This window comes from Hymenobacter lucidus, from assembly GCF_020447265.1.
Taxonomy (GTDB): Bacteria; Bacteroidota; Bacteroidia; order Cytophagales; family Hymenobacteraceae; genus Hymenobacter; species Hymenobacter lucidus.
This window is the reverse complement of sequence record NZ_JAJADR010000005.1, coordinates 1-115343: the sequence shown is the minus strand read 5'-3', so window position 1 is coordinate 115343 and position 115343 is coordinate 1. Positions and strand designations below refer to the sequence as shown.

The following is a 115343-nucleotide window of genomic DNA, read 5'->3' as shown; positions in this document are numbered from 1 at the left end:
TCAAAACCGCTTACCTCTCTCGCAATGTATTTTAATAACATCGTTGAGGCCATCGGCAACACGCCGCTGGTGAAACTCAACAAAGTCGCCGACGGCATTAAAGGTACCGTACTGGCGAAGGTGGAGTACTTCAATCCTGGCAACTCGGTGAAAGACCGCATGGCCGTGAAGATGGTGGAGGACGCCGAAAAGGCCGGCCTGCTGAAGCCCGGCGGCACCATTATCGAAGGCACCAGCGGCAACACCGGCATGGGCCTGGCCCTGACCGCCATTGCCAAAGGCTACAAGTGCATCTTCGTGATGAGCGACAAGCAGAGCAAGGAAAAGCAGGACATTCTGCGGGCCGTGGGCGCGCAAGTAGTAGTATGCCCCGTCGATGTAGCCCCCGAAGACCCGCGCTCCTACTACTCGGTGGCCAAGCGCCTGAGCGAGGAAACGCCTAACTCGTTTTACCCCAACCAGTACGACAACATGTCGAACACGGCGGCGCACTACGAAAGCACCGGCCCCGAAATCTGGAAGCAGACCGAAGGCACCATCACGCACCTGGCCTGCGGCGTGGGCACCGGCGGCACCATCTGCGGCACGGCCAAGTACCTCAAGGAGCACAAGCCCGAGCTGGTAACCGTGGGTCTGGACACGTACGGCTCAGTATTCAAAAAGTACAAGGAAACGGGTATTTTCGACGAAAACGAAATCTATCCTTACAAGACTGAGGGCATAGGCGAAGATATTCTTCCCAAAAATGTTAACTTTGATTTGATTGACTTGTTCATCAAAGTCACCGACCAGGACGCAGCCGTGATGACGCGGCGGCTGGCCAAGGAAGAAGGCCTGTTTGTGGGCTGGTCGTGTGGTTCGGCGGTGCATGGCGCCCTCGAGTACGCCAAGGAGCACCTGCAGGAAGGCGACGTGATGGTCATTATCCTCCCCGACCACGGCACGCGTTACCTCGGTAAAATCTACAACGACGACTGGATGCGCGAGCAAGGTTGGTTGTAGCCGGAATTCCCTGTTTGCGTTAGGCAGGGCTTATGCTTTCACTAGAATACCTAGAACAACGCTATGCTTAAAAAACTGCGCAACGTCGTGCTGGTCGACGATAATGAGACGACCAGCTTTCTGAACAACCGCCTGCTCAGCCGCCTCGACGTGGCCGACAAGGTGTATACTTTTTCCCGGGCCGAGCAAGCCTACGACTTCCTCTGGGGCAACGGCAACGACCATTCCAGCTCTATGGATGCCGACAGCCCGCAGTTGGTATTCGTTGATCTGAAAATGCCCGGTATGGACGGCTTCGAGTTTCTGGAGCAGTACAGCCAGCTACCCGAGAATATCCGGGAAAAGACCGTTATGGCCGTACTGACCACTTCGATGCACTCGGCTGATACGGCCCGGGTGGCCCGCTTCGAAGGCGTGGAATACCTAGCCAAGCCCCTGACGGAAGAGAAGATGCGCAAGCTGCTCGATAAGCGCTTCGTGACTACATAAACAGGTTTTAGATGAATAAAGAAAGGCCGCTGCAAGTACTTGCAGCGGCCTTTTCTGTGTTGATTGATTTCAGAACGTCATTCCGAGCTTGCTGAGGAATCTCGCGTGCTGACGTTGCAATGGTAATTGTCATGCTGAACTTGCCGAAGCATCTCTACTGCAGTGCTAATCAATGGCAGTACAACGAAGCGGTAGAGATGCTTCGGCTTCGCTCAGCATGACGGTCTTTAGTCCTTACACCACGGCATCCACGAAGCGGAAGGCTTCACCGTCGAACAGGCCTTTGTCGCTGAGCTTGAGGCTGGGAATGACCAGCAGGGCCATAAATGACAGCGTCATGAAGGGGGCTCCGAGCGAGCTGCCCAGACGCTTCGACAGCGCATCGACGGCGGCGTAGGCTTCGGCCACGTGGTAGCCCGGCTGGTCGGACATGAGGCCGGCTACGGGCAATGGCAGCAGAATTTCCTCCCCATCGGGGCCCACGGCGGCCAGGCCGCCCTTGGCTTCGATTACCAGGTTCACGGCGCGGGCAATGCTTTCGTCGTCGCAGCCCACGGCGGTGATGTTATGCGAATCGTGGCCCACGCTGGACGCCAGAGCTCCGCGCTGCAGGCCGAAACCGGTGATAAACGACACGGCCGGGGCGGCCGGCTGATAGCGGTTCACGACGGTAAGCTTGAGAATATCTTTAGCCACATCGGGCACCACCAGGCCATTTTCGACCCGGGCCGCGAGGTCATGGCGGGCCGTGATGAGCTGACCGTCGAAGCACTCAATGACTCGGATTGTTGATTGTTGATTGTTAGTTGTTGGCTGTTCTGGAGCTGTCAGCAGGAAATCCTCAGCCGATACGGGCTGGGCGTGGAAGTTATTGACGACGGCCACAGGTGCGGCGGCAATCCGGGTTTCGCCGTTTTCGGCCACCAGCACGCCATTCAGGTAGGTCTGGCGCACCAGGAAATCCTGCAGGTTATCGACTACGATAAAGTCGGCGGCGTCGCCTTCGCGCAGCAAGCCCACGGGCAGCTTGTAGTGCAGCACCGGATTGAGGCAGGCCACGCGCAGCACTTTTAGCACGTCTTGACCCCGCGCCACGGCGCGCTGCACGAGCTGGTTGATGTGGCCCAGCACGAGCGTATCGGGGTGCTTATCGTCGGAGCAGAACATCATGTTCTCATAGTGTTCGGGCAGCAAATCAATCAGGGCGTCGAAATTGCGGGCGGCCGAGCCTTCCCGGACCAGGATTTTCATGCCCACAGCCAGCTTGTCGAGGGCTTCTTCGGCGGTAAAGCATTCGTGGTCGGTGCTGATGCCGGCTTCGGCGTAGCGCCGGGCATCGTCGCCGCGCAGGCCGGGAGCGTGCCCATCCACGGGGCGGCCGTAGCGCTGGGCCAGGGCAATTTTCTGCATCACGTCGGCGTCGCGGTGTAGCACGCCGGGCCAGTTCATCATTTCGGCCAAGTAGCCGATTTCGGGGTTCTGGAACAGCTGCTCGATGTCGGCCGCTGTTATTTCGGCCCCGGCCGTTTCAAAGGGCGTGGCGGGCACGCACGACGGCGCCCCGAAGCAAAACTTGAACGGTACCGCGCGGCCACTTTCCAGCATATATTCCACGCCGGCTACGCCCAGCACGTTGCCGATTTCGTGGGGGTCAGAAACGGTAGCCACGGTGCCGTGGGCTACGGCCAGGCGGGCAAATTCGGCGGGCACCAGCAGGGAGCTTTCCACGTGCACGTGCGCATCCACGAAGCCGGGCAGGGCGTAGGGCAGCGCCGGGTCGGGGGCGGTGGCTGCCTCCGGCTCCACGGCCCGGATTTTACCGCCGCTCACGTGGATGGTGCCGGGGAGTATGGTGTTCGAAAACAGGTTGATAACGTTGGCGCGCAGGCTAAAATCGGCGGACATAGGGCGGAAGGGGAGAAGGGCGAAAGTTGAGCTCGAACAAAGGCGAACGGGTAAAGAACCGTATATTTGCCGAAAATCCGTGCCGGTGAGAAAGATTGTGACTTTGCTGTTGGCCGCCCTTATATCGGGTTCCGGCCTTACGCTGACGAGCTGTGCCCAGCGCACGGTTCAGCAGAAAAAAACGGCCTCCTTTAAGCGTAAAGCCAAATTCGGCAAAACTCCCTGTCCCTGCGACAGTCACTAAACCGGTGGTACTCCACGGCCCGGCCCGGTGGTCTGTGCCCGTCTGCTCTGCATTTGAATTACCCTTTGTGAACCACGCCCGCGTTGTTGCTCTTGCGCCCTTGAAATGCCTGCTGGCTGCCATGCTGGTGGTAGCAGGGCACTTCGTCGGGGTGGCGCAGCGGCGGCCCCACGCGGCTTTTATTCCACCCGGCAGCTACCCCGAGCAAACCCGCAACCCCACGCTGCGCTACGAGCCCGGCGGCCAGCCCGGCTCCTACCGGGGCCTCGACGGGCACTGGCACCCGGTGCAGATTGCCGGCTGGCTGCCCGACCGGGTATACCTGAATGAGAGCGGCAACTACTACCGGGCCTTTTCGCCCGAGGAAATGACGGCCTTCGTGGACTTCAGCGCCGATACGGTGGTGACGGTGGCCGGCGTGGCGCCCGGCAAGCTGGGCAACAACCAGCTCACCGCTTTCGGCCGGCAGCTGTTTCGGGGCGGCGGCGTGCAGCTCGTGGATGTGAATGACCAGGCTACTTCACTGATTGGTATTCTCTTCCAGCCCCACAGGCTCTTTATTCGGCAGAATGCCGACGGCTGGGTGCTGCTGCCCAAGCAAAAAGCGGCGTTGCAGCAGTTGCTGGTAACCATGCTGGCCGATGATGCGGCGCTGGTAGCCGAGCTGCAGGCCAAGCGCATCGGGCGCTGGCAGGTGCAGCGCGTACTGGTGCGCTACGCCGATTTCCGTACCACGCGGTTTTTGCAATCGGCTGCTCAGCCGCGTCCTTAGTTTTAGTTTATGGCCTCTGAAAATCCTTTGGTTCCCCTGCTCAAAGCTGCCGAAGCCGTGCGCCAGCAGCTGCAGGTAAATGCCTTCGATGCCGCCGCCGTGCAGCTCCTCGACGAGTTTATCGACGCGCAGCGCCCCAACATCAAAGACACCGACCGGGAAGGCGTCATTTCAGCCCTGGGCTGCTTTCTGGGCCAGTGCCTGATCAGCACCTACCAGGGCGAGTGGGCCGTGGGGCCCGACAAAACCACCGGCATCGGCATTGCCAACAAGCATTTCTTCAACCCATTCTACCGCGTTTCGCAACAGCTGGCTCATGGCCAAAAAGAATCTGTTGCCGTATTCTTCGCGGGCATACCTGAGCGGGTGGCCGCAGAGCCCCGGCGTAAAAATTGGATTTAGTGACTACCACCAGCCCTCAGCCCACCGACTTTGCCATGAGAAAAATCGTCATTGCCATCGACGGCTACTCTTCCTGCGGCAAGAGCACCACGGCCAAAGCCGTGGCGGCCGAGCTGGGCTACGCCTACATCGATACTGGGGCCATGTACCGGGCCGTGACGCTGTACCTGCTGGAGCGCGGCATTGCCTTTGACGACCTGCCCCGCGTGGAGCAGGCTCTGCACGATATCCACATTGCCTTTAAGCGCAACCGCAAAACCGGCCGCAACGAGCTCTGCCTCGACGGCGTGATTCGGGAGGACGAAATCCGGCAGATGCGCATTTCCAACTCCGTGAGTGAGGTTTCCGTCATTCCAGCCGTGCGCCACACGCTGGTTGCCCAGCAGCAGCGCATGGGCCGCAAGCGGGGCGTGGTGATGGACGGGCGCGATATTGGTACCACCGTTTTCCCCGATGCGGAGGTGAAAATCTTTATGACGGCCGACGTGGAAACCCGGGCCCGCCGCCGCCAGGAAGAGCTGGCCCTCAAGGATGAGCACGTACCGCTGGCCGACATTGTGGAAAACCTGCGCAAGCGCGACCATATCGACTCGACCCGCACCGAAAGCCCCCTGCGCCGCGCCGCCGATGCCGTGCTGCTCGACACGACGCACATGATGATTGACGAGCAGGTTGATTTCGTGCTGGAGCGGGTATCGGCCATGCTGTTTGCCCGCACGGCCCTGGCGGTTTCAAGTGAAGCCGAACGCAATACCGGCGCGGGGAGTTTATAAGAATTGGGGCGCGAAAGTTGTAGACTGCGCCGGTGTTTGCCACTTGCAAGAGAAACCATGAACGTCACGATAGATAAGAATTCGGGGTATTGTTTCGGGGTTGAATTTGCCATTCAGATGGCTGAGGACGAGCTGGCCAACCAGCCGACCCTCTACTGCCTGGGCGATATTGTGCACAACCGGATGGAAGTGGAGCGCCTGCACCAGCAGGGCCTGCGCATCATCGACCGGGAAGAGCTCCAGAATCTGCGCGACTGCAAGGTGCTGATCCGGGCCCACGGCGAGCCGCCCGAAACCTATGCTCTGGCCCTGCGCAACAACTTGGAGCTGATTGATGCCTCCTGTCCCGTGGTGCTCAAGCTCCAGAACCGCGTGAAGCACGCCTTCGACAGCTCCACCCGCCAGAACGGCCAGATTGTGCTCTACGGCCAGCCCGGCCATGCCGAAGTAACCGGCCTCAATGGCCAGACCGGCAACCAGTCCATCATCGTGATGAATGAAGCCGACCTCGACCAGATCGACTTTGCCCGGCCCGTCACGCTGTTTAGCCAAACTACCAAAAGCACCGCCGGCTTCTACCACATGAAGGCCCTGATTGAGCAGCGCATTGCTGCCGCCGGGGGTAGCCTTGAGTCGTTCGACGCCAACGACAGCATCTGCCGGCAAGTGAGCAACCGGGAGCCGGCCCTGCGCAAGTTTGCCGTTGAATACGACGTGGTGCTGTTTGTGAGCGGCCGAAAAAGCTCCAACGGCAAGGCCTTGTTCAGCGTGGTAAACCAAACTAACCCGCGCAGCTATTTCATCGAAAACGAGCAGGAACTAGATGAAGCCTGGCTGCAAGGCGCAGGCAGCGTGGGCATCTGCGGCGCCACCAGCACCCCCATGTGGCTCATGCAACGCGTGGCCGACCGGGTAACCGAGGTAGCCGAAAGCCTGCCCGCGTAATTCGGCGGCCAGGCTAAAAACTCCGGTTTCCTACTGCCAAACTTTGTTACTTGCCCGGCCGGTTGTGGCCGGGTATTTTTTTGCCTTTTTCTCATTATGAGCAGGTTCTTCAATTACTTTCTGAATGGGTTTCTCATCGTCGCGCCCATCAGCCTGACGGTTTATATCCTGTTTGCCATCTTCAGCTGGCTCGATAATACTTTTGACCTAAGCTGGGACGGCAGCCACATTCCGGGCCTGGGGCTGCTCATTATGGTGGCCATGATAACGGCTGTGGGCTTTATTGCCAAGTCGTTTATGGTGCGGCCCTTCCTGGTGCTGGCCGAGCGAATTCTGCACCGCACGCCGCTGGTCAGCATTATTTATTCCAGCCTGAAAGATTTGCTGGATGCCTTCGTGGGCGACAACCAGAAGTTCAACCAGCCGGTGCTGGTGCTGATGAACAAGGCCACGCAGTGCTACAAAATGGGCTTCGTGACCCAAACCAGCATGACGGCCATTCACCGCGAAGCCCTGATGGCCGTGTACTTTCCGCACTCCTACAACTTCAGCGGCGAGTTGGTGCTCGTGCCCGCCGACAACGTCACCTACCTCGACCTGCCCAGCAGCGACGTCATGAAATTTATCGTGTCGGGCGGGGTGAGCCGACTGTAGGTCATTTACCAGTTATCATTTATCAATCGACCGGTGGTGAGTAAGGGCGGCGTTGGAGTATTTCAGCGCTGCGTATGCGTTTACCGGCTGTATGGCAGCAAGAGCTGATACATGTTAACGCATAGTTGATAAATGAAAACCCTGCTGCACTTCCGCAAATACGGCACCGGCCCGCGCGTGGTGCTGGCGTTTCACGGCTATGGGCAGAGTGAGGGCCACTGGCGCGGTATGGCGGCCGTACTGGGCCCCGACGTGACGCTCTACGCCTTCGACCTGTTTTATCACGGCAGCAGCAAGCTGGCCAAAGCTGACTCACCGCTTACCAAAAAGCGGCTGGGTGAACTGTTAGGTGAGTTTTTAGCCGAGCAGAACATCGAAAAATTTGGGCTGTTGGCCTTTAGTATGGGCGCCAAGTTTGCCCTCACGGCCGTAGAGCAGTTCCAGACGCGGGTCGAGAAAGTCTGGCTGATTGCACCTGATGGCATCAAAACCCAGTTTTGGTACGCCCTGGCCACCTACCCGCCCTGGATGCGCGGCGTGCTGGGCCGGGCCGTGCTGCGCCCCCAGCGCCTGCTGCGCTTCATCGACGGGCTGGCCCAGCGCCGCCTCGTCGATTCGGGGCTGGTACGCTTTGCCCAGTGGCAGCTAGATAGCCGCGAAAAGCGCCTGCGCGTATACCGCAGCTGGGTCGGGTTTCGCAATCTGGTCTTCAATACCCGGCAGCTGGCCTCCCTGCTGAATCGCCACGTCACGCCCGTCACGTTTTTTCTGGGCCGCCACGACCGGGTTATCCCGCACGCTGGCCTGCAGGAGTTTATTGCCTCCCTGCGCCATGCCCACACCGTGCTGCTCGAAGCCGGCCACGCTGGCCTGATCTACGACGTAGGCAATTACCTGCGCCAGCATCCGGAGGAAGTGAAGTGGTAATGTGGAGGATGTGAGGAATGTGCTAAATCCTGTCATTGCGAGCAACGCGAAGCACTCCATCCCCTACGCAGTAAGACCTGATACTTTTACCAGAAAACGCTTTATCGGTGGTTCGATAAAGCGCTTCTTATTTTAGAGGGACTCAGCACATTTCAGAGGACGGATTGCTTCGTTCCTCGCAATGACACAGATTTCCTATTTGCTCAGTTCCTGCTCATACAGCTGGCGGCTTTCCTCGTCGAATACCACAAAAACAACCGTTTCGGGTAGCTGGTGACTTTCCAGGAACTGCCGTACTTCATGCACCGCAATGGCTGTGGCTTCGGTTTTGGGGTAGCCATAAATGCCGGTGCTAATGCTGGGGAAGGCCACGCTTTCAAGCTGGTTTTCGGCGGCCAGCTGCAGGCTGTTGCGGTAGCAGTTGGCCAGCTTTTCCGACGCCCCTTTCTGACCGCCGTTCCAGACCGGCCCGACGGTGTGGATGACACGGGCGGCGGGCAGGCGGCCGCCGGTGGTAATAACGGCCTCGCCAGTAGCCAGGCCTTTGCCATAGTGCCCGGCCCGCAGCCGGCGGCAGGCCTCGAGTATCTCGGGGCCGCCAGCGCGGTGAATGGCCCCATCGACACCTCCGCCACCCAGCAGCGAGGAGTTGGCCGCATTGACGATGGCCGTGGTATCGACTTTGGTAATATCGCCCTGGTAGAGCAGAATGCGGCCGAAAGCCAGGGCTTTAGTGCGCCAGTCGGAGGCAGTAATAGGCATCAGAAATTGAATAGCTGTGGTAGAAAAAGGCGCTGCGACGAGAGTGTTGACTTATACCCAATACGCTTCATCGGCTGTTTTCGACGCTTCGCCTCCGGCTGGTTACCATTCGGAATATTAGCGGTTGAATATGTAAAATGGATTCAATAGGTTCGCTTCGTATTCAACCTTTTCAACCTCCTGAACCGCTATGGAAGCTACCAACCGTGACCCGCAACTGTGGCGCATGGCCAAAGCCCGCGCCAAATTCAAAGCTCATCTGTTCACCTATCTGGTGGTAAATGCCCTGCTGTGGGCCATCTGGTTTCTCACCGACGGCGCGGGCTGGAATCATCACGGCAACCACCGCTTCAACTACATTCCCTGGCCGGTGTGGTCTACGGTGTTCTGGGGTTTCGGCGTGCTCATGAACGGTGTGCGGGTCTACAGCGGCTTCGGCGGCCAACAGTCGGAGCGGGAGTACGAGCGGCTGGTGCGCGAGCGGGAGGGGCGCTAGAGGCGCCTCGGACACAGTACTGCTACTGCGCGGCCACCGTTTCCCACCAGCGCCGCTGAGGCAAAGAGGCCTGGCCCAGCGTGACGGGCTGGCCCAGCTCGGGGGTGGTGAGGGGTAGCTTGAGGCGGGCAGCTTCGGCCGTCACGCGCTGTATCGGGTCGTTCCAGGCGTGGTGGGCCTCGGTGAAAGCGCCCCAGTGCACGGGTAGCACCACTTGGGCCCGCACGTCGAGGCCGGCCTGGGCGGTTTGCTCGGGCAGCATATGAATCTGGCTCCAGGCCGGGTCATACTGGCCGCACTCCATAATAGCCAGGTCGAAGGGGCCGTGCTGCCGGCCGATGGCCTGGAAGTGGGGACCGTAGCCACCGTCGCCGCTGTAGAACACGCGCTTCCTAGCCGACTTTATCACCCAGGAGCTCCAGGAAGTGGAATTGCGGTTGGTGAGGCCCCGGCCCGAAAAGTGCCGCGCCGGCTGGCTGATGATGGTCAGGCCGGGCAGCTGAATGGAGTCGTGCCAGTCCAGCTCCCGGATTTTCTCCGGTGCCACGCCCCAGGCCAGCAGGTGAGCTCCTACGCCCAGCGGCACATAGAAATGCGCGGTTTTGTCCTTGAGGCGCAGAATGGTCTGGTAGTCGAGGTGGTCGTAGTGGTCGTGGGAGATGAGCACGGCCTCGATGGGCGGCAGCTGCTCGGCGGTAATGGCCAGCTGCGGGTTGTAGCGCGTGGGCGTCACCCACGACAGCGGCCCCATCTTCACGCTCAACATCGGGTCGAGTAGGATGTTTTTGCCCGCAATTTCCACCAAGCTGGCCGAGTGCCCAAACCACGTCACGCGCACCATATCGGCCGTTTTGCGGGTGATGCTGAGCGAATCGAGCGGCTGCATCGGTAGGGGCGCGGCAGGCGTGGCTGCCGGGTTTTTGTTGAACAGGAATTTCCAGAATACTGAGAATGTACTGCCGCCGGTCATGGTGGTCGTGGGTACCAGGTTCTGAAATTCGCCGTCTTCGTAATGGCCCGTTTTGGCGTAGGCGGCGCGTTGGGCCTTGGTGGGCTTGCCACCCAGCTCGGGGCTGAGGTTGGCAAAAGCCACGCCTGCCACCAGCAACAGGGCCAACAGGCTGAGCAAAAGTCGGCCGATAGATTTCAGAGGTTTGCGCATAGAGAAAAGAGAAAAACCGAGCAGCCGTTGCCGGGCCGCTAGCTGCACTGACGCATTGGTACGCTAAATACCTTAACCGCGCCGAATTTGCTCGTCGGGCTGCACTTACCGCCGGCGTTGCAACCTTCGGGTGCGGGTGCCGGTTTGAAGCAGTATGACAACCCGCCGACTCCTGCCTTTGCTGCTGCTGGCCCCGCTGGCCCTGGCTTTCAGCCCCGATGACCGCCCCACCACGGCCGCCGACGCCAACCTGAGTAAAATAAAACTACCCGCCGGCTTCACCATCAGTTACTTTGCCCAGGGCGTGAAAAGCGCCCGGGAACTGGCCCTCGGCCCCGATGGCACCATCTACGTGGGCACCAAGGACGACAAGGTGTACGCGCTGCCCGACCGCAACAAGGACGGCCGCGCCGATGAGGTCGTGACCGTGGCCACCGGCCTGAACGCGCCCAACGGCGTGGCCGTGCGCAACGGCGCGCTCTACGTGGCCGAAATCAACCGCGTGGTACGCTACGACAACATCGCCAAAACTCTGAAGCAGAAGCCTAAGCCGGTAGTGGTGTACAACAAGCTGCCCAACAAGGACTGGCACGGCTACAAGTACATTTCCTTCGGGCCCGATGGCAAGCTCTATATTCCGGTGGGCGCGCCCTGCAACTCCTGCGAGCCGGAGGAGCCCATTTTTGGCACTATCAACCGCATGAATGCCGACGGAACGGCTTTCGAAACCGTAGCTAAAGGCGTGCGCAACACCGTGGGTTTCGACTGGAGCCCGGTGGACAAAGCCATGTGGTTTACCGACAACGGCCGCGACCAGCTCGGCGACAACCTGCCCGCCGACGAGCTGAACCGCCTGCCTGCACCCGGCCTGCACTTCGGCTTTCCCTACTTCTTCGCCGGCGACGTAGCCGACCCCGAGCTAAGCGCGGGCAAATCGGCGGGCACCTACACCGCGCCCGCCCGCAAGCTGGGGCCGCACGTAGCCGCGCTGGGTATGAAATTCTACACCGGCAAGCAATTTCCGGCCCAGTACCGCAACCAGATCTTCATCCCTGAGCACGGCTCCTGGAACCGCAGCACCAAAATCGGCTACCGCATCAGCCTCGTTAAGCTCGATGCTAGCGGCAAGCAGGCCACTAGCTACGAAACCTTCGCCGAGGGCTGGCTGCAGGGCAAAACCAGCTGGGGCCGCCCCGTGTGCCTGCTCCAACTCCCCGACGGCTCCCTACTACTCTCCGACGACCAGAACGACGCCGTCTACCGCATCAGCTACAAAGGGTAATGTGGGTTGAATGTGTTGGAATGTGGGGAATGTGCTAAATGTAGTTCCGTGTCATTGCGAGCGAAGCGCGGCAATCCGTCCGCTGAAATGTACTGAGCCTTCTATTTCGATGAGCCTTTGCTAGTCGTAACAGGAAAAGGGCTTTGCGATAAACGAGCCATTACTACCTGCGCAGAGGACGGATTGCTTCGTGCTGCTCACAAGCACGCGGAACGACATTTAGCACATTCCCCACATTCAAACACATTCGCATATTAAACTCCCCTATCTTGCCCGTCGATGAAAAAACAACGGGTGCCGAAGCGTGTAGTGGGCCGTCGTGAGCTGGTGGACTTTCCGGAGTTCAATATCCAGGGAGTGGAGGCCAAGGTGGATACCGGGGCCTATACGGGGGCCATTCACTGCTCCAATATCCATGTGGAGCACCTGCCCGATGGCCGCGACATTCTGCGCGTGCAGCTCCTCGACGATACGCATCCCAACTTCAACGGGCGGCCCATGTACTTCGCCAGCTTTACGCTGCGCGACATCAAAAGCTCCAATGGTGACGTGCAGGAACGCTACGTGATTCAAACCACGATTCGCCTGTTCAACGAAGATTTTCAAACTGAATTCTCCCTCTCCGACCGTTCCGATATGCGCTACCCGGTCCTGATTGGGCGGCTTCTGCTGCGTCGGGGCCGGTTTGTGGTCGACGTGGCCCGGCGCAATCTGTCGGCTAAATTTCAGCCCGCTCCCAACTCGGCGCGGTCCTAAGCGCATTGGGTCGTTACTTTGCAGCCCAGCTTCTGCTCCTCTCTCACCCTCCTCCAAGACACCCCTCCGATGAAACTTGCGATTCTGTCGCGTGAGCCGAAGCTATACTCCACGACTCGTCTGGTGCAAGCGGCTCAGGAACGCGGCCACGACGTGGTTGTTATCGACCATATGAAATGTAACCTGGTGCTCGAAAAAGGCGCGCCGGGCATTGTATACCTCGATAAGCGGCTCGAAAAGGTTGACGCTATTATTCCCCGCATCGGGGCTTCGGCCACGTTCTACGGTACGGCCGTAGTGCGGCAGTTCGAGATGATGAAGGTGAAAACGGCCGTCGAAAGCCAGGCCATCATCCGCTCGCGCGACAAGCTCCGCTCGATGCAGATACTGTCGCGGGCTGGTGTGGGCATGCCCAAAACGGCCTTTACCAACTACTCCAACGAAGTCTCCGAGCTGATTGAACTGGTGGGCGGCGCGCCGGTTATCATCAAGCTGCTCGAAGGCACCCAGGGCCTGGGCGTGGTGCTGGCCGAGTCGGAAAAGGCGGCGCAGTCAGTTATTGAGGCCTTCCACAACCTCAAGGCCCGCATCATCGTGCAGGAATACATTGCCGAAAGCAAAGGCGCCGACCTGCGCGCTTTCGTGGTGAATGGCGAGGTGGTAGGGGCCATGAAGCGGCAGGGCAAGGAAGGCGAGTTTCGCTCGAACCTGCACCGCGGCGGCACCGGCACGCTGGTAAAACTCACCCGGGCCGAAAAAGCCGCCGCTCTGCTGGCCACCAAGGCCCTGGGTCTGGGCATTGCCGGTGTGGACATGCTGCAAAGCAAGCGCGGCCCGCTGGTGCTGGAAGTCAACTCGTCGCCGGGTCTGGAAGGCATCGAAAAAGCCACCGGACTCAACATTGCGGGCAAAATCATCGAGTACACCGAAGCCCTGACCCAGCGCAAAACCAAGCTGAAGGAAGGCGAAGAGCCGAAAAAAACGCGGGAGCCCATGCCCGACTCGCAGTCGGATATGCCGTTGCGGTAGGAGGAATGGGTAATTATTTTAAAAAAGGGTCTTTCTTGCAGGAGAAGGCCCCTTTTTTGTTTTAGGCCAAACAGTACTGTCGGAGGATGAAAAAAGTATCGATAAATAACAAAGCACGTTCGATATGATAGATACGGATGGCGTCCGGCTGCTTGTTATCAGAAAAGCAGGTTTCCTGAACAACCCGGTAGTGCGGAATGCGCTGACTGCGCTGTGCTTGCTGGGATTTATAATCGGATTTTTTATCCGTGACTCGCACTCTGCAGCATCTACTTTTATTCTTTTTGCTTGTGTGTTGAGTGGGGCTTTGGCACTGCTGCTGGCTGTTTGCGACCTGGGTTTTAAGCTAAAAAGCGGGTATCTCGAATTTTCGGAAGCCGGGTTTTTGTCCAGGTCGCGCCATGTGCCAGCTACGACTTCCACCAGTCAGGTTTTGAAAGTTCAGGTTAACCAGACCAAGGACGACGAGGGGAATTGGGTGCTAAAAAGCTGGGGTAATTTTATTTGGATTTCTATTGGCAGCAGATTAATTAAATTGGAGCTGGCGCAGTTATCAGCTTTAGAAATTGCGCAGCTGAAGAAATTGCGAATTCCGGTCATTGCAAAACCTGCCTCCTCATTCAAGATGTCACCGTGGTGCTTTTTTGGTGATTTAGCAGAATCGCTTGGTGGAATGGTAGGCTAGGCTTGTACCGTTCTTTAGCTTAACGGATGGCTGTTATCTGTTGCTATAAAGCTGACCAGCTCTTCTGACCGTATGACTTGCACCATCGTGGAATACTCTGCGGAACACACCCAGCTGCTGCGCCAGATCTACCTCGAAGCGCGCCAGCAGGCCTTCACCTGGGCCGACCCGCTGGCCTTTGCGCTGCCCGACTTTGATGCCGCGACGCAGGGCGAAACGATACTGGTGGCTCTATACCAGGAAGTGCCGGTTGGTTTCATAGCCTGGTGGCCGCCCGACAATTTTATTCATTCCCTGTATGTAGCTCCCGGGCACGGCGGAAAAGGAGTGGGCAAGGCCTTACTGGCGGAGTGCCTGGCGCGAATAGGCCGGCCGGCAACCCTGAAGTGTCTGCAGGCGAATACGAAAGCCATGGGCTTCTACCGGGCGCAGGGCTGGGCTACGGTGGAGGCGGGGGAATCGGCCGACGGCCCTTACTTGTTACTTTACTGGCCCTAGCCTGAGCAAACCGTCCTCCCGACAACTGCTGACTGTGGCTGCCAATAGCCCCGAATAGCGCTCTGACGAAATGCTGGCTTGGCGGGCGCAGCAACAAAGCCGTTATTTTTTTTGAAACTTACGCACTTTCTGAGCGGGTAGGATGGCCCGGTCCCGGCCTGCGTCCGGTGGTTACGCAGCCCTAACGCTGTTTGGTCTTGCTGGAATCCCCGTTTGCTGCTCCCGTCAATATGCACCTCAACGGCCTCACCATCCGGCCCGGCGAACAGGTGCTGACGCGGCTCGTGATTTCGCGCCTGCCCTCCGGTACCGTTATCGACGTGCCGGTGCACGTGTTTCGCTCCACCGAGCCCGGGCCCACGGTGCTGCTGCTGGCCGGCATGCACGGCGACGAGGTAAACGGCATCGAAACCATCCGCCGCCTCATCCGCCGCGACCTGCTGCACCCGCTGCGCGGCACCATCATCGCCATTCCCATCCTCAACATCTACGGGTTTCTAAACTTCAGCCGGGAGGTGCCCGATGGCAAGGACGTGAACCGCAGCTTCCCCGGCCACCCGCGCGGCTCGTTGGCCAGCCGCGTAGCCCACCGCTTCATGCGCGAGATTCTGCCCTTGGTCGACTGCGGCATCGACTTCCACACCGGTGGGGCGGCCCGCAGCAACTTTCCGCAGGTGCGCTGCCAGCTCGGCTCGCCCGGCAGCGACGCGCTGGCCCAGGCCTTTGCCGCGCCCTTCACGCTGCATTCGGCGCTGCGGCCGGGCTCGTTGCGGGAAGCTGCGTTCCGACAAAACAAGTCCATTATCGTGTATGAGGCTGGCGAGTCGCTGCGGCTCGATGAGGACGGCATTGAGCTGGCCATTGCCGGCACGTTTCGGGTGCTGCACCACCTGGGTATGGTACCCGAGGCCGCCCCACCGACCCAGCCCACCATCATTTGCCTGCGCCATACCTGGCTGCGGGCCAAGTTCGCGGGCCTGTTTCGGAGCCACATGCAAAATGGGCAATACCTGGAAAAGGGCCAGACTTACGGCAGCGTGGCCGACCCCTACGGCGAGCAGGCCGTGCGACTGGAGTCGCCGGTGTCGGGCTACATCATTGGGCTGAACCACATGCCGGTCGTAAACCAGGGCGACGCGCTGCTGCACGTAGGCCTAGTAGACGAAGCCGAAGCAGCCCGGCTGGCCCTGAATCCGCCATTCAACGAAAAGCCCGGCGACCCGGAAGAGCTGGACGAGGAATTCCTGTAAACCGCCGCCGCGAAATCGATATTAAAGCTACAGAAAAGTCGTTTTTATTACCGCAATGAGTGAACCTGCCCCACTACTTTCAACCTCCCGCCTGCGGCTCCGCGCTTTCCAGCCCCACGACCTGGCGGCTTTTGCGGCCTACCGGGCCCACCCCGAAGTGGCGCGCTTTCAAAGCTGGGAGCCGTATTCGGCCGAGCAGTCGGCTGCCTTTGTAGCCTCCCAAACCGGGGCCGCCATTCCGGCTGCGCCCGGCAGCTGGGTCCAGATCGGCATTGCCTTGCTGGCTACCAACGAGCTGGTGGGCGACTGTGCTCTGTGCCTGAATGCCGATGAGCCGCGCATCGCCGAAATTGGTATTACGCTGGCTCCGCAGCACCAGGGCCAGGGCTACGCTGCCGAGGCCCTGCGCGGCCTGCTGGGCTACTGCTTCGAGACGCTGAAGCTGCACCGCGTGGTGGCCGTTACCGACTGCCTGAATGAGGGCTCGGTACGGCTGCTCAGTGGCGTGGGAATGCGCCGGGAAGCTCATTTTCGCCGCAATATCTGGTTTAAAGGCGCCTGGGGCGACGAGTACGTGTATGCCGCGCTGCGGGAAGAATGGCCGGTAGCGCCACGATAAACGCGCTAACCGGCAGGTAGCTTGCCGCTTTTTGTGTTTCTTTGGACAGCCATTGACGGGCTGTTTCTCTTTCCCTCTCTTTTTTTGCCGAATGAATAATTCCCTGCGCCTGATAATCGACGCCGTACTTGTGGTGGCCGTGGCGGTTCTGTTTTACCTGCATTTCTCCTCCAAGCCCGCGGCTGCGCCCGTAGCCGCCAAAACAGCCGTGGTGCAGCCCGTCGCCAAGGATGATGACGATACCACCGCCACCGTGGCCGAGCCCGTGGTGGCCGTGGCCGATACCGAAAAAGTAGCCTACGTGGAATCGGGTAAGCTGCTGGAAGGTTACAAGGCCATGCAGGATGCCCGCCGCAGCTTCGAGGCCAAAGCCCGGGGCTGGGAAAAGCAGAACCAGGCGCTGGTAACCAGCTTCCAGAGCGCCGTGCAGCAATACCAGAAGCAGGCCGAAGGCATGACGCCCGAGCAGCGTGCCGCCACCGAACAGAAGCTACAGGCCCAGCAGCAGCAAGCGGGTCAGGCCCAGGAAAAGTTGCAGCGCCAGGCTCAGGAAGAAGAAGCCAAGATGACCCAGCAGGTGCTAGGCCGCATCAACAAGCAGATTGAGAAATACGGTAAGGACAACGGCTACAAGCTCATCCTCATTGCCGCCCCCAGCGGCACCATTGCCTACGGCCGCAAGGATATCGACATTACCGACGCCGTGCTGAAGCACCTGAACAAGGAATACGCCGCGAAAAAGTAAGCGCCAATTTTTCAGTCAATACCCTCGAAAACGCCTGCTGTTTGCATTGAACGGCAGGCGTTTTTTGTGGGGCCGCAGCCAACCATTGGTCCCTTTTCAGAATCCTGTTAGCAGCCATACCAAACCGCGCCGGCCGGGCGTTTTCCGGCCGCTCACCTTTTACTTTCCCACCTATATACCTTATCTACCCCTTTTTATGAGCCGATTTCGCTCAGTACTCTTACTCGGCGGTTTGCTGGCGGCCAGTGCGGCCCAGGCCCAGCAAGCCGGCAAGCTCACCATCAGCGGCTACGTGCGCGACCAGGCCACGGGCGAAAACCTGATTGGTGTGGCCGTAATGAACCCGGCCACCGGCCAGGGCACTGCCACCAACACCTACGGCTTCTACTCCCTCACGCTGCCCGCCTCCGCCGATTCCGTTCGGCTGTACGTGTCGTATCTGGGGTATGAGAAGGGGCGCTTCGCTGTGAAGTCGGAGCGTAGCGTGAGTCACGACTTCCGGCTACGGCCCTCGACCTCGGAACTGGCGGGCGTGGAAATTGTGGGCACCAAGGAGGAAAAAATTGCCCAGAGCACCCGCATGGGCACCATCAACGTGCCCGTGGCCCAGATCAAGAACCTGCCGGCGCTGTTTGGCGAAACCGACGTGCTGAAGGTACTGCAGCTGCTACCCGGCGTGCAGAGCGGGGGCGAGGGGCAGAGCGGCTTGTATGTGCGCGGCGGCTCGCCCGACCAGAACCTGGTGCTGCTCGACGGCACACCGGTGTACAACGCAGCCCACTTGTTTGGCTTTTTCTCAGTGTTTAATGCCGATGCTTTGAACAACGTGGAGCTGATCAAGGGTGGATTTCCGGCGCGGTATGGTGGCCGGCTGTCGTCGGTGCTGGATATTACCATGAAGGAGGGCAACATGCAGGAGTTTCACGGGGAGGGCGCCATTGGCATTGTGGCCTCGCGCCTCACGCTGGAAGGTCCCATCAAGAAGGATACGGCCTCGTTTATCATCTCGGCCCGCCGCACCTACATCGACATCCTGGCCCGCCCACTCATTAATCTGGCCATGGCCAGTGAGGGAATCCCGTATGATGAGCGGCCCACCGTCGGCTACTTTTTTCACGATCTGAACGGTAAGCTCAACTGGAAACTGGGTAGCCGTGACCGGCTCTACCTGAGTGCCTACACCGGCTACGACAAGTTTTACGCCCGTTATAATGATAAGGCTGACGACGGCAGCGGCAGCTATTACAAGGAAAATGACGGTTTGGGCTGGGGCAACCTTACCTCGGCGCTGCGCTGGAACCACATCGTGAACGACCAACTGTTCATGAACACCCACTTCACCTACAGCAAGTACCAGTTCAACGTCCGCATCGACCAGGAAGACAAGATTACGACCGGCCCTGACCCGCGCACCGACAAGTTTTCGTTGCACTACCTGTCTAATATCCGGGACCTGAGTTTGAAAACCGACTTCGACTACGTGCCCAACCCCGACCACTACATCCGGTTTGGGGGCCAGTACATTCTGCACTCGTTCCGGCCCGGGGCGCTGCAGGTAAAGGGCGAAGGCACCGACGACATCAACTCGGGCCAGCAAACTATGGCCAGTGAAGCCAGCCTGTATGCCGAGGACGACTACCGCCTGACGGACCGGCTGAAGGTAAACGCCGGCCTGCGCCTGAACAGCTTTTTGGTCGATAAAACCCTGTATCCGTCGGTAGAGCCGCGCATTGCCGCCCGTTTCCTGCTCACTGAGAACTGGGCCCTGAAAGGCGCTTATGCCCGCACTACCCAGTACATCCACCTGCTTACCAATAGCGGCATTGGCCTGCCCACCGACCTCTGGGTGCCAGCCACGGCCAAGGTGAAGCCCCAGCGCGCCCAGCAAATCAGCATTGGGGCGGCCCGCACGCTGCACCACAAGGGCGAGGAGTATGAGCTCAGCTTCGAGAGCTACTACAAGCCTATGCAGAACCTGATTGAATACAAGGAAGGCGCCAGCTTCCTGGGTACTACCGACAGCAAGTGGGAAGAAAAAGTAACCAGCGGCCAGGGCTGGGCCTACGGCGGGGAGCTATTTCTGCAGAAAAAATCGGGCCGCACTACAGGCTGGATTGGCTACACGCTGGCCTGGAGTAACCGCCGGTTTCCGGAGCTGAACCAGGGCCGGCTGTACCCTTATAAGTACGACCGGCGCCACGATGCCACTTTGGTCGTGATTCATAAGTTCAGCCCCACCTTCACGCTCTCGGGTACGTGGGTATACGGCACCGGCAACGCCGTAACGCTGTCGGAGGGCCGCTACCGGCTGGCTCCCTACGAGCAGTATGAGGAGTACGGGGAGCGGAACAGCTACCGGATGCGCGCCTACCACCGCCTCGACCTGGATTTGAGCAAAACCAAGAAGAAAAAGTGGGGTGAAGTGGTGAACAGCTTCAGCCTGTATAACGCCTACAGCCGCCGCAACCCTTACTACATTTACCTCTCGCGCGACTTTGACTACCAGAGTGGCAACAGCAAGGCCGTGTACAAGCAACTGTCGCTGTTTCCGATTATCCCGTCCTTCAGCAAAAGCTTCAAATTCTAACGCGCCGTATTCTTATGTCAACTTTTTCAACAATCACGACAACGACGAAACTGGCGGCTTTACTGCTACTGGGCCTGGGCACCGGGGCCTGCGAAACGACCATCGACCTGCCCGAGCCGGCTCACACGCCTAAGGTGGCGCTGCAATACGTGCTGAGCAACTACGCCGACCAGGGCCCCAACGATGAGGTGAGCCTCACCCGGCAGTTGTACGTGAGTAACAGCCAGCGCGTGTTCGATACGCGCGAACTGAACGGCCGCACCGACGCCAAGGTGGATATCCGGGACGAAAGCGGCACGGTGGTCGAGCGGTTCAAAGAATCGTCTTCGGCGTACCAAGGCGGCTACTACGAGCCCACCATGGGTCTGAAGGCCCAGCCGGGCCGCACCTACACGCTGCGGGCCACTGTGCCGGGCTTGCCTGCGGTGGAAAGCACCGTGACCCTGCCAGCCGCGCCGATTATTGAAAGCGCCACGTTTACCGAAAAGCCCAACCCTAACAACGTCTATGATACGCGTGGGCAGTTGTCGGTTACCATTGCTGATGACCCGAACACCGACAATTATTATATAGCCTTTGCCCGCATCGTCGACAGCCAGGGCAACGTGCCCGATAACTGGTCGCCGGTGCAGATTGACGAGGAAAATTCTGACGTGTCGTTGGAAGTAGGCCGGTTTCAGCTTTCTAATCTGGGGGGCTTTTCCGGCTACGGCTACGGCTTTTATCCCTACGCCGACACCAACGTGAACGGCAAACGTTTTTCACTTACCTCAAACGTGCGCTTCTACGCCGGTTACTGCCCTACGCCGGGCAACTGCCCTAAACCCGGGTACATGGAAGTGTTTATCAGCGCCCTCACGCGTGATGCCTACAACTTCTACCTTTCGCGGCAGCGCTACAACGATACCGAAGGCAACCCCTTTGCCGAGCCCGCGCCGCTGGTATCCAACATCAAGGGTGGCTATGGCCTGTTTGGCGGCATCACGGATGCCGTGTACCGCATTAAGCTCTAGTAAAGCCGACAGCCGGCGCGGGCCCATAAACGGCTACCGGCTGGGATAAAACCTAACTAAGCCCTCGTTGCCTTGCGTAGCGGGGGCTTTGGCTTGTCGGGGGCCGGCTGTTTTCTGTTTTTCACCGTGCTCCGGGCCAGTTTGGCGGAGCCTTTTACCTGGTTTTCGGGTTCTTGCCGCATGAGCTATTTTGTACCCGAGCACTCCGTGGTGCGCACCATCTGGGGCAAGTCCGACACGGTGCTGTTCATCTTTGCCGGAGCCGCCGCCGAGTTTGCCCTCAACAAAGCCGTCGACTGGCTGTACTTTACCGGCCGGCTGCCCGCCGACCCGCTGGGGCGTCTGTTTTCCACGGTGGAGTATGCCCGCCAGATTGTATTTGCCGAGCGGGGCGCGGCTGAGCGGGCTATTGATACTATTACGGCCATTCATGCGGCCGTAGAAGCCAAGCGCGGGGCCAGCATTCCGGCCTGGGCCTACCGCGACGTACTTTACATGCTCATCGACTATTCCATTCGGGCTTTCGAGCTGCTGGAGCGCCCCCTTACCCCGGATGAGCAGGCCGAAGTATTCGACGTATTCAGCCGGGTAGGCCAGCGCATGGGCATTCCCGATTTGCCCACCACTTACTCGCAGTGGGTGGCCGACCGTCACGCGCATTTAGCGCAAGACTTGGCCCATAGCGCCCTGACTACCGATTTGTTCCGGCAATACCGCCGCCACCTGGGCCCGCTACGCTACCAGTTGCTGCTCCAGGGGCAGCGGCTGGTGCTACCCCCGCTGGTGCGCACCATGCTTGGGCTGAATTCCTGGTCGTGGCTGGCACCGGCGGTGCCGCTCTACCGGGCCACGCAGCACCTCGCCCTGAGTCGCTGGGCTATCAACGCGCTGCTACCCACGGCTTATAAAGCCCAGATCCAGGCGTTGGATAACGTACCGGCTTCCGGTTGAGCTAGTAGCGTAATTATCAGATGATGCGCAAAGTATCCAACCCAAGCTCATCATTCTATGCCGGTATTGCTGACTTATAGATTAGGTGTTCTGGATAAGACAAGAATAAAAAAGACCGGCCACGAAATTTTCGTGGCCGGTCAGATAAAAGGTGCTTCTACCTCGTAGGTAAGCGAAGCGGGAAGCGGGCTAAAAGGTGAAGCGCAAACTCACGGCCGCGTCGTTGTAAAAGCCGGTGTAGCCGTGGAATACCTCGAAGAAGGGCTTATAGTCGACACCAATGACGAAGGGCAAATCGGGGAGTTTATACTCCAGACCCGCAATAAGGTCGGCACCGATGGCTATGTAGGTAGTCTCGTCGTAGTAGTAGCCATTGCGGTTGGAGCTCACCAAGTACACGTCGCCTTTGCGGCCTTTGTAGTAGTAGCGGGTATCGGAGAAGTAGTAGCGGCCCTGGTAGGCTCCCGCGTGGAAACCGGCACCGTAATAGAACTGCAGGCCTTTGATGTCGGGAATGGCTAGGTGCTTTTCGCCTAGCAGCGTGAGGCGCCCACCCCGCGCCTTATATTCGGTGGTGAGCAGGCCTTCGATGGCCACGCCGTTTTTGCCGCTCATAAAGTGCTTGATGGTGAGGCCCGACGACCAGCCACCGCCCCGCAGACCGATACCGGTGCTGTAGCCCGAGTTGCTGCCGCCGGATTTCTTTTTGGACTGGGCTGAAACCAGCGTAGTGCTCAGCAGCAAAAGCACAAAAAGGAGGGAGAGAGAAAAACGCTTCATGATGCCTGGAGCAGGTAAAAAGGAAAGTACAAGTGCGAAAGTACGCACTCCGGTCTGCACTTACCGGCTCAGGGCCCGCTCGACCGCAATTTCATCCGATAAATGCACTAAAATCCCGCCTCCGTCATCTTCCGCCGCCCGCAGCATGGCCCGAGCCACCGTAGCCGCTGCTACCGCCCGATACTTGCGCAAGGGTCCAACCAGCACGGGGTTTAGAACCCGGAGTAAAACCGCGCCGAACTGCTCTCCGGTACGTTTTTCGGCCCGGTCGCCGAGTAGCAGCGACGGTCGGAAAATGTGAATGGCCCGGAATGGCGTCTGCCGGATGGCCTGCTCCATCTCGCCTTTCACATGGTTGTAGTAGAAGCGCGAACCGGCATCGGCCCCCATCGACGAAACGACCATAAACTGCGCCGCGAAGTTGGCCGCTGTAAGCGCTGCCAGCTTCACCACATACAAATAATCCACTTTGTAGAAAGCTTCCTTTGAGCCGGCCTGCCGCATGGTAGTACCCAAGCAGCAGAATACGTCGTCGGCAATAAGCGACATACGGTGTTGCTCCAGCTGGTCGAGGTTCAGCACCCGCTGCTCCAGCTTGGGATGCATGATGGGCACGGGCCGCCGCCCTACTGTAATAACTTTGGCGTAGCGGTCGGAGGCCAGGAGCAGGGGCAGCAGCTGGCTGCCGATCAGGCCGCTGGCTCCGGCAATAAGAGCGGTTTTCTGGAGTTTCATAGCACAGCGGAAGCAGGGGCGGAGAGGTCGGGAGAAAGCAAAGCTGGCTTTCCATACGCAGGAAAGCGCCCGGAAAGCCAGCCGGCCACGGAAAATGCCGCGTGGCTTACTTTCCCTCTACCAGACGCGTCTGCTCGGGCAACAGTTGTACGAGGCCCTGCTTATAGAGCGCGCCCAGGGCTTTCTTGAACACTTTCTTGCTCATGCCCAGCCGCCGGTAGATATCGTCCGGCTCACTTTTGTCGCCTAGAGGCAGCGTGCCGTTGCCTTTGCGCAGGGCGTCGAGCAGCGTATCGGCCGCGTCGAGGGCTTCGTCGTAGCCCAGCTTTTGCAGGCTGATGTCGAGCTTGCCGTCGGGCCGGATCTGGCGCACGTAGCCGGTAGGCGTATCGCCGAGGCGCAGGGGGCGGAAAACCTCATTATAATAGAGCAGCCCCTGGTGCGTACCGTTCACGATGACGGAATAGCCCATGTCGGTTTCCGAAGCCACGAAGAGCTGCACCGCGTCGCCGGTCTGGCCCGGAAACGGGTCCTCGCTCAAGTACCGGTCCCACTTGGCAGTGGCCACGATGCGGTCCGTGGTTTCATCGAGGTACACGAATACCGTCACGCGCTGGCCGGGGCGCAGGTCGCGCCACTGGTTGCTGTAGGGCAGAAACAGGTCTTTTTCGAGGCCCCATTCCAGGAACGCGCCCACGCTGCTCACGTCGCGCACAGTAAGGGCCGCAAACTCATTGACGCGCACCAGGGGTTCGAGGGTAGTGGCAATTAGGCGGTCCTCGGAGTCGCGGTAGACGAACACGCGCAGCACATCCCCAATTTGGGTGCCTTCGGGCACGTATTTCCCCGGAATCAGCAAGTCGCCGTCGTCGGAGCTCAGGTAGAGGCCAAAATCGACCGCCCGGGCCACTTCCAGTTCGTTAAAATCGCCTAGCGCCAGCATGAGGTGAGATGGTGAGGTGGTGAAATAGTGAGTTGTCGTTTGGGCGCAAAGGTAGCCTATCCTGCCGCACACCTGTTATCAAACGAAAACCCTGTTTGGTAGTAGAGAAAAAGCCCACTTTATCAGCACGACAACTCACTATCTAACCACTTACTCGTACCGCACGGTGTTGGGCTGGGCGAAATTGAAGTCGCTAAAATCGTAGTAGGGGCGGGCATTTTCGAAGATGCGGAAACCACTAGTGGTCGTTTGGCCCCGGGGGTAGTAGCCCAGCAGCAGCTGCACGGTGCGCACGGCAATATATTCGTTGCGCAGCCGGATGCCCAGCCCGAAGCCGGTGTAGGGCGTTTCGCGGAAGGGCATCTCCTGGCCGGGTTTGCTGGCCAGCCAGGCCGCATCGGCAAAGGCCACGCCGGCCACCCGGAAGCCCAGAAACGACACGGGCGTAAACACAGTGGTTTCGTAGTTGAGCACGAAGCGGCTGGAGCCTCGGATGTTCGACTCGAAGCCGCGCAGGCCCCGGTTGCCGTCGATGAGCAGGGGCGGGTCGTCGGGCAGGCGGTTGAAGCCCAGAATCGAGCGGTTCCAGAAGAAGTGCCGCCACTGATAGTTACCGGTGTGGTAGAGCCGGGTGAAATACAGAATTTCCGTGCCGAGGGAGCCCTGCTGCCAGTCTTTGTCGCGGTGACGCACAAAGCTGCCAAATTCGCCGCTCAGGTAGAGGTAGCCGTTGCGCAGGCTGAAGCTGCCGGTGGAGGCGCGCAGGGCGTAATAGTTGCGGTTGGCACGGTCATTAAAGTCGTAGCCCGCCGTGAAGCTCAGCAGCGTGCCCGTCGGAATGTCCTCGGTGCGGCCGAAACCAAACAGGTATTTGTCTTTGTAATAGCGCCGCACGCTGTAGCCCACCGTGCCCAGCACCAACGACGAGTTGAGGTAGCCGGGATTGGGCCGGGCCGTGTAGCTGGTATTGTACACGCGGCCCGACAATATCACGCGGGCCGGGTTTTCGTAGCCCAAATCGTAGCTGCGCAGGCGCAGGGCGCGCCCAAACCAAGCATCCTTGATGCTGAAATTGGCCGCGTCAAATTTGGTGTCATCGGTGGCGGTGGGCACAAACTGCTGCACGAGGCGCAGCGAAGCCGCCCCGGCGTAGCGGGTAGTAAGCGAGTAGAAGTCGCGGGAAAAGCCAATGGCCTGCTCCCGGTAGTTGTACTCGTTGCGGTAGCGCACCTGTCCGTTGATGAAGTTGCGGAACGGGACTACGTAGCTGCCTTCGTATTTCCACGTCTGGGGCTGGTTGCGGCCGTATTCGAAGCGGTTGTTGATCTGGTGGCCCTGGCCCAGAAAGTTGATGTCCCGGGCCGCAATGACGCCCGCGCCCACGTCGCGCAGCTGGTAGGAGGCCCCGATGCTGAACACGTCCTTGGTAATGATGCGGATGTCGACGCTGTCCTGAGTGGTGGTTTCCTCGTCTACAAACACGCGGGCGTCGAGCAGCTGGTCGGTCTGGCGCAAGAGGCGCTCCGACTCGGCCAAGGCCTGCGGGGCCAGCTCTTCACCCACCCGAAACAGCAGCAACTGCCGCACCCGGGCTCGGGAAGTGGTAACGTGCAGCTTGTTGCCGCCGCGTTCCAGCACGTTGCGCGGCTCCCGCGTGGGGTCCGATACGCTGTAGCCAAATGCGTCGAGGGCCCGGATTTCGATGCGGCGCACGATTTTGTAGCTGTGCTGGTCAAACTGCCGGTCGAGCAGCTCCACGTCGATGCCGACCCGGTCTTCCTTACGCTCGGTGAAGTTGAAAATGGCCGAAGCGGCCTTGCCCACGATGGTTTTGCGCCGGGTGTAAGCCTTCAGACCCGTTAGCACCCGCTCCTGGTCGAAGCGGCGGCGCAGTGAGTCGCGCCGGGTTTCGGGCTGGGTACGCATCGAGTCCGTGACGACGGGCGGGGTAGGCTGCTGGGCCCGGGCCTTGCCAGCCAGCAACAGCAGCGCCAGCAGCCAGGGTAGGCGGCTCCATAATAGACGGGCAGAACAAACGCGGAAAACCATGTGCGCAAAACAACACTGCTGCCAAAGCCAGGCCGCAACTGCCGCCGGCCCCGGAGCCCTACACGGCAAGGTACGAAGTTGGTAGGGCGGTCCGCAACTGTAACCCGACATAAGCTGAAAAAGGGCGTGAGGTACAGAGTGGAGTTATAGAGGTCATTGCCAGTGACAGTGAGCCAACGGCGGAAATCAGCGGCAGCTCAGGGAACCAATTCCTAAAAAAATTAGCTTGATATACTATTGTACGGAAAGATTCAACCTGCTATTTTTAAGCCCTAAAACAGCCATTAATGAACGAGCGGATTCAGGAAAAGCTAAGTATTTTGGCAGATGCCGCGAAGTACGACGTATCGTGCTCCAGCAGCGGCGGCAAGCGGAAAAACGAGAACAAAGGTCTGGGCAACGCCGAGGGCATGGGCATCTGCCACTCGTTCACCGAGGACGGCCGCTGCGTGTCGCTGCTCAAAATCCTGCTGACCAACTATTGCATCTTCGACTGCGCCTACTGCGTTTCGCGCCGCTCCAACGACGTGAAGCGCGCCGCCTTCACCGTGGATGAAGTCGTGGACCTGACCATGAACTTCTACCGTCGCAACTACATCGAAGGGCTGTTTCTGAGTTCCGGCATCTTCAAGGATTCCGACTACACGATGGAGCGGTTGGTTCGCATCATCAAAAAGCTGCGCACTGAGCACAAGTTCAACGGCTATATCCACGTCAAAACTATTCCCGGCGCTTCGCCCGAGCTCATCGCCGAAGCTGGCCTCTACGCCGACCGCCTCAGCGTGAACATCGAGCTGCCCTCGGAGCTGAGCTTGACCACCCTGGCCCCGGAGAAAAACTACCAGGAAATCCTGACCCCGATGGGCCAGATTCGGGACGGTATTACCCAGAACAAGGAGGAAAAGGCCCTCTTCAAGAAGGTGCCGAGCTTTGCCGCCGCTGGCCAGAGTACCCAGCTTATCGTGGGCGCCTCGGCTGAGAATGACCACCAGATCATCAAGCTCACTGACTCGCTCTATAAGGGCTACGGGCTGAAACGGGTGTACTACTCGGGCTATATTCCCGTCAGCGGCGATGCCCGCCTGCCCCAGGTAACGCAGCCCCCCGTGATTCGGGAGCATCGGCTCTACCAAACCGATTGGCTCATGCGCTTCTACGGCTTCGAGGCCGACGAAATCCTGGACCCCGAGCACCCGTTTCTGGACCTCGAAATTGACCCTAAACTGGCCTGGGCCCTGCGCAACCGCCACGTTTTCCCGGTCGATATCAACACGGCCGATTTCGAGATGATTCTGCGCATTCCCGGCATCGGGGCGCGCTCAGCCAAGCGTATTGTGGCCGCCCGCCGCTTTTCGCCGCTCAGCCTCGACCATCTGCACAAGTTTGGGGTGGTGCTGAAGCGGGCCAAGTACTTCATTACCTGCAAAGGCCAGGCCCTTGAAACCCGCGACTACGACGAGCAGACCATCCGCCGTCAGATTCTGTTCGGCGCGGGTTCGGTTCGCTCAGCCCTGGTCACGCAGCAGCTCGATTTGTTTGCCCAGGCCGGCTAACGCGCCGGGGCAGAGCCGAAGGAGGAAACGTGAAGAAGCTGCATCGAATACCACTTAGCTGTCAACTCAACCTTTTTTCCTCAACTGCCAACCGCTTACCTGCTTAACTTATTACGATGATGACTATTACTCACCGCGGTGCCGACGCGTCGGCCACCATCCAAGACCCCAAAACCGAAAAAGTAGCCCGCCTGGCCTGCTGCTGCAAGCTCAGCGACCTGCTGCCCATCGTGAAGCAGCTGCACGAGCAAACCCGCGCCCGCGCCGCCCAGCAGGCCGAACGGCCCGAGGCAGCCTGAGCGGCCTTCATAACCCCGGCGGCATGCTAGCGGTAAAACGCAGAATGGACTACGAGCTGGAACATCAGTACGTCGATACGAACGGCATCCGGCTGCACGTGGTGCAGTGCGGGCCCGCCGATGGGCCGCTGGTGATTCTGCTGCACGGCTTTCCGGAGTTCTGGTACGCTTGGCGGCAGCAGCTGCAGCCCCTGGCCGCCGCCGGCTACCGCGTGTGGGCCCCCGACCAGCGCGGCTACAACCTCAGCGACAAGCCCCGCCGCGTGGCCGACTACCGCATCGATACGCTGGCCCGCGACGTTATTGGGTTGCTCGATGCGGCTGGGCAACAGCAGGCCATCATCGTGGGCCACGACTGGGGTGCAGCCGTAGCGTGGCACCTGGCAGCGCACTATCCGGGGCGGATAATAAAGGCGGCGGTGCTAAACGTGCCGCACCCGCGCGTAATGGGGCGCACGTTGCGGCGCAGCCTGGAGCAGCTGCGCAAAAGCTGGTATATTTTCTTTTTCCAGCTGCCCTGGCTGCCCGAGTGGCTGGTCCGACGCAATAGCTGGTGGGCAGGCCGGCAGGCATTGGTACAAACCAGCCGGCGCGGCACCTTTAGCACGGCTGAGCTGGCCCAGTACGAGGCAGCCTGGCAGCAGCCCCGCGCTATGCGCAGCATGCTGAACTGGTACCGGGCGGCGGTGCGGGCCCCGCGCCAAATGTCGGCTACCGGGCGGGTACTGGTGCCGGTGCATATCATCTGGGGCGTGAAAGACGCATTTTTGAAGCGGCAGATGGCCGAGCAAAGCCTGATGCTATGTGAACAGGGGCAGCTGACCTACCTGCCGGCCAGCCACTGGGTGCAGCACGAAGAAGCCGAAGCCGTGAATGCGCTGCTGCTGCGGTTTTTTGAGGCTTAGCAGATCAAGCTGACTACCATAAGCCGGATAATTGCGCTGTAGCCAGCCACCATTAAGTACAAAAGGGCCCGCAAGGTGAAAGTCGTAGACTTCACTTTGTGGGCCCTTATTATGATACTGCAGCTGGGCTTATCGGGCGGATGGCGTCTAATTTGGCACTGGCTCTGCAGCCTTGAGCATGTGTAGGGCTTTGGCTACCGTAACGGCGCTGATGGATGCCACCAGGCCTTTGCGCACCAGATGCGTAGCCAGTCGCCGCAGCGACCAGGGCTTAGCCGAAGGTTGAGCTACCAGCTGACCTAGGGCTTTTTTAACCTGGGGAGTGAGTTTTGTAGGGGCTCCGCCCTGCTTCGAAGTGTTGAGGTAAAGCTGCAGGCCCTGCCGTTTGAAAGCCCGGCGCAGCGCGTACACGCGGGCTTTGGGGATGGCTAATTGGTCGGCCGTTTCGGAGCCGGTGAGGCCCAGGTGCCAGTAGAGCACCACCTGCGCCCGTTTGTTTCCTTGCGCAGTACGGGTTTCCTGCTGCAGATACTGCCGGATAAACCGGTAGTGGCTTTTGGAAAGCTTCAGCGTATCTCGTCGTCGACTCATACCGGGGTATGCTGCTCTGTTTCGGCTACCATCCACCGTCGTTGCCATTCGGTGGCAGTGGCGGAAACCGGGCAGTAGCTTTATTTTTTCAGCACGATATAGCCGTAGGCGGGTAGTTGCACCTGGGTATTTAGCGTCACGGAGCCGCCCTGCAGGGCATTGGTCCAGGTGGAGTTGGCCAGCGCGGCGGGCAGCGTGTAAGTGGTAGCCGTGTTGCGCACGTTCACCAGTACCAGAGCCTGTTCGGTGCCCGCGGTTTTGGTGAAGGCGCACACGTTGGCGGTGCTGTAGGAAGTAGGTGTGCCGCGCCGCAGGGCTGCGCTACCGGCACGGGCAGCCAGCAGCTGTTTGTAGGCCCGCTTCACATCAGGGTTAAGGCCCCAGGCTACCTTCACGGAGGTGAACGGGAAAGGAATGGCCGTACTCATGCCGGCTTCCTGTCCGTTGTAAATCATGGGCACACCTTTGAACAGTGCCGCAACAACAAAAGCTGACATGGCGCCATTTTTTCCGCCGAACAACGCCACCGGCGTACCGTCGGAGCCATTTACGTCGTGGTTGGTGATGTAACGCACCACGTGCTGGCCGTTGGTGGCTCCCGCGTATTCACTGGTGTTCAGAGCATCGAAAGTGGTAGCCGCCGCGCCGTTTTTATACACCTGATAGATGCCGCCGTAGAAGTTGAAGCCGAAATTGTAGTCGAAGCCCGAGGCAAAGTTGCTGGCGCGGGTGCCCTCGGCGAGCAGCAGCAGCTTGTGGGTTTTGATGTTGTGCAGCGTGTCGGTGGCCTGCTTCCAGAAGTCGTTGGGCTGGAAGTCGGCGTAGTCGAAGCGGAACCCATCCACGTTGGCCGTGTACACCCACGATTTCAGGGCCGATATCATCTCCAGGCGCATCGGTGCGCTATTGAAGTTGAGTTGGGCCACGTCGAGGTAGTTGGTATTGGGCGGGCTGATGATGGCCCCGGCGGCATTCTGCTGGTACCAGTCGGGGTGCTGCGTTATCCAGGCGTGGTCCCAGCTGGTGTGGTTGGCTACCCAGTCGAGCATCACGGCCATGCCTCGGGCGTGGGCCGCGTCGACTAAGGTACGCAGGTCGGTGAGGGTGCCGAATTCCGAGTTTACGGCCCGGTAATCCTTCACGGCGTAGGGCGAATTTACGGCTTTGACCTGCCCGATAGGGTAAATCGGCATCAGGTAGAGCACGTTTACGCCCAAGTCCCGGATAGAATCGAGGCGGGCCGTGACGCCGGCAAAGTTGCCGCCCTGGCTGAAGGCGCGCATATTTACCTGGTACATCACCGCATCCTGCCGGTCGGGCACCCCGGCGAAGGGTGTGCCGTACTGCGTCGGATTCGACGACGTAGGTGGGTCGAGGCGGGCGGGAGCAGCCGGCAGATCCGGCTTACAGCCTGCCAGCAGGCCCGCCGCTACCAGCAGGGAAAAGCTATAGTGAGCCGCAGTTTTGAGGAAAGACATGGTGGGGAGTGAAAGTGGTGAGAGGGTAAACAGGGCTCAAGCGGGCTGATTTACCCCAAAGCCGATATCGTTATTTACTGCGCGGGCTTGATGCTGATGGCCGCGCCGCCGCCGGGGGCCAGCTGCATCTTGAGCACCGACTTGCTGGTCACGCTCTGCCGGCGAATCTGGTAGGCCTGTGGGTTTTTGTCCCAGCTGGCGCCCTTGCCGTCGGCGTAAATAGTGGCTTCGTATTTCATGCCCGGGGTCAGAAAATCGAGCTTCACGGTTTGGGTGCGGGCCTGCTCATCGGTAATGCTGCCTACGTACCATTCCTCTTTGCCCTTGGCTTTGCGGGCCGTGGTGAGAAACTCGCCGGGCTCGGCCAGCAGAATGCGCGTGTCGTCCCAGTCGACGGCCACGTCTTTGATAAACTGGAAGGCATCGAGGTGCTTTTCGTAGGCTTCGGGCAGGTCGGCGGCCATTTGCAGCGGCGAGTACATCGTCACGTACAGGGCCAGCTGCTTGGCCAGCGTGGTGTGCACCTGCTTGCCCTGGTTGCGCGCGGGGTTCCAGCTTTCCAATTGAATCTGAAAGATGCCGGGCGTGTAGTCCATCGGGCCGCCTATCAGGCGGGTGAAGGGCAGAATCGTTTCATGCTCGGGCGGGTTGCCGCTGCTCCAGGCGTTGAACTCGTTGCCCCGGGCGGCTTCCGAGGCCAGCCAGTTGGGAAAGGTGCGGTGCAGGCCGGTGGGGCGCACAGCCTCGTGCATATCCACCATCAGCTGGTTTTCGGCTGTGCGCTGGGCCGTGCGGGTGTAGTGGTTCACCATCCACTGCCCGTCGTGGTGCTCCCCGCGCGGAATGATGCGGCCCACGTAGCCGGTTTTCACGGCGTCGTAGTTGTGCTCCTTCATGAAGCGGTAGGCGGCATCCTGGCGCCGCTCGTAGTTGGTCACCGACGAGCTGGTTTCGTGGTGCATCATCAGCTTCACGCCTTTGCTTTGGGCGTACTGCTGCAGCTCGGTCACGTTGAAATCGGGGTAGGGCGTCACGAAGTCGAATACCTCTTCTTTCCAGTTGTTGGCCCAGTCTTCCCAGCCCACATTCCAGCCTTCCACCAGCACGCTCTGCAGGCCGTGCTGGGCCGCAAAGTCGATGTAGCGCTTCACATTGGCCGTATTGGCCCCGTGGTGGCCGTTGGCTTTGAGACGGGTCCAGTCGGTGCCGGCGAGCTTGATGTTGCTGGTGTCGGCGTAGTTCCAGCTCGCCTTATTGACGTGCATTTCCCACCACACGCCCACAAATTTCTGGGGCTTAATCCAGCTGGTTTCCGTGAGGGCGATAGGCTCGTTCAGGTTGAGGATAAGCTTGGAGGCCAGTACGGCCGGAGCGTTGTCGGCCACGATAATTGTGCGCCAGGGCGTGTGCTCGGGAGCCTGCAAATAGGCCTTGGCGCCGGTGCCGGTGGCGTCGGGCACGAGCTGGCTGCGCAGGCTGAAGGTTTTGGTATCCACGTTGAGCATCATGGCCGGGTAGTTCAGCAGGGCCGCCTCGTGAATATTGAGGTAGAGGCCATTGTCGGCTTTGAGCATCAGCGGCGTCTGCACCCGCTCCGGGGCCGACTTCAGCTGAATAGCCTCGATATTCGAGCTATTGACCTGGCTAATACGGGTGGTGGAGTAGGCATATTCGTTCGAGTCGTAGTCGCCCGGAATCCAGAAGGCTTTGTGGTCGGCGGGCAGCTGGAACTCGGTCAGCTCGTCCTGCACCGTGAAGTACTGCAAAGCTGGCTGGGCCGGAAACTCGTAGCGGAAACCCACGCCGTCGGCAAAAACCCGGAAGGTCACGTCGAGTAAGCGGCCTGGTGCCGCCGCCTGCCGCAGGTGCACCGTGAGCTGCTGGTAGTGGTTGCGGATATTTTTCACCTCGCCCCATACCGGCTGCCAGGAGTTATCCACATCCTTCATTTCGCTGCCCACCAGCGTCATGGGGCCATCGAAACCCTTGCCATCGGCCAACGCCAAACCCAGGCGGGAAGGCAGAATGACGGGTTTTGCGCCAAGGGAAACCGTGTAAGTCGGGCGGCCATCGGGGTCCAGGGCAACGGTGAGGCTGACTTTGTCGAGGCGGGCCGTGAGCGGCGCGGTAGGCTGCGCTTTGGCCTGGTAGCCGGTCGTTAGCAGCAGCAATACCAACAGGAAATTTCTCATTGTTCAGAATTGGGGTCGGGGCTTTTTCCGGCGGGGTCAGCACCCGCCGGGGCCGCCGGTTACTTGGTTAAAATCAGGTACTGGTAGGGCTGGAGCGTCACTTCCCGACTCAGGACCAGGGGTTGGCCATCAAACGCAGTGCGCCAGCCCGCGTTGCTCACGCCCGCCGGCAGCGCATAGCGTACGGGCTTGTTGCGCAGATTTACTAGTGCCAACACGTTTTCCCGCCCGGCAGTTTTGGTAAAGGCGCACACGTCGTCGGTGCTGTACGAGGCCAGGGTGCCGTTGCGCAGGGCATTGCTGCCGTTGCGGAAGCGAATCAGGCGCTTGTATTCGGCGGTCAGGTGCGGGTTCAATGTCCAGTCGATGGCCTTGCGCGGCCCCATAAACGGCAGCCGCTCGGGGTAGCCTACTTCCTGGCCGTTGTAAATCATGGGCACCGCGTGCATGTAGGCCGCTACCACAAAAGCGGCCATGGCGCCCCGTTCGCCGCCAAAAAGCTGTTGGGGCGTGCCTTCCCAGCTGTTTACGTCGTGGTTGGAGGTGTAGCGCAGCATGCGGGCCGTGGGCGGCGCGTTGCGGTAGTTGGCCGTATTCACCGAGTCGATAAGCCGCACGCTTTTGCCGCGGGCAAAGATGTCGTGCTTCAGCACGTTGATAAAGCCGAAATCATAGCACAGCTGAAAGCCGCCCTGCAGGTAGTATTTCTTTTTGTCGCCCTCGGCCAGCAACAGCAGCTTGTGGCTGCGAATGGCGTTCAGGCTACCAATGGCCTCGGTGAAAAATGCCGGAGTCGGGCCGTCGGCGTAGTCGAAGCGGTAGCCGTCGATGTTGGCCTGCAACACCCAGTAGCGCAGGGCCGCAATCATGGCCGCCCGCAGCTCGGGGTTGGCAAAGTTGAGCTGGGCAATGTCTTTCCACTCCGGAATCGGGTTCACGATGGCGCCGCTGGCGTCGTGCACATACCAGTCGGGATGCTCCGTAATCCAGGGATGGTCCCAGCTGGTGTGGTTGCCCACCCAATCAAGCATTACGGCCATGCCCCGGGCGTGGCATCCATCCACAATAGCCCGCAAATCGGCCAGCGTGCCAAACTCCGGATTCACGGCCGTGTAGTTTTGCACCGCAAACGGCGAATCGACGGCCCGCAGCTTGCCGATGGGGAAAATAGGCATCAGGTACACCACGTTCACGCCCAGCGCCTTGATGGAATCGAGCCGGGCCAGCACGCCCCGGAAGTTGCCTTCCCGGCTAAAGCCCCGCATGTTGACCTGGTAAATGGTGGCATTCTGGCTCTGGGGCACACCCGCGAAAGGCTTGCCGTACTGCGCCGGGTCTTTGGGAAGGGTAGCCTTCGGAGCCGCCTGCCCCAGGGCCGGGCCGGCGCAGGCCAGCAACAGGGCCAGTAGAGAAATAAAAGGTGTTTTTTTCATCATGACAAAGCCGAAGTGGCTAGGCTGCTGCCAGCCGCCGGTTAGGAAAAGCAGCCGCTCCGCGCCACTATTGGCGGGCCGGAAACGCCGCCTCAAGGCAGCTTCCCGGCCCGAAAAGAAGAAGGAATTAACGCGTCACGGCCAGGCGGCGGGTAGCCAGTTTGTCGCCCACCTTCACCTGCACCAGATAAGCACCGGCTGCTAGCTCACCGGTAGCTACATCCAACTCATGAAATCCGGTGGGCTGCTTTGTATCCAGTAGTGTGCGTACCGGGCGGCCCAGCAAGTCGGTGACGCGCACCAGCACGGGCTGCACATTGCCCTGCACCTGGTACGAAATAGTGGACTTGCCCTGGGCCGGGTTCGGAAATACGCTCATGGCTACTACCGCATCGTCGGCCTTGCGGCTGCTGAGCACCACCACGTTCAGGGCGGCGGCCTGTGTACCGGGCAGGGTAGTAAAGTCGGGCTTGAAACCCAGATTGTTGTTGCCATTGGCCGGAACTTCCGGAATGATATCCGACGACCAGAAAGCGTCGCCGCTCACGTAGGCCGCCATTACCCGCACGATGGAAGCACCCGAAGGCAAGCCTAGGGAAGCGCGGTTAAACTCATATTCGAGGGCGTAGGAGCCGGCCCCGCCGCCATTGGCATTGCCGGGGTTGTCCTCGATGCTGCCCACACCGCCGGTGCTGTTGGTAGGTGCCTTGTAGGCTACGCGGGTGCCGGCAAAGAGCGAGTACGCACCGGTGGTAGCCGAGCCCGGCAGCGGATTCACGGTGCCATCGGTGAAAATGGCCGCGCCGCCCGCTACTGATTTGGCTACGCCAGTGGTAGCCGTATAAATGGCTGCCTGCACGTCGCCGTTGCCGGTGGTAGCAATGGCAGCATCGGCTTCCAGCTCCAGCTTGGTGCCCCCGATGCCCTGCGTGGCGCTAACGGTGCCGAATACCGTGGAAGTGCCAGCCACATCGGGCAGGCCGGTACCCACGGGGACGCCGGTTTTGTTGGGCAAATCGAGGTAAACCTGGAAGTTGTTACCGCCCGTTTCAATGGTGCCGGCCAAGCCCACATACAGCTTGGTGCCGCTGTTAGCGCCGTACATGCGCAGCAGGCCGGCAAACCCAAAGCCGGCGTTACCCACGTGGGGCGTCGTAAAGGCCCCCAACGACACATACTTGCCCGCAGTAGAGCCGATTTCGTTGGCCGCAATAACGCCGTCCACGGTAATCTGCGCCTGGGCGCTAAGCGCGGCGGTAGCGAGAGAGGTGGCCAACGCCAGAGTAGTAATTTTTTTCATGAGAGAAAGAGGAAAGGTGGGAATATGAAGTGCGGCGTGTGCGCGGCGTAGCTAGCCTGAGCCGCCGTTTGGGGCGTACTCAGGCTGCCTTGGCGGGCCGCAATAACAGGTCGAAAGGGAGGCGCGGGCAGTTAGTAGCCCGGGTTCTGCACCAGGGAAGGGTTAGCCACGATGTCGGTGGAGGGCAGTGGGTAGAGGTTGAGGTTGGGCGAAACGGCCTGGCCATTCTTCGCGCCGCCTTTCCAGGGCCACAGGTAAGTGGCAGTAGTAAACTTGCCGAAGCGCACGAGGTCGGTGCGGCGGGTGCCTTCCCAATACAGCTCCCGGCCCCGCTCATCCAAAACAAAGTCGGGAGCCGTCAGCTCGGCCAGGGTGATGTGGCCGTCAGTCGTGCCGCCCGAGTTGCCAAAGGCCCGGTCGCGCAGAGCATTTATATAGGTCAGGGCCTGGGTTTGGGTGCCGCCCTGGCCGCCGCGCAGCACGGCTTCGGCGTACATCAGGTATACATCGGCCAGCCGAAACAGCGGGAAGTCGGTGTCCACGAAAATCTGCTGCGGGTCTTTGCCGTTGGCGCCGGTAGAAGTTTTGTTGGTCCACTTCGTCACGCCGTAGCCTTCGGTAAAGACGGTCAGGTCGTTGATTTCCAGGCTTTGGCCCGGGGTGAAGAACATAGCCCGACTATCGAAGCCGCTGGCCGCCTCGGGAAACAGCAGCGGCAGATTTTTGCGGGTGCGGTTGCCGGCCCAGCCGCTGTTGATGCCAAAGGCGCTGGTCAGCATCCGGCCGCCCACGGCGGCGTGCACCAGGTACGTGGTGCCGCCATACACCTGCGACACGAGTCCGTCGCTGGTAATGGGAAAGATGATTTCCGAAGCCGACGTCACGTTATTATCGGCCATGAACAGATGCTGATATTCGGAAGCCAGCTTGTAGCCCGCGCCCAGAATCTTGTTGCAGTACGTGAGGCAGTCGGTGTAGCGGGCCTGGCCGGTATACACCTCGGCGTTGAGGTAAAGCTTGGCCAGCAGCGTCCAGGCGGCACCCTGGTCGGCGCGGCCGTAGGGCGCCTGTCGGGCGGCCAGCAGTTGAGGCTCAATGGCCTTTAGCTCCGCCTCAACGTAGGCAAACAGCTCGGCCCGCTTGATCTGCTTAGGCAACGTTTTGCTGGGCGCGTCGGCCTCGGTTACGAAGGGCACGTTGCCGTACATATCCAGGGCGTGATAATAGGCCAGGGCGCGTAGGAAGCGGGCTTCGGCGCGGTACACGCGGGCCTGGTCGGCGTTGGCACCGGTGATGCCGCGGCTGCTGAGCTTGTCGTCACTGGTTTCCCGGATAAACTCGTTGCAGAGCGCCACCTCGTAGAAAATGCGGGTGTAGTTGTTGTTAATCAGGTCGTTGCTCGACGTCCACTGGGTCGTGTTCAGTTCCTGCAGCGGGCCGCTGTTCCAGGCCACCACGGCCTCGTCGGTGGTCAGCTCCTGCAAATACCAGTAGGCGCGCAGGTAGGAGGTTTCGCCCTCGTCTTTGCCCTGCCCGTTGAACACGTCGGGCTGGCCCGAGTTGCCCGACAGGTTGAAGCCCGCGTAGCACTTGGCCAGCACCCGGATATGGTTGGCCGGGTCGCGGTACACCGATTCGGTATTCAGATCATAAAACGGCTCCCGGTCAAGGTCTTTGACGCAGCCTGTGAGTAGGCTACCGGAAAGCAAAAGGGAAGCGGAAAAAGCCAGCACGAGGCCACCGCGGCGCAGGAAAGGATGGGATTTCATGATAGAGAGTTGTCAGTTGGTCGTTGTCAGTTGTTAGTAGGATGCGGGCTGTTCGTTGTATTGGATCAGCTGACTGGCAACTGACAACGAGCAACTGACAACTGGTCTAAAAACCAAGGTTGAGGCCCAGCGTGACGGTGCGGGGCAAAGGGTAAAAGTTGCTGTCGATGCCGTTGGCCCGCTCGGGGTCGAGGCCGGAGTAGCGGCTGAGCAGCAGCAGGTTCTGGCCGGCCAGGGTCACGTTCAGGTCGGTGCCGGACTTCAGCAGACTGCCAAAATTGTAGGCCAGCGTCAGGTTCTGGAGGCGCACAAACGAGCCATCTTCCAGGTTGATGTCGCTGAAGGTCTGGCCGGTTTTGAAGCCCGTGGCGTAAATGGCAGGCACCACGTTGGCCGAGTAATTAAGGCCCGTATTCAGCCCGTAGTAGTTGTTCTGGGCGCCGGCCACGCTGTTGTACACGTAGCCCCCAATGTTGGAGCGCAGCGTGAAGGCCAAGCTGGCTTTGCCGTAGCTTACATTGGAGCTAAAGCCCAGAATAGCCTTGGGCGCGGGGTTTTTGCCGTATACCCGGTCCCGCTCATTGATGATGCCGTTGTTGTCCTGATCCACGTACTGCGCGGTGGTGGGGCTGGCCGTGGGGCCCTGCAGCGGCTTGCCGTTCTCGTACTTCTGCTCGTAGAGAAAGAAGGTGTTGGGCGCGTGGCCCACGGCATTCACCTGCACGAACTGGAAGTTGCCGACGCTGCCTGTGGGCGTGCCCAGGTACGTAGGGTCTACTACCTGCGCGAGCTTGGTGATTTTGCCCCGGTTCATAGTGGCGTTGAAGTTCACCGACCAGTTCAGCTTCTCGCTCTGCAGCACGTTGTAGTTCAGGGCCAGCTCTACGCCCCGGTTTTCCATGCTGCCGATGTTGGTGAGCAGCGTGTTGGAGAGGTTACTGCCCGCCGGCACCGGAATGACGGCCAGCAAATCGTCGGTTTTGCGCAGATACACGTCCACCGTACCAGTCAGGCGGTTGCTGAAAAAGCCGAAGTCGAGGCCCACGTCGTAAGTGCGGGTTTGCTCCCAGCGCAGGTTCTGGTCGTAGGCGGCGGGCCGCAGCGTCCGGATGGTATCCTTGCCAAAAATCTGGCTGACCGTGGGCGAGCCAATGCTATACTTGGCCAGGTAAGGGTAGTCGCCGGCCACGCCGTAAATGTCCTGCTGGCCTGTGCTGCCGTAGCTCACCCGCAGCTTCAGGTCCGATACCGTCGGCGACTCGCTCAGGAAGCTTTCCTGGTTGATGCGCCAGGCCACCGAGGCGGCCGGAAAGTAGCCCCAGCGGTTTTCGGGGCTGAAGTGCGACGAGCCATCGGCCCGCAGCGTGCCCGTGAGCAGGTAGCGGTCCTTGAAGTTGTAGTTCACCCGCCCGTAGTAGGAGAGCAGCGTGTATTGGGTTTTCAGCGGGTCCTGGGCCGGCTCCAGCGGGGCCACGCGGGTGCCGTCGGCCTTGTAGGCAAACTGGAACGGCTCGTGCCGGTAGAAATCCTGGTAGGAGTAGCCAGCCACCGCATCTACGTGGTGACTACCAATCTGCTTGCCGTAGCTGAGGTACGTTTCGAGCAGCTTGTTGTCTTTGTCCTGGCTGTAAGCATTATTCTGGCCCTGCGTGCTATAGGCAATGGATGAAGTGGCCGGAATGTACCTCGTGCCATTGCTGCGCGACACGTCGTAGCCCAGGTTCAGGTTGGCGTGCAGGTCGGGCAGGAAGTGGAGTTTGTAGTCGAGCTGCACGTTGCCGATGCTGCGCAGCACAGTGCTCCGGTCCCGCTTGTCGTTGAGCAGCGCCACCGGGTTGCGGTCTGTGAGCGGGTTGGGAATGGCTCCGTCGCGCCACTCGAAATAGCCGTTGAAACCGTTAGTATCGGTATAGATGGGCTGGGTCGGGTTGAAGCGCACCGCCCCGCCAATGGCGCCCTGGTCGGCAAACCGGAAGTCGGCCCAGGTGCCTTTTACGTTGATGTCGACGCGCAAATGGTCGTCGAGCAGCTTGGGTGTGAGGCCGATGGAAGCCGAATTGCGCTTCAGGTTGCCGGTGCGCAGCGTACCGTTCTGGTTGAGGTAGCCCACCGATACGCGGTAGGGCACGTGCTTCACGCTGCCCGTGAGGCTCACGCTGTTGTCGGTCGTCCAGGCCGTGCGGTAAATGGCGTCCTGCCAGTTGGTGTCGGCATTGCCCAGGTAAGCGGCGTTGCTGGCCGGGATAATGCCCTGAATAATAGCATTGTTGATCAAGGTGCGGTAAGCGTAGCCGTCGAGCACGTCTACCTGCCCGTAGTTCTCGGCCCGCGACACCTGGGAGTTGACGTTCACGCGCATCTTCTCGCCATCCACGCCTTTTTTGGTCGTGATGAGGATAACGCCGTTGGAAGCCCGGGAGCCGTAAATGGCCGTGGCCGAAGCATCCTTAAGCACCGTGAAGCTCTCAATGTCCTGGGGGTTGACCAACGAAAGCGGGTTGCCGGCCCCGTTGATGCCCTGGTTATCCACCGGTACGCCGTCGATAACGATGAGCGGGTCGTTGCTGGCATTCAGCGAGGAGCCGCCCCGGATGCGAATTACGCTGGCCTCGCCGGGCGCGCCGCCGCTGGTCGTTATCTGAATGCCGGCCACTTTGCCCTGCACCAGCTGCTCGGGCGAGGTTACCTGGCCTTTCACGAAGTCCTTGGTTGTCACGGTGGTTACGGAGCCCGTCACGTCTTGGCGGCGGGTGGTGCCGTAGCCTACTACCACCGCTTCGTTGAGCAGCGTGGTGTTGTCGCTCAGCGTGGTGGCGGCCACCTGCACCGCTTGCCCGTCCGGAACTGTTATGGCTACGCGGCTGGAATTCAGGCCAATGGAGGAAAACACCAGCGTATGGGCGCCGGCCGGCACGCCCGCAATGGTATAAGCACCCGTCGCGTCGGTAGAGGCCCCGAGCGTGGTACCTTCCACGATAACCGTAACGCCGGGAATACCCTGGCCCTTGCTATCCACTACCCGCCCACTGACGCTGCCATCGGCTACAGCAGAAAAGCGTGGTGCTACGGTAGCCGCCGAAACAAATCCGGGGCGGCGCGGGCCAAGTGTGAGGACCGGGGCGGCCAGCGTGGTACCGGCCGAAGCCAGCCCAAGGGCCGACAGAAAAACTCCTCTGGCAAAGCACCAGGAAGCAGGTGGGAGTGGTAAGTGTACCAGCATAGGAGAGGGATTAGGAGCGGGAATTTCTGCTGCTCACGTCGCGGCCGGGAGGCGGTGCTGCAAACGTTTGGGGCTTGCTGGCGACGTGGAATGGAACAAAAGAATCCTGCTCTCTCCTTACCTGAAACTTATCAAATCCGGATCAAGAAAATATTAATGGATGTGACTCGTAAGTGGCTCTTTTATAATTGTATGCAAGTAAAAAATGCTGGCAAAATATGAAGCCTATATTGGTTGAATATGCCCTGTTTCTTAACAAGAAGCCGTTGCTTGATGCTGCATTTATAGCGCTATAATTCTATTTATCGGGCTTTAGGTGACCACTCACTTTCAGTGAGTTCGGTTGACCAGCCTGCAGTGTGGAGAGCCCAGAAACCGGCTGTACTTATCCATCACAGAGACCCAGTAGCTTCGGCCGAAACCCGGGACAATAGGGTACCAAAAGGCCGCTGTTGTTGCCTCATCAATACTGCCGAATTCAGCGGCCCGCCGCCGGATTTCTTCTGCTGGTTGCGGTTGTGGCACCAACTCTACAGCCAGTCTTTTAGACGGCCTCAATAGCCTGAATCCGGGCCTCAAACTCCTCGTTGGGTACGATGGAGCGGTTCTTCACCCGAGTTTTGTAGGTATAAATCGTGTTGATGGAATAGCCCAGCATCCGGCTGATCTGCTCACTGTCGTCGATGCCCAGGCGGATGAGGGCAAAGATGCGCAGCTCGGTAGTCAGCAGCAGATCGTCGGGCAGCTGAATCCGGTCTTCTTCCCGGAACAGACCGTTGAACTGCTCGATGAAATGGGGAAACAGCCGCAGAAAAACGGTGTCGAAGCCCTTAAACAGCTCGTTGCGCTCCTTCTTAATGTTGATGCTGTCGGCTAGCTTCTGCACGCCGGCATACTGCTTATTGCTGAGCTGTGTGTCGAGCGTTTTCTTCAGCGCCTCCAGCCGGTCGATGTAGTGGGAGTTGTTGTGGAAGTAGTAGGCTATGTATTCCTCCTTAATCTTGTTGGCCTCATTCAGCACGCTGTTGAGCTGGTTGAGCTTCTCGTTCCGCTCGCGCAGCTCCTGGTTCGACTGCGAAATCAGCCGGTCGGCCTGCTGGAGCTTGCGCAGCTGCCGGAAGATGATGAACAGAAAGCCCACCACGAATACGGCCAGCAGCGTCACGATAGTCGCGTAGGTTTTCAGCGACTTGCGCTGGCTTTCAATAATGTTAATCTTCTGGCCCTCAATGAGGGACGAAACATGGCTGATTTCAATCTGCCGTTGTTTGGCCTTGTAGAAAGCTGCCTCTTCCCGCGCCTCCCGAATGAAAGTGTAGGCATTTTCCAGGTCGCCGCGCTGGTAGCAATAGTTCGAAAGCTTGAAGATGGCCACTGTTTCCTTCGTGGCCGATTTCACGTCGGCAATAGCCGAAACAAGCAGCAGCTCAAAAGCTTTGTCTTCCCGCTTCAGCAGCGTATAGATGTAAGCCGTGGCGCTGGCACTCACGGCCAGCTGGTGTAGCGAGAGGCGCGGCAGCCGCCGAATCTGGCCGTAAAGTGCCGCGCCGGCCTTCAAGTCGCCGTTTTTGATGGCCCTAAACTGCTGCATCGACAGCCAGTCGTAGGTGCCGGGCTGGCTGTACTGCAGGGCCGTATCGGCGTAGGCCAGCGCCTGGCGGTAATAGGCGGGGCGGTACACTTGGTCTTGGTCGAAGTCGCCCAGGTCGCTGTAGGCGCGGGCTTTCAGGAAGTAGAAATCCAGCTTATCAGCCTTGCTCAGCTGGCTGGGCTGAATTTTGTCGAGCGTGTCGAACGTTTCCTTGAACATGCCCGCCGAGAGCAGAATAAAGGCTAGCCTAAGCTTCGCTATTTCCACTTTTGCGGGGCTTTTCAACTGCTCGGCAATTCGAATCAGCTGCTGGCTGTACACGAAAGCCGAGTCGTACTTGAAGGCCTTGTACTCGTCGTAGATGCGCAGGCCCAGGTCGAACTTAGCGTTATCAGCGGCTTTGTTGGATGTGTAGGCGGCCGTGAGTACCGAAATCTGTTTCCACCGCTGCGCATCGTAGTGCCGCTTACGGGCCAGGGTGCTGTTGAGCTCGGTGAGCAGGCTGTCGGCGGTGCCGGCTGCCCCAAACCCCGGCAGGGAACTCACGAGGAACACGCACACAAAGAGCAGTAGCTTCACTGGATAGGAAAAGAATTCAGCCGAAAAGATGGTTATCAAAAGTAGCAAATATGTTGGGCGCAGCTGCCTGACTGAACCCCTGCGCGCGTAAGTATTGTTGCGTTTTACCCTATTAGCACCAAGTATGAGCCGCTCACTGACGCCCCTGAACCAGCCCAATTCTCCGCAAAAGTCCCGCGCCGGCGGGGCGGCCCGCCCCACGGCGCCCGTGCTGGCCGCCCCGCCGCTCGACTATACCTACGACGGCTCATTTGAAGGCCTGCTGACGGTGCTTTTTGCCATTTATGACCGCAAAGCCGCACCTAACAGCATTCAGCCCCTGGGCGCGGTGCAGGGTGGGCTCTTTACCCAGCCGCTGCTGGTCGAAACCCACGAGGCTACGGCTGCGCGGGTGTGGGAAGGTCTATTGCGCCACATGACGGCTGAGGCCCGCACCCGGCTGTTTCACGCGTTTTTGAGCGAGCAGCCCGACCGGGAATTGCTGATTTTTCGCTATGCCGATCTGGCTATGCGCTCGGCCCAGGACATTGCCGAAAACTACGCCGACGACAACGTGCGCCGTGTGGCGCACTTGGCCCAGCAGATGGGCCGCGAAAAGCACCGCATGGAGGCCTTCGTGCGTTTCGAGAAAACATCGGATGAGCTGTTTCACGCCACCATTGAGCCCGATTTCGACGTGCTGCCGCTCATTGCGCCCCATTTTACCAAGCGCTACGCCGACCAGCGCTGGCTCATTTTCGACCAGCGCCGTGGCTACGGGCTTTATTATGATCTGCACCGCACCGACATCGTGCAGTTTGAAACCGGCAGCGCCGCCCCACGCGGCACGGGGGTATCGGCCACGGTGCTCGACGAGCGGGAGCCGCTGTTCAAAGTGCTGTGGCAGACGTATTTCGACCACGTCAACATTCCCGAGCGGCGCAACATGAAGCTGCACCGGCGGCACATTCCGTTGCGCTACTGGAAATACCTGAGCGAAAAACAGCCCCGTGAAACCCGATTTGAGCCCATCAAGAACAAGCGCCCGGCCACTGAATAGCTTGCAGCCCGGATAAAACTATTTTACTTTGTCCTGCTGCCCGCTAGCGTATAGGTGGGCAGCAGCAGAAAGTCGTATCAATTAAGCGGTGTAGTACATGGGTAGCATACTTGTTTTTGGCGCTTCCGGGCAATTAGGGCAATGCTTGGCGCATGTGGCCCGGGAAAGAAATACACCGGAAATGGTGTTCCTACCCGAAGAGCAAGCCAATATTCTTAATCCTGCCGGGCTCCAGGAGCTTTTCGCCCACTACCGCCCAGCCTACTGCATCAACTGCGCCGCCTACACGGCCGTCGACAAGGCCGAGGACGAGGTGGAGCTGGCCCGTAAGGTCAACCGGGACGGCGTGGTAAATCTGAGCCGGATTTGTGCCGAGTACGGTACCACCCTCATCCAGATTTCGACTGACTTCGTGTTTGCCGGCACCAGCAACCAGCCTCTGGTCGAAACCGACGAAACTGCGCCTATCAGCGTTTATGGCCTCACCAAGCTGGAAGGCGAACAGGTAATTGCGGAATACACCAACCAGTATTTCATTCTGCGCACCAGCTGGCTCTACTCCGAATACGCCGGCAACTTCGTGAAAACGATGCGCAAGCTGGGCCACGACCGGGACGAGCTGCGCGTCATCTGGGACCAGCTCGGCACACCCACTTACGCCATCGACCTGGCCGGCTGCATTCTCTCGATTATCGAAACTGGCAACCAGCAGTATGGCCTCTACCACTACAGCAACGAAGGCGTCACGTCGTGGTACGACTTTGCCGTGGCCATTTTTGAACTGAGCAATATTGCGGTCCGCACCATTCCTATTCGCACGGCCGAATACCCCACCAAAGCCACGCGTCCGCCCTATTCGGTGATGGACAAAACCAAAGCCAAAACCCAGCTGGGCGTGGCCATTCCGCACTGGCGCGAAAGTCTGAAAGTGTGCATTAGCCGGCTGTCGGCTCAGGAGCAGCCAGCAGCTTAGAAGGATTTAAACTGTTTTAAACAGCTAGTAGACCGGCTTACAGAGCTTGTTTACTAGCTGTTTGCTTGTTCAGCCTGCGGCGCATTACCATAAAAACGGTTGAACAGATACGCCATGCTCACAAACAGCAGCCCCACGGCGCACACGCCCGGCCACTGGTAGTGCGCCCAGGCCGTGCCGCCCGCCAACGAGCCCAGGGAGCCACCGATGAAATAGGCCGTCATATAAATGGTGTTCAGGCGGCTGCGGGCTTCGGGTACCAGGGAGAAGATGCGCGACTGATTGGAAATGTGCGTAGCCTGCACGCCAATGTCGAGTACGATAACGCCCACCACCAGCCCGGCCAGGTGGTAGCCGCCGAAGCCCAGCACCAGATACGCCGCCAGCGCCATCAGAATGCCGATGTTGATGGCGTAGGCCGGCCCCCGCGTATCGGCCGACTTACCGGCCAGCGGCGCCGCCAATGCGCCCAACGCCCCAATCAGGCCGAAAAAGCCGGCCACGTCGCTCTTGTAGAAGTAGGGGCTGCCTTCCAGGAAAAATACCAGCGTGGTCCAGAACACGCTGAACGAGGCAAACAGGAACGCGCCCGTCAGCGCCGACTTGCGCAGCGTGGGCAGCGTACGGGTGAGCGTGCCCAACGACTTCATCAGGCTGCCGTAGGTGCCGCCGAAATCGGGCTGGTCTTTGGGCAGTTTCAGGGCCATTATCAGCGCCAGCACAACCATTGCGCCGCTACCCAGGCCAAACACCAGCCGCCAGCTGCCGTGGGCCCCGAGGTAGCCGCTCAGGGTGCGGGAAAGCAGAATGCCGATCAGCAAGCCGCTCATGATTTTGCCCACCACGCGGCCCCGGTCGGCATCGGAGGCCAGGTGGGCGGCCATGGGCACCAGCAACTGCGGCACCGCCGAAAAGATGCCGATAAGCAGGCTGGCCGCAATGAGCAGGGCAAACGAGGGCGCCAGGGCCGCCGCCGCCATAGCCCCGGCCGAGCAAAGCAGCAGCAACAGAATCAGGCGCTTGCGCTCCAGCTTATCGCCCAATGGCACCACGAAAAACAAGCCCAGCGTGTAGCCCACCTGCGTGAGGGTGGCCACTAGGCTGGCGCGGCTGTCGGAGAGCTGAAACGTGCGGCCAATATCGGCCAGCAGCGGCTGGTTGTAATAAATGTTGGCCACCACCAAGCCGCAGGCAATGGCCATCAGCCATACCAGCGCGGGCGTAAGGGGAGTGGTTTGCGGGTGGACCGGCGCAAGTGTGGGCGTATCGGGCGAAGAAGAAATCATGGCAAAGTAGAAGCGGCCGGCTACTGGAACGGAGGCCGGGCTTACGGTAAAATTTGGGGCTTAGGCAACGCTTGCGCGGTGTGGGGCATCTGTCTGGGCCGGGGCCGCTTTGCGGGGGCTCTGGTCCGGAGTTGTATTCCTAAACCGACAGCTATGTTTAAGAGTTACGAAAAGGCCAATAATGCGGCCGGAGTGCTGGTTTTTGCGGTGGCCCTGGCTACTTACCTGCTCACGCTGGAGCCCACCGTCAGCTTCTGGGACTGTGGCGAGTTTCTGGCCAGTGCCAATAAGCTGCTGGTGCCGCACCCGCCCGGCGCGCCCACGTTTCTGCTGCTGGGCCGGCTAGCTTCTATCCTGGCTGGCGACGGAGCCCGCGCCACGTTGTTCATGAACGCCGTATCGGCCCTGAGCAGTGCTCTGACGGTGCTGCTGCTGTTCTGGACCATTACGCTGCTGGCCCGCAAGCTGGTATTGCACCGGCCGGGAGCATCTGTTGAACGCGCCACCTTGCCCACCGCCGCCCAAACGGCCCAGATTCTGAGCGCCGGCCTTATTGGCTCCCTGGCCTTTGCCTTCTCCGACTCATTCTGGTTTAATGCCGTGGAAGCCGAGGTATACGCTATGTCGGCCTTGTGTACGGCGGCCGTAGTGTGGCTGATGCTGAAGTGGGAAAACCGCGCCGACGAAGCTGATTCCGACAAGTGGCTGATTCTGATTGCCTATGTTATCGGCCTTAGCATCGGCGTCCACTTGCTCAACCTACTGGCGCTGCCTGCGCTGGGCTTCCTGTATTATTTCCGCAAAACCGCCCGGCCTACTACCCGCGGCGGCTTGTTCACGCTTGGCCTCAGCGGGGCGCTGGTGCTGCTCATTTTGCTGGGCGTCATTCCGGGGCTGCCTTCCCTGGCCGGCGACTTCGAGGTGTTCTTCGTGAATTCCGTGGGCTTGCCCTTCAACAGCGGAGTGGTGCTGTTTCTGGCGCTGCTAGTGGGCTTGCTGGTAGCCGGGTTTCGCTACGCCGTGCGCCGGCAGCGGCGCGTGCTGCACACGGCGCTGCTGAGTCTGGTATTCGTGCTCATCGGCTACTCGTCCTACCTCATCGTGCCGATTCGCTCGGGCTTCAACCCCGCTCTGGACGAGAATAACCCTGAGGATGTTCTTTCCTTTGTGAGCTACCTCAAGCGGGAGCAGTACGGGCAGCGGCCCCTGCTCTACGGGCCGCAGTTCAATGCCCAGCCCACCGACCAGTACGAAGGCGCCCCCCGTTACGAGCGCAGCCACGATGCCGCCGGCCACGACACCTACCTCATAGCCGAGCGCCGCCTGGAAACCACCTACGCCGCCACCGATAAAACGCTGCTGCCCCGTCTCTACAGTCCCAAGCCCGAAGACGTGCGCGCCTACGGCAACTGGGTGGGGGCCGCACCCGACCAGAAGCCCACGATGGTACAAAACCTGGCTTTCCTGGTCAAATACCAGCTGGGCCATATGTACTGGCGCTATTTCCTCTGGAACTTCGTGGGCCGCGAAAGTGACGTGCAACATGCCGGCGTATTATGGCCCACGGCCGGTAAAAGCGGATTGCCCGTAGAGCTGGCCAACAACAAGGCCCGCAATAATTTCTACGCTTTGCCGCTGCTGCTCGGCGTGCTGGGGCTGTTTTTCCAGGTGAAGCGCGACAAGCACAATGCACTGGTGGTAGGGCTGTTGTTTCTACTCACGGGCGTGGCCATTGTGCTCTACCTCAACCAGCCGCCCACCGAGCCCCGCGAGCGGGACTACACTTTTGCCGGTTCGTTCTACGCTTTTGCCATCTGGATCGGGCTGGGCGTGCTGGCTCTCAACGAGCTGGTGCGCAGTCTGCTGCGGCAGGAGCGGCTGCGGGTGGCGGCCGTGGCGCTGCTGGCGCTGGCTGTGCCGGCCCTGATGGCCACCCAGGGCTGGGACGACCACAACCGCGCCAACCGTTACAGCGCCCTCGACTGGGCCCGCAACATGCTTAATGGCGTGGCGCCCAACGCCATCCTGATTACCTACGCCGACAACGATACTTTTCCCCTGTGGTACGCTCAGAATGTGGAAAACCTGCGCCCCGACGTGCGCGTGGCCGTACTTTCCTACCTGAATACCGACTGGTACGTGGACCAGATGAAGCAGCCGGCTAATTCCTCGGCGCCGTGGCCGATGTCGTTGGCGCACAAAGACTACTCGCAGGGCACCAACGACTACCTGCCCTACGTGCCCAATCCGGCTGTGACTTCCCTGAACGTAAAGGAGTTTATGCAGCTTGTGCGCCAGAACAGCCCGTTGCTGCAGGTCCAGACGCAGTCGGGCAAGGCGCTGCTCTCGTACCCGACCACCAACTTCTACCTCGACGTGGACACGGCCGCCGTGCAGCGCCTGGGCATTATTCCTAAAGAGCGTCGCAAGCAACTGGTGCCGCGCATGAACTGGCAGGCCAGCAAGGAGGCCCTGGAAAAAAACACGCTGGTCATTCTCGACCTGCTGGCCAGCAACAACTGGCAGCGGCCGGTGTATCTGTCGGCCAGTATTCCGCAGCAGGACTACGCCGGCCTGGATAACTATCTGCAGCTGGAAGGACTTTCCTACCGCATTCTGCCCGCCCAAAACCCCGATTCGCAGCCCCGGGAAGTGGGCACGGTGGCCAAAAAGCTGCTCGACGACTCGCTCATGCGCAAGTTTTCCTACCGCAACCTCAACCGGCCGGGTGTGTACTACGATGAGCTGAACCGCCGCACAATGGCGCTCTACAGGGAGCAGTTTGTGCGCCTCTCGCAGGCCTACCTGCAAGATGGGGAAACGGCCAAGGCCAAAGCCGTCATCGACCGGTGCCTGCGCGTAATTCCCGACGACACGATTCCCTTCGACTACAACAACGCCGACCTCATTGCCCCACTCACCCAGTTGGGCGAAACCCGGCGTGCCCACCAGCTCTTCGACCTGCTTACCAACCGTACTCAACAGTCGTTGGCCTACTACAGCCGCCACGAGCCCGGCCTGTTTGAGCGCGAAATAGGAATAAATATGCTCACCCTCCAACACCTCTACCAGGCCGCCGCCGACACCAACGACCAGGCCCGCGCCGCCCGCATCACCGCTCTGGCCGAGCAGTATTATCCGAGGTCATAAGCGTGTAGAGACGCATAGTTGCGTCTCAATCGTTGCGGACGGTGTTGCTGTTTATTTAAACGATTGTCGTTCAACGACGAGACGCAACTATGCGTCTCTACATCGGGCCGGCGCATTGCAAAACCCGTTTTCGGTGGCTTCGTTAGAAGCAGTATGAGCCGCGCATTCACCAAAGAGGACGACGTCCAGGAGCCCACCATTATTCCGCCGCGGGCCGCGCTGCCGGCCGGCACGCCCAACTACGTGACGCCCCGCGGCCTGGAGCTGCTGCGCCAGGAATTGACTACGCTGGAAGCCGAACGGGCGCGGGCTGAAGCCAACCGTGACAACGACGCCGACCGTACCCGCCACCTCTCGCTCTACAACGGCCGCATCAGCGACCTGACCAGCCGCATTGCCAGCGCCAAAGTAGTAGATCCGCGCACCCAGCCCCCGCAGGAAGTGCGTTTCGGCGCCACTATTACGTTGCGTACAATAAGCGGTGGAAAAGTAGGCTTCGAGCGAAAATTTACCATCGTGGGCGTCGATGAGGCTTCCGTGGCGGCGGGTAAAGTGGCGTTTGTGGCCCCCATTGCCCGGGCTGTCATCGGGGCCAAACTGGGCAAAACCGTCACGCTTCGGCTCGGGCCGAAAGAGGAAGTGGTGGAAGTTGCCGCTGTTTCCTACGACGGATTATAGCTGCGGGAGTATCATAAAAAAGCCCTTCACTACTTGGTGAAGGGCTTTTGTTTGCCTTATGTCGACGGCTACTTAGCCTGCTCGATATCCTGCACGGCCTTATCGATGATTTGCTGGGCCTGTTGCACGATGGGGCCGCTGGTTTTACGCTGCTTCACGCTTTGCAGCATGCCAATCAGCGGTTCGGCCGCACCCTGAGGCTTATACTGAATGGCCAGCGCCTTCACCCGGTCTACACCCTGGGCGAAGTTGGTGGCATCGTCAAGGCGGACGAGCATATTGGCCAAGCCTTCGAGCAGCTCGAAGCGGCCCTGCAGCGGCACGGCATCGAACTTGTCGCGCACGAAATTCCACTGGGCATCGGTTCCCTGGGCTGCATACACGTCGATGACGGCACTCAGTGTAGCTTGGTTTTCGGTGGTTTCCAAGGTTTTAGCCTGGGCTAGGGCTTTGGCCGGGGCTACGGCCACCAAGCCGCGTAGGGCCGCGCCGCTTACCTGGTACGACTGGCTCTGCAACTGCTTGGTAAACAGCTTTTCATCCTTCTTGTCCTTGAGCTTGGCCAACGCCGTCAGCGCATTGACGCGCACCGAGTTCTGTGGGTCGTTGGCGGCCAGCTTGCGCAGAGTCGGCGCGGTGGCTTTGGCTACCGCCGCTTTTTCCATGTCCAGGGCCTGAGTAGCGACCGAGCGCAGGTTGTAAAACTTATCCGACAGTGCCCGCACGAGCAAGGTGCAGGCGGCTGCCTCGTCCTGCTTTTCTTTGGCGGCCAGAATAGCCTCGCGCCGGTCCATGTACAGCGGCGCGTGGCTGTACTGGTACGCGTATTCAGCCAGCGGCTTATTATCCTTTTTCATCCATACCGTGCGCTTGGTAGCGTCCACGTTGACCAGCTCAGGCTTGGCGCTGGTCGCAAACTGGAAGGTTTCGGTGGCCTGCCGCATCATCACCATGTGGCGCTCGGCTTTGCCATTCACGTACACATCCACGGCCAGGGGCAGCTGAAACACGGAGCCTTCCTGGGTTTGCTTGATGGTCACGCTCTGCATTTTTTTAGCCGCGTCCCAGCTGTAGTCAATGCTTACTTCGGGGTGGCCGGCGTTGTAGTACCACTGGTTATAAAACCAGTTCAGGTCGCGGCCCGAGGCAGCTTCCATGGCCAGCCGCAGTTGGTGGGCTTCACCGTTGCCGAGGGCATTCTGCTTCAGATACTGGTTCAGGCCGGCAAAGTACACGTCGTCGCCGAGGTAAGCGCGTAGCATGTCCTGAATGGCGCCGCCTTTTTGGTAGGTCACGCCGTCGAACATTTCCTCCTTGTCGCCATAGTGGAAGCGCACGAGGTCTTTGCTGTAGTTATTGGGGTTGTTGAGGTAGGCGCGGATGTACTGGGCACGGTGGGCGTCGGCGGCGTCGGGGCCGTACTTGTACTCGGCCCACAGGGCCTCGCTCATGTCGGCCATCGACTCGTTTACGGTCAGGTTGCTCCAGCTTTCGGCCGTTACGTAGTCGCCAAACCACTGGTGAAACAGCTCGTGGGCAATAACCGACTGGTTGTTGGCATACTCACGGTCGAGTAGCTCCCGCTCATTCATTTGCAGAAACTCGCCGTGCAGCGTGGCCGTGGTGTTTTCCATGGCTCCGCTCACGTAGTCGCGGGCCACAATCTGGGCGTACTTGTTCCAGGGGTAATCTACGCCGAGCTTCTTAGAGAAAAACTCCATCATTTCGGGCGTGTCGCCGAAAATCTGTTTGGCAAAGGGTGCGTACTTGGGTTCCAGATAGTACGTTACGGGCTTGTCACGCCACTTGTCTTCGTATACCTTGAAGTCGCCCACAGCCATCATGAACAGGTAGGGCGCGTGGGGCAATTCCATTTTCCAGGTATCGGTGCGCAGCCCCGCGCCGGCGGGCGTCTGGCTCACCAGCTTGCCGTTGCTCAGCGTCACATACTTGCTGGGCACCGTCATGCTGATTTCGGAGGTCGCCTTCTGGTTGGGCCGGTCGATGGTCGGAAACCAGGCCGAGGAAGCTTCCGTTTCGCCCTGGGTCCAGATCTGCACCGGTTTGCCCTTCACGGCACTGTCGGGGTTGATGAAATACAGGCCTTTGGCGTCGGTAATGGCCGCGCTGCCTTTCACTTTCAGCTCGTCGGGCTTGGCCGTGTACTCGATATAAACTGTGTAGGGCGTGCCCGCCGGCATCATCTTGCCCAGCTGAATCCGCAGGTTGTTCTGGTCGGCGTACTCATACTTGAGCGGCTGCTGAGTAGTGCCGTCGACCAGGGCTACCGTCTTGATGTCAAAGCCTTTGGCGTCAAGGCGAAGCGAGTCGGTAGCGTAAGCGTAGGGCTTGAGCGTGAGCCAGGCTTTGCCATTGAGGTGGCGCTTGGCGTAGTCGAAGCCCACGGCCAGCTTGGTGTGCACCAGCGCGTTGATTTTGGTATCGGTGGCACGGTAGGGGAGCTGAGGCTCGGTCACCGGCGTCAGGGTGGGGGCTTGCTGGGCCCAGCTGGCGGAGGTAGCCAGCAAGCCAAGGCTCAGGGTAAGAATTGTTTTCACAGGATGCAGGAAAGGGAGAGGAATGGTTTTGCGCGAAAGTAACCTTTCCGCCCGTAAAGGCTGCATCTCCCAGTATTTAGCCCAAGGCGCACTGCTTTTTATACAGGCCCGGCGTGATACCCTCGTATTTCTTAAAGATGGTCTGGAAGTAGGCCGTGTTGTTGAAGCCAGCCCGGAAACAGACGTCGGCGACGCTGGTAATGGGGTTGCGGAGCAGGCGCTTGGCCTCGGCTAGCCGCTCCTGGATAATATACTCGACCGGCGTCAGGCCAAACTCGCGCTTGAAGAGCCGGAAAAACGTGGCCTTGCTCATGCAGGCCAATTCGCTGAGCTTGTCCACGGTAATCTGCTCGGTGAAGTGGCGCTTGATATACTGCACCACTTGGGCGAAGCGGTGGGAAGTGAGGTGCTGGGCGTAGTTGTGGAAAATCAGCTGGCGGGCATTGGTCTGCATTAGCCGAATCAGCAACTCCTGCAGCGTGAAGCCGGCCAGCACATCCTTGGCCGCGTGCGTTTCCTGCGACAAATGCACCAGCCGCTCCAGGGTGCCGGTCAGCTCAGGCGTGTTGGTCAGGTGGGCGTTGTTGTGGGCGTCGAGGTGCCAGGGCGTGTGCTCCTCGGCCAACGGGAACCGCTCGTTCAGCAGGTCTACGGTGTGGCGAATAGTATCGGAGGGAATGGCCACGGCCAGGCACTGCGTGGGATTGTCGAGGGTGGCTTCGGGAAAGTCAATTTCCATCCGCTGCTCTTCGCCCACAATCACCGACTCACCGGGCAGGTAGTCGAAGGCGGGCTGCCCGCTCAGGTGCATCACTTTTTTGCCCCGCAGCATGGTAGTCAGCACCAGGCTGCCCATGCTCAGGGGCACGCGGCGGGCCATTTGGTGCGTCTCGAAGATGTTGAGCTCGAAGGCATCGAGCGAGTACACAGTGCGGTTCTCTACCAGTGTGGTGAGGTCGTTCAGCGTGTGCAGGGCCGGCAGCATTCTGGGGTTCATCATGGCAGCGAAATGGGAGGCGAAGACACCGAATCAAACTTGCGATTATATCCGAGCTTGTTGAGAGAATACTACATCTTTTCCGGCAATTTCTGAAACTACCTTGTGAGTAAGTAATCACTCCTTAACACGCACCTCATGGAAACGTTAGAAAAACCCACCACTCTCGTTGCCCGCCCCCAGTTCAAATCGCACTACGACAACTTCATTGGTGGTAAATGGGTTGCCCCGGTGAAAGGCCAATACTTCGACAACCCGTCGCCCATCGACGGTAAGGCGTTTTGCAAGGTGGCGCGTAGCACCAAAGAAGATATCGAGCTGGCGCTGGATGCAGCCCACGAAGCATTCAAGAGTTGGAGCAAGGCCTCGGCCACTACGCGTAGCAACGTGCTACTCAAGATTGCCGACATTATGGAGGCCAACCTGGAGCACCTGGCCGCCGCCGAAACCGTGGAAAACGGCAAGGCCATCCGTGAAACCATGGCCGCCGACCTGCCCCTGTGCATCGACCATTTCCGCTACTTCGCCGGCGTCATCCGGGCCGAAGAAGGCTCAGCCACCGAACTGAACGAAACCACATTGTCGCTCGTGATTCAGGAGCCGCTGGGCGTGGTGGGCCAGATTATTCCCTGGAACTTCCCGCTGCTGATGGCCACCTGGAAGCTGGCCCCGGCCCTGGCCGCCGGCTGCTGCGTGGTGATGAAGCCCGCCGAGCAAACACCGGCCAGCATTATGGTGCTGATGGAGCTGATTCAGGACGTCATTCCGGCTGGCGTGGTAAACGTGGTGAACGGCTTTGGGCTGGAAGCCGGCAAGCCGCTAGCCTCCAACAAGCGCGTGCAGAAAGTGTCCTTCACCGGCGAAACCACCACCGGCCGCCTCATTCTGCAGTACGCCGCCGAAAACATCATTCCCGTGACCATGGAGCTAGGCGGTAAGTCGCCCAACATTTTCTGCAAATCGGTGATGGATGCCGACGACGACTTTCTGGATAAGTGCCTGGAAGGCGCGGCCATGTTTGCTCTCAACCAGGGCGAAATCTGCACCTGCCCGTCGCGCCTGCTCATCCACGAGGACATCTACGACCAGTTTATGCCCCGCCTCATTGAGCGGGTGAAAGCCATTAAGCTCGGCCACCCCCTCGACCCTAGCACCATGATGGGCGCCCAGGCCAGCAACGACCAGTACGAGAAAATCCTGAGCTACCTGGAAATCGGTAAGGCCGAGGGTGCCGAGGTGCTGACGGGCGGCGAAGCCCACACCAGCCACGAGCACGACGAGTTGGCCGAAGGCTACTACATTCAGCCCACCATCTTCCGGGGCCACAACAAAATGCGGATTTTCCAGGAGGAAATCTTCGGCCCGGTGCTGTCCGTGACAACGTTTAAGGACAATGACGAGGCCATTGAGCTGGCCAACGACACGCTCTACGGCCTCGGCGCTGGCCTCTGGAGCCGCGATGCGCACGAGCTCTACCAGATGCCCCGCGCCATTCAGGCCGGCCGTGTGTGGGTCAACTGCTACCACGATTACCCCGCCGGCGCGCCCTTCGGCGGCTACAAAGCCTCGGGTTTCGGCCGCGAAAACCACAAGATGATGCTGGCCCACTACCGCCAGACCAAGAATATGCTCATCAGCTACAGCCAGCAGAAACTGGGCTTCTTTTAGTAGCTGATAAAGAAGCGTGTCATTGCGAGCGGAGCGAAACAATTTGTCCTCTGCGCAGCGACCAACGTCCTTTATCCAGAAAACCCTTTCTCGTTTCAACGGGAAAGGGCTTTTTGGGTAAAGTAAGCTTTCTACATTTCAGAGGACGGATTGCTTCGTGCCTCGCAACGACAAAATATTATGGCCAACTCTCTGACCCCGCGCGTGCTCGTAACGCCCGCCGCCGAAGCTACCATTGACCTGCTGCGCGACGAGCACGGCTCGCTGATGTTTCACCAGAGCGGTGGCTGCTGCGACGGGTCCTCGCCCATGTGCTTTGCCAAAGGCGAGTTCCGCATCGGCGGCAGCGACGTATGGCTGGGCCAGATTCACGGCTGCGACTTTTTCATGAGTGCCTCACAATTTGAGTACTGGAAACACACCCAGCTCACGGTAGACGTAGTGAAGGGCCGGGGCGCGAGCTTTTCGCTGGAAATTCCGCTGGGCGTCCGGTTTCTGATTCGCTCCCGGCTGTTTACCGAGGAAGAAGAGCAGAACATGGCCCCCGTCTATGATGGGGAAGAGTACCTGGAGCGGGTCGACCAGGAATAAGCACTGCGCTAAGCTGATAAGCAGAAAATTGATGCAGCCTTCAACAGAAAAGGCCCTGACCATACAGTCAGGGCCTTTTCTGTTGAAGGCTGTCAATAGTTTATTATATTAACGTACCTGATAAGGGAGGTTGAAGCGGCCTTTGGTAATACTTAGCGTCTTGGTGCCACTGCACAACGTGCCCGAAAAGGTGCCTTTCACTCGCTTCCTGACTTGATCAAACTCGGTAATATCAATGGTCCAGTCGTTGGAGTTACAATAAATGGTGCGGAAGCCAGCTGGTTGTGTGCCAAAACTGCCGTAACTAATGCCGGTATAATCAAAAAACGTATCAGGAGTATTAACAGGGTGGACAATCTTACCAGGCTTCATCTTAAAGTCATAGCTAGCTAACTCTATAGACTGACCCTTCGGCTGGCTAGGTATGTTGATGATCAGATAGTCAGTTTTCTGGTCGGTGTTAACGTGGCCGGGTTTATATAAAAGCAAAACCGCATTTATCCTGGTTGAATCTCCCTCGAAGGGCTTGCCATCTATTTCTGCATAATTTGCTGCTGCCGCTGGGTCAGGAGGCTTTGGTGCCTCTTTTGTTTTGTCAGAACATTCCATCAACCCAATGGTGCCCAACAGTAATAATCCGGTGAATAGATTTCGCATAAGACGGTGAATAGGAGCAGGAATAAGAAAGTATATAAAGTTAGGCTACGCATTCCTGAATTCCTATCCGCCACTATTCCAGTGTCTTATTTGCCTTGAATAGCAACCTTAACTAAACCGTAACGACAGAAAACCGACTGCAAATGGCATCAAAAAAGCTGATCCATCTACGAGATGAATCAGCTTTTTCATGCTGGCTAAGACTTCGGTATAAACGCTACCGCACCCGCACCGGCAGGCCTTCCAACTGGGCGTAGCTGAGTTTCCAGGCGCCTTTGGGGTTCTTTTTCCAGAGTAGGATGAAGTTGCCTTCGCCCACGCCCATCGGGGTGCCCGGCGTGGTTGGGATGACGTCGACCTGGTAGGTGCCGCCTTCGTAGGCCGTCTGGGCATCGGTGCCGGAGGAGGCTACGTTGAGGCGCAGGTTGGAAATAGTGCCCATCGTTTCGCGCACCCAGCGGTTTGATACTTCCGATTTGCCCTGGAAGTGGGTTTCGCCCTGCAGGAAATGTACGTCGTCGGCGAAGAGCGTATCGAGCTGAATGGCGTTTTTACTGTTCCAGGCGCTGATGAACTGCTGGTTGAGCGTTTGCGCGGTAACGGTCGTGGCAGGCGTTTCGGCCGTTTTGGTGCAGGAAGAGGCCAGGACTACAGTCAGGGGCATCATCCAAAGAAGGGACTTCATAAACGGAGGGTTTTGGTGGGGGATGGAAACAATTTCGCCGACTCCGGCACTGGGCTGGAGTCGGCGAAACTAAGCAAAGTCCGGAGTTACCAGCTCTTACGACGAACTTCGGAAGTCGAATAGGCTTTGTTACGGTCGCCATACGACTCGTTGGGCAGGTAGCCGGCGGCTACAGGGCCGTTAGCGGCCGTTAGCATCATGGGCGTGTTGGCAGCAAAGCCGTTAGCCATTACCGGGTACTGCTGCTGTTGCTGTTGCTGAGCCAGAGCGGCTTTCTTTTCGGCGGCATCTACGCGACGGGCCAGGGCAGCCCGCTCGGCACGAGCTTCGGCGGCGCGGTTGGCGTTGGCGCGCTCAATGGCAGCCACGCGGGCGGCTTCCTTGCGCTTGTTGTCGGTGCGCTTGCCGATGGCATAACCCACGCCGGCACCAGCTACACCACCTACCACGCCACCCACGGCGCGGTTACGCTTATGAATGATGGCACCGGCGGCGGCACCGCCAAGGCCACCAATTACGGCACCTTTAGCCTGAGGGCTCCACTTTCCATTTTGAGCCTGGGCCATGTTGCTATACACTGCGGTGAGCATCATTACCAGGGCGAGAATCAAACTGACCTTTTTCATGACTAAGTACTTTAAGGTTTCAGAAACACTTCTTCAGTTGTGAAGAGGAGTTTTGCAAGCACCGTGCCAGTACGGCGGCCGGAGCGCTAAGGTTGGCTCAGTGGTATCCGGACAAGATGCTAATTACCGGGATTTTGTACAATGATTGCAGCGGCCAATTTGAGGAGTTTAAGCTGCCTAGCAGCCGTTACGGGCATTATTTCACCAGCCAGCCGTTGGCATCGAGCCAGTTCTGCAGCCGGTCGGTCCAGTTGTCTTTCGTGGTCTTGTTATTCAGGCCAAAGCCGTGGCCGCCTTTGGGGTAAAGGTGCATTTCCGTGGGTACGCCGGCCCGCAGGCAGGCCTCGTAGAAGCGGATGCTGTTCTGCACTTTCACCGTTTTATCGTCGGCGGCGTGTACCAGAAACGTGGGCGGTGTTTGGGCCGTCACCTGCTGCTCGTTGGAGTACAGCCGGATCTGGGCGGCCGTGGGCGTGGCACCCAGCAGCCGCTCGCGCGAGCCGCCGTGGGCCAGACTGTCGGTGAAGCTGATGACGGGATAGAGCAGCACCAGGAAGTCGGGACGCACGGAGGTGTTGTCCTTCGCGCCGTCGCCGACGGGCGTGGCGAAGTGCGTGCCGGCCGTGGAGGCCAGGTGGCCGCCCGCCGAAAAGCCCATCAGGCCCACCCGGTTAGGGTTGATGCCGTAGTCGGCAGCCTTCTGGCGCACGAGGCGTAGTGCCTGTTGGGCATCTTGGAGCGGGGCGGTGGTTTTGTCGGGCTGACTCTGGTCGTTGGGTAGGCGGTACTTGAGCACGAAGGCCGTTACGCCCATTTCGGTCAGGCGCTTGGCCACGTCGGAGCCCTCACTATCGATAGAAAGCCGCACGTAGCCGCCGCCGGGGCAGATAACGACGGCCGTACCGTTGGCCTTTTCCTTGGCCGGCCGAAATACCTGCAGCGTGGGCTGCACCACATTCGATACCCGCACGCCCCCGTTGGCCAGCGTGATGCTGGTTTCCTGCATATCGGTGGCAATGGAGTTGGGAATAGTACCGCTGTAGAGCGACACCATTGTTTGAGCAGACATGGTGTGGCCAAGAATGCCGAGCAGGGCGGTGACAAGAAGCGCTTTCATGTGCTGACGCGGGAAATAAATGAGAGCGGAAAATACGACATGTTGCGGGCTTTCTTACGCGCTTACCAAGCTTGCCGCCGCCTTTTTCAGCGTGGCCGAGCTGCTCCACTGGCGCAGCTGCTGCTGTACGGCCGCCGGCACGGGCTGGCGGGTGCGGCCTTGCAAATCGGCGTAGGCCTCAATGAGCTTGCGGGTGTTGCGCAGCGGCACGGCGGGCAGCCCGGGCAGTAGCGCATCGAGCAGCTGGCGCAAGGCATCATCGGTAGTGGGACTAATGGCGCGGGCCTGAGCCAGAACATCGGTGAGGCGCTGCACAGGCGCATACTCGGCGGCCAGCAGTTGGCCCAGCGCGTCGCCCAGGGCCGCGGGTTCCAACCGAGCAGTATCGATGGACGACAGCAGCACTTCCAGGGCCAGCGCCCGGCACATGGGCGCGTAGTGAACCAGGCCCAGGGCAAACAGCAACGTGGTACTCTCGTCGAACCGGGGCCCGGGAGCCAATAGCGGGTGCAGAAACTTCTGCATGGCGTCGCGGCTTTCGGAGCCACTGTTGTCGGTATTGAAGGCGCTGCGCACCAGGTGCCAGTGCAGGGGAGCAGGGTTGTTGGGCAGCAGCGTGAGCAGAAACGACAGATCGGGTAGCAACGACCACAGATACGACCGTTTGTTCTGGGGCAGGCGGGCGTGCAGGGAGTACAGCAGCAGTGGGGAGGGCGGCGTCTGGCCCGGGTGTTCGGGCACCACGCACAGCTCCTGCCAGGTGTAGGTCACCACCGGCTTTTCCTTGTTCCAGCTTTGCTCGTAGGTGTTCGACTTCTGCTCAAACTGCCACCCGGGGCTCCACGGCTCGGCCAGGCCCGGATAATCGGCCAGGACGCGCAACTCGGCGACAGTTCCGTTAGGCTGGCGGGTGCGGGCGGCCACCGCCCAGAGCCAGGGCCAGGCCTCGGTGAGCGGCCCAACGGCGGCGGGCTGCCGGAAGGGGCTAAGCCGAGTAATGGTTTTGGCCACCACTTGTACCAGTGACTTACCCGCCACGGCCGGCACAGTTAAAGGCAGCACGGCGTCGGCGGGGGCCAGCAACCAGCTCAGGAGCTTGCTCAGCTCCGGGTGCTGAACCTGGGGCAGTAGCTGGCGGGCCGTAGCCGCGTCGTTTTCGGCCTGCCAGGCCGTACGGGCCAGGGCCAGAGCCAGGTCGGCGGGGTCGGGGGTGTGGCCGGCGGCTTCGTAGGTCAGCAGCTTGCCTAGCAGTACCGAGGGGGCCACCCAGTGCGGGGCATGGCTAGGCGTGCTCAGCAGCGGTAGGGGTGAAGCAGCCTCCCGGAGCCGGGCTTCCACCACCGTCAGGCGCTGCTTTTCCAAGTGCAGCAGCGGGTCGGGGCTGTTGTAGTGCTTGCTCACCAGCACCACCTCCGGCAACTTGGCTTGCGCAAAGCCCAGCACCCAGCTCATCAGCAGCGCCAGCAGCATTTGTTGCTGACCGTTGCGGCTGTTGTCGAAGCTGTAACGGAACAGGATGTCGGTAACTTCGGCCTCGGTTTTGCCTTTTAGCTCCCAGGGCAAAGCCTGCTGCACGTAGGGGCGCAACTGTTGGGCGTAGCCCGCCGGAAACTGTCCGTGCAGGCGCAGCAGCCCATCCAGCCACCGCTCCACGGCGGCCGGCTCGTAGTGCTGCACCACTTGCCCGGTCAGAAATAGCAGCTCGTGCCAGTCCTGCACCGGCTCGATGGCCGTAGCCCGAGAAATATCGGGCGCAAACCCATTCAGCGGCGCATAAGCCGAAGCCGTGCCTCCTTCTCCGAACTCGGCGGCCGGGGCCACGGCCAGGAAGGGCGTGAGCGTGGTGCGGGCGGCGGCCGTTAACAGGTCGGCATAGAGGCCGATGGTGTCTGTCACTTCGGTAGCTTCGTCACTGGTCAGCACGGGCTTCTTCGCGCCCAGGATGCCGGCCAGCAGCTTGGCAGCTCGCTCCTGCACGCCGGCATCGGCGTTGGCCAGGCCCGACGATGCCAGCCGGGCCAGGGTCGGGGCCAGGGTCGGTTCGCGCTTCAGGAGCTTGTCGAAGGCGCCGAGTAGGGCTCGTAAGGCGGTTTTGAGGTCCTGGCGCGTCATCAGGCCCTCGGCGTAGAGCAGCAGGGGCGCGGGCGTGAAGTCGGAGTGGGCCCAGAGGTCTTTGAGTTGGTCGAGGGCGAAGTTGACGACCAGTGGCAGCGGGTGAGCCAGCAGCTCCACCAGCTCGCTCTGCCGCGCCAGCCGCTCGGCCGCCGTGGGCTTCAGGGTCAGAAACACGTTCTTAAACCACGTCAGCAGCGGGCGGCGGAAGTCGCGGCGCAAGGCCAGCAGGCTGCGCGTGAGCAGGTCGGCCCGGTCGAGGTGGCCCGTCTCAGCCAAGTCCCCGATGATGTCGAGCCAGGTAATGAGCTGGCGCGGGTGCATCTTTTCCCAAGTCTGCCAGTTAAGGGGCTCCTTCGATTTCCACCGCTTCTTGTCCATCGTGAGCTGCACGCTGCCATTTTGGAAGTCGATGCTCGAATCGAAGTCGAAGACCAGCGGAAAGTCCCGGGTGAGCAGTACCGGGTCGAGGCTCAGCTCCCGGGCTACTACCTTGCCCGCCTGGGCCGGCACGGGCTCTACCTCACACAGCGGCTGGCAGATATCAGACAGCACGCCGGGCACCGAGGCGCTGAACAGCTTGGCGTCGTAGGGAATCAGCTGCCGGTCTTCGAGCTGGCGCAGCAGCCGGTAGCTGGGCCGATACCACTGGTTGCCGCTCGACCACCGTTGCAGCCAGTCGAGGGTCCAGTCGGGGCGGGTATGCTCCAGGATCTGCCAGAAGTATGGCTCCTTGGTCAGGTCGGCCCACCAGCCCATGAAGTTATTGTTCAAGGCTTCCTTGCGGGAAAAGGTGCGCAGGCCGCTCAAAAACAGCATCATGCTCTGCGGCTGGGTAATGCGGCTGCCCCAGGTGTTGGCCTTGAGCTGCACCACGGCCTCCAGCTCCTTTTTGAGCTTCACGGTGTGGTGGCGCACGGGTATCACGTCGGCTTTGGGCAACTCCAGCAGGAAGGGAACCAGCTCTTTAGAGCTTTGGTGGCGGATGATACGCTCGAAGGTTTCAACGGCGGACATAAGCAGTAAGTCAGGTACCAATCAACTAAGTAAGCAATAGAAATAGAGCCGCAAGGCAGCCCGGCCGGGGCTAAGCAAAGCGCATCTGGGCGGCCAGGATGTGCTTGCAGGGCCCGCGCTGACCCTGGTGTCCGCTAAACCACGGGCAGGTGCAGCGCGGCTTCTCGGGGCCGCCCACTAGCACGGTGTGCCACACGCCGGTGCCTCGCACCCGGGCCTCGGTGCACCCGGCCGCGCCCACGCCCACCAGCTGCACGTCGTCGGCGGCTTCAAGCAGGGCCCGGGCGTTCTTCAGACGCGGGTTCAAACTCAGGATGCGGCCCAATTTGAAGGGTAGGCGGCGGTAGAAGTGCTGGTTGTCGGCCAAATCGAAACCCAGCAGGCCCATGGCCGAGAGGCTGGCGCAGAGCCGGTCCACGGTATCGGGGGCTAGGCTGTTTTCGAGAGCAAACAGGCTGGGGTTAAACACCTCGTTGCCCTGAAACAGCCGGTTGGCCCCGGCTACCCACTCGGCCGGCAGCTCTTCCATCAGCGTGTCGAGCTGGTTGCCTTCCCCCGAAAAGCCCCGCCATACATCGGCCGACAGCGCCAGCAGAAACCGCTGCCCGCCGCCCAGCTCCAGCACGAAAGCCGAGGCCTGCCCGTCGGGCGTGGCAAACACGCGCACGGCCTCGCACAGTGGCAGCAGGCCTTCCAGCAGCCGTAGCCGGTGCACGCCGCCCACCCGCACCGCGCCCGGGCTGCCCACCGGCGCAAAGCTGGGCCGCGGGCCGCGCAGCACCAGGAAATAGTCGGCTTTGGCGGTACCGGCCGGCAAGCTCTGCACCAATTGCACGGCCTGCACGCGGGTGAGGCGCAGCTTTTCCTCCATCAGGGCCAGGTAGGCCTGCACGCTGGTCAGCCCCTTGATCCAGCGTTCGGGCAGGGCCACTTTGCGCTCCGTCACCTTGCCGGCGGCCCGCTCCAGCGTCACTTCCTTTTCGCCCACCGACAGGATAACCGGCTCGGTGCGGGCAATGCGGGCCAGGGCATTCACCATCGGCTCGTTGAAGTCCACGTTGGTGGTGCCGCTGCTCAGAAACTCGCCGTCGAGGGCCTCCGAGTTCAAATCGAGGCGGGCATACACGCCGTTGCACGACGAGAAGGCCTCGAAGCGCAGCTGCCCGGCCCCGGCCGTCACGATCGGGTCGCGCAGGGCGGCACTCTGGGGCACGAAGCGCGAGGCCACCACCTTTGCTAAGGTGCTTAGCCCCCGGGCTGCCAGCCACGAGTCGCGCAGGCGGCCCCAGAAAAAGCAGGACGAGTCGGTAGTGGTTTGCTCTTCCGCAAACGCGGACAGCAGCAGGGCGTTACCCTCCGGACGGGCTTCCAGGGCGGAGGGGCGGGCATAGGCATACGCAAAGTCAGACATGGCAAAGGCGTTGGATTCGGGTTCTAAGTACGCATCTTTTGTTGATATATACTAACTTTTTTAGCAAAAAGTTGGGTTGAATGGCTATCGATTCTGCTATTTGTATTAGTAAAGGCAACCGGCTTAGCCGGAAAGCCGGGTAAGGTAACCGCCCGTAAGAACATACTTCGCCAATGCGCAACAAAGCCCCGCCGGCCTGATGCCAGCGGGGCTTTATAGTAGAGTCTCGCAAAGTTCCACTTCGTAAGACGTGCGCGCCACCCGCACAATTGGGCATTCAACACACCGCGCAGTGGACCGTAGTATTGTAGTTGCTTACTGCCACTGGTGGCAAAGCTCTGCTATGACCCTCGCAAGCCATTGCCACTGGTGGCAAGGCTATCCAAGGAGCCTTGCAGGCCATTGCCACCGGTGGCAACTCTATCAAACGAGCCTCGCAGGCTTTTGCCACCGGTGGCAAGGCTGTCCGATGAGGCTCGTAGGTAATTGCCACTGGTGGCAATAGGCTCGTTGCTATCCGGCAACAACAGCGGCGGCCCTTTTGGCCCGTTGCCGGGCCGGGTTAGGGTTGGGCAACAGATTGTAGGCAAAGTACGTGGGGGCTTTGGCGGGGTCCCGGCGGTGCACGTAGAGGGCGGCGCAGTGTACGTCCCACAGCGCATCGGCCAGGGCCAGCGCATCGGAGCCGAGGGCCGAAACGGTGTCCTTCACGGCCTTGCTCCCCTGGTTTTTGATGGCCGTGGCGGCGGTATAGGCCACGAGCAGGGCTTTCACCTGGGCTCCGGCGGCTTGCAGGCCCGCGTCGGGGTGGTCTTCGAGCTGCTGCACGTAGGCCGTGAAGCGGGTGAGGCGCTTGGTCTTGGGTGCCTGGGTAAGGCCGCCCAGCTTATCGGGGTAAAACAGGGCCTTCTCGGCGGGGTGGTCGTAGAAGCGGGGCTGCAGCAGCTTCCGGTCGGTGGCCTGCACCAGTTTTTTGAGGCTCTCGAAGGCCTGGTCCTCGGTTTGGGTGCCGCTCTGGCGCTGCCCGCCACCGGTGGTGCGTCCGCTTAGGCCCTGGCGGTACTGGTCGAGGGTAAAGTCGGCAAAGGCGGCCAGCGTGTCGCGCGAGGCAGTGAGGCGCCGGAAATGGTTGTCGTACCGTTCGTCGTACATAACGGGGAAAAAGGAAGAAATAAGAGAATAAGACGAGTGACCGGAGCGGGGGTAAGCGCGGTGTATAAGGGGGCCCGGGCCAGGCGGATAGGATAGCGGTAAGTGCTTGAAAGATGAGCAGAAATGCGCGGCGGTGCAACAGGCCCGGCCCCGACTGTGCCGATTGTGCTTACCCGGTTTGTGGCCCAGCGGCCGGTACCAAACAGCTGGATTGGCAGGAAATGCGCGCCGGGCTGTATCTGGTGCGTGCCGGCCAGCACACGGCCCGCCTTATGGTGCAGTAAACACCGGCCACTGACCGCACGAAAAAGCCCGCTGCACGCAGCGGGCTTTTTTTTTATTGTATTGCCGGGACTTACTCCATCACCCAGGTTACTTTCTCCTCGATAGGCTTGCGCAGGTTGCGGCCGGGCTGCTGCTGCACGTAGCCCAGGTAGAAAAAGCCGAGCAGCTTATCCTCCGGGCCCAGGCCGAAGAAGGGCTTGGCTTCTTCCAGGTAGGTAATGCCGCCCGAGCCCCAGTAGCCGCCCAGGCCGTGGGCTACGGCCGAGAGGTGCAGGTTTTGCACGGCGCAGGCCACGGCTTCTACTTCCTCGATTTCGGGCAGCACGTGGTGGCGCTTCATGCCGATGGCAATGACGTGGGAAGCCAGCAGCGGATTGGTAGCCAACTTCTGGGCCTTCTTCTCGTCCACAAACTCCCCGGCCTGCTGCCGGTAGAGGTTGGATTGAAACTCGGCCAGCTTGCCCAGGCCCGCGCCCCTAAAGACCACGAAGCGCCAGGGTTCGGTACGCTTGTGGGTGGGGGCCCAGTTGGCGTTTTCCAGCAGCTGCTGCACTATTTCGTCGGGCACCACGCGGCCGGGCTCAAACTGGATGGGCTGGATGCTGCGCCGGGCGCGGATGAGGGCGTCGAACTGGGTGGGAGTGGGTAAGGCAGTTTTGGGAGTGTCGGGCATCAGGAAGTACTATTCAGGGAAGAGGAAAGACCATCATGTCGAGCAGCGCGAGACATCTCGCGTACTGACGTTGCAATGCTATTGATGACTACCAATGCACGCGAGATGTCTCGCGCTGCTCGACATGACGTTCCTTAATTACGCTGGGCTGGGAGCCGGAAGCTCACCTTCGCCGGCGGGGCCACCGTGCTCCTCGTCGGGCTGGTAGTTGGCTTCCAGCTCAGCCAGCTTTTCCTTGCCGTAGGCAAAGCGGGTGATGAGCACATAAAGCACCGGCACGATGAAGATAGCCAGCAGCGTGGCCGAGAGCATGCCGCCCAGCACCGTCCAGCCGATGGTTTGCCGGCTCTGGGCGCCGGCGCCGGAGGCAAATACCAGCGGCAATACGCCCAGAATAAAGGCCAGCGAGGTCATTACGATGGGCCGCAGGCGCAGGCGCACGGCTTCCAGGGTAGCGTCTACCAGCGGCATGCCTTTATCAACCCGCTCCTTGGCGAATTCGATGATCAGAATGGCGTTTTTGGCCGACAAACCGATGAGCGTAATCAAGCCGATCTGGGCGTAGACGTTGTTGGTAAGCTTGGGCAGAAACGTGAGGGCCAGAATAGCCCCGAACGCGCCCACCGGCACCGAGAGCAGCACCGAAAAAGGCACCGACCAGCTCTCATACAGCGCGGCCAGAAACAGGAACACGAACACGATGGACAAGGCGAAGATGTACACCGTCTGGCCGCCGGCCAGCTGCTCCTCGCGGCTCAGGCCCGAGAATTCGTAGCCGTAGCCCTGGGGCAAGCTCTGGGCGGCGGTTTCCTTCAGGGCATTGATGGCGTCGCCGGAGGAGTAGCCGGGGGCGGCATTGCCGTTGATTTCGGCCGAGCGGAACAGGTTGTAGTGCGAAATGAGCGGGGCCGACTCGGTGCGCTTGTAACTGGTGAGCGTGCTGAGTGGCACCATGCCGCCCGAGGAGTTGCGCACGTAGTACTGGCCCAGGTTGCTAATGTCGCCGCGGTACATGCTGTCGGCCTGGGTCACAACGCGGAAGTTGCGGCCGTACACGGTGAAGTCGTTCACGTAGGCCGAGCCCAGATAGGTGCGCAGCGCCGTACCGATGTCGGAGATGGACACGCCGAGCTTCTTGGCTTTCTCCCGGTCGATGGTGAGCTGATAGCCGGGCGTGTTGGCGGTGAAAAACGAGAAGGGTGCCGCAATTTCGGGTCGCTTGCGCAGTGCCCCCAGGAAGCTCTGGAGCTGGGCGTCGAAGTTGCGGATGTCGCCGCCGGCCTCGCGCTCCTGGAGCACAAACGAGAAGCCGCCGGTGTTGCCCAGACCCGGAATGGCGGGCGGCGAAATGACCACGATGTTGGCTTCCTTCAGGCGACTCAGGCGCTGGGTTACGGTGGCAATGAGGCCCTGGAGCTGCTCTTCCTTGCTTTTGCGCTCCTCCCAGGGCTGCAGCTGGCAGAATACGGTACCGCTGTTCGACTTGGACGAGAAGTTTACCGCGTTCAGGCCACCCAGGCCGGCGTAGTGCCGAATGCCCTTCACCTGACCCAGCTCCTTCATAATTTCGTGGAGCGTGCTTACGGTGCGCTCCGTCGACGAGGCTTCGGGCAGGTTGAAGGTTACGATGAGGCGGCCTTCGTCTTCAGTGGGGATAAAGCCCGAAGCCTTGTTCTTGAACAGCAGCCCCGTGCCGGCCACGATGCAGAGCAAAATCACGACCACGAAGCGGGAGTGCTTGATGCCGCGCTGCACGCCGTTGCCGTACTTGCCGGTTACCTTGTCAAACCAGGTGTTGAACTTGTAGAAGAACTTGTCGATGCCGGTCGAATTCTCGTCGCGCTTGTGGGGCTTGAGCAGCAGCACGCACAGCGCCGGGGTGAGCGAGAGGGCCACAAAGGCCGAAATCAAGACCGAAATGGCAATGGTAATGGCAAACTGCTGGTAAAGCCGGCCCGTGATGCCGGGAATAAAGCCCACGGGCACAAACACGGCCGCCAGAATGAGGGCAATGGCAATAACGGGCGCGGAAATCTCGCGCATAGCTGCCAGTGTGGCTTCCAGCGGCGAGAGGCCCCGCTCGTTCATGTTGTGCTCCACGGCTTCCACCACCACAATGGCATCATCGACCACGATACCGATGGCCAGCACGAAGCCGAACATGGTGAGCGTGTTGATGGTGAAGCCCAGCGGAATAAAGAACAGGAAGGTACCCACAATGGATACCGGAATGGCCAGCACTGGAATAAGCGTAGAGCGCCAGCTTTGCAAAAACAGGTACACCACCACGATTACCAGCAGCAGGGCCTCTACCAGCGTGTGCAGCACTTCCTCGATGGATACTTTCACCACCGTGGCGGCCTCGAAGGGCACCACGTAGTCGAGGTCCACGGGAAACTGCTTTTTGAGCTGGGCCATCGTGTTGTTCACGTTCTCAAACGTCTCCAGGGCGTTAGCCCCGGGCGCCTGGTACACGAGCAGGTAGGCGGCCCGCTTGCCGTCCACGAAGGAGTTGGAGGCGTAGTTGAATTTGCCCAGCTCCACGCGAGCCACGTCTTTGAGGTACACCACCGAGCCGTCGTCGGGCCGGGTTTTGATGATGATGTTGCCGAACTCCTCGGTGGTCGTCAGGCGGCCTTTCACAAACACGATGTACTCAAACGTCTGTCCGGTCTGGGCAGGCGGCGCGCCAATGGAGCCGGCCGCAATCTGGGCATTCTGCTCCTGAATGGCGGCCGTTACCTCCTGGGCCGTTACGCCGAGCTGGCTGAGCTTGTCGGGGTTGAGCCACACGCGCATCGAGAAGTCGTCGGCCCGGCTCACGATGTCGCCCACGCCCTTGGTGCGCAGCAGCGCGTCCTTGATAAACACGTTGGCATAGTTGTCGAGAAACGTGGTGTTGTGGCTGCCTTTGGGCGCATACAGCGCTACCAGCATCAGAATGCTGGGGTTCCGCTTGCGCACCACCAGGCCCAGGCGCTGCACTTCCTGCGGCAGCGTGGGCTGGGCAATGCCCACGCGGTTCTGCACGTCGAGGGCGGCAATATTGATGTCGGTACCCACTTCGAAGTTCACCGTCATGCTCATCTGCCCGTTGCTGGTGCTGTTGCTTTGCAGGTAAGTCATGCCCGGGGTGCCGTTCACCTGCACTTCCACGGGCGTGGCCACGGTCTGCTCCACGGTCTGGGCGTCGGCGCCAGTGTAAGTGCCACTCACCGACACCGTGGGCGGCGTAATTTCCGGATACTGCCCCACGGGCAGGTTCAGGATGGCCAGCACCCCCACCAGCACTATCACCAGGGAGGTGACGATGGCCGTGACGGGGCGCCGAATAAAGGTTTCTGCAATCATTGTGGATAGCTAATGGCTGCCAAGGGGGCAGCCTAATTCCTGGAAAACAAGCCGTTGGTTGTCGGCCCGGGTTGATTGACATGGCAGGGAAGGCCCCGATGGCCATTGTCCTCAGAGAAAAAAGAATCTGTGAGGACAATGGCTATTGTCTCCGTAGATTTTTTTCTCTCTGAGGACAATGCTAATAGCCTACTTGGCCGCAGCCGTGCCGGGGCCACCAGCGGCGGCCGGTGCACCGGTCTGGATTGGCCCCCCGTCGCGCAGGCGGTTCAGACCTTCGGTTACTACCTGGTCACCATCCTTAATGCCGTCCATAATCACGATCTGGTCGCGCAGGCGGGGGCCGAGCTGCACCTTGCGCTGCCGGGCCTTGCTGCTGTCGCCGGCCACGAACACGAAGTTTTCACCCATCTGCTCCACCACGGCTTTGTAGGGTACCACGATGCGGCGGCCCGACTGCCGGTTGAGTACCCGCAGCACGGCGCTCATCCCGTCTTTGAGCTGGCGCTGGGAGTTCGGAAACTGCACCCGCACCTGTACCGTGCCGGTTTGCTGGTTCACGCCCCGGTCGATGGCCAGGATGCGGCCCGGCTGGGTGTAGCGCGTGCCATCGGGCAGCTCCAGGCGGAAGGTAGAGTCGCTTTTGCTGGCGGCCTGGCGCTGCAGCTCCACGAAGCGGGCCAGGTCGCCTTCCGTCACCACAAAGTCGACGCCCATCGGGTCGTCGCCGCTGATGGTGTTGAGCAGCGTGGAGCCAGGGCTAACCTGGGCCCCCAGCCGCACCTGCGAAATACCGATCTGGCCCGTGAAAGGGGCTTTGATGAGCGAGTAGCTCAAGTCGGTGCGGGCGGCATCTACGCTGGCCTGGGCCACTGCTACCTGGCTCTGGGCGGTGGCGTAGGTGGTGGCGGCGTTATCCACAATCTGTTTGGCAATGGCATCCTGCTGGGCCAGGCGCTGGTAGCGGTCCAGGTTTACCTTGGCGTTCTGCACCACGGCGCGGGTGCTGCTCAATCCGGCCAGGGCCTGCTGGTAAGCGGCTTCGTATTTGCGCCGGTCTATTTCATAGAGGGTCTTGCCCTTCTGCACCACGTCGCCATCCTTGAAGAAGATGCCGGTGATGAAGCCGGCCACTTGGCTGCGCAGCTCCACGTTGTTGATGGCCACCACCGTGGCCGGATACTCGTCGTAATATACCGCGTCAGTGGTGCGGGCCGCTACCAGCGTCACGGGTGTAGCCGGCGGGGGCGCGGCGGCTTTGTCGGCCTCTTTATTGCCGCAGCCGGTGAAGGAAAGCAGGCCGGTGGCGTAGGCTAGGGCGAGAAAATTCTTATTCATAATGGGTAGAAGGGTAGGCGGGTAGGAGGTAAGAGGGCGTGAGGGTAGGCGGGTGTGAGGGTAGGAGGTTATCCTGTTTGCCCTTCGACCTATTTTAAACTCACACCCGCCTACCCTCACACCCTCATGCACTAGTACTGAATCGGCAGGCTGCCCTGGGCGCGGAGCAGGTCTACTTTGCTGCTCAATACCTGAAACAGGGCGCTGTAGTAGTTGAGCTGGGCGGTGCGCAGCGTCGTCTGGGCCACAATCACGTCGAGGTAGGTTTTGATGCCTTCCCGGTACTGCAGGTTTACCACCGAGTACACTTCCTTCGACAAGGCCAGATTGCGCTGCCCGATGAGGTAATCGACGTAGTAGCCTTTGTAAGAAGCCAGGGCCTGCTCAAACTCGGTGTTCACCCGGTTACGGGCTGCCACGATATCCTGGTCGATGCGCTGGTCTCCGAGGCGCACCCGGCGCAGGTTTTGCAGGCGACGCGTACCCTGGAAGATGGGCAAGCTCAGCTGCAGGCCGGCGTAGGAGCTGGGGAAGCGCTGGTTATACAGGTCCCCGAAGTTGTTGTTCTGGAAGGCCGCGTTGTAGTTGCCGAAGGCCGACAACGACGGCAGAAAGCCCCAGCGGTAGTAGCTGATCTGGGCTTCCTGCAGCGCTTTTTGCGTCTGAAGCCGCTGCAGCTCGATGCGGTTGGCGGGGTCCACGGCCACGGTGGTGTCTACCACGGCGTCGCGCATGAGCTGGAGCGTGTCGTACTGCAGGGCCAGCGGCTGGGCGCCGGCCAGGCCCATGAGCTCCTTCAGGTAGGCCGATTTGGACTTGATGGCCTCCACGGCCTGCTTGCGGGCTACGATGGAGTTATTGAGCAGGATTTCAGCCTGCTTGTAGTCGATTTTATCCACGATGCCCACGTCGTAGCGGGCCTTGGCGTCGCGCAGGCTGCGCTGAAGCCGCACAATATCCTCGCTGAGCACGTCGAGCTGGCGCTGGGAGAGCAGCACGTCGTAGAAGGCCTTGCTCACGTTGCTCACCACGTCGATGCGCACGTCGGTGCTGTTTTGCTGGTAGAGCTGGCGCGAAGGCCGGGAGCTGCGCAAAGCCAGCCGCACATCGTTGTTGTAGATGGCCTGGGTGGCAGCCAAGCCGATGGTGGAGGTGTTTTGCAGCCCGATCTGGCGCGGCACGTTCACGCCCTCAGCGTTGGGAAACACAGTGTAGGGCAGCTGAAAGTAGTGCTGGCCCGTGGCATTCAGCGACAATTGAGGCAGCCAGCTGCTCAGCCCAATGCGGATGTTGGCCTCGTTGGTTTCCTCATCGATGCGCGCCTGGCGCAGCAGGGGCTGGTTCTGGATGGCAAACTGCAGGCACTCTTCCAAGGTGTATTCGCCGTTGGTGGGCGGGGCAGAGGGCTGGGCCAACGCCAGCCAGGGAGAAAGCAACAGCAGGGCCAGCAAGGCCCCCAAAGCCTGTTTGTTTTTTTTCATAGCAGGAAAACCTGGCCGCTCCCAACGGAAAGCAGCCGCATAAGTACCTGAACCACCGCGTGGAGGCGGCAGAATAGCACGAGTAAATGGTAGGTCCCGGCCGGGTGGGTGCCAGGCAGGTGGGTAAGATAGAGCGGAACCGGCCACCAGCAGACGCGGCTGGGGCTGCGCTACGGGGTGTTTGGGGCCGGAAAAGGCGGCGGGCACGTTTTGCCGCCGTAGGGCCGGTGCGGGAAGCAACTCCGGCCACAAGCTTGTTAAACCAAAGTGGCGGCAAAAAGTTATGACCTCCGACGGGCCAGCACACGGCTACTACCAAGGGCACCCGTGCGCTGGCAAAGTCGGGCCGTGGGGCCGCAGGTTGCACGCCGGCGCCGGCGGGGCCCACCCAACTTGGCCCGGAGTCCGTAGATATGTCTCTCCTGAACCTCTTATTTCCGCCGCTCCGCCGAAGTAATGCCTGCTGCCTCTCCTCTCCCAGTTTTCCTCAGTGCCGAAGTGTTGCGGGCTTATGAAACCCTGCCTGACCGTTACCTTATTCTGACGCCGGATCTACTGGTACTGACGGCCACGGATGCCTACCTGGCGGCCACGCACACAGTGCGCGCCGAAATGGTGGGCCGGTCGATATACGAGGTATTTCCCGAAAACCCCGATGAGCCCTCGGTAGTCAGCAAGCAGCAGCTGCACGCCTCCTTTCAGCGGGTACTAGCCACGGCCCAACCCGATCAGCTGCCCATTCAGCGCTACGACGTGCGGCGGCCCGGGGAAAGCAGCTTCGAGGAAAAATACTGGAGCGTGGAGAATTCGCCGGTGCTGGGGGGCGACGGCACGGTGCAGCTCATCATCAACAAAGTGAGCGACATGACCGAGCTGGTGCAGCAGGGCCACCGCATCGACGACCTGAGCCGGGAGGTAGACGTGAGCCGAACCCTGATGCAGGAAAACCACCTGCTGGTGCAGCGCCTGCAGAAAGCCAATGCCATTCTGGACGCCATTGGTGAGGCCTACCTAGAGTTGAGCGCGGCCGGCGAGTTTACGTACCTCAACCGCCGGGCCGAACAACTGCTGCAAGTCAGCAAGGCCGATATGCTGGGGCAGAATATCTGGCAGACGACGGTCCTGCAGGTAAGCCCGGAAAGCCAGCAAATCATTCAGCAGGCCTTCAGCAGCGGGCAGCGGGCCGAAGCTGAGTACGTGTGCAGTACGCTGGGCCGGTGGGTGTATATGTCGGCCACGCCCACGGCCGAGGGCCTCATCGTACTGCTCTACGACGTGCAGGAGGTGCAGGAAACGCGCGAGCGGCTGCGGCTGGAGCACCAGCGGCTGAAAGAGTCGCAGGCTATTGGGCACATCGGCAGCTTTGAGGCCGACATAGCCAGTGGCCGTGTGTACTGGACCGATGAGCTCTACCGCATCCACGGCCTGGAGCCCCAGAGCCAGGCCCTAACGGTGGAAGACATGCTCGGCTTCCTGGCCCCGGCGGATGAAAGAGCTTTTCGGGAGCTTTTGCACCCGGCCGGTCCGCCGCGGGGCTTCCAGCTGGTGCACCGCATCCGGTGCCACGACGGCACGGAGCGCGTGGTCGAAACGCGCACCGAGGTGCAGTACAACCCGGCGGGCAGCGTGGTGAAGCTCTACGGCACGGTGCAGGACGTCACGGAAATGCAGCAGGCCGAGAAAGAGCTACGCGCCAGTGCCAGCCAGTTTCAGACGCTGGTGGAAAACACCCCGGACCTTATCACGCGCTGGGACCAGGACCTGCGCCTGCGCTTTGCCAACGGCGCCTTTTGCCAGCGCATGCACCAGCCCCTGGCGGCTTTGGTAGGCAAAACCAACCTGGACATGCAGCACCCCGAGGAAGTGGCCCGCCCCTGGATGGACAAGCTGCGTCTGGTGCTCAGCAGCGGCATGGCCCACGACCATTACAACTCGGCCGAAACGCCCACTGGTACCAAGCACTTCTACTCCCGGCTGGTGCCCGAGGTGTCGGAAGAAGGCACGGTACGGAGCGTGCTGGCTATTGGCCGCGAAATTACCGACATCAAGCGCCTCGAAAAGGAGCACCTGCATCTGCAACTTTCCCAGCAGAAGCACCTGCTCAATGCCGTGCTGGAAGCCCAGGAAGTAGAGCGGCAGCGCATTGCCGAGAGCCTGCACAACGGGTTGGGCCAGGTGCTCTACGCCACCAAGCTCCAGCTCGAGCAGATTGTGGTGGAGCCCGGCCGCAACAACACCCAGCGTGTAACTGAGGCCACGCGGCAGGCCGGAGTGTTTCTATCGGAAGCCATTAAGGCCACCCGCACCATCTCGCACGAGCTGATTCCGACCACGCTGCAGGATTTTGGCCTAGCGGCGGCCATCGAGGATGTGTGTCGGCACATGAGCCACGGGACCGTGCGCATTCAGTGTCAGGTGGTCGGCAGTGGCCCCAAGCTCGATAGGTACCTGGAGCTGGCTATCTACCGGCTGGTGCAGGAACTCATCAACAACATTGTGAAGCACGCCCAGGCCACCCAGGGCCGAATGGTGCTCACGCTGGAGCCCAAGGCGGTGCGGGTAGTGGCCCACGACAACGGCCGGGGCTTCAACTCGCAGCAGAGCAGCGGCAAAGGTATCGGCCTGAAAACCATTCAGGACCGGGTAAAGCTCTTCAACGGTACCACCGAAGTACGCTCCGTAGTCGGGGAGGGCACTACCGTCAGCATCTGGTTTCCGGTGGTCGAGGAGGAGTAGCCGGCCTACATAAACAACTTGCGCAGGGCCCACAAGCTCCACACGATTACCATCAGGCCCACGCCCACGAACATCCAGCGGGTGGGAATACGGCCGGCCAGGCGGGCGGCAAATGGCGCGGCGGCCACGCCCCCCACCACTAGGCCCAGGATAATCTGCCAGTGGGTGATGCCGATAGTGGCAAAAAAGGTGACGGCGCTGGCAAACGTGACGAAGAACTCGGTGACGCTGACCGAGCCGATGACGTACTGCGGCGTGCGGCCCCCGGCAATAAGGGTGCTGGTGACGAGCGGACCCCAGCCGCCCCCGCCAAACGAGTCGAGGAAGCCGCCGGCCGCCGCCAATAGCCCCAGTTTCTTGTGCTTAGTACGGGCTTTGCCGGGCTTGCTGAAGGCTTTGGTCAGAATGCGCAAGCCCAGCAGCAGCAGGTATACGGCCAGAAACGGTTTCACGTAGGCCCCGTAGGTTTCGCCGAAGCGGGACAGTAGATATGCGCCCGTAATGGCCCCGAGCACGCCCGGAATCAGCAGCACTTTGAACAGCTTCTTGTTCACGTTGCCGAAGCGGTAGTGGTGGTAGCCCGAGGCCCCGCTGGCAAACATTTCGGCGGTATGAATGCTGGCACTCACCGCCGCCGGCGAAATATTGATACTCATCAGGCTGATGGCCGTCACCACGCCGTAGCCCATGCCCAGGAGCCCATCCACAATCTGGGCCCCGAAACCGATGGCCACGAAGATGTAGAACATCCGGGCATTGGAGGCCACCCCCCACACCTGGTTCCAGGTAACGTAATACGACAGGATATTAAAAACCAGCATGGCCGCAAAAGCCAGCAGCGTGCCTGTGGCAATCTTGCGCCACCGCGCCGCCGCCGGCGACTCGTAGGCCGGCCCGCCAGCCAGCTCGGCCGTCACGGCATTCAGCGACTTCACCTTGTTGGCAAAGTCGCCGGCCAGCTTGCCCCGGATGATGGTCATGTGCTGCAACACTTCCTGCAGCTCGTTGGGCAAGGCGTCGGCCAGCACCGTGCGCAGGCGCTTGGCCACCGTGGGCGACTTGCCGTTGGTGGAAATAGCAATTTTCAGGTCTCCTTTCTGCACAATGGAGCCCAGGTAAAAGTCGCATTCGTCGGGCGTGTCGGCCACGTTGCAGAGCAGGCCCAGGTCGGCGGCGTGGGCCTTGATGCCGCGGTTGAGCACCGGGTTGTCGGTGGCCACAAACACGATGTCGTGGCCCACCAGATCGACGTGGGTGTAGGCGTGGTAGCGCAGCTGCAGCTGCGGGTGCTGCTCGGCCAGCAGCAGAATGCCAGGCAGAAACGTCTCACTCACGACAGTCACGGCCGTGGCCGGGCTATTGCCCAAAATGGCGGCCAGCTTTTCCAGGCCCACGGCGCCGCCACCCACTACCAGCACCCGAAACTTTTCCAGCTTCAGGAAGATGGGAAACAGGTTGTTGCCCGTCGGCTCGGCGGCCGCAAGCGGAGCCAGCGGCGGCAAGGCTACTTCGGAAGGAAGGGGCGAAGAGGTCATGGAAAGGTGATTGGCGGACGAAAGAAAGGCAGGCAGCAGGAGCGGGGAGCAGAAAGAACCCGGGGCTAGGCGTGGAAGTTCTGCCCGTGGGTGGTAGCGGCCACGATGCCGCGGCGGACGACGAAGTCGCCGAAACGCTCGGCGGGCTCACGCTCAGCGGCGTAGGCTTCGAGCAGGGGCGTAAGCTCCCGCAGGATTCCGTCTTCGTCGAGCATCTCGCGGTAGAGCTTGTTGAGTCGCTCCCCGGCGTGGTTGGCGCCCAAGTATAGGTTATAACGGCCAATAGCTTTGCCCACCAGTCCGATTTCGGCCAGGTAGGGCCGGACGCAGCCGTTGGGGCAGCCTGTCATCCGGATCAGGATACCGTCGTCGGTCAGGTCGTTGGCCCGAATGACAGCATCGAGCCGGTCGAGCAGCTGCGGAAGGTAGCGCTCTGCTTCCGCAAATGCCAGGGAACAAGTGTTTAACGCAACGCAGGCCAGGGAGTTAAGGCGCAGCGCAGTCTGCTTCTCGGTGCGGTTCCACACGCCATGCGTTTCCAGAATAGCCTGGAGCTGCTGGCGGTGTTTGGGGTTGACGTTGGCAATGGTCAGGTTCTGGTTGCCGGTCAGGCGAAACTCGCCGGTGTGGAAGCCGGCAATTTCGCGCAGCGCCGTTTTGAGCAAGTAGCCCGGCTTGTCGTACACCCGGCCGCCCTCGATAAACAGCGTCACGTGCGCTTTGCCGTCCGGGCCGCCGCTCCAGCCAAAAGCATCCCCCGAGGTTTCGAAGCGGTAGGGCTTAGCCGGTGCCAACTCGTAGCCCAGACGCTGGTGCAGCTCGGCCACGAACGTGTCGAGGCCAACTCTATCAATCGTGTACTTGAGGCGGCTGAACTTGCGGTTTTCGCGGTTGCCCCAGTCACGCTGAATGGTCAGCACTTTCTCGCACACGTCCACCACATTAGCTGCCGGCACGAAGCCGATGACGTCGGCCAGGCGCGGGTAGGTTTCGGGCATCCCGAACGTCATGCCCATGCCGCCACCGATGGCTACGTTGAAGCCCAGCAGCTGCCCGTCTTGCTCAATGGCAACTAGGCCGATGTCGTTGGCAAACACGTCGGCGTCGTTGGTGGGCGGCACGGCCAGGGCAATTTTGAACTTGCGGGGCAGGTAAGTTTTGCCGTAAATCGGCTCGAAATCTTCCTGCTCCCCCTCGTTGATGGCGCTGGAGTAGGTCGATTCGCCGTTCAGCCACAAGTCCCAGTAGGCCGTGGTGCGGGGCGTGAGGTGGTTGCTGATGGCTACCGAGGCCTCGTACACCTGCCGGTGCAGCTCCGATTCCCGCGGGTTGGAGCTGCACATCACGTTGCGGTTCACGTCGCCGCAGCCCGCAATACTGTCCATGAGCACCTGGTTGAAGCCGGCAATGGTCTGTTGCAAGTCGCGCTTGAGCACGCCGTGGAGCTGGAAGGTCTGGCGAGTGGTAAGCTTGAGCGTGCCGTTGGCGTAGGCGTCGCTCAAGGCATCCATGCGCTGCCACTGGTCGGCCGAGGCCACGCCGCCGGGCACCCGCACCCGAATCATGAAGGAGTAGAGCGGCTCGAGTTTCTGGCGCTTCCGCTCACTTTCCAGGTCCCGGTCGGTTTGCTGGTAGGAGCCGTGAAACTTGATCAGGTGGGTGTCGTCGGGGTTCAGGGCCCCGGTCACGCGGTTTTGCAGGCTGTCGTCGATGGTGCCGCGCAGGTAGTTGCTGCCGTCCTTGACGTGCTCGACTTCAGAAAGCTTTATAGTCTCAGCCATTACGGTTGGGGAATTACGGAAGATGGGGTGGGAGCTGCCGCCACGGCGGGCCGCAAATCGAAATTGTGGAAGTAGAAAAGCCGGATGGTGTGCTGGTTGCGGTACACATTGCCGGCCGGCAGCTGCTGAAACAGATGCATGTAGCCGCCCTGCAGCTGGGCGTGCTTGTTGAGCTGGTACACCAGGCCGGCAAACAGGCGGTTCTGGTCGAAGTAGTTGAGGCGGATTTCCTTGCCGAAATTCATCATCACCTCGTTGTTCAACAGAAACTGCACCCCGCCCGGCTCAAACCCGCGCTTGCTCAGCGGCAGAAACAGGGCCGCGTTGTAGCGGGTGCGGTAGTTGAAGTCAAATTCGTCGAGTTGCTCGTTGCTGCGAATCGTGCGGCGGAACCGTTCCTCCAGCCGCACCCACTGCATCAGTCGGGCCTTGGGGAACTTGGTAAACCACTGCACCTGCTGCCAGGGCCGGTGCTCGGCCTGCCCGATGGTGCGGGCCCCGTCGGGGAAGTGGTGCACGTAGGCGTAGCCGCCGGTCAGGCGCACGTCGTCGGTGAGATAGTACGTGAGGCCGAACCGGGCCACGCTCTGGAAAGGCTCTTGCACAAACTGGTCGTGCAGGCGCAGGTGCAGGTCGGTCCAGGAACCCCAGCGCTGGGAAAAGCGCGTCTGGTTAAATACGCCCAGCCAGGTTTGCCGCTCCTGCACATACTCTTTCTGGGCGCGCAGCGGTGAGGCGGCGAGCAGGAACAGGAGGATGGTTAGCAGGGGCAAGCGTTTCATGAAAGAAGTTGGCTAGAGTTAGAATCCTAGTTTCCCTCCTTAGATAAGGAGGGGCTAGGGGTGGTTGACCACACCAGAACGACTTGCTAGAGTTAGTGCTAAAGAGTCGTTCAACGGCGGTCAACCACCCCGCTCTTCGGGCACCCCTCCTTATCTAAGGAGGGGAGTTCCTTTCTACCGGATTACCGTGTTGTCAAACGTTAGGGCCACGTAGTACAAACCGCCAATCGTGGGGCCGGCGGCGTACTGGATGTAGCGGTTGTTGAGCAGGTTGGCCCCGCCTACTTTGATGGTCGTTTTCAGGTTAGGAATTCGCACGTTGACCTGCGCGTCCACGGTTTGGTAGGTGGGCACCTGGCCGTTGGCCAATGGGCTTTCCCAGAGGAAGGAGCTTTGGCGGCGCCACACCACGTTGAAGCCCAGGTTGCGCACCACTTCGCGGTTGCCGAAATTCAGGTTGGTGGCCCACTTCGGCGTGTTGAAGCCCGTCACGAAGATGTCGGACTGCGTATTGGCCCGGATGTCGTTGTAGCTCACGTTGCCACCCACGGTGAACTTCTGGAAGAAGTTGTAGGTGAGGCCCAGCGTGGAGCCGTAGCTGCGGTACTTGTTCAGGGCGTTGGTGTACACGCGGTACCGGTCCTGGCGGGCGCTGCGGTTGCTGGTCAGGGCGGCCAGCACGGCATCATCCGTTCCCACCTGCACCTGCTGGCCGGCCGCGTTTTTGGGCACGCTCACTTCCACCTGGCCCAGGAAGCCGGAGTACACATTATAGTACGCGTCGGCATCGACGGACACGCGGTTGTCGAACAGCACGCTACGGTAGCCCACCTCGTAAGCGTTGATCTGCTCGGGCTGCTCGGTGGGCAGGTTGCCTACTTGCAGCAGGTCGCGGTTGGCCAGCGCGGCGCGGGTGCGTTTCTGGTCGGTAGTGCTGCTGCTGTTGTCAGCAGCTACGGCCTGGTTAACGGCCGCGTTGAAGGTCGAAATCGAGGCCAGGGTGTAGGAGTTGTCGAGGTAGTTGAGGCCTTCGTTCACGCGGGCCAGGCCGCCCACGCGGCGCACGTTGCCGTTATTCACGAACGACAGAGCCTCAAACAGCGACGGGAAGCGCCAGCCGTTCTGATATGAAGCCCGGAAGTTGTGCTTGGCTGCCAGCGTGTACACGGCCGCCACCCGCGGGTTGAGCTTGGGGTTAAACTCGGGGTTATAGTCGGCCCGCAGCGAGGCGGTCAGCTTGAGGCGGTTGCTGAACAGCTCCCGACTGGCCTGCACGAAGCCGCCCACTTTCTTGTAGTACTGGTTGTTGCCACCGGCCTGGGTGCGCTCGGCCAGAGGCTTGCTGAAATCCACGAAATTGTTGCCGTCCGGAATGACCTCGTAGAGGCGGGAGTCGGCGCCAACGAGCACGTCGGCAAACTTGATGCGCTGCCCCAGATTCCAGATGGCCTCGGTGTGGTAGGTGTGGCTGCGCTGGGTGAGGGCCGCGCCGCCGGGCACGGGGGCACCCTTCACGTTCACGCCGCTGTCCCAGTTGTTGGTTTTTACAATCTGGTTCTTGAGGTCATTAAAGGCGGCGGTGCCGGGCACGGCCCGGCCGGCGTCGGCAGCCACGCGGGCCTGCTGCATGGCGTCGGCCAGGGAAGCGCCGCCGTTCAATTGGCTCAGCAGCGCAGCCCGGAACTTGTCGCCCCAGCCCGTGCCGGTGCCGGCCACGTTAGTGGTGCTGGTCGCGCCGTTCTGCAAATCCATATTCAGGGCCAGCGGGTTGAGGTTGTAGGAGTCGCCGGTGTCTTCGATGAGCATGTAGGCACGGGCCGTAAAGTCCTGACCCTTGAGCTCCACCTTGTGGTTTTGCACCGTCACGCCGTCGAGCTGAATCTTGTTGCCGCGCTGAAACACGCCGTCCATCAGCCCGAAGCGGTAGCCGTAGCTCAGCTCCAGCTTATCGGTCAGCTTGTAGTGTAGGCTGGCGTCCACCTTGGCATTGCGCACGATGGGGTTTGTCAGGTCCCGCTCGTAGTAGCCGGTGCGGCGCACGTTGAAGGTTTCGGTCCGGCCGTTGTAGGGAATGGTAATGGCCACGTTGCCGGCGTTGTCGTCGCCGTAGCGGTTCCAGAGGTCGGCGGCGGGGTTCTGCTCGCCGCTGAGCTCAGAGAAGCGCGGGTTGGCCGATGAGGCGCTCTGCGGGTTCTGGTCAATCTGGGTGTTGGCCAGCCAGTCGGTGCCGCGCAGAAAGCTGCCGTTTACCTTATATGCCCAGCGCTGCGAGGCGCCCAGCACCTGGGCCCAGCGCACGGCCGTTTCGGTCAGCGCGCTCGGGTCCCGGTCGATGCCGTCCACGTGGTTCACGCCCACTTTCTGGTACACACTCAGGCCCTGGTAGGTGAAAGGGCTCTTGGTCGTCAGGTTGGCCATGCCGTTGATGGCATTCATGCCATACAGGGCCGAAGCCGCGCCGGGCGTGATTTCCACGCTGGCAATATCGAGCTCCGTGGGCCCAATGGCGTTGCCAAGCGGCACGCCCAGTGTGGCGGCCTGCATGTCTACGCCATCCACGAGCTGCATGAAGCGGAAGTTGTTGGGAATGTTGAAGCCGCGGGTGTTGGGCACCTTGAAGGTGAGGCTGCTGGTCGTCATCTGCACGCCCTTCACGTTTTCCAGCGCGTCGTAGAAGCTCGGCGCGGGCGTTTCTTTGATGGCCCGGATGTCGAGTTTCTCAATGGCCACCGGCGAGCGGAGCCGGCTTTCCTCCACCCGCGAAGCCGACACTACCACCTCGTTCGTGAGCAAGGCCCGCGACGACATCGACACCGACAGCGGACTGGTCGCACTCACTATTTCGACTTCCTTGGCGTCGTAGCCCAGCATGTTGAAGACGAGGGTAAAGGGAAACTTGAGCTTCGACTTCAGTGCAAACTTGCCGTTGGCGTCGCTCAGCACGCCGGTCGTGCCGTTTTTCACGCTGATGCTCACGCCGGGTAGGGGCTGGTTGGTGCCGGTTTCGTGCACCACGCCGCTGATGGCAATTATATCATCCTGGGCCAGAGCCGGGGCAATGCTGGCCGCCGCGAAAATGGGTGCCAGGATAGATGTCGTAACTATTTTTCTCATGATTGGAAAAGCAGGGTTGAAAAGAAGAAGCAGGTAGCCGGGGCGGTCCGCGTAGAGCGGTCCGCCCGGTTTTTAGGCGCGGCTACAACATCGATTCAGGCAACCCAGGGTTTTCATAGCGGAGGAAAGGGAGTGCGGTGAGGAAGGCAAAGGGGAGCAAGGCAGCAGGAGGGGTTGACTTTTTGAGGGGGCAAAAAGTTAGCCCCTGGGGCTCCATCGTTTCTGGCGGTTAGTACACATCCTCCAGGTAGCGGCGCTGCTTTTTGAGGGCGCGCAGGTAATCGGCGGCGTCCTCGGCCGAGCAGCCAGCCTCGCGCTGCACCACTTGCTTCAGCGCTTCCTGAATGGCCGAGCCCAGGCGGGCCTTGTCGCCGCAGACGTAGAAGTGGGCCCCGTTTTCGAGCCAGCCATACACGTCGCGGGATTTTTCGAGCAGGCGGTGCTGCACATAGATTTTCTCAGCCTGGTCGCGCGAGAAGGCCACGTCGAGGTGGCGCAGCGTGCCGCGCTTGAGGTGCTGGAGCCACTCGGTTTGGTAGAGGAAGTCGGTGGTGAAGTTGGGGTTGCCAAAGAAGAGCCAGTTGCGGCCCTCAGCGCCCAGTTCCACCCGCTCCTCCACGAAGGCCCGAAACGGGGCCACGCCGGTGCCCGCACCCACCATGATGATGTCGGTAGCCGCATCCTGGGGTAGCTTGAAATACTCGTTGCGCTCCACAAACACGCGAGCGGTGTGGTCAATGTCGAGTCGATCGGCCAGGTGCGACGAGCACACGCCGTGCTTGGTGCGGCCATGGGCCGCGTAGCGCACCGCGCCCACCGTGAGGTGAACCTCATCGGGGTGAACGAGTAAGCTGCTAGCAATGGAATAGGCCCGGGCCGGCAACGGCCGCAGCACCGCCGCCAGCTGCTCCGCCGACAACTCGGCGGGGAATTCGCGGAGCAAATCTGCCACGTCGCGGCCGTACACGTAGCGCTGCAGCTGCGGAATATCCGTCACGATTTCCGCGAGTTGCTTGTGCTGCGGGGCCGTGGCAGCGTAGCGCTCCAGCACGTCGCGCGTGAGCACCGACAGCTCCAGCTTCTGGGTAAGGGCCGTGCCCAGCTCAAATTCGACCCCGGAGAGCTGAATGGGGGCTGTGCCGTCGAGCCGGGCCGTTTGCAGCACCTCGGCCACCAGCGCCTCACCGTTGCGCGGCACCACCGACAGCGCGTCGCCGGGCTCGTAGTGCAGCCCCGAATCGGCCAGGGACAGCTCGATGTGGTAGGTTTCCTTGCTGGAGCCGCGGCCGTTGAGCTGAATCTTTTCCAGCACCGTCGCCTCAAATGGGTTGTGGTGGGAGTATTGCGCCGGAGCCGGTGCGGTCAGGGTTTCGGCGGCCGTAGCCTGACTGCCAGAGCCGCCAGCATGGCCAGTATTGGCTTCGGCGGCAATAACTTCCAGGACTCGGTCGGCCCAGGTCTGGGCAGCTTCCTGGTAATCGACGTCGCACTCCACGCGCTCCAGCAGGCGCTGGGCCCCGAGCTCGGCCAGGCGCTCGTCAAATTCCCGGCCGGTCTGGCAGAACTGTACGTAGCTTTTGTCGCCTAGCGCCAGCACCGAGTAGCGCAGGTCGGGCAGTTGGGGGGCGCGGTTGCTGAGCAGAAACTGGTGCAGCTCCTCAGCGGCTACCGGCGGCTCGCCCTCGCCTTGCGTGCTCACCACCAACAGCAACTGCTGCTCGGTTTTGAGGGCGCGGGTAGCGTAGTCGTTCACATCCTGCACCGTTACCTGCACGCCGCGCTGCTTGGCTTTCTCAGCGGTTTGCTGGGCTACCTTCTTGCTGTTGCCAGTTTGGGAGCCGTAGAGAATGGTGAGCTTGGCAGCGGCGGCTGGGGCAGCCGGCTGCGCTTGCGTCGCGCCTTGAACGGCCTGTTGCACCTCACTGCGACCCGCCGAGGTGCGGCCGTAGAAGTAGCCGCTCAGCCAGATGAGCTGCTGGTCGGAGAGGCCCGTGGTCAGGCGCTGCAACGTCGTATCGTCGAGGCCCAGGGGCAGCGCTTGGTTTTGGGAAAGAAGGCTCATGGCTAATGGAGTTTAGGAAGGTAGGCGGGTAAGAGGGTGGGAGGCTGACGTTGCCCCGCGTCTGTCATCCCTCATCTGGCGTACACTTGCGAAGAACTTTACCTCGCTGGCACGAGTCGTTTGTTTCATTCCGCTTCGCTGCATTCAAGATGACAGCCGACGAATGACAGGCGAAATCAAGCCACCTCTGCGTAGGAAAGTAGCTCGGAAAACACTGCCGGCCCAGCCGCGCTGGCGTGAGCCAGACGCGCCACTTCCCCGATGATGATGATGGCCGGGGCCCCGATGCTGGCCGCGGCGGCGCGGGCCGGCAGCTGGGCCACCGAGCCCGTCACGAGCCGGGCCTCAGGCAGCGTCCCGTTCTGGATAATGGCGGCCGGTACCTCACTTTGCCCGTGCTGGCCGAAGATTTCCACGATGCGCCCTAGCTGGCTCAGCCCCATCAGGATGACGGTAGTGGTGCGCGAGCGGGCTGCCTCAGTCACGGCCGCCGACAGGCCGCCGGTGGCCGTAGTCGCCGTGATGACCTGGAAGCCTTCACTGGCGCCGCGGTGCGTCACTGGAATTCCCACGCTGCCGGTCGCAGCCACTGCGCTGCTGATGCCCGGCACATAGTCAGTCAGCAGGCCGTGCTGTTCGGCGTAAAGCATTTCTTCGCGGCCCCGGCCAAACACGAACGGGTCGCCGCCCTTGAGCCGCACGACGTGGCCGTAGCGCCGGGCGTAGTCCACGATGAGGCCGTTGATTTCGTCCTGGGAGTAGCTGCGCATGCCCCGCCGCTTGCCCACGAATACCTGCCGGGCTTCGGGGCGCACGTAGCTTAGCAGGTCGTTGTTGGCCAGTGCGTCGTAAAGCACCACGTCGGCTTCGCCCAGCACCCGCACACCTTTCAGCGTGAAGAGTTCCGGGTCGCCGGGCCCCGCGCCGAGCACGGTCAGGCGGGGTGCGGAAGGTTGGAAGTTGGACATGGCGTTGGATGTGTAGAGACGCATAGTTGCGTCTCAATCGTTGCTGATGTTGTTGGTCAGGCGTGACTCGTGGTCAGGCGACGATAGTTCTGGCGGGAGACGCAAGTATGCGTCTCTACAACCGTTCAACTAAATCGTGAAGCCCAGCGGCTCGGGCACGAAGCTGTTCTGCATGGCATCCACCATGCCGGCGGCCAGCGTGTCGCCGCTCAGTTCGTCCACTAGGATAAAGGAGCCGGTAGCGCGGTTCTGTTGGTAAGAATCCACGACTAGGGGAGAAGCGGTTTTCAGGCGGATGCCCACGATGTCGTTCAGCTGGGCCGATTCAGTAGCGGCCCGGCCGTAGGTGCGCACGTTCACTTTGTATACAATGGCCGACACAACGGCCTTTACCACCGCCGAGTGGTGCTGCACCAGCAGCTTGCGGCCGGGCCACAGGGGCCGCTCGTCCATCCAGCAAATCGTGGCTTCCAGCTCCTTAGCCACGTGAATCTGGCTGCCCACGGGCACGATAGAATTGCCGCGGCTGATGTCCACGTCGTCGGCGAGGCGAATGACCACGGCCTGGGGCGCGGCGGCGCTTTCCACTTCCTGCTGGTTTACCTCAATGGCCTCAATCACCGATTCCTGGCCGCTGGGCAAGATGTGGACCCGGTCGCCACGGCGGTAGGTGCCGCTCTGGATGCGGCCGGCGTAGCCGCGGTAATCGGGGTAGTCGTCGGTCTGGGGCCGGATTACATACTGCACCTGAAAGCGGGCGTCGGCAATGGTTGCTTCCTCAAAGGCCGGTACGCTTTCCAGATGTTCCAGCAGGCTTGGGCCCGTGTACCAGCCTAGGTTTTTGGAGCGCGTCACGATGTTGTCGCCGAGCAGGGCGCTCAGCGGAATGGCCGTGACGTGGGGCAGCTTGAGCTGGTCGGCCACGGCGGCGTAGTCGGCCACAATCTGGTCGAACACCATTTCGTCGTTGCCCACCAGGTCCATTTTATTCACGGCCAGCACGAAATGCCGGATGCCCACGAGCGAGGCAATGAGCGAGTGGCGGCGCGTCTGCTCTACCACGCCCTGCCGCGCATCTACGAGCACAATGGCCAGGTCGGCCGTCGAAGCGCCCGTGACCATGTTGCGGGTATACTGCACGTGGCCGGGCGCGTCGGTGATAATGAATTTGCGGCGCGGCGTGGTGAAATACTTGTACGCCACGTCGATGGTAATGCCCTGTTCCCGCTCGGCGCGCAGGCCGTCGGTCAGCAAGGCCAGGTCCACGGTACCATGCACGGTGGGCCGGTTTTCCAGCGCCGCCAGCACGTCCAAGGAAACGGAGTCAGAATCGTAGAGCAAACGGCCGATGAGCGTGCTTTTGCCATCGTCGACGCTGCCGCAGGTGATAAATCGGAGAAGGTCCATGAGGTTAGTTGTCAGTTGCTAGTTGTCAGTTGCTAGTTGTCGGCCAGATGGAAAATCTGACAACCGACAACTAGCAACTGACAACTAACTGGTTAGAAATAGCCGTTGCGTTTGCGGTCTTCCATGCCGGCCTCGGAGATGTTGTCGTCGAGGCGGGTAGCGCCCCGCTCACTGACTTTGGCCAGCAGCAGGTCGGCAATGATATCGTCGATGGTGGCCGCGTCGCTTTCCACGGCGGCGGTGCAGGTCGAGTCGCCCACGGTGCGGAAGCGTACCTGACGCTCCACTATTTCGTCGGTTTCATCGAGGCGCAGGTGCTCATTGAGGCCCAACAGCTGGCCGCTGGGCAGCACCACGCAGGTGCGCGGGTGGCCGAAGTAGATACTGGGCAGCGGAATATTCTCGCGCTGAATGTAGCGCCACACGTCGAGCTCGGTCCAGTTGGAAATCGGGAATACGCGCACGTTTTCGCCCCGCTGAATGCGGCCGTTATACACGTTCCAGAGCTCGGGCCGCTGGCGTTTGGGGTCCCACTGGCCGAATTCGTCGCGCACCGAGAAGATGCGCTCCTTAGCCCGGGCCTTCTCCTCGTCGCGCCGCGCTCCGCCGATGCAGGCATCGAACTGAAATTCCTCGATGGTTTCGAGCAAAGTATAGGTCTGCAGCGGGTTGCGGCTCGGAAACTTGCCGCCCGGCTCCCGTAGCCGCTGCCGCTTAATAGTATCCTCCACGCTGCGTACGATGAGCTTTTCGCCCAGCTCGGCGGCCAGCTTATCCCGGAAAGCTAGGACCTCGGGGAAGTTGTGGCCGGTATCGACGTGGACCAGCGGGAAGGGGAAGCGGCCGGGGCGGAAGGCTTTTTCGGCTAGGCGCGTCAGCACGATGGAATCTTTGCCGCCCGAAAACAGCAGCGCCGGCCGCTCAAACTGGCCCGCTACTTCCCGCAGAATATGAATGGCTTCGGCTTCCAGCCGGTCGAGGTAATCGAAGTGAGGAGTACTCATGCTATGGAAATCTAAATTGCCGCGGCAGGCCCGATTGCCCGCTGAATATGGATGGAGGTATGCTACAGAGTGGAAGCGTTGACTGGCTCGACCACGGGGTCGGGGCCGTTGTGGGTGCTGTGCAGCCCACATTCCTTGGCCGACTGATCTTCCCACCACCAGCGCCCGGCCCGGAAATCCTCGCCGGCCTTGATGGCCCGGGTGCAGGGCGCGCAGCCGATGCTCACGAAACCCTGCTGGTGCAGCGGGTTGAAGGGAATGCTGTGCTCGTGCACGAAAGCCCAGCACTGCTCAAAAGTCCAGTCGAAGAGCGGGTGAAACTTGATGAGCTGGTGGCCTGCGTCCCATTCCACCGCGTGCATGTCCTGGCGGTTGGCCGACTGCTCGGCCCGGATGCCGGTAAACCACGCCTGCTGACCCTTTAAGGCCCGGTTCAGCGGCTCTACCTTCCGGATGCCGCAGCATTCCTTGCGGTTATCCACGCTGTCGTAGAAGCTGTTGGGCCCTTTGGTGAGCAGCAACTCTTCCACGCTGGCCTGTACTGGGAAGTAGGGCTCAATGGCTTTGCCGTAGCGCAGCAGCGTCTTATTCCAGGTGGAGTAGGTTTCCTGGAAGTTGCGGGCCGTGTCGAGGGTAAAGACTTTAATCGGCAGATTATGCTCGAAAATCAGGTGCGTGATAATCTGGTCTTCGAGGCCGAAGGAAGTCGAAAAAACGGCCTGATCGGGAAACTGCGCCGCTATGGTGGCCAGCAGCTCGACGGCGGGAAGCCCGGCGAGCTGCTGGCGCAAGTCGTAGACCAGCGCCTCAGAGGCTACTTGCATGATGGAAAGAGGATGTGGCTTTTCTCAGGAGAAAATGCCGGCTGTGCGAAGGGCCCGGGCGCAGGCAGGTTGCGGCGCAGCGGGCCGACTATCCTGCGGTAGTCGGAAAAGGTGTGTGCGACAATGGGCCTTAGCTAGCTAAGGCCTTGGGGCACGGCAGGAAAAGCAGGGGGCGTGAGCAGCTAGCAACACCGACAGCACATCATCATGCCACAACATCCATGCTGTACAGCAAAGAAGGTAGGAGAAGCAGTGCGGGCGTTGGACAAGGTTTTCACGGCGTCGTTGTTTTTATATGGTCAGGACTTGGCACCGTTCCAGCTCATCACTGGGGGTTGCCGGCGTTTCGTCGAGCCTGTCTCTCCACGCCTCTGTATAAAAACAATCCTTTGATGGGTAAAGAATTGATACTGCAAATGTAGTAGCAGAAATTTTATAATTGCAAATTATAGTGAAATCAGATACTGGTGTTTAATAATTTTTGTAATCAATCAGTTGAAATGCAATGTGTTGTGAATTTAATGAGGGGTGGTTGAGGATATAGGTAAAATAACTATTCTGTTACTATAACTTAAAGTAATGGAGTAAATTCCAACAGGTGCTTTAGTGAGTGTCAAAAAAGTGGATTGGGCGTCGTAACAGCAGTTTTTTACATTTCACTCACCACCACCTGAATATTGGTGTTGCGGCCGTGGTCATCGGCGCAGGATATCTTCAGTGTGCCGGCCGGCGGACGGAAAAACACCCGCTCGGTAGCTGCCGCCGTGCGCAGAAACTGGTCATTCACGTACCACGACACCTGCCGTACCTCGTTGTCGGTGGCGCAGCTGAGCAGGAGTTGCTGCTGCTCGCCTTTGTTGAGCACGTACTCGGTATTAGCTAGGGGTGAAGTAATGCTGGGCGCTTTTTCCCGGCCGCCGCGCACAAGCTGGCACGCCGGGTTGTGGGCCGGCAGCCGACGGTAGGGCAGGCCCTGGGCTTCCTTAAAAGAGGCTACTTCCGGCAGCAGATTGGGATATAGCTCGCGTCGGTAGCCGGCCGCCGGCGCGCAGGCGCGGCAGTACACATACTGCCCATCGGCCGAGAGCAGCACTTCCTTCTGGTGCTGGCAGCGCAGACTGGGCGACACACCGGGCAGGAAGTAGTCGATGAGCTGGTTGGGGCAATTTTCGCCGGGTGGGCGGCCACTCTCGGCGCACACCAGCCGAAAATCGAGGGTAGCTGGGGGCTGAAACCAGTTGTTGGGCGAGTTGTAGGCCAGCGTATTGAACAGGTCGAAGAGCAAAGGCGTGGCAATATCGGAGCCGGTGAGGGCGGGGCTACCCTGCCCGCTGAAGTTGCCGACCCACACTCCGATGGTGTACTCCTTATTATAGCCGATGCTCCAGGCGTCGCGGCGGCCGTAACTGGTGCCGGTTTTCCAGGCAATTTTGGGTAGCCGGATGCTGGTTTCATAGCCCACCGGTAAATCGGGCCGGGTAAGCTGGGCCAGAATATCGGTAATAAGAAAGGCGGCGGCAGGGGAGAATAGCTGCGAATTCTGAATTGGTTTGGTCGGCTGGGTTTGCTTCCGATTGCCAGCGCGGGCCTCCTGCGCAATCCTCAGTTCTTCATTCCTCCTAGCGAAGCGCAGCGGCGCATACCCGCCGCCGTTGGCCAGCGTCACATACAGGTTGGTAAGTTCTTCCAGAGTAGCGCCGCAGCCGCCCAGAATCGTGCTCAGTCCCAGGCGCGGGGCGCTTCTAGCTACCGTCCGAAAGCCGGCTTCCCGCAACTTAGCCGTGAAAACGGGCACACCCAGCTCATTGAGGGTGCGGACGGCCGGAATGTTGAGCGAGTAGGCCAAAGCACGGTCCAGGGGTATTTCGCCATTACAGCGTTTGTCGAAGTTCTCAGGCTGGTAGCCCCCGAAGTTGGTGGGTACATCGGGCAGCAGCAGCTTAGGTGTCACGAGGCCTTTGTCCAACGCCAAGGCGTACAGAAACGGCTTGAGCGTGCTGCCGGGTGAGCGGATGGCCTGCACGCCGTCGTTCTGCCCCTTATTGGCCGCATCCCGAAAATCGGCGGAGCCTACGTAGGCTTCCACGGCCCGGGTGCGGTTGTTGATTACCAGTACGGCAGCATTGCTGATACCCAATTCGTGGAGGCGGCGCACGTAGTTACGGGTCAGGTCTTCAGCTTTGGCCTGCTTGCCGCGCTGCAACGTGGAGGCCACGCTGGCCTGGCCCGGAAACTGCCGCACCAGCCGCCGCGCCAGGTGGGGCGCCAGCGCCGGGGCTGCATGGCGCTGCGCGTCCAGCGGCTCCAGCAGGGCATCTTCAATATCTTGCTTCGGAAACAGACCCTGCTGTCCGAAGCGCCGCAGCCACCGGTTGCGCTCCTGCCGGATAGCCTCATTGTGGCGGCCCAGCACCAAGCCCCGCGGCCGGTTCGGAATGATGGCCAGCGTCACGGTCTGAGCTAGGGAGAGGTAGTCGGGCGGCTGCTGAAAGTAGAGCAGGGCGGCCGATTTCACGCCTTCAATGTTGCCACCGTAGGGTACCAGGTTCAGGTAGAGTTGCAGAATTTCGGCCTTGCTGTAGTGTGCTTCCAATTGCACGGCCCGCAGCATTTCCAGCAGCTTGTTACCTACTGTGCGTTCTTTGGGTTCCAGCAGGCGGGCTACCTGCATTGTAATAGTGCTGGCCCCGGTAGTACGGCCCGTACCCGTCAGGTTGCGGCCGGCCGCTTTGAGAATAGCCAGTGGATTGACGCCGAAGTGATAATAGAAATACCGGTCTTCCTTCTCTATAATAGTGTTGCGCAGGGCCGGCGTAATTTCGCGCAGCTCGGTTTTCATGCGCCATTTCTGGGTCGGGTTCAGAAAGGCGTGTAGCACCGAGCCATCGGCGGCCAGCACAATGGGCGAGTACTGCGGCGGCGGTGGTACAGGAAATAGCTGGTCGAGGCCCCAGCCAAGAACGGCGAGTACCAGGAGGGGAAGCAGAACCTTAGCTGCGCGTTTCATGCACCTGTTATCAACAAGCCGGACAAGTTGCGTCCGGCAGAGTTGGCAAGATACGCGGCCGAAAGTGTTGGTGCTTCTTTATCTGGGTAGCTTGGGCACGGCACAATCTGGTTCTGAGCCGTGACAGGGTAGCGTACTCTCATTGCGGCAATGCGGTAAAAAAACTGCCTCTTTGTTTTGCCGCGGGCAACATCGGCAACTACAAAGCCGCTTTCTGCTGACGGCCGGCGGTTGGGTTTTCCTGGCTCGTAAGCTACACCCCCTTTCAGATCAAAGGTATAAGCCCTTAGCACCGGGATGGCCTGGAATAGGGGTCAGCATTGCGCAGAAAAATCTGATTGAGACAATAGAGCGGGTCATAACTCTGTTGTATATAGTTGATTGCGAATTTAAACCTGCTTTTATTTAGCTTTTTCAGGCAGCAATAACTGTTTTTGCGAATATGTATGAGCAAACGCGTAGTCAGGGAAGTAAAAATGATGGTGTATAATGTGAATTGTGCTAATAATAATTGGTTTAATGATTTATTAATTCGAACAGGCGAGTTGAAAGCTTAGGATAATTAAGCAGTAAAATACTCAAAAAGACTCTCTGCGAGCAATCTGGGGGCTTTTCAGAAGTTGATAGTAAAAAGGCAGTAGTATCGCCCTCGAATATTTGATAAGTGAAGTGTTTGCGGTAGAAATACCCCGTTTTTAATATTAAGTATTCTACTATGAATCTAGATTTTTACAGTATTCCTGCGTCCAACAGAAATGATTAGCAGAATTAGTTTGTGAGCACTGAGTCTTAGGTGTAAATTGTGGTTTCGTTTCCATCTCTTTTCACCTTTTTTTTCTTCAATGAAAAAAATATTATTCGTGAGCTTTCTGCTCATGCTCACCTTGTTGCAGCAGGTGACAGCCCAGAACCGGAGTGTTTCCGGGCGGGTAACAGACCGCCAGACTGGCGAAGGAATACCTGGGGTAACGGTATTGCTAAAGGGTACATCTAATGGAATATCGACCAACGCTGATGGTACGTATACCTTAAGTGTGCCTGCCGATGGCGGTACTCTAACCTTTAGCTCTATTGGGTTTGTCTCAATAGAACGCCCTATCGGTACCGAGAGCCAAATAAACATTGGCCTGGTAGTGGACTCTAAGCAGTTGAGCGAAGTTGTCGTAACTGCTTTGGGTATTGAGCGCGAGCGGAAGTCGCTGGGCTATGCCGTGCAGACGCTCGAAAACAAAGAAATTACCCGCGCCAGCGAATCCAACTTGGTTCGCTCGCTGCAAGGCCGCGTAGCCGGTGTGCAGATTACGGGTGCTTCGGGCTCGGCCGGCGGCGCTACGCGCGTCGTAATTCGTGGCGCGCAGTCGTTCACGGGCGACAACCAGCCTATCTATGTAGTTGACGGTATCGTTATCAGCAACAGCGCCGTGAACAGCTCGACTGGTTCGGGTGGCGACCTGAACAACGGTGTTGACTTGCCAAACCGGGCCGGTGATATCGACCCCAACAACGTAGAATCTATTACGGTGCTGAAAGGCCCGGCTGCTGCTGCCCTCTACGGTGCACGTGCCGCTTCGGGTGCTATCATCATCACTACCAAGCAAGGCAAGGGCACGAAAGGCTCGCAGATTTCGGTGAACAGCTCGGTTACTTTTGACCGCGTAAACCGCCTGCCCAACTTCCAGAACACCTACGGTAGCGGTTCGGACGGTGAGTATTTTGCCGACAACAACGTTAGCTGGGGTCCAAAAATCATGGGCCAGAACGTAGCCGACTGGCACACCATCGGTTTGCGTCTCAACGCCAACGAGCCTGCTGACTCCATTAAGCTGGAAGCCCGCCCGAACAACGTGCGCGACTTCTTCGAAACGGGCAAAACCTTCAACAACTCGGTTTCTTTCGCCGGCTCCAACGAGGCGTCGAACTACTACATCTCCCTGTCGGATGTGCGCACGAGCTCGATTGTTCCCAACACCAACTACAAGCGTACGTCGGTAGCCTTGAGCGGCGGCACGCGCTTGTTCAACCGCTTGACTACCAACGGTACCGTTACCTACGTAAAGTCGGGTGGTGACCGTGGTATCCAGGGTCAGTCGCGGGCCAACATTATCCAGACGATTGTGAACACGCCCCGTGACTTTGAAATCACGGATCAAAAGAACTTCAACGACCCGCGCTACAACCTGACGGGTTACTATCTGAACGGCTTCCGGAACAACCCTTACTTCCTGCTCGAAAACAACCTGCTGACCGACAACGTGGACCGCGTTCTGGGTGCAGGTACGCTTAGCTACGACCCCTTGTCGTGGCTGAACATCACCCTGCGTCAGGGTGTAGACTTCTACTCCGACCGTCGTCGTCAGACGATTGCCCAGGGTACTATCAACAACTTGGCCGGCCGCTACATTGAGGACGTGCTCTACGGCCGCAACGCAACGACCGACCTGTTGGTGAACGTTACGAAGGAAATCAACGAGAACTTCACCATCAAAGGTGTACTCGGCGGCAACTACCAGCAGCAGGCATTTGAGCGTAACAACATGGACGCCAACGGTCTGGTAATCGGTGGTTTCTATGACCTGAGCAACTCGGCTGCCCCAGTAGTAGTAGCTAAAACCGAAACGCTGACCCGCCTGATGGGTGCGTATGCTGACGTACAGCTTTCGTTCCGTGACTACCTGTTCCTGGGCCTCACCGGCCGTAACGACTGGTCTTCGACTCTGCCCAAGGCTAACCGTTCGTTCTTCTACCCCAGCGCCAACGTAGGCTTCGTCTTCACGGAGGCCTTCAAGCTGCCAAGTGACGTCATCACCTTCGGTAAGCTGCGCGCCAACATTGCCTCGGTAGGTAAGTCGGCTCCTCCTTACTCGATTCTGCCCGTGTTTACCAAATCGTCGGTAGATGGTGGCTTCAGCGACCAGTACTTGTTCCCCTTCAACAACACCATCCCCGGCTTCCGGGTAGGCAACACGCTGGGCAACCCTAACCTGAAGTCGGAGTTGACCACTGCGTACGAAGTAGGTACTGAGGTACGTTTCCTCAAAAACCGCATCGGCCTTGATTTCACCTACTACAACTCGGTGAGCAAAGACATCATCGTAGCCGTACCAGTTTCGACCACTTCGGGCTTCACGTCGCAGTTCAACAACGCTGGTTCGATGGAGAACAAAGGCATCGAGGTAGCGCTGAACCTGCGTCCTATCGAGCTGAAAAACGGTTTCACCTGGGATGTAAACATGACCTACACTCGCAACCGCAACGAGGTAACGGCCGTGACTGGCAATACGCCAAACATCGGTTTGGGTGGTTTGAGCGCTCCTTCCCTGGAAGCTCGCGTTGGCCAGCCTTACCAGAGCTTCTTCGGCTCCAAGATGCTGCGTGACCCCGAAGGCCGCGTAGTAGTAAGCCCTACGACTGGTTTCCCCCTCGCCGATCCTAAACTGACGTCGCTGGGCAGCATCCAGCCCGATTACCTGGCTGGCTTGTCGACCACACTGGCCTACAAGGGCCTGGCTCTGAACGTGCTGTTTGATACCAAGCAGGGCGGTAAGTTCTACTCGCAGACTATCACCACTGGCTACTTCGCCGGTACGCTGGAAGAAACGACGGCCAATGACCGTCAGCCCTTCATCTACCCCAACTCGGTACTGCGCAACGCCGACGGAACTTTCACGCCTAACACCACGGTTAAGGCCGACGGTGGCTATGCTTACTGGTCGCAGGTTTCGAACATCAACGAAAATTCGCTGTTTGATGCCTCTTTCGTGAAATTCCGTGAAGCCAGCTTGAGCTATAGCTTGCCTGCCAACTTGGTAAGCAAAGCTAAGCTGACCGGCATTCAGTTCTCGCTCATCGGCCGTAACCTGGCTATATGGACGCCTAAGTCGCAGAAGCACATGGATCCGGAAGTAAGCTCGTTCGGCTCGGGTAACAGCCAGGGATATGAGTTCTTCGCTTACCCATCGACTCGCTCGTTTGGTGCCAGCCTGAAACTGACCCTGTAATTTTTATTAACATCAACCGATGAAATTCAAAAACATACGGTCTATTGCATTGCTGGGGCTTCTCTTGAGTACCACAGCTTGCGAAAAAGACATTTTCGACATCAATACCGACCCCAACAACCCCAGCACTGCGGATATCGTCCAAGTGCTGCCCTCGGGCCAGGCTTTCGTAAGCTTCGTGGTAGGTGGTCAGTTCAATATCATGGGTCAGATATTGGCTCAGCACATGGGCATTCCTTCCGGTGCTAACCAATACCGCAGCTACGACCAGTACAACATTCCTTCCAGCACCTTCGACGGCCGTCAGTTCCAGAACCTGTACGCCGGCGCGTTGCAGGATTTCCAGAACGTAATCGAGCAGGGCACGCCCGCCAGCGAATTCCGCATGGTGGGTATTGCCAAAATCCTGAAGGCCCACACCTTTCAGGTGCTGACCGATGCCTACGGCGACCTGCCCTACTCGGAAGCTCTGACGGGCATTAACACTACGCCCAAATACGACAAGCAGCAGGATATCTATAAGAACCTGCAGCTGCTGCTCGACGATGCCATCAACGACATCAACAAGCAGCAGGGCCGTTTCCCAGCTACTTCCGACCTGAACTACCAGGCTGGCAACGAAGCGAACATGGGCAAATGGATCCGGTTGGCCAACACGCTGAAGCTGCGTCTGTACATGCGGACCAGCGAAGTGGATCCGGCTGGCGCGGCAGCAGGCATCAAAGAACTGTATGCTCGCAACGCGGATGCAACAGCGCTGTTCATGCGGAGCGGGGAAAGCTTCCAGTTCAACAACGGCACCGTTGCTAACTCGGAAAACCCATTCTACCAGGCGAACTTCCGTCTGCAGAACAACCTGGCTGGCAGCACTACCGTCGGTACCATCATGACCAGCACCAACGATCCACGCTTGCCCGTGTATTTCCTGGATGCTGATCTGAAGACTCCGGAGCTCAACCTGATCTTCGTGGAGCCGGGCCGCAACGTGTATGCCAACAACTTCATTACGCCTACCACGCCCGTGGCCACTGCTCCGAACTCGATTCGGTACTCTTTCCCCGGTACGTTCTTCATCGGTCAGGCTTTCAGCAACTCTGGCGCTGCCGGCAGCACCTACGCTGGTATTGCTGCTACCGACGCAGCGGCCAAGTCGCGGCCCACGCTGCTGCTGACCTACGAGGAGAGCTTGTTCCTGCGCTCAGAAGCCGCTGCCCGGGGTTGGTCTACGGCTGCTGAGAATGCCAAGACGCTGTATGATAACGGTGTAACTGCTTCCATGACGCGTTATGGCGTGACGGCAGCCAACACGGCTACGTATCTGGCACAAACTCGAGTTGCTTTCCCAGTAGCTGGCAGTGTTCAGGATAAAGTAAAGGCTATCAGCACCCAGAAATGGTTGTCGTACTATGCCACCAACGGCATGGAAGCCTGGTCGGAGCAGCGTCGTACCAATAACCCGACGCTGACTTCACCCATCGTGAACATCCTGGGCGCCGGCAAATTCGTGAACCGCTTGCCTTACGTTGACTCGGAGTTGACGCGCAACACGGCTAACGTTTCGGCCGTTGGCCTCGTGCCCGGCGATGTACAAACCAAAGTATGGTGGGATGCTAACTAAGCATCTCAGCAGCTAGTAAAAAGGGGTTCCAGTGAAAACTGGAACCCCTTTTTTTATTTCCTGTCAGTTAAACTATCAGTTCTTGGCACGAGAGCGGCGGGTGCGTAGCGTGTCGAAGCGCTGCTCCAGGTCATCGGTGCTGATGAACATATCGGGGTTGGCATCGGCGTCGCGCAGGGAATCGAGCAGAACTTTGGCCTTATCGTAGTTCTGCTGGTTGGTCAGGGCATCGGCGCGGGCCAGCAGTAGCTGGCCGCGGGCGGCGGCAGTTGGGCTGTCGGCTTCTCTGAGCACGTGGCCCCGGCCGTCGGTGCGGAAGTAGAAGTAGTAGCTCATCCACAACACCATACCCAGAAACATAACCAGCAGGGAAATCAACACAACACGCAGGTTAATCATAGTACAAGCAGCAAAAGCAGTAAAGGGTTGGCAAATGAGGAGTTACCAAAGTCGAGTAATCTGTCATTAACGGCGGCGCTTCGATTGCGGAGCTGTGCTACCAGACGTTCTTCGGGGCTATAATTGAGCACTCCGGTCGGAGGGTAAACGAGGTATCCGGCAGGTAATAGCGTATAATTGCCATTGCCTGCCGGATACCTCGTTTACCCTCCGACCGGAGTGCTTTACCGCACCCGCACCACGCCGGCCCCGTTGTAGCTGTGGTACTCGGCGTTGTACATGGCGTCGGCACTCACCGGTCCCAGCCGGAACGTGCCCTTCGATACGGCCCGGGCCACGTAGTAGAACGACTTAGGCGCGGTGGTGACGGTGGTAAACAGGTTGATCCGGTCGTCGCGCATGTCCAGGTAGTCGGGGGTGGCGGCGTCCTTGGCCCAGTCGATGTCGCGCACGGCCCCGATGCGCGGATTCTCAATTTCCAGGCCGGCGGGCAGCAAATCAGTAATGGCTACGTTGGGCACGGAGCCGGCCGCATCGGCCGCCTGAATCGTGATGCGGACCACCACTAGGTCGTTTTGCCGGAAGTTGGGCGAGCCTACGGGGTTACCGTTACGGTCGAGGAATTCGCGGCGCACTTTCAGGAAGCTGTCTTCCTGCCGCACCGTATTCAGCGGCGACACGCCCTCGGTTTCCCAGAAGTAGTAGAGGCTGCCGGTGCCGGTGGTGCGTAGCGCTACTTTGCGGTTGGCCACGTTGTTTACCGTCAGGTCTTTGCCTGAGAACTTGCCGATTTCCTGGGCATCGGCCAGCAGCGTGGCCGTTACGGTGCTGCCGGCATTCTGGCGGGCTACTTTGCCCAGGGCCAGCAGTGAGAAGGCGCGCTCCTGGGTGTTCAGCCAGCGTGCCGACTTCACCTGCCGGCTGAGCTGGCGGGTGAGCTTGGGCACGAGGGCATTGCCGGGGTCGGCTTCTAGTAGGGCGCTCAGCTCCAGAGCCTGGTCGCGGATGGGGGAGTAGAACGAGCCGTCGAAGGCACGGTGGGCGGCGGTTTCACTGAAGGTAGTGGGCAGCAGGTCGCGGAAGCCGGCTTGGTTGCCGCCCACGGCCTGGGCGGCGGCCAGCAGGAAGCGCGAATCTTGGGCCAGCAGCTGGCGGTTGGCTTTGTAGTAGTTCAGGGCCACGGCATCCTGGCGGCCGGCCAGGGCCAGCACGTACACCGAGTAAGCAATTTCCTTTTTGGCAATGACCTTGCGGCGGGCAATACTGCTCACGTCGAAGTAGTCGTACTCCTCGGTTTCGCGCTTGCGGGTGCGAGCCTGCAGGTATTGCAGGGTCTTGTCGAGCGTACTCTTGTTTACCTCGAAGCCGGCACGCTGTGCTTCCAGCAGGAAGTGGGCGGCGTAGGTGGTGGCCCACCAGTTGTCGTAGTCGCCGCCGGGCCAGTAGCTCAGGCTGCCGTTGTAAAGCTGCTGGGACTCAATTTTGCGGATGGCTTCCTGCACGTTGTAGTTGGGGTTGAAGCGCGTGCCCTTGGCTTGCTTGCCGGTTTTCTGGCCCAACGTGGCGGTCAAATCACCGTAGTAGAGCTGCGGGAAAGCCGCCGACACGGTTTGCTCCAGACAGCCGTAGGGGTACTGCAACAGGTAGCGCAGATCCTTGGCAAACTCCGTCATCGGCGAGCGGCTCACCACCAGCTGGCTGCGCAGCGTGGCCGGGATGAAGTCGGTCTTCAGGTTCAACGCCTGTGCGCTGCCGCCTTTCACCACACCTGAGCCGGTTACCTTTTGCAGCGGCGAAGCCGGCCGCACGGGTATTTCGATTGTTTCGGTGAAGGTTTCTTTGCTGGCTGAACTAGTGGCTGTAATTGTAATGCTGCCGTTGCCAATAGAAGGCTGGGCTTTCACATGAAAAACAATCCGACGTTCTGTATTTGCTGGAATCTTAACACCATATGATACTGGCTCCGCTTTGTAGCCAGAAGATCCATCTTGCATCAATGGCTCAGCAGATTTAAGAGGCCCTGTCAGCGTTTTCTTTACCATAACTACTGTTTCCTTCCCCGTCGTATTCGTCAGCGTTACGGGCACGTCAATCGTGTCGCCGGGGCTGAGGAAGCGGGGGAGGCTGGTGCTGATAACCACCGGGTCGGCGATGCGCATGGTTTGCTCGGCCGAGCCGAAAGCGTCGCCCTTGTAAGCCACGGCCATCACGCGCACGGCCCCGCTAAACTGCGGGATGCGCACTTTGTAGCGCACTTTGCCATTGGCATCGGCCCGCAGCACGCCGCTCCACTTGGCCAGCAGCTGCACCCGGCGCGAGGGCACGGGCGTGGTGCGGCGCGAGAGGTCGGCCCCGTCGCCGCCCACGCTGCTGGTGCCCAGTTCGGGCAGCAGGAAGGGGTACACGTCGTAGGCCTGCACTTCCAGGGCGCGCTTCTGGTAGAAGTAGCCGTAGGGGTCTGGCGTGCGGTAGTCCTTCATCTGCAGAATGCCCTCATCGACCACCGCGAAAGTGACCGAAGCGCCCGGCGCGGTGCTGGCCTCGATGGTCTGCCAGGTCTGGGAGCGGCTCTGGGCGGCTACTTTCAGGGCCACGGGCAGCTTGGTACCGGGCTTTTCCACCGTCAGCGGCATGAAGCCCCGGGCCACGGTGAGCGGCAGGCGGTTGTCGGTAATTTCGCGGATGGCGGTGGCCGTCACGTAGATGTTGGGCACGTGGCCCGCCCGAATCGGGATGCTTACCCGCGCCGACTTCTCGTCGGTCGTCACGTAGAAATGGTCGAGCACCTTGTCGCGCTCCACCGTAACCAGCACGCGGCCGGGGAAGGGCGTTTTGAGCAGCAGCTTGGCCGTTTCGCCGGGCTGGTACTTCTCCTTGTCGGCCTCAATCGTGACTTCGCCCTCGTTGTTCACCTCGAAGGAATTGCTCTGCGTATCGCCGTAGCCGTAGGCGTAGAAGCGGCTGGCCACGTAGGTAGCCGCGCCCGGCCGGGCCACGCGCACCTCGTACTCCCCCGACGAAGCCGGGGTGAAGTCGAGGCTGGTTTCGGTGCCAATGGTGCGGTTCTGGGTCAGGATGGCCTGCTCGCGCTTCTGGGAAGTGTAGGTGTAGCGGCCCCCCTGGCGCTCAATCACGGTTTCCCACAGCAGGCGCACCACTTTAATTTCGGCAGTGGCGCTGGCGGGCTGACCTTTGGGCGTGAGGGCCACGAAGCGCAGCGGCAGCACCTGTCGCGTGTTCACTAGCTCGGGAATATCCTGCACCCCGAACATTACCGGCTGGGTTTGCACCTCAAAGGTCGCCAGGCGGTTTACGGGCCGGCCGCTTTCGTCGAACACCGTGGCGAAGGCCGCGCCTTCAAGGGTGCCCAGGTCGGTGTAGTCGGGCACGTCGTAGGTGGCCGTGCCTTTGCCGGCCGCGTCGGTGGTGCCTTCGCGGGTGGTTTTCTCGAAACGGTCGGAAATGGACGTGTTTTCTTCCTCGTAGTAGTTGCGGCGCTTGTTTTCGCCCGAGCTGATGCTGAACGAGTAGTTGGGGTAATTCTTGGGGCTGAAAGTTTTGGCTTTGAGCGAAAATTCCACCTCGAACTTCCGGTCGGCGGCGGGTGGGCCAAACAGGTTCAGAGCCGTAATGCTGGCCGTGACTGCCTCGCCAGGCTTCACCACGGCCGGGGCAGCTTTCACCGTTATCTTGAGGCGGTCGGGAATGAATTCCTCCACCGACACGGTGCGTGAGGCCAGCAGCACGTCGTTGCCGGTCAGCACTTCCAAGGTGTAGAGGCCGGTCATGACGGCGGGCGGCAGAATAAAGCGCGACTCAAATGCGCCGTCGGCCGAAAGCTTCTTGCGCAGGCTGGCGTATTCTTTGCCGGTGGGCAGCAGCAGTCGGATTTTCACCGGCAACCCGGCCGGCGGGGCCTGCCAGCCCTCGGTGCGCACCACGGTGTTGGTTTGAATCGTGTCGCCCGGGCGGTACAGGTCCCGGTCGCCGTAGAGGAAAGCCTGGTAGCGGGCGGCATTGCTTTGCAGGCCGCCCACATCGAAGCGCGAGGTTTCAACCCGGCTCGTGGGCAAGTTCAGAAAGGTGAAGTCTGACTCGCGCTGGGCCGTCACCATCGTCAGGCGGAAGCGGCTGGTAGCGGCGGTGCTGTCGAAGACTGCCACGCCCGCGCCGTTGGTCGTAGCGCTGCTGATAACCTGGTTATTGGAGCTGACGAAGCGCACGTTTACCCCACCGAGAGGGGAGGCACTGCGAATGGAGTTGGCGAATACCAGCGTGCGGCCGGCCTTGCCCTGCTTCACAATCAGGCCGATATCCGACACCGATACCAGCTTGCTGACCTGCAGCCACTGCCGCTCGGTGTCCTGCACTTTTATCACGTAGAGCCCCTTCATGGGCCCGGTGAACTCCAGGTCTTTGAAACTTAGATTGAGCAGGCGCATGCCATTTTCCTTGGGCATACCGGCCACGGTGTAGGTGCGCTCGGTCAGCACGTTGCCCAGTTGCTCCACGTCGTAGTAGTTGTACGACTTGTTTTCGTACTCGCCCCCGTCACCTTCCTCTTCGCCGCCGTCCTCGTCGTAATCGTAGCCGTACTGCTGGCCGCCGCGCAGCAGCTGCTGAATGTTGTTGGCGTAGACTTTGGCAATGGTCACCTGCACCTTCTCGATTTCGGCGATGCGCACGCCCAGGTTGCGGGTGCCCAGCGCGTCGAGGTACATGGCCTTGTCGCCGTTGGCGAAGCTCAGGCTGGGCCGCTCATCCACAAACGAAGCTGTTTGGGTGAAGGGCTCGGCCAACTGCCCGCCCAGCGTGCCGCGCAGGCCGCTGCGCAGGCTGATCTGGTAAGTCTTGTCAACATCGAAGCCGCCCTTGAGCACGAAGCCGCTTTCCAGGGCCTCCACTGAGTAATCCCCGGCCGGCTCAATGGTCAGCAGGGCTGGAATTTCGGTGGCCGATACAGGTTGGTTGGTCAGTACTGTAATAACCGGGTCGCCTTCCACGATGGAAGCTACCACTTCGCGCACGAGCAGGGTTTGCTGGTCGGGCACGGCTACCTGGGCCGTCAGGGGCTGGCTGGTAGCTTTATCGGAGCCCACGGCACGCAGGCCGGGCGCCAGCTCCAGCGTCACGGGGGAGCCGGGGCGCACGTCCTGGGTGAGGGCCACGCCCACGATGCTATCGGCCTCAGCCGATACCACTTCGAAGGCTATTGGTTTGCCGTCCTGCGTCACTTTGAGCAGGGGCTGAATATCGCCCGGCTTCACGGCGTAATTGAAGAGCAGGTTGGCGCGCATCTCGGCTGTGCCCGCCACGCGTCGGCTCTGGCTCCAGAACAGCTGGGGCTCGTGCATCTGCAGACCGGGGGTGTGAAACTTGGTTTTGCTCAGGGCGGGCTCCTTCTTGAGCTTCAGGGCTTCCAAAGCCACCGACCGCCACTGGGCCTGAAACGACGTAGCAGGCCGAAACGGCTCGGAAGGGGAGAAGGTCAGCTCCCGGTCACTGGTCCACTTGAACTTGCCGCGCACGGCTGGCTCAAACTCCACGTACTGCAGCGTATCCCAGCGGCTCACGCGGCCTTCGCCCACGGGTTCGTCGAAGGTGAAGACGATGTTCTGATAGGGGCTAATTTCCTCGCCGTCGGGGCTGGCACCATCGGAGCCCGACTTGGAGCAGGCGCATAGCAATAACAGCAACACCAGCAAAGGCAGGCGAGATAAGCGGCGGGTAAGCATAAGGATAGGGGGAAGAAAATGGACGCGGGAAGGTATAGAAAAAGGAGGATATACGGTTGAGGTAGTAACTATATAAAAAGCAATGTTGGGTATTAAATCCGTTTACAGCCTTAAGCAAAACAGGCGAAGCCTAGCCCCGCCCGTTTTGCTTGACAGCTCACTCCGCCTGCCGCATAATCAGCTCCCGGCCGGTCCGCACGAACTCAATCTGGAGCAGCTGACGGGTCGAAGGGTCAAGCCAGTAGGTGACGGTGCTTTTGTCAGCGCCGAAAGTTTGGACCACCCAGGCCGGCCGGCTGGTCTTGCCGTCGGGGGCGGGCAGGGGCTGGGCGCCCACGATGCGGCCCCGCACCCATTCCGGGCCGCCCTTCTCGTACACGTACTGCGCAAACTTAAAGGCTTGCCCGGCCCGCAGCGGCAGCGCCAGCACCACCAAGTCGGCCGAAAAGGAATCGAACAGGGCGGCCGAGGTGGTCAGGTCGACGGCGGTGCGCTGGGCACCCACCTGGTTGAAGCCCGTGACGTGGGAGCCGGCAAAGTCCAGAGCCAGCGTGCGGCCGTTGGGCTGGTGGGAGCGGTGCGCGCGAGGGTAGAGGGTGCGGCGGTCCACGGTGCCGCTGTCGATGATAGCGCCGCTGGGAAAGGTAATGACGGACCGTTTGAGCCCTATTTCCTGCCCCGACCGGGAGAGGTATTCATACGAAGTAGCCACGCTGCCGACCGGCTTTTCCTGGCCCTGGTGGCGCATCAGCATCGTGTAGCGGGCCGCGAAGGGCCGGATCAGTTGCCCGTCGACGCTGTGGCTTGGGGTGAGCAGCAGCGTGTCGGTAGGCGCAGAGGGTGATTGGGCGCGTGCGGTACCCGTCAGGCCCAGGGCCAGCAGTAAGCCGGGAAGTTTCATAGCGTGCAGAGTAAGGTGAGGAAAAAAGACTGCCGCCAAATACGCCCGGCGCCGGCGGCTTGCCCCACGCTACTCGACCGTTAGGGCGGCTTATTCGACCCTTACCGGGCTTTGCTCAACCATTGGCCGGCCCCGGACTGGATGGCTATTTCTGGGCAAAGGGTCGAGGGAAAGGCCGCAACGGTCGAAAATCCGGCGGGGCGTGCAGCTTGCCCGCTACGCGGCGGGTATCTTGGGGGCCCATCTGCCACTACTGCCATGCTCGGGCTTCTTCGCCGCCACCGGGTGCTGCTGCTGCACCTCTCGTTCTGGGGCGTTTACTTTTCGTTTTACTTTTATCAGATCAGCCGGGAAGCGGGCTGGCGGCTGGCGTTGGCCAACTCGCTGGTGCCGCTGGTCAGCAACTTGCTCATCGGTTACCTCAACTTCTTCTATCTGCTGCCCCGGGGACTGCGGCGGCAGCAGCTCGGGCGCTACCTGCTGGAGCTGGCCGCCCCCTTTGCCCTGGTGGTAGCGCTGCGGGTGCTGGTGCAGCGGCAGCTGGCGGTGGGCCAGATGCAGCAGAGCTACATGGAGTCGGGGGCCTTCGTGCTGTCGGTGGTGGTGGGCACCTTGTTTATCGTGGCCTTCCTGAGCATGCTGCACTTTGTGGTGGGCTGGTTTGCCCTCGATGCCCGCACCAAAGCCCTGGAAAACGAGCAATTGACGGCCGAACTCAAGCTGCTCAAAGCTCAGATTAACCCGCACTTTCTCTTCAACACGCTCAACAACCTCTACTACCTGGCCTACACCCAGTCGCCGAACACGCCGGAGGTGGTGGCCAAACTGGCCCAGATGATGCGCTACATGATTTACGAGTCGAACCATGCTACCGTGGCTCTGAGCCAGGAAATAGAGTACATGCAGAACTACATCAGCCTGGAAAAGCTGCGCCTCAACGCTCCGATTCCGGTGCAATTCGTGGTGGATGGCCAAGTCGAGGGCATGCGTATTGCCCCGCTGCTGCTGATTACCTTCCTGGAAAATGCCTTCAAGCACGGCGTAAGCACCACCGACCCTACGGCCTGGGTTACGGTGCTCATCCGGCTGCAAGGCGCAGAGTGCGTGTGCACCGTGGCCAACGGTCAGCCGCCGCACCCCGCCCCGGGGCCGGCCACCGTGGGTACGGGCCTGCAAAACTTGCACCGGCGCCTGGCCCTGCACTACCCCGGCCGCCACGCGCTGCTAGTAGACGACAGCCCCAGTGAATACTGCGTCCACCTTACCTTAACTCTGACCTGATGCTGCGCTGCCTGATTGTGGACGATGAGCCGATGGCCCGCAGGCTGCTGGCCGACTACGTGGAGAAAGTACCGTTTCTGACGCTGCACGCCGCCTGCGCCAGTCCCCTGGCCGCCTTGCAGGAGCTCAGCAGCCACCCCATCGACCTGCTGCTGCTCGATGTGCAGATGCCCGAACTGACCGGTCTGGCGTTGCTTAAGGTTCTGCCGCGCCAGCCCCTGGTGATTCTGACCACGGCCTACTCCGAGTACGCCCTGGAAAGCTACGACCTCGACGTGGTCGACTACTTGCTCAAGCCCATCACGCTGGAACGGTTTCTGCGGGCCGTGCACAAGGCCCAGGCTCGGCGGCTGCCTGGCGCCGCCCCGGTTCCGGCTCTTGTGGCTGCGCCGCCCGCCGCTGGGCCCGCTCCGACTGAACCGTCGCCGTTTCTGTTCGTGAAGGATGGCACCCGCCTGGTCAAGATACGACAGGCTGACATCCTCTTTGTGGAGGGCCTGAAAGACTACGTGGCCATCCATACCCGGCAGCAGCGCATCGTGAGCTTGCAGCGCCTCAAGACGCTGGAGCAGCAGCTGCCGGCCACGCACTTCGTCCGTATTCACCACTCCTACATTGTGAGTCTAGAAGGCATCGACGCCGTGTTCAAAGACAAGGTGCAGATTGGCAGCCGGTTTCTGCCCGTGAGCGAATCCTACCGCAAAGCCTTCCGCGGCTTTATTGACCCTAAGTCGCCGTAGGGGCAGAGCCCCGTGGTGACCTCCTGCAGGGCTCTGACGATACAGACCGTGAGCTGATAAATGATGCGTAAGCCTGTCCTGATGCAAAAAAGGCGGAGCCTGCGCCCCGCCTTTTTCCTTAAACCAACCCGCCCTTGACTGGAGCAAGGTGAGCAAAGAGCCAATAGTGAAGTTGGCGTCCCCGTCGGAAATGAGCGGCGTGCAGTCGGCAGCTGCCGAATCAGGCGGCGTTACGCCGCTCAAGCTGCAGCAGCAGCTGGCCGGTGTGGGTCAGAAAGGCTTGCAGCAGAGTCATTTCCTGCGGACCGCTATGATACTGAATCAGGGCATAGCCATCGGGTGTTCGAGCACGCGCCCCACGGCGTTTTCAAAATACAGGCGGCTTCCAGGAGCCAGCAGGCCTATGAGGATAGGTTATTGGGGGAATTGGCCCGCTGCTCCTCACGCAGCCAGCGTTGTGCTTCGGTGAAATCGTGAAACAGCACCATCTGAAACCGGTTTTTGACCTGCTCCAGCATCTGCTCAGCCGACGTTTGACCGAAAACGCCCGGGGCCAGCACGTGGGCAAAGCGGCGCAGGTCCAAGGCCAGCGCGCGAGGCATCCATTCCTGAGCTATCCACTCGTTGGCTTGGTTCCACGAGCCGGTTACCTCCCGGTTGTCATTGAGCAGATACACGCACTTGGTTTGCTGCATCAGCGCCAACACTTGCTCGCAGCCTTTTATGACATTCTCCGTCGAGAGCATGCCTTGCCAACGGTTGTAAATCCAGCCGTTGGCCTGGTCCCACTCCAGCGACAGGTAAGGTTTATCAAATGAGTTGGTGAGAGTTGTAATCATTCCGGGCAGATAAAAGAAGCAAATAGATGAGGCAGATAAGGGTAGCTAGCTACATCCGGCGCAGCCATTCGGTGGCGGAGGCCGGGCTGCTAAAGGTAAGAAACACGATGCCGGCCGAGGTGTGCTGCACGGCTAGTTCGGCCGAAAGCTGGCTGTAGCGCTCGGGCGAGTGAATCCAGGCGAAGTAGCGGCAGCCGGCGTCGTAGAGCTGGGGAAAAAATACCTCGCCGCCCCAGCGCGCCGCCTCGGCCCAGAGCCCGTGAATGTGGCTGTTGTCGTTGAGCACCTTGGTGCAACGCTCCCGGCGCAGCAGCTCCAGCAGCTGCAGGGCCCCTTCCATTACTTCGGCATCCGTGGGACTGCCGTGCCAGTCGAGCTGCAGCCAGTTCTCGACGTAGTCGAGCGAGATAGTCAGGGTAGGAGAGTCGTAGAGGGTGCGCAGAGCCATGAAGGAAAGAAAAGAGAAGAAGATGGGAAAAAGCCGGGCTAGCAGATCGAGCGGAGCCAGTGTTGGGCCTCTTCTAGGCTGTCGAAGACGCGAGCCTGAAATGCCGTCAGCTGCGAGTAAAACTCCGTAGCCGAGCCCTCGGCCAGAGACTCAGGGGTGGTAATCATAGCAAAGTGGCGCAGGCCGGCCTTGGCCGCGTTGGGGGCCCACTCGTTGATAACCCAGTCCATGGAATGACCCCAGGGGCCGCGCACCAGGCGCGTATCGTTCAGCACGCACGAAAAACCAGCTTGGGCCAGGGCAGTGGTGTAGGCGTGGGCTCCTGCCTGAATGTTGGCCGCCGTCAGGTAGCCCTGCCACGTAACCCAGATCCAGCGGTTGTCAAGGTCCGTTTCGATAGTCATAAAAACCTTGCCCAGGGACGATTTCAATTCTAGCATCGGGGGTAGTGTATACGTTAAAGAGGTGCTGCCCAAGCGAGCAGCAGTTGGAATATGCCGCATCTGCTGGCTATGACTCTTCTACCGCCCAGGCGCGAGCCTGCTGCACGTCGGTAAAGGTGCGCGTTTGAAACGGAAGCTCGGGAGTGGTATCCTGGTACAGGTTGCCGATGAGCAGGCGGTTAAGGGTCTGCTCGGCTTCCAGCCGGGCAAAGCGGACGACGCCGAGCACCACTAACGCGGGCAGCACCTCCTTGCCAACCCAGGCCAGGTCTTTGGGGCGCACGGCACCCAGCAGCTGGTCGTTGGCTATCCAGGCCGTAACGTGGTGTTCCCGGGCCAGGTCTATTGCGGCCGCAATAAAACGGCGAAAGTCGGCGCTACTCGCGTAGCCGAGCCATTCTGTTTCCAGGGCATTGCGGGCCCCTTGGTGCAAGTGCAGCACCAGCGTGGGGTAGGAGGCAAGAACAGACATGAGCAAGAGCAGGGTGGAAAGCTACAACGTAGCCCGCCGGGTAGAGTTGCTGAAGAGGAGCCGGGCCTACTGCACCTGACGTAGCCAGGCGGCTGCTACCTGCGCGTCGTTGAAAACCCGGTACACAAGTGCCCCTTCCCGGGCATCCTGCATCAGGGAGCTAATAGCCAGGCGGGCAAATACATCCTCGGGCAAGAGCACGGCGGCCACCATTTCGCGCTGCACCGCGTGGCTCACAGTCAGCCACTGGCCCCGAATCCAGCCCCGCTCTTCTTCCGTGAAAGGGGCCATCAGGCGCTGGTTGGCCAGCATCTTGTTCCAGCCCCGGCGTTTGAGCAGGTGCTCCAGGTGCTGCAAGAAGGCCACGTAGTCGGGCTTCAGGCGGCTGCCGGCGTTATAATCGACTACGACGTACCCATCCGGATGCTCGTAGAGCCGGCCAATGGCATTCTGGTAGTAAATGGGTAGTCCGGACAGCAGAAGCATAGGAAGCAGCAGGTAGGGAGCGGGAATTTTACGGGCGGCAAACATACTACCTCTCAGCAGAAAAATACTATCTGAGCAAGAGCCGGGTGTTTGCAGCGCAGGGGAAACCATAGGGGCTATTGCTCTTACGGGAAAAACCTGACGGCGTACCAAGCCGTAGGCATGCCCAACTACTGCTATGATGAACACGCTATTTGATATCCGCCTAACCCAGCTGCGCCGGGAGCTGGAGGCCAGTGACTCTTCTGATACCTTTGGCCTCAGTGTGCTGCTGGCCATCCGGCGCGAGTTGGTTCGCCTGCTGCAGAGCATTCCCGACAAGCAAGTACAAAAGCTGCCCAAAGAGCTGCAGCACGACTTTTCGCAGAGTTTTCGCCGGCTGATAGCTCGGGTGCCCTTCCCGGCGCCGAGCTGGGAGCAGCAGTACCAGGAAACGGAGCAAGCCCTGGCCGTGCTGGAGCGAATAGCCCAGCAGCAGCCCCTGCAGCTGCCGGCTCTACCGGCGTTGACCTCGCTGAGCGGAGGCGAAGAGTAAGCCGATGGGAGCGGCCTGCGGCCCGGAGTAGCCGAGAGCGGCCCGCCAGCTTAGCTAGCCGGCCGTAGGGCGGCCAGCGCGTCGGCCGTGTGCTGTTCCAGCAGCCAGATAACGACTTCTGCCTCCTCATCGATGGAGCGCTGGTAAGCCTGCCCGTCGGAGGTATTCGGCGACTCTTCCCAGCGGGCCAGCTGGGTCAGCGTGCCGATACGGGTCAGCAAGTCATCCAACTCACTGTAGAGCAGGGTCCAGACGGCCTGGGCCTGCTCCGGGTGCTGGTGCAGTAGCTGGCGCAGATCCAGCATTTTCATCACCAGCCCGGCCAGGGCCCGCAGCCGCCCCTGTTCGACGGCCGAGAGGGTGCGGGGCTGCCGGTCAATCACGCACAAGGCGCCAATTTGCAGGCCTTCTGCCGTCCGCAGTGGGTGCCCGGCGTAAAACCGCAGCTCCAGGGCTTCGGCCACCTTCGGGTCGGTCAGGTGGCAGGGCTTCCGCCGCAGATCCTCGTATATCGTCGTGTCTTCGTGCAGGACGGCCACCGAGCAGATGCTTTGCTCCCGATTTACCCGCACTGCTCCCGGCAAGCCATAGTTGGCCTTAAACCAGACGCTGCCTTCTTCCACCAGCGACACCAGGGCAATAGGCACCTGAAAAAGCTTCGCCGTCAGCCGCACGATGTCGTCAAACACCGCGTCGGGCTCACTGCCTAGCGTCAGGTAAGGTGCCAGTGCCTGCAGGCGCTGCGGGTCATTGGCGGGAATAAGGGAGGAGGGTGTCGGCATACATCACACGTCGGCGGCTTGGTTGCGGGAAGAAGTTGAGGTAATCCGGCGGGTGCCTGATGTAGTGTTCCTTCTGGCCTAACCAGCTGGCAGTAAAGATAAGAACATCCCCGAAAACGGGAGATGCCGGCCTGTGGCCGCAACGCGGTGAGCCGGGGAGCCGGGTTCTCACGCCACGTTGGCAAGCTGGTAAGGCTAGGTGGTAATGGCGCCTCTACGTGGTTGCTATCAATGGTCTCGCCATTGGCCGGCCGCAACACAAAAAAAGGCGGAGCCTGCGCCCCGCCTTTTTTACTCAAACTCATTACCCGCACTTACTGCGGCAGCGTGAGCAGGTAGCCAATGGTGAAGTTGGCATCCCAGTCGAAGACGAACTGCTTGCAGCCGGTGGCTTCGGCAATGGACTTATAGATATTGAGGCCGGCTTTCGACTTGGCGTTGTCGAGCTGGTAAGTGTCGGCGGCTTGCAGCACGGTGTAGCGCTCCTTGCCGTTGCGCACCTTCTTGGCCATTTCAAACGGCACGCCGCCGATGATAAAGCAGGTCTGGCGCAGGTTTTCGGGCACCTGCTGGGCTTTGGCCTTCACGTCGGTAGCTACGGTGGCATCATCCACGTTGTCCTGGAAGTATTTGGCGCCGTAGGTTTCCACCGACTTGGGCGCGCCGCCGCTCATCCACGTAATCTTGGTGTTGCCCGAGCCGATGTCCGTCACGAACGACTTATCGGCAAAAGAAGCCGGCAGCACTGAGCGCAGGCCCAGGATGCCTTCCTTTTCGGGCGTTACGGTGTTTACCACGTAATTCAGGCTTTTCAGGGCCTTGATAATCTTGGCCGTGCCCGAGGCCTTAAGAGCCCCGGAACTCACCACAAAGTGAATGTCGCGGCCACCCACGCCGTAGTCCAGCATCTGGCCGATGTAGGCCTTCAGGCCCTTGCGTACGTCATCGTCGGACGACATATTCTCCATCACCAGGCTATTGCCAAACTCAGCTTTTTCCAGCTTCCAGTTCCGGTCTTTGTCGATGCGGACAATGAAGGAGTTGAAGCCGCTGGCCCCCAGCTCTACCACGCCTTTCAGCTTGCCGTTTACCGGGGCCGGCGCTTCGTAGTTGAACGCCGGAGCGGTGGTGGCAGCTGTGCCGGTGGTAGATGCGCCGGGCTCCGTGGTTGAGTAGTCGGAACCCGCGCCGGTGCCCGGTGCCGCGCCCGGTGAGGCCGGCGCGGTGGTAGTGGCCGGAGTGGTGGCCTTATTGCCCGCGAAGTAGCGGAAGCCAAAGTACACGGCGGCCACCACCACGAGGGTGATAATCAGCCGGCCGGCAAGAGTGATGCGCTGCATGAAGAAAGGAGTTAGGGAGTTAAGGGTTGTCGTTGAAGTTAATGAGCTGTAGGACCGTCCTGTCTGACTGTGTTCGACATAGCGTTCTTAAGGGCAGCATGCCACTCTAATTTAGCAGGTCACGGTAGCCGGCGTCTTTGGCTGGGTACGGCTCCGAGCTGCTCGGGGCCGGCACTTCGGGCCGGGGGTCGAGGGTCACGAGCTTGAAGTCGCCCTGGTTGTAGGCCTGTAGCATGGCCTCGCCCTTGTCAGAGAGCACGCCGTTCTGCACGTCCACGGAATTGATGAAGTCCATCGACATATCCATGGCCCGCTTCATTTCGCCCAGCTTCTGGCTCATGTCGTCCTGAATGTATTCCATCGACTCGTCGAAGTAGAACTTCTTGTCCGGGTCGCCCTTGAAGATACTCACGGCAGTACGCAAGGCGTTGGAGCTTTCTTTCACCATCTTGTACTCCACCTCCTTGAGGCGGACCTTGATTTCGGTTTCCTTGATGATGTAGTCGGCGCTGGTATTCACCTTTTCCATGAAAGCCAGCACCATCTTGATGTTGCGCTGCAGCGGCAGCAGCTTCTCGTTCATCTGCTGCAGGCCCGCCCCTTCGATGGTAGCCAGCTGGGCGGCTTCCTTCATGCCAGGCTTGGCAGCCATGCTGGTGGCCTTGTTGGCTTCGGCAAATTTCTGTTTGATTTCCTCGTTGTTCTCGTTGATCTTCTTGTTCAGCTTCACCATCTGCCCGGCCAGGGTATCAATCTGGCCCTGCATCTTCTGGCGCTTTTCCTTCAGGTCTTCGATGTAGATCTTGAGGATGGCAATGGGGTCGAGCTGGATGATAAGCCCGGTAATCTTGCGCATCAGCGTCTTGAAGAGAAAGAACAGCCCCGTGCGAATGTCGCGGCTGGTAAACAGGAACACGAGCAGCGCAATACCGCCCAGCAGAAATGCCAGGTGCAGGGTGTTGGTGGCTACTTCAATGAGAAACTTGACGATTTCGTTGAAGTAGAACAGGCCCGTACCAGCCAGCCCGGCCAGCACCACCAGGCCCAGTATTCCCTCGGGCCTCGACCAGAAGGAGCGTCGCTCGGCCTCGGTAGAGCCGCCGAGCTGCGAAAAATCAGGAGTTGCCATGGAAAGGTGAAGTTGTGAAATGGTGAAGTTGTGGGGTGGAAAGGAGAGGTTGTGAAATGGTGAAGTTGTGAATTGTTATTCCAGTGGCGCTACTTGCGCGGATTGAACACTAATTTCACAAACTCACAACTTCACCACTACCGCAGGTACTGCGTTATCTTGGCCAGGTCGTCTTTGATCTGCTGGGTGAAATGAGCGTAGGTGGCCTCGTAGTTCTGGCGGTTTTGCTGGAGGCGGCCGCTCTGCTCGGTTATTTCGCCGCCGATGGCCGCCAGTCGGGTGTTGTTGGCCGCCTGCTTCTGCTGAATCTCGGCCAGCTGCCGGGCCAGGGCTTCGTTGTCGGCCTGTAGCTGCTGCTGCTCCTTCTGCAGCCCGCCTACCCGCTCGCCGATGGCATCGTCTACGCTCTTGGCAAAGGCGTCACGGTCGGCCCCCAGCACGGTGAGGTAGTGCTGCCCGGTGGACGTCAGGGTGCCCACGTTAGCAGCGCCGCCCATGGCCTTAAAGCTGGCCCAGGCCGCCTGAAACTGCTTTTCCTCGCTTAGTCCCAGGCTGGAGAGGCTACGCAGCGTTTCGCGGAACTCGAAGTAGTCAGGCCCGGCCGGGTTGTTCTTGGCCAGCACGTTGGCCAGGTGCTCGGCAAACTTGCTGTCGTGCTGGCCGGTGGGCGGCGGAGGCGGGGAGGACGCGGGGCCTGCGCCAAGGGTCGGGGCGTTGCCGGGTACCGCGCCGGGGCGGGGCGGCTCGGCGTCTTTGATGAAGAAGCTCAGAATCTTGTGGCCGAGGTTATCCGGTTCAGGCATGGCAGTGGGAAAAGGTAGTACCTGCAATGTTACGAGGTTGACACAAATATTCTTAGCCTCCTATGTTGGAACACATCTGCTAAAGCCGGCCCGCTTGCATAGGGGCGGGTGCAGCACGTCCAGGAAAGCAGAATAAGGAAAATACTCTGGCTTTTCCCCGTTAATCATAGCAGATCCAGGAAACAACCAGACTGTACGGCCCGACTTGCTATACGTTGTCTCCTTATTCACGTAAGAAAGAAATAAGGAGACAGTACGTTTGTCTCCTTACTGTCGAAAACCAAAATTAAGGAGACAACCGCCGTTATGGCCCGTCCGCTGCGCACTACTACCGTTCCGCACTACCTGGCCCTTATCCGGGCCGGGCTAGGGCTCACCCAGCAGCAGCTGGCCGGGGCCCTGGGCGTATCCCGCCACTTGGTCACGAAGATAGAAGCTGGGCAGCGGGTATTGCCACCTTCGGGCGGCATAATTTTGTCGTGGCTGGCGCAGGCACTGCCCCCGCCCGGCCCACCGGCGCCCCTGGACCTACTGACTGCGGCCGAAGCGGCTCCGCTACGGGCCCGGGCGGCGGCGGTGGCCTACGAAATCCGGCAGCTCACGCGGCGGCTGGAGCGGGGGCAGGCGCGGGCCAGCCGGGCCACCGACTGGCTGCGGGCCGCGCCCAAGCTGCTGGCTTCACTGCCTGCTGAAGAGGCCGTGCGGCATAGGCTCTGGCTGGGCGCTACCACGGCCGAGGCCGAAGCGGCGCTGGAAGGGGAGGGCAGCCCGGCGCTGCACCGGCTGCTGGCGGCCCGCCTGGCCGGCCTGCAGGCCGAGGCCGCCGCGCTGGCCGGGTACCTGGCTGAGAAAGCAGGAGCATAGCCACCCGCGTGTAGAGACGCATACTTGCGTCTCGTCGTTGAACGACTTGTACTAGCTGTATGCAGGCTGCATAACATACTGTAACGAGTAGGGCAGATTGCTTACTTTGCGCCTCTTAATTTGGGCTGTAGGCCACTGAGTATGTATTTACAGAAGCTGACCATTGCGAACATCCGGGGGCTAAAGCACTTCGAGATGATCTTTCCTGAAAACCCCGCTGGCTGGCACGTCATCATCGGCGACAACGGCGCGGGGAAGTCAACCCTGATCCGGGCTATTTCGCTGGGCCTGATCGGGCCGAACGAGGTGCGAGCCGCGCATCCAAACTTTGCGGAGTGGCTGCGCAAGGGTGAGAAGAAGGGATTTGTGGAGGTGCTTCTGGAGGCCGACAAACAACATGACTTCACTACGAGACTTGGCAAGACCCGCAAGCTAACTGCGAAGGTGTTGCTCCAATCCTCCCACTCGCTTAGTGGGCTGCGGGGTGGTACCCCACTAGTGGAGGCAATAGGGGACGAAAGTGGTAAGATAACTCCAGATAAGTTCGTCTGGAGTAGCACTTCTAAAGGCTGGTTCTCAGCCGGCTTCGGCCCATTTCGGCGATTTACCGGCGGCGATACTGAACACGACAAGGTATATCTGTCATCACCCCGTTGCGGGGCTCATCTATCTGTGTTTGGTGAAGATGTGGCCCTGACTGAGGCGTTACGCTGGCTACAGGAGATTGACTACCAGCAGTTGAAAGCTAGGGAAAAGAAAGCTCGGCAAGATACCAGCCCGCTTAACCTCGCCAATTACGAGCAGCTAACCGTAGTCTCAGATGATGCTGTATTGGGCGAAGTTAAGCAGTTGTGGGAAATCGCCACTCGCCTACAGGAAAGCAGCCTTTTTCAGGAAGCTGAATCATTGTTGATACGGGCCTTGACCCTGACGGAGAAGGTAACTGGCCCTGATCATCCCAGTATGGCGACTAGCCTTAACTACCTCGCTTTACTCCTTAAGGTGACAAACCGACTGGCTGAAGCCGAACCGCTGATGCGTCGGGCATTGGCCATCAATGAAGCCAGCTTTGGCCCTGATCATCCCAACGTAGCCACCAG

The 115343-nt window shown here is 60.1% G+C and carries 87 protein-coding genes, 1 pseudogene and 1 riboswitch; of the genes and pseudogenes, 37 read left to right on the top strand and 51 right to left on the bottom strand.

Translation table 11 applies throughout. The features are described 5' to 3' along the window. Positions 1–24: 24 nt before the first annotated feature. Together LGH74_RS16820 and LGH74_RS16815 are read left to right on the top strand one after the other, a co-directional pair. Positions 25–999, top strand: a pseudogene (locus LGH74_RS16820) (PLP-dependent cysteine synthase family protein); the annotation flags it as partial. 66 nt (positions 1000–1065) lie between these two features. Then, positions 1066–1491, top strand: a complete 426-nt coding sequence (locus tag LGH74_RS16815) for a response regulator (protein ID WP_226177425.1) — start codon at positions 1066–1068, stop codon at positions 1489–1491. Between the two features lie 234 nt (positions 1492–1725). Here LGH74_RS16815 and ade read toward each other — a convergent pair whose 3' ends face one another. After that, a complete protein-coding gene (gene ade / locus LGH74_RS16810; RefSeq protein ID WP_226177424.1) occupies positions 1726–3396 on the bottom strand; it encodes an adenine deaminase in 1671 nt (556 codons plus the stop codon). Between the two features lie 344 nt (positions 3397–3740). On the opposite strand from ade, the gene LGH74_RS16805 reads away from it, so the two are divergent. The 6 genes from LGH74_RS16805 to LGH74_RS16780 all read left to right on the top strand — a co-directional run bounded on the left by LGH74_RS16805 (position 3741) and on the right by LGH74_RS16780 (position 8113). Further along, positions 3741–4412: a hypothetical protein gene (locus LGH74_RS16805; protein ID WP_226177423.1), complete on the top strand. Its 672-nt coding sequence runs from the start codon at positions 3741–3743 to the stop codon at positions 4410–4412. A gap of 9 nt (positions 4413–4421) precedes the next feature. Continuing rightward, on the top strand, positions 4422–4814 hold the full coding sequence (locus tag LGH74_RS16800; protein WP_226177422.1) for a hypothetical protein: 393 nt from the start codon (positions 4422–4424) through the stop codon (positions 4812–4814). A gap of 35 nt (positions 4815–4849) precedes the next feature. After that, on the top strand, positions 4850–5587 hold the full coding sequence (cmk, locus tag LGH74_RS16795) for a (d)CMP kinase (protein WP_226177421.1): 738 nt from the start codon (positions 4850–4852) through the stop codon (positions 5585–5587). A gap of 57 nt (positions 5588–5644) precedes the next feature. Further along, entirely contained in the window at positions 5645–6532 is an 888-nt protein-coding gene (locus LGH74_RS16790) for a 4-hydroxy-3-methylbut-2-enyl diphosphate reductase (protein WP_226177419.1), read from the top strand. 96 nt (positions 6533–6628) lie between these two features. After that, positions 6629–7186 carry a DUF502 domain-containing protein gene (locus LGH74_RS16785; protein WP_226177417.1) on the top strand — a complete coding sequence of 186 codons (558 nt, stop codon included), beginning with the start codon at positions 6629–6631 and terminating at the stop codon, positions 7184–7186. Between the two features lie 132 nt (positions 7187–7318). Next, positions 7319–8113: an alpha/beta fold hydrolase gene (locus tag LGH74_RS16780; protein ID WP_226177415.1), complete on the top strand. Its 795-nt coding sequence runs from the start codon at positions 7319–7321 to the stop codon at positions 8111–8113. Positions 8114–8308: 195 nt separating this feature from the next. Here LGH74_RS16780 and LGH74_RS16775 read toward each other — a convergent pair whose 3' ends face one another. After that, on the bottom strand, positions 8309–8875 hold the full coding sequence (locus LGH74_RS16775) for an O-acetyl-ADP-ribose deacetylase (protein WP_226177413.1): 567 nt from the start codon (positions 8873–8875) through the stop codon (positions 8309–8311). A 190-nt stretch (positions 8876–9065) separates the two neighbouring features. Between LGH74_RS16775 and LGH74_RS16770 the strand changes: the two genes are divergently transcribed. Beyond that, positions 9066–9371, top strand: a complete 306-nt coding sequence (locus LGH74_RS16770; RefSeq protein ID WP_226177411.1) for a 2TM domain-containing protein — start codon at positions 9066–9068, stop codon at positions 9369–9371. Between the two features lie 22 nt (positions 9372–9393). On the opposite strand, the gene LGH74_RS16765 is transcribed toward LGH74_RS16770, so the two are convergent. Then, entirely contained in the window at positions 9394–10533 is a 1140-nt protein-coding gene (locus LGH74_RS16765) for an MBL fold metallo-hydrolase (protein WP_226177409.1), read from the bottom strand. A gap of 154 nt (positions 10534–10687) precedes the next feature. On the opposite strand from LGH74_RS16765, the gene LGH74_RS16760 reads away from it, so the two are divergent. From LGH74_RS16760 to LGH74_RS16710, 11 genes are all read left to right on the top strand, one after another. After that, positions 10688–11815: a PQQ-dependent sugar dehydrogenase gene (locus LGH74_RS16760; protein ID WP_226177407.1), complete on the top strand. Its 1128-nt coding sequence runs from the start codon at positions 10688–10690 to the stop codon at positions 11813–11815. Between the two features lie 279 nt (positions 11816–12094). After that, on the top strand, positions 12095–12571 hold the full coding sequence (locus LGH74_RS16755) for an ATP-dependent zinc protease family protein (protein WP_226177405.1): 477 nt from the start codon (positions 12095–12097) through the stop codon (positions 12569–12571). Between the two features lie 69 nt (positions 12572–12640). Beyond that, on the top strand, positions 12641–13600 hold the full coding sequence (gene rimK / locus LGH74_RS16750) for a 30S ribosomal protein S6--L-glutamate ligase (RefSeq protein WP_226177403.1): 960 nt from the start codon (positions 12641–12643) through the stop codon (positions 13598–13600). Positions 13601–13724: 124 nt separating this feature from the next. After that, positions 13725–14285, top strand: coding sequence for a hypothetical protein (locus tag LGH74_RS16745; RefSeq protein WP_226177401.1), 561 nt, complete (start codon positions 13725–13727; stop codon positions 14283–14285). A gap of 72 nt (positions 14286–14357) precedes the next feature. After that, positions 14358–14783 carry a GNAT family N-acetyltransferase gene (locus LGH74_RS16740; RefSeq protein WP_226177399.1) on the top strand — a complete coding sequence of 142 codons (426 nt, stop codon included), beginning with the start codon at positions 14358–14360 and terminating at the stop codon, positions 14781–14783. Positions 14784–14980: 197 nt separating this feature from the next. Next, positions 14981–16033, top strand: coding sequence for a succinylglutamate desuccinylase/aspartoacylase family protein (locus LGH74_RS16735; protein ID WP_348532999.1), 1053 nt, complete (start codon positions 14981–14983; stop codon positions 16031–16033). Positions 16034–16088: 55 nt separating this feature from the next. Next, on the top strand, positions 16089–16652 hold the full coding sequence (locus LGH74_RS16730; RefSeq protein ID WP_226177398.1) for a GNAT family N-acetyltransferase: 564 nt from the start codon (positions 16089–16091) through the stop codon (positions 16650–16652). Positions 16653–16743: 91 nt separating this feature from the next. Continuing rightward, on the top strand, positions 16744–17397 hold the full coding sequence (locus LGH74_RS16725; RefSeq protein ID WP_226177396.1) for an OmpH/Skp family outer membrane protein: 654 nt from the start codon (positions 16744–16746) through the stop codon (positions 17395–17397). 196 nt (positions 17398–17593) lie between these two features. Continuing rightward, entirely contained in the window at positions 17594–19984 is a 2391-nt protein-coding gene (locus LGH74_RS16720; protein WP_226177394.1) for a TonB-dependent receptor, read from the top strand. Between the two features lie 14 nt (positions 19985–19998). Continuing rightward, positions 19999–20997, top strand: coding sequence for a DUF4249 domain-containing protein (locus LGH74_RS16715; RefSeq protein ID WP_226177393.1), 999 nt, complete (start codon positions 19999–20001; stop codon positions 20995–20997). A gap of 180 nt (positions 20998–21177) precedes the next feature. After that, complete coding sequence (locus LGH74_RS16710) at positions 21178–21948, top strand: oxygenase MpaB family protein (protein WP_226177392.1); 771 nt, start codon at positions 21178–21180, stop codon at positions 21946–21948. Positions 21949–22137: 189 nt separating this feature from the next. Here the strand turns inward: LGH74_RS16710 and LGH74_RS16705 are convergent, their stop codons facing one another. The 4 genes from LGH74_RS16705 to LGH74_RS16690 all read right to left on the bottom strand — a co-directional run bounded on the left by LGH74_RS16705 (position 22138) and on the right by LGH74_RS16690 (position 26455). Continuing rightward, positions 22138–22728 carry a hypothetical protein gene (locus LGH74_RS16705; protein ID WP_226177391.1) on the bottom strand — a complete coding sequence of 197 codons (591 nt, stop codon included), beginning with the start codon at positions 22726–22728 and terminating at the stop codon, positions 22138–22140. Positions 22729–22788: 60 nt separating this feature from the next. Continuing rightward, positions 22789–23463, bottom strand: coding sequence for an NAD-dependent epimerase/dehydratase family protein (locus LGH74_RS16700; RefSeq protein ID WP_226177390.1), 675 nt, complete (start codon positions 23461–23463; stop codon positions 22789–22791). A gap of 106 nt (positions 23464–23569) precedes the next feature. After that, entirely contained in the window at positions 23570–24406 is an 837-nt protein-coding gene (locus LGH74_RS16695) for a CvfB family protein (protein WP_226177389.1), read from the bottom strand. 150 nt (positions 24407–24556) lie between these two features. Then, a complete protein-coding gene (locus LGH74_RS16690; protein WP_226177388.1) occupies positions 24557–26455 on the bottom strand; it encodes a BamA/TamA family outer membrane protein in 1899 nt (632 codons plus the stop codon). Positions 26456–26742: 287 nt separating this feature from the next. Between LGH74_RS16690 and LGH74_RS16685 the strand changes: the two genes are divergently transcribed. The 3 genes from LGH74_RS16685 to LGH74_RS16675 all read left to right on the top strand — a co-directional run bounded on the left by LGH74_RS16685 (position 26743) and on the right by LGH74_RS16675 (position 29212). Continuing rightward, the gene (locus tag LGH74_RS16685; protein WP_226177387.1) at positions 26743–28008 is read left to right on the top strand and encodes a putative DNA modification/repair radical SAM protein; all 1266 of its coding nucleotides are present in this window, start codon (positions 26743–26745) and stop codon (positions 28006–28008) included. A 116-nt stretch (positions 28009–28124) separates the two neighbouring features. Then, complete coding sequence (locus tag LGH74_RS16680) at positions 28125–28307, top strand: hypothetical protein (protein WP_226177385.1); 183 nt, start codon at positions 28125–28127, stop codon at positions 28305–28307. Positions 28308–28330: 23 nt separating this feature from the next. Further along, positions 28331–29212, top strand: coding sequence for an alpha/beta fold hydrolase (locus tag LGH74_RS16675; protein WP_226177384.1), 882 nt, complete (start codon positions 28331–28333; stop codon positions 29210–29212). 147 nt (positions 29213–29359) lie between these two features. Here the strand turns inward: LGH74_RS16675 and LGH74_RS16670 are convergent, their stop codons facing one another. The 8 genes from LGH74_RS16670 to susR form a co-directional block, all read right to left on the bottom strand. Next, entirely contained in the window at positions 29360–29803 is a 444-nt protein-coding gene (locus tag LGH74_RS16670) for a helix-turn-helix domain-containing protein (protein WP_226177383.1), read from the bottom strand. An 80-nt stretch (positions 29804–29883) separates the two neighbouring features. Further along, a complete protein-coding gene (locus LGH74_RS16665; RefSeq protein WP_226177381.1) occupies positions 29884–31281 on the bottom strand; it encodes an alpha-amylase family glycosyl hydrolase in 1398 nt (465 codons plus the stop codon). Between the two features lie 74 nt (positions 31282–31355). Then, positions 31356–33473, bottom strand: coding sequence for a glycoside hydrolase family 97 protein (locus tag LGH74_RS16660; RefSeq protein WP_226177380.1), 2118 nt, complete (start codon positions 33471–33473; stop codon positions 31356–31358). Between the two features lie 59 nt (positions 33474–33532). Then, on the bottom strand, positions 33533–34909 hold the full coding sequence (locus tag LGH74_RS16655; protein ID WP_226177379.1) for an alpha-amylase family glycosyl hydrolase: 1377 nt from the start codon (positions 34907–34909) through the stop codon (positions 33533–33535). A 124-nt stretch (positions 34910–35033) separates the two neighbouring features. Then, positions 35034–36206 (bottom strand): T9SS type A sorting domain-containing protein, encoded by a 1173-nt coding sequence (locus LGH74_RS16650; RefSeq protein ID WP_226177378.1) that lies wholly within the window; start codon positions 36204–36206, stop codon positions 35034–35036. 131 nt (positions 36207–36337) lie between these two features. Then, a complete protein-coding gene (locus LGH74_RS16645) occupies positions 36338–37975 on the bottom strand; it encodes a RagB/SusD family nutrient uptake outer membrane protein (RefSeq protein WP_226177377.1) in 1638 nt (545 codons plus the stop codon). Between the two features lie 106 nt (positions 37976–38081). After that, positions 38082–41195 carry a SusC/RagA family TonB-linked outer membrane protein gene (locus LGH74_RS16640; protein ID WP_226177376.1) on the bottom strand — a complete coding sequence of 1038 codons (3114 nt, stop codon included), beginning with the start codon at positions 41193–41195 and terminating at the stop codon, positions 38082–38084. A 544-nt stretch (positions 41196–41739) separates the two neighbouring features. Then, on the bottom strand, positions 41740–43365 hold the full coding sequence (gene susR / locus LGH74_RS16635; RefSeq protein WP_226177374.1) for a SusR family glycan utilization regulator: 1626 nt from the start codon (positions 43363–43365) through the stop codon (positions 41740–41742). A 124-nt stretch (positions 43366–43489) separates the two neighbouring features. Between susR and LGH74_RS16630 the strand changes: the two genes are divergently transcribed. Beyond that, a complete protein-coding gene (locus tag LGH74_RS16630) occupies positions 43490–44404 on the top strand; it encodes a TIGR03915 family putative DNA repair protein (RefSeq protein ID WP_226177372.1) in 915 nt (304 codons plus the stop codon). A 97-nt stretch (positions 44405–44501) separates the two neighbouring features. Beyond that, the gene (gene rfbD / locus LGH74_RS16625; RefSeq protein WP_226177370.1) at positions 44502–45377 is read left to right on the top strand and encodes a dTDP-4-dehydrorhamnose reductase; all 876 of its coding nucleotides are present in this window, start codon (positions 44502–44504) and stop codon (positions 45375–45377) included. A 53-nt stretch (positions 45378–45430) separates the two neighbouring features. Here rfbD and LGH74_RS16620 read toward each other — a convergent pair whose 3' ends face one another. Next, entirely contained in the window at positions 45431–46663 is a 1233-nt protein-coding gene (locus LGH74_RS16620) for an MFS transporter (RefSeq protein ID WP_226177368.1), read from the bottom strand. A 153-nt stretch (positions 46664–46816) separates the two neighbouring features. Between LGH74_RS16620 and LGH74_RS16615 the strand changes: the two genes are divergently transcribed. Further along, a complete protein-coding gene (locus LGH74_RS16615) occupies positions 46817–49813 on the top strand; it encodes a glycosyltransferase family 117 protein (RefSeq protein WP_226177366.1) in 2997 nt (998 codons plus the stop codon). Positions 49814–49966: 153 nt separating this feature from the next. Continuing rightward, complete coding sequence (locus LGH74_RS16610) at positions 49967–50491, top strand: GreA/GreB family elongation factor (protein WP_226177364.1); 525 nt, start codon at positions 49967–49969, stop codon at positions 50489–50491. A 68-nt stretch (positions 50492–50559) separates the two neighbouring features. On the opposite strand, the gene LGH74_RS16605 is transcribed toward LGH74_RS16610, so the two are convergent. Together LGH74_RS16605 and LGH74_RS16600 are read right to left on the bottom strand one after the other, a co-directional pair. Continuing rightward, positions 50560–53049 (bottom strand): M1 family metallopeptidase, encoded by a 2490-nt coding sequence (locus tag LGH74_RS16605; RefSeq protein ID WP_226177363.1) that lies wholly within the window; start codon positions 53047–53049, stop codon positions 50560–50562. Between the two features lie 76 nt (positions 53050–53125). Next, on the bottom strand, positions 53126–54049 hold the full coding sequence (locus tag LGH74_RS16600; protein ID WP_226177362.1) for a helix-turn-helix transcriptional regulator: 924 nt from the start codon (positions 54047–54049) through the stop codon (positions 53126–53128). A 135-nt stretch (positions 54050–54184) separates the two neighbouring features. Here LGH74_RS16600 and LGH74_RS16595 point away from each other — a divergent pair, with 135 nt between their 5' ends. Then, positions 54185–55714 carry an aldehyde dehydrogenase family protein gene (locus LGH74_RS16595; RefSeq protein WP_226177361.1) on the top strand — a complete coding sequence of 510 codons (1530 nt, stop codon included), beginning with the start codon at positions 54185–54187 and terminating at the stop codon, positions 55712–55714. 180 nt (positions 55715–55894) lie between these two features. Continuing rightward, complete coding sequence (locus LGH74_RS16590; protein WP_226177360.1) at positions 55895–56305, top strand: DUF779 domain-containing protein; 411 nt, start codon at positions 55895–55897, stop codon at positions 56303–56305. A gap of 108 nt (positions 56306–56413) precedes the next feature. Here the strand turns inward: LGH74_RS16590 and LGH74_RS16585 are convergent, their stop codons facing one another. The 11 genes from LGH74_RS16585 to LGH74_RS16535 form a co-directional block, all read right to left on the bottom strand. Then, positions 56414–56962, bottom strand: coding sequence for a hypothetical protein (locus LGH74_RS16585; RefSeq protein ID WP_226177359.1), 549 nt, complete (start codon positions 56960–56962; stop codon positions 56414–56416). A 217-nt stretch (positions 56963–57179) separates the two neighbouring features. Continuing rightward, positions 57180–57647, bottom strand: coding sequence for a YybH family protein (locus tag LGH74_RS16580; RefSeq protein ID WP_226177358.1), 468 nt, complete (start codon positions 57645–57647; stop codon positions 57180–57182). An 86-nt stretch (positions 57648–57733) separates the two neighbouring features. Continuing rightward, entirely contained in the window at positions 57734–58273 is a 540-nt protein-coding gene (locus LGH74_RS16575) for a YMGG-like glycine zipper-containing protein (protein WP_226177357.1), read from the bottom strand. Between the two features lie 196 nt (positions 58274–58469). After that, positions 58470–59390 (bottom strand): alpha/beta hydrolase, encoded by a 921-nt coding sequence (locus LGH74_RS16570; protein WP_226177355.1) that lies wholly within the window; start codon positions 59388–59390, stop codon positions 58470–58472. 54 nt (positions 59391–59444) lie between these two features. Next, positions 59445–62519: a DUF6493 family protein gene (locus tag LGH74_RS16565; RefSeq protein ID WP_226177353.1), complete on the bottom strand. Its 3075-nt coding sequence runs from the start codon at positions 62517–62519 to the stop codon at positions 59445–59447. Between the two features lie 70 nt (positions 62520–62589). Then, positions 62590–63930, bottom strand: a complete 1341-nt coding sequence (locus LGH74_RS16560; protein ID WP_226177352.1) for an SWIM zinc finger family protein — start codon at positions 63928–63930, stop codon at positions 62590–62592. 513 nt (positions 63931–64443) lie between these two features. Beyond that, entirely contained in the window at positions 64444–65082 is a 639-nt protein-coding gene (locus tag LGH74_RS16555) for a hypothetical protein (protein WP_226177351.1), read from the bottom strand. Between the two features lie 355 nt (positions 65083–65437). Continuing rightward, a complete protein-coding gene (locus tag LGH74_RS16550) occupies positions 65438–66040 on the bottom strand; it encodes a nitroreductase family protein (RefSeq protein ID WP_226177350.1) in 603 nt (200 codons plus the stop codon). A gap of 138 nt (positions 66041–66178) precedes the next feature. Next, the gene (locus LGH74_RS16545) at positions 66179–69391 is read right to left on the bottom strand and encodes an efflux RND transporter permease subunit (protein WP_226177349.1); all 3213 of its coding nucleotides are present in this window, start codon (positions 69389–69391) and stop codon (positions 66179–66181) included. Positions 69392–69580: 189 nt separating this feature from the next. Beyond that, positions 69581–70729, bottom strand: a complete 1149-nt coding sequence (locus LGH74_RS16540) for an efflux RND transporter periplasmic adaptor subunit (RefSeq protein WP_226177348.1) — start codon at positions 70727–70729, stop codon at positions 69581–69583. A gap of 131 nt (positions 70730–70860) precedes the next feature. Continuing rightward, complete coding sequence (locus LGH74_RS16535; RefSeq protein ID WP_226177347.1) at positions 70861–72210, bottom strand: TolC family protein; 1350 nt, start codon at positions 72208–72210, stop codon at positions 70861–70863. A 456-nt stretch (positions 72211–72666) separates the two neighbouring features. Between LGH74_RS16535 and LGH74_RS16530 the strand changes: the two genes are divergently transcribed. Continuing rightward, a complete protein-coding gene (locus LGH74_RS16530) occupies positions 72667–74946 on the top strand; it encodes a sensor histidine kinase (RefSeq protein WP_226177345.1) in 2280 nt (759 codons plus the stop codon). Positions 74947–74951: 5 nt separating this feature from the next. Here the strand turns inward: LGH74_RS16530 and LGH74_RS25130 are convergent, their stop codons facing one another. From LGH74_RS25130 to pbpC, 10 genes are all read right to left on the bottom strand, one after another. Continuing rightward, complete coding sequence (locus LGH74_RS25130; protein ID WP_348532998.1) at positions 74952–76481, bottom strand: TSUP family transporter; 1530 nt, start codon at positions 76479–76481, stop codon at positions 74952–74954. Between the two features lie 65 nt (positions 76482–76546). Continuing rightward, entirely contained in the window at positions 76547–78262 is a 1716-nt protein-coding gene (cysI, locus tag LGH74_RS16515; protein ID WP_226177344.1) for an assimilatory sulfite reductase (NADPH) hemoprotein subunit, read from the bottom strand. Next, entirely contained in the window at positions 78262–79044 is a 783-nt protein-coding gene (locus LGH74_RS16510; protein ID WP_226177343.1) for a DUF2490 domain-containing protein, read from the bottom strand. The genes cysI and LGH74_RS16510 overlap by 1 nt, the downstream gene beginning before the upstream one ends. A gap of 174 nt (positions 79045–79218) precedes the next feature. Next, complete coding sequence (locus tag LGH74_RS16505) at positions 79219–82158, bottom strand: TonB-dependent receptor (RefSeq protein WP_226177342.1); 2940 nt, start codon at positions 82156–82158, stop codon at positions 79219–79221. A 229-nt stretch (positions 82159–82387) separates the two neighbouring features. Next, positions 82388–84220: an assimilatory sulfite reductase (NADPH) flavoprotein subunit gene (locus LGH74_RS16500; protein ID WP_226177341.1), complete on the bottom strand. Its 1833-nt coding sequence runs from the start codon at positions 84218–84220 to the stop codon at positions 82388–82390. Between the two features lie 176 nt (positions 84221–84396). Beyond that, complete coding sequence (cobA, locus tag LGH74_RS16495; protein WP_226177340.1) at positions 84397–85188, bottom strand: uroporphyrinogen-III C-methyltransferase; 792 nt, start codon at positions 85186–85188, stop codon at positions 84397–84399. A 129-nt stretch (positions 85189–85317) separates the two neighbouring features. Further along, entirely contained in the window at positions 85318–86595 is a 1278-nt protein-coding gene (locus LGH74_RS16490) for a sulfate adenylyltransferase subunit 1 (RefSeq protein ID WP_226177339.1), read from the bottom strand. Positions 86596–86687: 92 nt separating this feature from the next. Further along, entirely contained in the window at positions 86688–87599 is a 912-nt protein-coding gene (cysD, locus tag LGH74_RS16485; protein ID WP_226177338.1) for a sulfate adenylyltransferase subunit CysD, read from the bottom strand. A 62-nt stretch (positions 87600–87661) separates the two neighbouring features. Continuing rightward, complete coding sequence (locus LGH74_RS16480) at positions 87662–88423, bottom strand: phosphoadenylyl-sulfate reductase (protein WP_226177337.1); 762 nt, start codon at positions 88421–88423, stop codon at positions 87662–87664. Positions 88424–88711: 288 nt separating this feature from the next. Next, positions 88712–88805, bottom strand: a riboswitch (SAM riboswitch). 267 nt (positions 88806–89072) lie between these two features. Then, positions 89073–91430, bottom strand: a complete 2358-nt coding sequence (gene pbpC, locus LGH74_RS16475) for a penicillin-binding protein 1C (protein WP_226177336.1) — start codon at positions 91428–91430, stop codon at positions 89073–89075. Positions 91431–92272: 842 nt separating this feature from the next. On the opposite strand from pbpC, the gene LGH74_RS16470 reads away from it, so the two are divergent. Beyond that, positions 92273–95428 (top strand): SusC/RagA family TonB-linked outer membrane protein, encoded by a 3156-nt coding sequence (locus LGH74_RS16470; RefSeq protein ID WP_226177335.1) that lies wholly within the window; start codon positions 92273–92275, stop codon positions 95426–95428. Between the two features lie 64 nt (positions 95429–95492). Further along, positions 95493–97046, top strand: coding sequence for a SusD/RagB family nutrient-binding outer membrane lipoprotein (locus LGH74_RS16465; RefSeq protein ID WP_226177334.1), 1554 nt, complete (start codon positions 95493–95495; stop codon positions 97044–97046). A gap of 75 nt (positions 97047–97121) precedes the next feature. Here the strand turns inward: LGH74_RS16465 and LGH74_RS16460 are convergent, their stop codons facing one another. The 3 genes from LGH74_RS16460 to LGH74_RS16450 form a co-directional block, all read right to left on the bottom strand. Beyond that, on the bottom strand, positions 97122–97445 hold the full coding sequence (locus tag LGH74_RS16460) for a hypothetical protein (RefSeq protein WP_226177332.1): 324 nt from the start codon (positions 97443–97445) through the stop codon (positions 97122–97124). 224 nt (positions 97446–97669) lie between these two features. Continuing rightward, the gene (locus tag LGH74_RS16455) at positions 97670–103180 is read right to left on the bottom strand and encodes an alpha-2-macroglobulin (protein ID WP_226177331.1); all 5511 of its coding nucleotides are present in this window, start codon (positions 103178–103180) and stop codon (positions 97670–97672) included. A 157-nt stretch (positions 103181–103337) separates the two neighbouring features. Continuing rightward, positions 103338–104081 carry a DUF3108 domain-containing protein gene (locus LGH74_RS16450; RefSeq protein ID WP_226177330.1) on the bottom strand — a complete coding sequence of 248 codons (744 nt, stop codon included), beginning with the start codon at positions 104079–104081 and terminating at the stop codon, positions 103338–103340. Positions 104082–104339: 258 nt separating this feature from the next. Here LGH74_RS16450 and LGH74_RS16445 point away from each other — a divergent pair, with 258 nt between their 5' ends. Both LGH74_RS16445 and LGH74_RS16440 read left to right on the top strand, forming a co-directional pair. Continuing rightward, a complete protein-coding gene (locus tag LGH74_RS16445; protein WP_226177328.1) occupies positions 104340–105362 on the top strand; it encodes a sensor histidine kinase in 1023 nt (340 codons plus the stop codon). Further along, entirely contained in the window at positions 105362–106102 is a 741-nt protein-coding gene (locus LGH74_RS16440) for a LytR/AlgR family response regulator transcription factor (RefSeq protein WP_226177327.1), read from the top strand. Before LGH74_RS16445 ends, LGH74_RS16440 begins: the two co-directional genes overlap by 1 nt. A gap of 401 nt (positions 106103–106503) precedes the next feature. Here the strand turns inward: LGH74_RS16440 and LGH74_RS16435 are convergent, their stop codons facing one another. From LGH74_RS16435 to LGH74_RS16415, 5 genes are all read right to left on the bottom strand, one after another. Continuing rightward, positions 106504–106941: a hypothetical protein gene (locus LGH74_RS16435; RefSeq protein WP_226177326.1), complete on the bottom strand. Its 438-nt coding sequence runs from the start codon at positions 106939–106941 to the stop codon at positions 106504–106506. Between the two features lie 49 nt (positions 106942–106990). Beyond that, positions 106991–107389 (bottom strand): hypothetical protein, encoded by a 399-nt coding sequence (locus tag LGH74_RS16430; protein ID WP_226177324.1) that lies wholly within the window; start codon positions 107387–107389, stop codon positions 106991–106993. Positions 107390–107427: 38 nt separating this feature from the next. Continuing rightward, a complete protein-coding gene (locus LGH74_RS16425) occupies positions 107428–107829 on the bottom strand; it encodes a SpoIIAA family protein (RefSeq protein WP_226177322.1) in 402 nt (133 codons plus the stop codon). Between the two features lie 70 nt (positions 107830–107899). After that, positions 107900–108304 (bottom strand): hypothetical protein, encoded by a 405-nt coding sequence (locus LGH74_RS16420; RefSeq protein ID WP_226177320.1) that lies wholly within the window; start codon positions 108302–108304, stop codon positions 107900–107902. Between the two features lie 66 nt (positions 108305–108370). Beyond that, entirely contained in the window at positions 108371–108790 is a 420-nt protein-coding gene (locus tag LGH74_RS16415) for a hypothetical protein (protein WP_226177318.1), read from the bottom strand. Positions 108791–108968: 178 nt separating this feature from the next. Between LGH74_RS16415 and LGH74_RS16410 the strand changes: the two genes are divergently transcribed. Beyond that, on the top strand, positions 108969–109325 hold the full coding sequence (locus LGH74_RS16410) for a hypothetical protein (protein ID WP_226177316.1): 357 nt from the start codon (positions 108969–108971) through the stop codon (positions 109323–109325). A 50-nt stretch (positions 109326–109375) separates the two neighbouring features. Here LGH74_RS16410 and LGH74_RS16405 read toward each other — a convergent pair whose 3' ends face one another. The 4 genes from LGH74_RS16405 to LGH74_RS16390 form a co-directional block, all read right to left on the bottom strand. Next, entirely contained in the window at positions 109376–110107 is a 732-nt protein-coding gene (locus tag LGH74_RS16405; RefSeq protein WP_226177315.1) for a GAF domain-containing protein, read from the bottom strand. Between the two features lie 314 nt (positions 110108–110421). Continuing rightward, on the bottom strand, positions 110422–111447 hold the full coding sequence (locus LGH74_RS16400) for a hypothetical protein (protein WP_226177314.1): 1026 nt from the start codon (positions 111445–111447) through the stop codon (positions 110422–110424). 106 nt (positions 111448–111553) lie between these two features. Further along, positions 111554–112576 carry an Atg14 domain-containing protein gene (locus tag LGH74_RS16395; protein ID WP_226177313.1) on the bottom strand — a complete coding sequence of 341 codons (1023 nt, stop codon included), beginning with the start codon at positions 112574–112576 and terminating at the stop codon, positions 111554–111556. A 137-nt stretch (positions 112577–112713) separates the two neighbouring features. Further along, positions 112714–113379, bottom strand: coding sequence for a hypothetical protein (locus LGH74_RS16390; protein WP_226177312.1), 666 nt, complete (start codon positions 113377–113379; stop codon positions 112714–112716). 306 nt (positions 113380–113685) lie between these two features. Here LGH74_RS16390 and LGH74_RS16385 point away from each other — a divergent pair, with 306 nt between their 5' ends. Together LGH74_RS16385 and LGH74_RS16380 are read left to right on the top strand one after the other, a co-directional pair. After that, a complete protein-coding gene (locus tag LGH74_RS16385) occupies positions 113686–114243 on the top strand; it encodes a helix-turn-helix transcriptional regulator (RefSeq protein WP_226177311.1) in 558 nt (185 codons plus the stop codon). A 141-nt stretch (positions 114244–114384) separates the two neighbouring features. After that, on the top strand, positions 114385–115343 hold a 959-nt coding region (locus tag LGH74_RS16380; protein WP_226177310.1), incomplete at its 3' end, for a tetratricopeptide repeat protein.

Excerpts from the sequence above, each read along its gene's own strand:
- LGH74_RS16815 (WP_226177425.1), top strand. The coding sequence starts at position 1,066 with ATGCTTAAAAAACTGCGCAACGTCGTGCTGGTCGACGATAATGAGACG.
- ade (WP_226177424.1), bottom strand. The coding sequence starts at position 3,396 with ATGTCCGCCGATTTTAGCCTGCGCGCCAACGTTATCAACCTGTTTTCG.
- LGH74_RS16800 (WP_226177422.1), top strand. The coding sequence starts at position 4,422 with ATGGCCTCTGAAAATCCTTTGGTTCCCCTGCTCAAAGCTGCCGAAGCC.
- cmk (WP_226177421.1), top strand. The coding sequence starts at position 4,850 with ATGAGAAAAATCGTCATTGCCATCGACGGCTACTCTTCCTGCGGCAAG.
- LGH74_RS16790 (WP_226177419.1), top strand. The coding sequence starts at position 5,645 with ATGAACGTCACGATAGATAAGAATTCGGGGTATTGTTTCGGGGTTGAA.
- LGH74_RS16785 (WP_226177417.1), top strand. The coding sequence starts at position 6,629 with ATGAGCAGGTTCTTCAATTACTTTCTGAATGGGTTTCTCATCGTCGCG.
- LGH74_RS16780 (WP_226177415.1), top strand. The coding sequence starts at position 7,319 with ATGAAAACCCTGCTGCACTTCCGCAAATACGGCACCGGCCCGCGCGTG.
- LGH74_RS16775 (WP_226177413.1), bottom strand. The coding sequence starts at position 8,875 with ATGCCTATTACTGCCTCCGACTGGCGCACTAAAGCCCTGGCTTTCGGC.
- LGH74_RS16770 (WP_226177411.1), top strand. The coding sequence starts at position 9,066 with ATGGAAGCTACCAACCGTGACCCGCAACTGTGGCGCATGGCCAAAGCC.
- LGH74_RS16765 (WP_226177409.1), bottom strand. The coding sequence starts at position 10,533 with ATGCGCAAACCTCTGAAATCTATCGGCCGACTTTTGCTCAGCCTGTTG.
- LGH74_RS16760 (WP_226177407.1), top strand. The coding sequence starts at position 10,688 with ATGACAACCCGCCGACTCCTGCCTTTGCTGCTGCTGGCCCCGCTGGCC.
- LGH74_RS16755 (WP_226177405.1), top strand. The coding sequence starts at position 12,095 with ATGAAAAAACAACGGGTGCCGAAGCGTGTAGTGGGCCGTCGTGAGCTG.
- rimK (WP_226177403.1), top strand. The coding sequence starts at position 12,641 with ATGAAACTTGCGATTCTGTCGCGTGAGCCGAAGCTATACTCCACGACT.
- LGH74_RS16745 (WP_226177401.1), top strand. The coding sequence starts at position 13,725 with ATGATAGATACGGATGGCGTCCGGCTGCTTGTTATCAGAAAAGCAGGT.
- LGH74_RS16740 (WP_226177399.1), top strand. The coding sequence starts at position 14,358 with ATGACTTGCACCATCGTGGAATACTCTGCGGAACACACCCAGCTGCTG.
- LGH74_RS16730 (WP_226177398.1), top strand. The coding sequence starts at position 16,089 with ATGAGTGAACCTGCCCCACTACTTTCAACCTCCCGCCTGCGGCTCCGC.
- LGH74_RS16725 (WP_226177396.1), top strand. The coding sequence starts at position 16,744 with ATGAATAATTCCCTGCGCCTGATAATCGACGCCGTACTTGTGGTGGCC.
- LGH74_RS16720 (WP_226177394.1), top strand. The coding sequence starts at position 17,594 with ATGAGCCGATTTCGCTCAGTACTCTTACTCGGCGGTTTGCTGGCGGCC.
- LGH74_RS16715 (WP_226177393.1), top strand. The coding sequence starts at position 19,999 with ATGTCAACTTTTTCAACAATCACGACAACGACGAAACTGGCGGCTTTA.
- LGH74_RS16710 (WP_226177392.1), top strand. The coding sequence starts at position 21,178 with ATGAGCTATTTTGTACCCGAGCACTCCGTGGTGCGCACCATCTGGGGC.
- LGH74_RS16705 (WP_226177391.1), bottom strand. The coding sequence starts at position 22,728 with ATGAAGCGTTTTTCTCTCTCCCTCCTTTTTGTGCTTTTGCTGCTGAGC.
- LGH74_RS16700 (WP_226177390.1), bottom strand. The coding sequence starts at position 23,463 with ATGAAACTCCAGAAAACCGCTCTTATTGCCGGAGCCAGCGGCCTGATC.
- LGH74_RS16695 (WP_226177389.1), bottom strand. The coding sequence starts at position 24,406 with ATGCTGGCGCTAGGCGATTTTAACGAACTGGAAGTGGCCCGGGCGGTC.
- LGH74_RS16690 (WP_226177388.1), bottom strand. The coding sequence starts at position 26,455 with ATGGTTTTCCGCGTTTGTTCTGCCCGTCTATTATGGAGCCGCCTACCC.
- LGH74_RS16685 (WP_226177387.1), top strand. The coding sequence starts at position 26,743 with ATGAACGAGCGGATTCAGGAAAAGCTAAGTATTTTGGCAGATGCCGCG.
- LGH74_RS16680 (WP_226177385.1), top strand. The coding sequence starts at position 28,125 with ATGATGACTATTACTCACCGCGGTGCCGACGCGTCGGCCACCATCCAA.
- LGH74_RS16675 (WP_226177384.1), top strand. The coding sequence starts at position 28,331 with ATGCTAGCGGTAAAACGCAGAATGGACTACGAGCTGGAACATCAGTAC.
- LGH74_RS16670 (WP_226177383.1), bottom strand. The coding sequence starts at position 29,803 with ATGAGTCGACGACGAGATACGCTGAAGCTTTCCAAAAGCCACTACCGG.
- LGH74_RS16665 (WP_226177381.1), bottom strand. The coding sequence starts at position 31,281 with ATGTCTTTCCTCAAAACTGCGGCTCACTATAGCTTTTCCCTGCTGGTA.
- LGH74_RS16660 (WP_226177380.1), bottom strand. The coding sequence starts at position 33,473 with ATGAGAAATTTCCTGTTGGTATTGCTGCTGCTAACGACCGGCTACCAG.
- LGH74_RS16655 (WP_226177379.1), bottom strand. The coding sequence starts at position 34,909 with ATGATGAAAAAAACACCTTTTATTTCTCTACTGGCCCTGTTGCTGGCC.
- LGH74_RS16650 (WP_226177378.1), bottom strand. The coding sequence starts at position 36,206 with ATGAAAAAAATTACTACTCTGGCGTTGGCCACCTCTCTCGCTACCGCC.
- LGH74_RS16645 (WP_226177377.1), bottom strand. The coding sequence starts at position 37,975 with ATGAAATCCCATCCTTTCCTGCGCCGCGGTGGCCTCGTGCTGGCTTTT.
- LGH74_RS16640 (WP_226177376.1), bottom strand. The coding sequence starts at position 41,195 with ATGCTGGTACACTTACCACTCCCACCTGCTTCCTGGTGCTTTGCCAGA.
- LGH74_RS16630 (WP_226177372.1), top strand. The coding sequence starts at position 43,490 with ATGAGCCGCTCACTGACGCCCCTGAACCAGCCCAATTCTCCGCAAAAG.
- rfbD (WP_226177370.1), top strand. The coding sequence starts at position 44,502 with ATGGGTAGCATACTTGTTTTTGGCGCTTCCGGGCAATTAGGGCAATGC.
- LGH74_RS16620 (WP_226177368.1), bottom strand. The coding sequence starts at position 46,663 with ATGATTTCTTCTTCGCCCGATACGCCCACACTTGCGCCGGTCCACCCG.
- LGH74_RS16615 (WP_226177366.1), top strand. The coding sequence starts at position 46,817 with ATGTTTAAGAGTTACGAAAAGGCCAATAATGCGGCCGGAGTGCTGGTT.
- LGH74_RS16610 (WP_226177364.1), top strand. The coding sequence starts at position 49,967 with ATGAGCCGCGCATTCACCAAAGAGGACGACGTCCAGGAGCCCACCATT.
- LGH74_RS16600 (WP_226177362.1), bottom strand. The coding sequence starts at position 54,049 with ATGATGAACCCCAGAATGCTGCCGGCCCTGCACACGCTGAACGACCTC.
- LGH74_RS16595 (WP_226177361.1), top strand. The coding sequence starts at position 54,185 with ATGGAAACGTTAGAAAAACCCACCACTCTCGTTGCCCGCCCCCAGTTC.
- LGH74_RS16590 (WP_226177360.1), top strand. The coding sequence starts at position 55,895 with ATGGCCAACTCTCTGACCCCGCGCGTGCTCGTAACGCCCGCCGCCGAA.
- LGH74_RS16585 (WP_226177359.1), bottom strand. The coding sequence starts at position 56,962 with ATGCGAAATCTATTCACCGGATTATTACTGTTGGGCACCATTGGGTTG.
- LGH74_RS16580 (WP_226177358.1), bottom strand. The coding sequence starts at position 57,647 with ATGAAGTCCCTTCTTTGGATGATGCCCCTGACTGTAGTCCTGGCCTCT.
- LGH74_RS16575 (WP_226177357.1), bottom strand. The coding sequence starts at position 58,273 with ATGAAAAAGGTCAGTTTGATTCTCGCCCTGGTAATGATGCTCACCGCA.
- LGH74_RS16570 (WP_226177355.1), bottom strand. The coding sequence starts at position 59,390 with ATGAAAGCGCTTCTTGTCACCGCCCTGCTCGGCATTCTTGGCCACACC.
- LGH74_RS16565 (WP_226177353.1), bottom strand. The coding sequence starts at position 62,519 with ATGTCCGCCGTTGAAACCTTCGAGCGTATCATCCGCCACCAAAGCTCT.
- LGH74_RS16560 (WP_226177352.1), bottom strand. The coding sequence starts at position 63,930 with ATGTCTGACTTTGCGTATGCCTATGCCCGCCCCTCCGCCCTGGAAGCC.
- LGH74_RS16555 (WP_226177351.1), bottom strand. The coding sequence starts at position 65,082 with ATGTACGACGAACGGTACGACAACCATTTCCGGCGCCTCACTGCCTCG.
- LGH74_RS16550 (WP_226177350.1), bottom strand. The coding sequence starts at position 66,040 with ATGCCCGACACTCCCAAAACTGCCTTACCCACTCCCACCCAGTTCGAC.
- LGH74_RS16545 (WP_226177349.1), bottom strand. The coding sequence starts at position 69,391 with ATGATTGCAGAAACCTTTATTCGGCGCCCCGTCACGGCCATCGTCACC.
- LGH74_RS16540 (WP_226177348.1), bottom strand. The coding sequence starts at position 70,729 with ATGAATAAGAATTTTCTCGCCCTAGCCTACGCCACCGGCCTGCTTTCC.
- LGH74_RS16535 (WP_226177347.1), bottom strand. The coding sequence starts at position 72,210 with ATGAAAAAAAACAAACAGGCTTTGGGGGCCTTGCTGGCCCTGCTGTTG.
- LGH74_RS16530 (WP_226177345.1), top strand. The coding sequence starts at position 72,667 with ATGCCTGCTGCCTCTCCTCTCCCAGTTTTCCTCAGTGCCGAAGTGTTG.
- LGH74_RS25130 (WP_348532998.1), bottom strand. The coding sequence starts at position 76,481 with ATGACCTCTTCGCCCCTTCCTTCCGAAGTAGCCTTGCCGCCGCTGGCT.
- cysI (WP_226177344.1), bottom strand. The coding sequence starts at position 78,262 with ATGGCTGAGACTATAAAGCTTTCTGAAGTCGAGCACGTCAAGGACGGC.
- LGH74_RS16510 (WP_226177343.1), bottom strand. The coding sequence starts at position 79,044 with ATGAAACGCTTGCCCCTGCTAACCATCCTCCTGTTCCTGCTCGCCGCC.
- LGH74_RS16505 (WP_226177342.1), bottom strand. The coding sequence starts at position 82,158 with ATGAGAAAAATAGTTACGACATCTATCCTGGCACCCATTTTCGCGGCG.
- LGH74_RS16500 (WP_226177341.1), bottom strand. The coding sequence starts at position 84,220 with ATGAGCCTTCTTTCCCAAAACCAAGCGCTGCCCCTGGGCCTCGACGAT.
- cobA (WP_226177340.1), bottom strand. The coding sequence starts at position 85,188 with ATGTCCAACTTCCAACCTTCCGCACCCCGCCTGACCGTGCTCGGCGCG.
- LGH74_RS16490 (WP_226177339.1), bottom strand. The coding sequence starts at position 86,595 with ATGGACCTTCTCCGATTTATCACCTGCGGCAGCGTCGACGATGGCAAA.
- cysD (WP_226177338.1), bottom strand. The coding sequence starts at position 87,599 with ATGAGTACTCCTCACTTCGATTACCTCGACCGGCTGGAAGCCGAAGCC.
- LGH74_RS16480 (WP_226177337.1), bottom strand. The coding sequence starts at position 88,423 with ATGCAAGTAGCCTCTGAGGCGCTGGTCTACGACTTGCGCCAGCAGCTC.
- pbpC (WP_226177336.1), bottom strand. The coding sequence starts at position 91,430 with ATGAAACGCGCAGCTAAGGTTCTGCTTCCCCTCCTGGTACTCGCCGTT.
- LGH74_RS16470 (WP_226177335.1), top strand. The coding sequence starts at position 92,273 with ATGAAAAAAATATTATTCGTGAGCTTTCTGCTCATGCTCACCTTGTTG.
- LGH74_RS16460 (WP_226177332.1), bottom strand. The coding sequence starts at position 97,445 with ATGATTAACCTGCGTGTTGTGTTGATTTCCCTGCTGGTTATGTTTCTG.
- LGH74_RS16455 (WP_226177331.1), bottom strand. The coding sequence starts at position 103,180 with ATGCTTACCCGCCGCTTATCTCGCCTGCCTTTGCTGGTGTTGCTGTTA.
- LGH74_RS16450 (WP_226177330.1), bottom strand. The coding sequence starts at position 104,081 with ATGAAACTTCCCGGCTTACTGCTGGCCCTGGGCCTGACGGGTACCGCA.
- LGH74_RS16445 (WP_226177328.1), top strand. The coding sequence starts at position 104,340 with ATGCTCGGGCTTCTTCGCCGCCACCGGGTGCTGCTGCTGCACCTCTCG.
- LGH74_RS16440 (WP_226177327.1), top strand. The coding sequence starts at position 105,362 with ATGCTGCGCTGCCTGATTGTGGACGATGAGCCGATGGCCCGCAGGCTG.
- LGH74_RS16435 (WP_226177326.1), bottom strand. The coding sequence starts at position 106,941 with ATGATTACAACTCTCACCAACTCATTTGATAAACCTTACCTGTCGCTG.
- LGH74_RS16430 (WP_226177324.1), bottom strand. The coding sequence starts at position 107,389 with ATGGCTCTGCGCACCCTCTACGACTCTCCTACCCTGACTATCTCGCTC.
- LGH74_RS16425 (WP_226177322.1), bottom strand. The coding sequence starts at position 107,829 with ATGCTAGAATTGAAATCGTCCCTGGGCAAGGTTTTTATGACTATCGAA.
- LGH74_RS16420 (WP_226177320.1), bottom strand. The coding sequence starts at position 108,304 with ATGTCTGTTCTTGCCTCCTACCCCACGCTGGTGCTGCACTTGCACCAA.
- LGH74_RS16415 (WP_226177318.1), bottom strand. The coding sequence starts at position 108,790 with ATGCTTCTGCTGTCCGGACTACCCATTTACTACCAGAATGCCATTGGC.
- LGH74_RS16410 (WP_226177316.1), top strand. The coding sequence starts at position 108,969 with ATGATGAACACGCTATTTGATATCCGCCTAACCCAGCTGCGCCGGGAG.
- LGH74_RS16405 (WP_226177315.1), bottom strand. The coding sequence starts at position 110,107 with ATGCCGACACCCTCCTCCCTTATTCCCGCCAATGACCCGCAGCGCCTG.
- LGH74_RS16400 (WP_226177314.1), bottom strand. The coding sequence starts at position 111,447 with ATGCAGCGCATCACTCTTGCCGGCCGGCTGATTATCACCCTCGTGGTG.
- LGH74_RS16395 (WP_226177313.1), bottom strand. The coding sequence starts at position 112,576 with ATGGCAACTCCTGATTTTTCGCAGCTCGGCGGCTCTACCGAGGCCGAG.
- LGH74_RS16390 (WP_226177312.1), bottom strand. The coding sequence starts at position 113,379 with ATGCCTGAACCGGATAACCTCGGCCACAAGATTCTGAGCTTCTTCATC.
- LGH74_RS16385 (WP_226177311.1), top strand. The coding sequence starts at position 113,686 with ATGGCCCGTCCGCTGCGCACTACTACCGTTCCGCACTACCTGGCCCTT.